Annotated in this window: 116 protein-coding genes, 1 tRNA gene and 3 pseudogenes (2 of these 120 running past the window's edge); 56 read left to right on the top strand and 64 right to left on the bottom strand. The window is 68.3% G+C overall.

The genetic code is table 11. The annotated features are described in order from the left end of the window. Positions 1–295 carry the 5' portion of a TetR/AcrR family transcriptional regulator gene (locus AMYAL_RS0105210; protein ID WP_245192801.1) on the bottom strand. Its footprint begins 284 nt before the window's first position, so only the first 295 of its 579 coding nucleotides appear in the window; its start codon is at positions 293–295; its stop codon lies off the left edge, out of view. Positions 296–367: 72 nt separating this feature from the next. Between AMYAL_RS0105210 and AMYAL_RS0105205 the strand changes: the two genes are divergently transcribed. Further along, positions 368–874: a PaaI family thioesterase gene (locus AMYAL_RS0105205; protein ID WP_020630256.1), complete on the top strand. Its 507-nt coding sequence runs from the start codon at positions 368–370 to the stop codon at positions 872–874. Here AMYAL_RS0105205 and AMYAL_RS0105200 read toward each other — a convergent pair. Together AMYAL_RS0105200 and AMYAL_RS0105195 are read right to left on the bottom strand one after the other, a co-directional pair. Then, positions 871–1,224 (bottom strand): nuclear transport factor 2 family protein, encoded by a 354-nt coding sequence (locus AMYAL_RS0105200; protein WP_020630255.1) that lies wholly within the window; start codon positions 1,222–1,224, stop codon positions 871–873. The two genes, AMYAL_RS0105205 and AMYAL_RS0105200, sit on opposite strands and share 4 nt — an antisense overlap. A 35-nt stretch (positions 1,225–1,259) precedes the next feature. Then, entirely contained in the window at positions 1,260–1,742 is a 483-nt protein-coding gene (locus AMYAL_RS0105195) for a MarR family winged helix-turn-helix transcriptional regulator (RefSeq protein ID WP_026466762.1), read from the bottom strand. Here AMYAL_RS0105195 and AMYAL_RS0105190 point away from each other — a divergent pair. Continuing rightward, positions 1,741–2,205, top strand: a complete 465-nt coding sequence (locus AMYAL_RS0105190; RefSeq protein WP_026466761.1) for a pyridoxamine 5'-phosphate oxidase family protein — start codon at positions 1,741–1,743, stop codon at positions 2,203–2,205. The genes AMYAL_RS0105195 and AMYAL_RS0105190 overlap by 2 nt on opposite strands. Here the strand turns inward: AMYAL_RS0105190 and AMYAL_RS0105185 are convergent. Further along, positions 2,202–3,392 carry an ROK family transcriptional regulator gene (locus tag AMYAL_RS0105185; protein WP_026466760.1) on the bottom strand — a complete coding sequence of 397 codons (1,191 nt, stop codon included), beginning with the start codon at positions 3,390–3,392 and terminating at the stop codon, positions 2,202–2,204. The genes AMYAL_RS0105190 and AMYAL_RS0105185 overlap by 4 nt on opposite strands. Before the next feature lie 219 nt (positions 3,393–3,611). Then, a complete protein-coding gene (locus tag AMYAL_RS0105180) occupies positions 3,612–4,340 on the bottom strand; it encodes a zf-HC2 domain-containing protein (RefSeq protein WP_020630251.1) in 729 nt (242 codons plus the stop codon). A gap of 58 nt (positions 4,341–4,398) precedes the next feature. Between AMYAL_RS0105180 and sigC the strand changes: the two genes are divergently transcribed. The 4 genes from sigC to AMYAL_RS0105160 all read left to right on the top strand — a co-directional run bounded on the left by sigC (position 4,399) and on the right by AMYAL_RS0105160 (position 9,260). Further along, positions 4,399–4,968: an RNA polymerase sigma factor SigC gene (gene sigC / locus AMYAL_RS0105175; protein ID WP_020630250.1), complete on the top strand. Its 570-nt coding sequence runs from the start codon at positions 4,399–4,401 to the stop codon at positions 4,966–4,968. 190 nt (positions 4,969–5,158) lie between these two features. Then, complete coding sequence (locus AMYAL_RS0105170; RefSeq protein ID WP_020630249.1) at positions 5,159–7,396, top strand: xanthine dehydrogenase family protein molybdopterin-binding subunit; 2,238 nt, start codon at positions 5,159–5,161, stop codon at positions 7,394–7,396. 26 nt (positions 7,397–7,422) lie between these two features. After that, positions 7,423–7,878, top strand: coding sequence for a (2Fe-2S)-binding protein (locus tag AMYAL_RS0105165; RefSeq protein WP_020630248.1), 456 nt, complete (start codon positions 7,423–7,425; stop codon positions 7,876–7,878). Positions 7,879–8,018: 140 nt separating this feature from the next. Beyond that, complete coding sequence (locus tag AMYAL_RS0105160) at positions 8,019–9,260, top strand: PucR family transcriptional regulator (RefSeq protein WP_026466759.1); 1,242 nt, start codon at positions 8,019–8,021, stop codon at positions 9,258–9,260. A 374-nt stretch (positions 9,261–9,634) separates the two neighbouring features. Here AMYAL_RS0105160 and AMYAL_RS0105155 read toward each other — a convergent pair whose 3' ends face one another. Together AMYAL_RS0105155 and mgrA are read right to left on the bottom strand one after the other, a co-directional pair. Further along, complete coding sequence (locus tag AMYAL_RS0105155; protein ID WP_020630246.1) at positions 9,635–10,393, bottom strand: class I SAM-dependent methyltransferase; 759 nt, start codon at positions 10,391–10,393, stop codon at positions 9,635–9,637. A 56-nt stretch (positions 10,394–10,449) separates the two neighbouring features. After that, a complete protein-coding gene (gene mgrA / locus AMYAL_RS0105150) occupies positions 10,450–11,484 on the bottom strand; it encodes an L-glyceraldehyde 3-phosphate reductase (protein ID WP_020630245.1) in 1,035 nt (344 codons plus the stop codon). Positions 11,485–11,673: 189 nt separating this feature from the next. Here mgrA and AMYAL_RS0105145 point away from each other — a divergent pair, with 189 nt between their 5' ends. Together AMYAL_RS0105145 and AMYAL_RS0105140 are read left to right on the top strand one after the other, a co-directional pair. Beyond that, on the top strand, positions 11,674–12,651 hold the full coding sequence (locus tag AMYAL_RS0105145; protein ID WP_020630244.1) for an ArsR/SmtB family transcription factor: 978 nt from the start codon (positions 11,674–11,676) through the stop codon (positions 12,649–12,651). Between the two features lie 192 nt (positions 12,652–12,843). Then, a complete protein-coding gene (locus AMYAL_RS0105140; protein ID WP_020630243.1) occupies positions 12,844–13,152 on the top strand; it encodes a DUF6355 family natural product biosynthesis protein in 309 nt (102 codons plus the stop codon). 64 nt (positions 13,153–13,216) lie between these two features. Here the strand turns inward: AMYAL_RS0105140 and AMYAL_RS0105135 are convergent, their stop codons facing one another. Next, positions 13,217–14,197 (bottom strand): helix-turn-helix transcriptional regulator, encoded by a 981-nt coding sequence (locus AMYAL_RS0105135; RefSeq protein WP_342364855.1) that lies wholly within the window; start codon positions 14,195–14,197, stop codon positions 13,217–13,219. A 62-nt stretch (positions 14,198–14,259) separates the two neighbouring features. On the opposite strand from AMYAL_RS0105135, the gene AMYAL_RS0105130 reads away from it, so the two are divergent. Genes AMYAL_RS0105130 through AMYAL_RS0105120 form a run of 3 tightly spaced genes read left to right on the top strand, consistent with a single transcriptional unit; the run spans position 14,260 to position 17,954 of the window. After that, positions 14,260–15,705, top strand: coding sequence for an MFS transporter (locus AMYAL_RS0105130; protein WP_020630241.1), 1,446 nt, complete (start codon positions 14,260–14,262; stop codon positions 15,703–15,705). A 21-nt stretch (positions 15,706–15,726) separates the two neighbouring features. Continuing rightward, positions 15,727–16,608, top strand: a complete 882-nt coding sequence (locus tag AMYAL_RS0105125; protein ID WP_020630240.1) for an AAA family ATPase — start codon at positions 15,727–15,729, stop codon at positions 16,606–16,608. Continuing rightward, positions 16,605–17,954: a vWA domain-containing protein gene (locus AMYAL_RS0105120; RefSeq protein ID WP_020630239.1), complete on the top strand. Its 1,350-nt coding sequence runs from the start codon at positions 16,605–16,607 to the stop codon at positions 17,952–17,954. Before AMYAL_RS0105125 ends, AMYAL_RS0105120 begins: the two co-directional genes overlap by 4 nt. 4 nt (positions 17,955–17,958) lie before the next feature. On the opposite strand, the gene AMYAL_RS0105115 is transcribed toward AMYAL_RS0105120, so the two are convergent. Next, positions 17,959–18,792, bottom strand: a complete 834-nt coding sequence (locus AMYAL_RS0105115) for a transglycosylase SLT domain-containing protein (protein WP_143267615.1) — start codon at positions 18,790–18,792, stop codon at positions 17,959–17,961. A 69-nt stretch (positions 18,793–18,861) separates the two neighbouring features. Then, positions 18,862–19,836 (bottom strand): adenosine deaminase, encoded by a 975-nt coding sequence (gene add / locus AMYAL_RS0105110; RefSeq protein ID WP_020630237.1) that lies wholly within the window; start codon positions 19,834–19,836, stop codon positions 18,862–18,864. A gap of 154 nt (positions 19,837–19,990) precedes the next feature. Between add and AMYAL_RS0105105 the strand changes: the two genes are divergently transcribed. After that, on the top strand, positions 19,991–20,209 hold the full coding sequence (locus AMYAL_RS0105105; protein WP_020630236.1) for an antitoxin: 219 nt from the start codon (positions 19,991–19,993) through the stop codon (positions 20,207–20,209). Positions 20,210–20,220: 11 nt separating this feature from the next. Here the strand turns inward: AMYAL_RS0105105 and recQ are convergent, their stop codons facing one another. Genes recQ through AMYAL_RS0105090 form a run of 3 tightly spaced genes read right to left on the bottom strand, consistent with a single transcriptional unit; the run spans position 20,221 to position 23,278 of the window. Beyond that, positions 20,221–22,053: a DNA helicase RecQ gene (gene recQ, locus AMYAL_RS0105100; RefSeq protein WP_020630235.1), complete on the bottom strand. Its 1,833-nt coding sequence runs from the start codon at positions 22,051–22,053 to the stop codon at positions 20,221–20,223. Between the two features lie 48 nt (positions 22,054–22,101). Beyond that, on the bottom strand, positions 22,102–22,926 hold the full coding sequence (locus AMYAL_RS0105095) for an SMI1/KNR4 family protein (protein WP_020630234.1): 825 nt from the start codon (positions 22,924–22,926) through the stop codon (positions 22,102–22,104). A gap of 10 nt (positions 22,927–22,936) precedes the next feature. Beyond that, complete coding sequence (locus AMYAL_RS0105090; RefSeq protein WP_020630233.1) at positions 22,937–23,278, bottom strand: ArsR/SmtB family transcription factor; 342 nt, start codon at positions 23,276–23,278, stop codon at positions 22,937–22,939. A 99-nt stretch (positions 23,279–23,377) separates the two neighbouring features. On the opposite strand from AMYAL_RS0105090, the gene AMYAL_RS0105085 reads away from it, so the two are divergent. Both AMYAL_RS0105085 and AMYAL_RS0105080 read left to right on the top strand, forming a co-directional pair. Continuing rightward, positions 23,378–23,890, top strand: a complete 513-nt coding sequence (locus AMYAL_RS0105085; RefSeq protein WP_020630232.1) for a mycothiol transferase — start codon at positions 23,378–23,380, stop codon at positions 23,888–23,890. A gap of 57 nt (positions 23,891–23,947) precedes the next feature. Further along, on the top strand, positions 23,948–24,484 hold the full coding sequence (locus tag AMYAL_RS0105080; protein WP_039793813.1) for a hypothetical protein: 537 nt from the start codon (positions 23,948–23,950) through the stop codon (positions 24,482–24,484). Here AMYAL_RS0105080 and AMYAL_RS0105075 read toward each other — a convergent pair. Further along, on the bottom strand, positions 24,481–25,332 hold the full coding sequence (locus AMYAL_RS0105075; protein ID WP_020630230.1) for a hypothetical protein: 852 nt from the start codon (positions 25,330–25,332) through the stop codon (positions 24,481–24,483). The two genes, AMYAL_RS0105080 and AMYAL_RS0105075, sit on opposite strands and share 4 nt — an antisense overlap. Before the next feature lie 62 nt (positions 25,333–25,394). Next, on the bottom strand, positions 25,395–26,888 hold the full coding sequence (locus AMYAL_RS0105070; protein WP_020630229.1) for a PfkB family carbohydrate kinase: 1,494 nt from the start codon (positions 26,886–26,888) through the stop codon (positions 25,395–25,397). Positions 26,889–27,171: 283 nt separating this feature from the next. Between AMYAL_RS0105070 and AMYAL_RS0105065 the strand changes: the two genes are divergently transcribed. Continuing rightward, on the top strand, positions 27,172–28,122 hold the full coding sequence (locus tag AMYAL_RS0105065; protein WP_020630228.1) for a hypothetical protein: 951 nt from the start codon (positions 27,172–27,174) through the stop codon (positions 28,120–28,122). Here AMYAL_RS0105065 and AMYAL_RS0105060 read toward each other — a convergent pair. The 5 genes from AMYAL_RS0105060 to pdxR all read right to left on the bottom strand — a co-directional run bounded on the left by AMYAL_RS0105060 (position 28,112) and on the right by pdxR (position 32,316). Further along, entirely contained in the window at positions 28,112–28,738 is a 627-nt protein-coding gene (locus tag AMYAL_RS0105060) for a TetR/AcrR family transcriptional regulator (RefSeq protein WP_020630227.1), read from the bottom strand. The genes AMYAL_RS0105065 and AMYAL_RS0105060 overlap by 11 nt on opposite strands. A gap of 93 nt (positions 28,739–28,831) precedes the next feature. Further along, complete coding sequence (locus AMYAL_RS0105055; protein WP_020630226.1) at positions 28,832–29,140, bottom strand: cupin domain-containing protein; 309 nt, start codon at positions 29,138–29,140, stop codon at positions 28,832–28,834. Positions 29,141–29,176: 36 nt separating this feature from the next. Next, positions 29,177–30,217, bottom strand: a complete 1,041-nt coding sequence (locus tag AMYAL_RS0105050) for a polyprenyl synthetase family protein (RefSeq protein WP_020630225.1) — start codon at positions 30,215–30,217, stop codon at positions 29,177–29,179. A 72-nt stretch (positions 30,218–30,289) separates the two neighbouring features. Continuing rightward, on the bottom strand, positions 30,290–30,733 hold the full coding sequence (locus AMYAL_RS0105045; RefSeq protein WP_020630224.1) for a single-stranded DNA-binding protein: 444 nt from the start codon (positions 30,731–30,733) through the stop codon (positions 30,290–30,292). A 155-nt stretch (positions 30,734–30,888) separates the two neighbouring features. Continuing rightward, a complete protein-coding gene (gene pdxR, locus AMYAL_RS0105040) occupies positions 30,889–32,316 on the bottom strand; it encodes a MocR-like pyridoxine biosynthesis transcription factor PdxR (RefSeq protein WP_020630223.1) in 1,428 nt (475 codons plus the stop codon). An 80-nt stretch (positions 32,317–32,396) separates the two neighbouring features. Here pdxR and AMYAL_RS0105035 point away from each other — a divergent pair, with 80 nt between their 5' ends. Beyond that, complete coding sequence (locus tag AMYAL_RS0105035; RefSeq protein WP_020630222.1) at positions 32,397–33,656, top strand: MFS transporter; 1,260 nt, start codon at positions 32,397–32,399, stop codon at positions 33,654–33,656. On the opposite strand, the gene AMYAL_RS0105030 is transcribed toward AMYAL_RS0105035, so the two are convergent. Further along, on the bottom strand, positions 33,589–33,975 hold the full coding sequence (locus AMYAL_RS0105030; protein ID WP_020630221.1) for an NUDIX hydrolase: 387 nt from the start codon (positions 33,973–33,975) through the stop codon (positions 33,589–33,591). The two genes, AMYAL_RS0105035 and AMYAL_RS0105030, sit on opposite strands and share 68 nt — an antisense overlap. A 78-nt stretch (positions 33,976–34,053) precedes the next feature. Between AMYAL_RS0105030 and AMYAL_RS0105025 the strand changes: the two genes are divergently transcribed. Next, positions 34,054–35,211, top strand: a complete 1,158-nt coding sequence (locus AMYAL_RS0105025) for an epoxide hydrolase family protein (RefSeq protein WP_039793811.1) — start codon at positions 34,054–34,056, stop codon at positions 35,209–35,211. On the opposite strand, the gene AMYAL_RS0105020 is transcribed toward AMYAL_RS0105025, so the two are convergent. Both AMYAL_RS0105020 and AMYAL_RS0105015 read right to left on the bottom strand, forming a co-directional pair. After that, positions 35,204–36,250, bottom strand: coding sequence for a winged helix DNA-binding domain-containing protein (locus tag AMYAL_RS0105020; RefSeq protein WP_020630219.1), 1,047 nt, complete (start codon positions 36,248–36,250; stop codon positions 35,204–35,206). The two genes, AMYAL_RS0105025 and AMYAL_RS0105020, sit on opposite strands and share 8 nt — an antisense overlap. Beyond that, a complete protein-coding gene (locus tag AMYAL_RS0105015; RefSeq protein WP_020630218.1) occupies positions 36,247–37,233 on the bottom strand; it encodes a cation diffusion facilitator family transporter in 987 nt (328 codons plus the stop codon). The genes AMYAL_RS0105020 and AMYAL_RS0105015 overlap by 4 nt, the downstream gene beginning before the upstream one ends. 75 nt (positions 37,234–37,308) lie before the next feature. On the opposite strand from AMYAL_RS0105015, the gene AMYAL_RS0105010 reads away from it, so the two are divergent. The 3 genes from AMYAL_RS0105010 to AMYAL_RS0105000 are packed head-to-tail and all read left to right on the top strand — an operon-like array spanning position 37,309 to position 38,667. Next, on the top strand, positions 37,309–37,680 hold the full coding sequence (locus tag AMYAL_RS0105010; RefSeq protein ID WP_020630217.1) for an ArsR/SmtB family transcription factor: 372 nt from the start codon (positions 37,309–37,311) through the stop codon (positions 37,678–37,680). A gap of 19 nt (positions 37,681–37,699) precedes the next feature. Continuing rightward, the gene (locus AMYAL_RS0105005; RefSeq protein WP_020630216.1) at positions 37,700–38,077 is read left to right on the top strand and encodes a DUF6153 family protein; all 378 of its coding nucleotides are present in this window, start codon (positions 37,700–37,702) and stop codon (positions 38,075–38,077) included. 47 nt (positions 38,078–38,124) lie between these two features. Then, positions 38,125–38,667 (top strand): DUF305 domain-containing protein, encoded by a 543-nt coding sequence (locus tag AMYAL_RS0105000; protein WP_020630215.1) that lies wholly within the window; start codon positions 38,125–38,127, stop codon positions 38,665–38,667. A gap of 24 nt (positions 38,668–38,691) precedes the next feature. Here AMYAL_RS0105000 and AMYAL_RS0104995 read toward each other — a convergent pair whose 3' ends face one another. Beyond that, entirely contained in the window at positions 38,692–39,108 is a 417-nt protein-coding gene (locus AMYAL_RS0104995; protein ID WP_245192800.1) for a helix-turn-helix domain-containing protein, read from the bottom strand. Here AMYAL_RS0104995 and AMYAL_RS0104990 point away from each other — a divergent pair. After that, entirely contained in the window at positions 39,101–39,805 is a 705-nt protein-coding gene (locus tag AMYAL_RS0104990; protein WP_020630213.1) for a methyltransferase domain-containing protein, read from the top strand. The two genes, AMYAL_RS0104995 and AMYAL_RS0104990, sit on opposite strands and share 8 nt — an antisense overlap. A 41-nt stretch (positions 39,806–39,846) precedes the next feature. Next, the gene (locus tag AMYAL_RS0104985) at positions 39,847–41,049 is read left to right on the top strand and encodes an HNH endonuclease signature motif containing protein (RefSeq protein WP_020630212.1); all 1,203 of its coding nucleotides are present in this window, start codon (positions 39,847–39,849) and stop codon (positions 41,047–41,049) included. A gap of 127 nt (positions 41,050–41,176) precedes the next feature. On the opposite strand, the gene AMYAL_RS0104980 is transcribed toward AMYAL_RS0104985, so the two are convergent. Next, positions 41,177–42,250, bottom strand: coding sequence for a SagB/ThcOx family dehydrogenase (locus AMYAL_RS0104980; protein ID WP_020630211.1), 1,074 nt, complete (start codon positions 42,248–42,250; stop codon positions 41,177–41,179). Between the two features lie 257 nt (positions 42,251–42,507). Further along, positions 42,508–45,420 (bottom strand): AfsR/SARP family transcriptional regulator, encoded by a 2,913-nt coding sequence (locus tag AMYAL_RS0104970; protein ID WP_020630209.1) that lies wholly within the window; start codon positions 45,418–45,420, stop codon positions 42,508–42,510. Positions 45,421–45,851: 431 nt separating this feature from the next. On the opposite strand from AMYAL_RS0104970, the gene AMYAL_RS0104965 reads away from it, so the two are divergent. Further along, positions 45,852–46,130 (top strand): YggT family protein, encoded by a 279-nt coding sequence (locus AMYAL_RS0104965; RefSeq protein ID WP_026466757.1) that lies wholly within the window; start codon positions 45,852–45,854, stop codon positions 46,128–46,130. Here AMYAL_RS0104965 and AMYAL_RS0104960 read toward each other — a convergent pair. Together AMYAL_RS0104960 and AMYAL_RS0104955 are read right to left on the bottom strand one after the other, a co-directional pair. Beyond that, positions 46,120–46,746, bottom strand: a complete 627-nt coding sequence (locus tag AMYAL_RS0104960; protein ID WP_020630207.1) for a B3/B4 domain-containing protein — start codon at positions 46,744–46,746, stop codon at positions 46,120–46,122. The two genes, AMYAL_RS0104965 and AMYAL_RS0104960, sit on opposite strands and share 11 nt — an antisense overlap. 11 nt (positions 46,747–46,757) lie before the next feature. Beyond that, the gene (locus AMYAL_RS0104955; RefSeq protein WP_026466756.1) at positions 46,758–47,369 is read right to left on the bottom strand and encodes a LysE family translocator; all 612 of its coding nucleotides are present in this window, start codon (positions 47,367–47,369) and stop codon (positions 46,758–46,760) included. Between the two features lie 149 nt (positions 47,370–47,518). Between AMYAL_RS0104955 and AMYAL_RS0104950 the strand changes: the two genes are divergently transcribed. The 4 genes from AMYAL_RS0104950 (at position 47,519) to AMYAL_RS0104935 (ending at position 49,650) form a co-directional block, all read left to right on the top strand. Continuing rightward, the gene (locus AMYAL_RS0104950) at positions 47,519–48,019 is read left to right on the top strand and encodes a hypothetical protein (RefSeq protein ID WP_026466755.1); all 501 of its coding nucleotides are present in this window, start codon (positions 47,519–47,521) and stop codon (positions 48,017–48,019) included. Next, positions 48,019–48,903, top strand: coding sequence for an alpha/beta fold hydrolase (locus AMYAL_RS0104945; RefSeq protein ID WP_020630204.1), 885 nt, complete (start codon positions 48,019–48,021; stop codon positions 48,901–48,903). The genes AMYAL_RS0104950 and AMYAL_RS0104945 overlap by 1 nt, the downstream gene beginning before the upstream one ends. Before the next feature lie 25 nt (positions 48,904–48,928). Continuing rightward, complete coding sequence (locus AMYAL_RS0104940) at positions 48,929–49,345, top strand: VOC family protein (protein WP_020630203.1); 417 nt, start codon at positions 48,929–48,931, stop codon at positions 49,343–49,345. A 98-nt stretch (positions 49,346–49,443) separates the two neighbouring features. Beyond that, positions 49,444–49,650 (top strand): CsbD family protein, encoded by a 207-nt coding sequence (locus tag AMYAL_RS0104935; RefSeq protein ID WP_020630202.1) that lies wholly within the window; start codon positions 49,444–49,446, stop codon positions 49,648–49,650. A 45-nt stretch (positions 49,651–49,695) separates the two neighbouring features. On the opposite strand, the gene AMYAL_RS0104930 is transcribed toward AMYAL_RS0104935, so the two are convergent. Continuing rightward, complete coding sequence (locus AMYAL_RS0104930) at positions 49,696–50,799, bottom strand: cytochrome P450 (RefSeq protein ID WP_020630201.1); 1,104 nt, start codon at positions 50,797–50,799, stop codon at positions 49,696–49,698. Between the two features lie 86 nt (positions 50,800–50,885). Between AMYAL_RS0104930 and AMYAL_RS0104925 the strand changes: the two genes are divergently transcribed. The 3 genes from AMYAL_RS0104925 to AMYAL_RS0104915 all read left to right on the top strand — a co-directional run bounded on the left by AMYAL_RS0104925 (position 50,886) and on the right by AMYAL_RS0104915 (position 52,754). Further along, positions 50,886–51,353 carry a MarR family winged helix-turn-helix transcriptional regulator gene (locus tag AMYAL_RS0104925; RefSeq protein WP_020630200.1) on the top strand — a complete coding sequence of 156 codons (468 nt, stop codon included), beginning with the start codon at positions 50,886–50,888 and terminating at the stop codon, positions 51,351–51,353. Positions 51,354–51,447: 94 nt separating this feature from the next. Continuing rightward, positions 51,448–52,041, top strand: a complete 594-nt coding sequence (sigK, locus tag AMYAL_RS0104920; RefSeq protein ID WP_020630199.1) for an ECF RNA polymerase sigma factor SigK — start codon at positions 51,448–51,450, stop codon at positions 52,039–52,041. Next, positions 52,038–52,754, top strand: coding sequence for an anti-sigma factor (locus tag AMYAL_RS0104915; RefSeq protein ID WP_020630198.1), 717 nt, complete (start codon positions 52,038–52,040; stop codon positions 52,752–52,754). The genes sigK and AMYAL_RS0104915 overlap by 4 nt, the downstream gene beginning before the upstream one ends. Here the strand turns inward: AMYAL_RS0104915 and AMYAL_RS0104910 are convergent. From AMYAL_RS0104910 to AMYAL_RS0104880, 7 genes are all read right to left on the bottom strand, one after another. Continuing rightward, complete coding sequence (locus tag AMYAL_RS0104910) at positions 52,751–53,686, bottom strand: SDR family NAD(P)-dependent oxidoreductase (RefSeq protein ID WP_020630197.1); 936 nt, start codon at positions 53,684–53,686, stop codon at positions 52,751–52,753. The genes AMYAL_RS0104915 and AMYAL_RS0104910 overlap by 4 nt on opposite strands. A gap of 11 nt (positions 53,687–53,697) precedes the next feature. Beyond that, the gene (locus AMYAL_RS0104905) at positions 53,698–54,141 is read right to left on the bottom strand and encodes an ATP-binding protein (protein ID WP_020630196.1); all 444 of its coding nucleotides are present in this window, start codon (positions 54,139–54,141) and stop codon (positions 53,698–53,700) included. Positions 54,142–54,210: 69 nt separating this feature from the next. Further along, the gene (locus tag AMYAL_RS0104900; protein ID WP_020630195.1) at positions 54,211–54,777 is read right to left on the bottom strand and encodes an alkaline shock response membrane anchor protein AmaP; all 567 of its coding nucleotides are present in this window, start codon (positions 54,775–54,777) and stop codon (positions 54,211–54,213) included. Further along, positions 54,774–55,301, bottom strand: coding sequence for a DUF6286 domain-containing protein (locus AMYAL_RS0104895; RefSeq protein ID WP_020630194.1), 528 nt, complete (start codon positions 55,299–55,301; stop codon positions 54,774–54,776). The genes AMYAL_RS0104900 and AMYAL_RS0104895 overlap by 4 nt, the downstream gene beginning before the upstream one ends. After that, positions 55,298–55,684, bottom strand: coding sequence for an Asp23/Gls24 family envelope stress response protein (locus AMYAL_RS0104890; protein WP_020630193.1), 387 nt, complete (start codon positions 55,682–55,684; stop codon positions 55,298–55,300). Before AMYAL_RS0104890 ends, AMYAL_RS0104895 begins: the two co-directional genes overlap by 4 nt. 5 nt (positions 55,685–55,689) lie before the next feature. Beyond that, positions 55,690–55,866 carry a hypothetical protein gene (locus AMYAL_RS49830; RefSeq protein WP_005154991.1) on the bottom strand — a complete coding sequence of 59 codons (177 nt, stop codon included), beginning with the start codon at positions 55,864–55,866 and terminating at the stop codon, positions 55,690–55,692. A 41-nt stretch (positions 55,867–55,907) separates the two neighbouring features. Next, positions 55,908–56,372 (bottom strand): Asp23/Gls24 family envelope stress response protein, encoded by a 465-nt coding sequence (locus tag AMYAL_RS0104880; RefSeq protein WP_020630192.1) that lies wholly within the window; start codon positions 56,370–56,372, stop codon positions 55,908–55,910. A 199-nt stretch (positions 56,373–56,571) separates the two neighbouring features. On the opposite strand from AMYAL_RS0104880, the gene AMYAL_RS0104875 reads away from it, so the two are divergent. Next, positions 56,572–57,789, top strand: coding sequence for an alkaline phosphatase (locus AMYAL_RS0104875; protein WP_020630191.1), 1,218 nt, complete (start codon positions 56,572–56,574; stop codon positions 57,787–57,789). Positions 57,790–57,838: 49 nt separating this feature from the next. On the opposite strand, the gene AMYAL_RS0104870 is transcribed toward AMYAL_RS0104875, so the two are convergent. Continuing rightward, the gene (locus AMYAL_RS0104870; protein ID WP_005157321.1) at positions 57,839–58,450 is read right to left on the bottom strand and encodes an ANTAR domain-containing response regulator; all 612 of its coding nucleotides are present in this window, start codon (positions 58,448–58,450) and stop codon (positions 57,839–57,841) included. A 173-nt stretch (positions 58,451–58,623) separates the two neighbouring features. On the opposite strand from AMYAL_RS0104870, the gene AMYAL_RS0104865 reads away from it, so the two are divergent. After that, positions 58,624–58,700: transfer RNA gene (locus tag AMYAL_RS0104865), tRNA-Leu, on the top strand. A gap of 878 nt (positions 58,701–59,578) precedes the next feature. Here the strand turns inward: AMYAL_RS0104865 and AMYAL_RS0104860 are convergent. Then, complete coding sequence (locus AMYAL_RS0104860; protein WP_020630190.1) at positions 59,579–61,684, bottom strand: catalase; 2,106 nt, start codon at positions 61,682–61,684, stop codon at positions 59,579–59,581. Between the two features lie 121 nt (positions 61,685–61,805). On the opposite strand from AMYAL_RS0104860, the gene AMYAL_RS0104855 reads away from it, so the two are divergent. Both AMYAL_RS0104855 and AMYAL_RS0104850 read left to right on the top strand, forming a co-directional pair. Then, entirely contained in the window at positions 61,806–62,864 is a 1,059-nt protein-coding gene (locus AMYAL_RS0104855; protein ID WP_020630189.1) for an FUSC family protein, read from the top strand. 72 nt (positions 62,865–62,936) lie between these two features. After that, positions 62,937–63,608 carry a phosphate signaling complex PhoU family protein gene (locus AMYAL_RS0104850; protein ID WP_020630188.1) on the top strand — a complete coding sequence of 224 codons (672 nt, stop codon included), beginning with the start codon at positions 62,937–62,939 and terminating at the stop codon, positions 63,606–63,608. 58 nt (positions 63,609–63,666) lie between these two features. Here the strand turns inward: AMYAL_RS0104850 and AMYAL_RS0104845 are convergent, their stop codons facing one another. From AMYAL_RS0104845 to AMYAL_RS49195, 6 genes and pseudogenes are all read right to left on the bottom strand, one after another. Continuing rightward, the gene (locus tag AMYAL_RS0104845) at positions 63,667–64,230 is read right to left on the bottom strand and encodes a hemerythrin domain-containing protein (protein WP_020630187.1); all 564 of its coding nucleotides are present in this window, start codon (positions 64,228–64,230) and stop codon (positions 63,667–63,669) included. A 63-nt stretch (positions 64,231–64,293) separates the two neighbouring features. Further along, positions 64,294–64,968 (bottom strand): annotated as a pseudogene (locus AMYAL_RS50935) (DUF6766 family protein). 97 nt (positions 64,969–65,065) lie between these two features. Further along, a complete protein-coding gene (locus AMYAL_RS0104835; RefSeq protein ID WP_020630184.1) occupies positions 65,066–65,446 on the bottom strand; it encodes a hypothetical protein in 381 nt (126 codons plus the stop codon). 46 nt (positions 65,447–65,492) lie between these two features. Then, a complete protein-coding gene (locus tag AMYAL_RS0104830) occupies positions 65,493–66,104 on the bottom strand; it encodes a flavodoxin family protein (RefSeq protein WP_020630183.1) in 612 nt (203 codons plus the stop codon). 26 nt (positions 66,105–66,130) lie between these two features. After that, positions 66,131–67,234 carry a carboxylate-amine ligase gene (locus AMYAL_RS0104825; RefSeq protein ID WP_020630182.1) on the bottom strand — a complete coding sequence of 368 codons (1,104 nt, stop codon included), beginning with the start codon at positions 67,232–67,234 and terminating at the stop codon, positions 66,131–66,133. A 195-nt stretch (positions 67,235–67,429) separates the two neighbouring features. Beyond that, positions 67,430–67,585: a hypothetical protein gene (locus tag AMYAL_RS49195; RefSeq protein WP_020630181.1), complete on the bottom strand. Its 156-nt coding sequence runs from the start codon at positions 67,583–67,585 to the stop codon at positions 67,430–67,432. Between the two features lie 229 nt (positions 67,586–67,814). Between AMYAL_RS49195 and AMYAL_RS0104815 the strand changes: the two genes are divergently transcribed. Further along, positions 67,815–68,951: a glutathione-independent formaldehyde dehydrogenase gene (locus AMYAL_RS0104815; RefSeq protein ID WP_026466754.1), complete on the top strand. Its 1,137-nt coding sequence runs from the start codon at positions 67,815–67,817 to the stop codon at positions 68,949–68,951. A 58-nt stretch (positions 68,952–69,009) separates the two neighbouring features. On the opposite strand, the gene AMYAL_RS0104810 is transcribed toward AMYAL_RS0104815, so the two are convergent. Further along, positions 69,010–69,441, bottom strand: coding sequence for a DUF4383 domain-containing protein (locus AMYAL_RS0104810; protein WP_039795286.1), 432 nt, complete (start codon positions 69,439–69,441; stop codon positions 69,010–69,012). A gap of 140 nt (positions 69,442–69,581) precedes the next feature. Between AMYAL_RS0104810 and AMYAL_RS0104805 the strand changes: the two genes are divergently transcribed. After that, a complete protein-coding gene (locus AMYAL_RS0104805) occupies positions 69,582–70,658 on the top strand; it encodes an NAD-dependent epimerase/dehydratase family protein (RefSeq protein WP_020630178.1) in 1,077 nt (358 codons plus the stop codon). Between the two features lie 22 nt (positions 70,659–70,680). Beyond that, positions 70,681–72,267, top strand: a complete 1,587-nt coding sequence (locus AMYAL_RS0104800; protein ID WP_020630177.1) for a phytoene desaturase family protein — start codon at positions 70,681–70,683, stop codon at positions 72,265–72,267. Here AMYAL_RS0104800 and AMYAL_RS0104795 read toward each other — a convergent pair. Further along, positions 72,258–72,719, bottom strand: coding sequence for an SRPBCC family protein (locus AMYAL_RS0104795; RefSeq protein WP_020630176.1), 462 nt, complete (start codon positions 72,717–72,719; stop codon positions 72,258–72,260). The genes AMYAL_RS0104800 and AMYAL_RS0104795 overlap by 10 nt on opposite strands. A 549-nt stretch (positions 72,720–73,268) precedes the next feature. Here AMYAL_RS0104795 and AMYAL_RS49820 point away from each other — a divergent pair. Then, positions 73,269–73,577, top strand: a complete 309-nt coding sequence (locus AMYAL_RS49820) for an STAS domain-containing protein (protein WP_167336143.1) — start codon at positions 73,269–73,271, stop codon at positions 73,575–73,577. On the opposite strand, the gene AMYAL_RS0104785 is transcribed toward AMYAL_RS49820, so the two are convergent. Further along, entirely contained in the window at positions 73,574–73,984 is a 411-nt protein-coding gene (locus tag AMYAL_RS0104785) for a DUF6292 family protein (protein ID WP_020630174.1), read from the bottom strand. The genes AMYAL_RS49820 and AMYAL_RS0104785 overlap by 4 nt on opposite strands. A gap of 158 nt (positions 73,985–74,142) precedes the next feature. Between AMYAL_RS0104785 and AMYAL_RS0104780 the strand changes: the two genes are divergently transcribed. Then, positions 74,143–74,364 carry a DUF6480 family protein gene (locus tag AMYAL_RS0104780; protein ID WP_026466752.1) on the top strand — a complete coding sequence of 74 codons (222 nt, stop codon included), beginning with the start codon at positions 74,143–74,145 and terminating at the stop codon, positions 74,362–74,364. Positions 74,365–74,411: 47 nt separating this feature from the next. On the opposite strand, the gene AMYAL_RS49190 is transcribed toward AMYAL_RS0104780, so the two are convergent. Continuing rightward, entirely contained in the window at positions 74,412–74,552 is a 141-nt protein-coding gene (locus AMYAL_RS49190) for a hypothetical protein (protein WP_020630172.1), read from the bottom strand. Between the two features lie 127 nt (positions 74,553–74,679). Between AMYAL_RS49190 and AMYAL_RS48315 the strand changes: the two genes are divergently transcribed. Beyond that, positions 74,680–74,931, top strand: a complete 252-nt coding sequence (locus AMYAL_RS48315) for a CDGSH iron-sulfur domain-containing protein (RefSeq protein WP_084702088.1) — start codon at positions 74,680–74,682, stop codon at positions 74,929–74,931. 14 nt (positions 74,932–74,945) lie between these two features. Here the strand turns inward: AMYAL_RS48315 and AMYAL_RS0104770 are convergent, their stop codons facing one another. Beyond that, positions 74,946–75,803, bottom strand: a complete 858-nt coding sequence (locus AMYAL_RS0104770) for an alpha/beta fold hydrolase (protein WP_020630171.1) — start codon at positions 75,801–75,803, stop codon at positions 74,946–74,948. A gap of 114 nt (positions 75,804–75,917) precedes the next feature. Here AMYAL_RS0104770 and AMYAL_RS45685 point away from each other — a divergent pair. Then, positions 75,918–77,193, top strand: a pseudogene (locus AMYAL_RS45685) (ATP-grasp domain-containing protein). A gap of 46 nt (positions 77,194–77,239) precedes the next feature. Here the strand turns inward: AMYAL_RS45685 and AMYAL_RS0104760 are convergent. Beyond that, positions 77,240–77,905, bottom strand: coding sequence for an HAD family hydrolase (locus tag AMYAL_RS0104760; RefSeq protein ID WP_020630167.1), 666 nt, complete (start codon positions 77,903–77,905; stop codon positions 77,240–77,242). Positions 77,906–77,972: 67 nt separating this feature from the next. Here AMYAL_RS0104760 and AMYAL_RS0104755 point away from each other — a divergent pair, with 67 nt between their 5' ends. Next, positions 77,973–78,353 carry a VOC family protein gene (locus tag AMYAL_RS0104755; protein ID WP_020630166.1) on the top strand — a complete coding sequence of 127 codons (381 nt, stop codon included), beginning with the start codon at positions 77,973–77,975 and terminating at the stop codon, positions 78,351–78,353. 201 nt (positions 78,354–78,554) lie between these two features. Here AMYAL_RS0104755 and AMYAL_RS0104750 read toward each other — a convergent pair whose 3' ends face one another. From AMYAL_RS0104750 to AMYAL_RS0104730, 5 genes and pseudogenes are all read right to left on the bottom strand, one after another. Continuing rightward, positions 78,555–79,022, bottom strand: coding sequence for an SRPBCC family protein (locus AMYAL_RS0104750; protein ID WP_020630165.1), 468 nt, complete (start codon positions 79,020–79,022; stop codon positions 78,555–78,557). Positions 79,023–79,131: 109 nt separating this feature from the next. Next, positions 79,132–80,142, bottom strand: a complete 1,011-nt coding sequence (locus AMYAL_RS0104745) for an iron-containing redox enzyme family protein (protein WP_020630164.1) — start codon at positions 80,140–80,142, stop codon at positions 79,132–79,134. Between the two features lie 18 nt (positions 80,143–80,160). Then, the gene (locus AMYAL_RS0104740; protein ID WP_020630163.1) at positions 80,161–81,204 is read right to left on the bottom strand and encodes a carboxylate-amine ligase; all 1,044 of its coding nucleotides are present in this window, start codon (positions 81,202–81,204) and stop codon (positions 80,161–80,163) included. Further along, positions 81,201–81,764, bottom strand: a pseudogene (locus tag AMYAL_RS45680) (FAD-dependent oxidoreductase); the annotation flags it as partial. The gene AMYAL_RS0104740 and the pseudogene AMYAL_RS45680, both read right to left, overlap by 4 nt. Positions 81,765–82,237: 473 nt before the next feature. Beyond that, complete coding sequence (locus AMYAL_RS0104730; protein ID WP_020630161.1) at positions 82,238–82,516, bottom strand: ANTAR domain-containing protein; 279 nt, start codon at positions 82,514–82,516, stop codon at positions 82,238–82,240. 158 nt (positions 82,517–82,674) lie between these two features. On the opposite strand from AMYAL_RS0104730, the gene AMYAL_RS0104725 reads away from it, so the two are divergent. Further along, positions 82,675–83,052 (top strand): hypothetical protein, encoded by a 378-nt coding sequence (locus tag AMYAL_RS0104725; protein ID WP_039793801.1) that lies wholly within the window; start codon positions 82,675–82,677, stop codon positions 83,050–83,052. Positions 83,053–83,174: 122 nt separating this feature from the next. Beyond that, positions 83,175–83,900: an ANTAR domain-containing protein gene (locus AMYAL_RS0104720; RefSeq protein ID WP_026466751.1), complete on the top strand. Its 726-nt coding sequence runs from the start codon at positions 83,175–83,177 to the stop codon at positions 83,898–83,900. A gap of 200 nt (positions 83,901–84,100) precedes the next feature. On the opposite strand, the gene AMYAL_RS45675 is transcribed toward AMYAL_RS0104720, so the two are convergent. The 3 genes from AMYAL_RS45675 to AMYAL_RS0104705 all read right to left on the bottom strand — a co-directional run bounded on the left by AMYAL_RS45675 (position 84,101) and on the right by AMYAL_RS0104705 (position 84,977). Beyond that, complete coding sequence (locus AMYAL_RS45675) at positions 84,101–84,547, bottom strand: hypothetical protein (RefSeq protein ID WP_051137509.1); 447 nt, start codon at positions 84,545–84,547, stop codon at positions 84,101–84,103. 76 nt (positions 84,548–84,623) lie between these two features. After that, positions 84,624–84,776: a hypothetical protein gene (locus tag AMYAL_RS49185; protein ID WP_020630158.1), complete on the bottom strand. Its 153-nt coding sequence runs from the start codon at positions 84,774–84,776 to the stop codon at positions 84,624–84,626. A gap of 21 nt (positions 84,777–84,797) precedes the next feature. Next, entirely contained in the window at positions 84,798–84,977 is a 180-nt protein-coding gene (locus AMYAL_RS0104705) for a hypothetical protein (protein ID WP_020630157.1), read from the bottom strand. Between the two features lie 498 nt (positions 84,978–85,475). On the opposite strand from AMYAL_RS0104705, the gene AMYAL_RS0104700 reads away from it, so the two are divergent. After that, positions 85,476–85,679 (top strand): hypothetical protein, encoded by a 204-nt coding sequence (locus AMYAL_RS0104700; protein ID WP_051137508.1) that lies wholly within the window; start codon positions 85,476–85,478, stop codon positions 85,677–85,679. A gap of 527 nt (positions 85,680–86,206) precedes the next feature. Here the strand turns inward: AMYAL_RS0104700 and AMYAL_RS0104695 are convergent. Both AMYAL_RS0104695 and AMYAL_RS0104690 read right to left on the bottom strand, forming a co-directional pair. Beyond that, a complete protein-coding gene (locus AMYAL_RS0104695) occupies positions 86,207–86,632 on the bottom strand; it encodes a DUF6292 family protein (RefSeq protein ID WP_020630155.1) in 426 nt (141 codons plus the stop codon). 90 nt (positions 86,633–86,722) lie between these two features. Then, positions 86,723–87,163: an Hsp20/alpha crystallin family protein gene (locus AMYAL_RS0104690; protein WP_020630154.1), complete on the bottom strand. Its 441-nt coding sequence runs from the start codon at positions 87,161–87,163 to the stop codon at positions 86,723–86,725. A gap of 104 nt (positions 87,164–87,267) precedes the next feature. Here AMYAL_RS0104690 and AMYAL_RS0104685 point away from each other — a divergent pair, with 104 nt between their 5' ends. The 4 genes from AMYAL_RS0104685 (at position 87,268) to AMYAL_RS0104670 (ending at position 89,601) form a co-directional block, all read left to right on the top strand. After that, positions 87,268–87,876 carry a hypothetical protein gene (locus AMYAL_RS0104685; protein ID WP_020630153.1) on the top strand — a complete coding sequence of 203 codons (609 nt, stop codon included), beginning with the start codon at positions 87,268–87,270 and terminating at the stop codon, positions 87,874–87,876. An 83-nt stretch (positions 87,877–87,959) separates the two neighbouring features. After that, on the top strand, positions 87,960–88,148 hold the full coding sequence (locus AMYAL_RS48310; protein WP_020630152.1) for a hypothetical protein: 189 nt from the start codon (positions 87,960–87,962) through the stop codon (positions 88,146–88,148). Then, positions 88,148–88,363, top strand: a complete 216-nt coding sequence (locus AMYAL_RS0104675; protein ID WP_020630151.1) for a hypothetical protein — start codon at positions 88,148–88,150, stop codon at positions 88,361–88,363. The genes AMYAL_RS48310 and AMYAL_RS0104675 overlap by 1 nt, the downstream gene beginning before the upstream one ends. Before the next feature lie 434 nt (positions 88,364–88,797). After that, the gene (locus AMYAL_RS0104670) at positions 88,798–89,601 is read left to right on the top strand and encodes a GAF and ANTAR domain-containing protein (RefSeq protein ID WP_020630150.1); all 804 of its coding nucleotides are present in this window, start codon (positions 88,798–88,800) and stop codon (positions 89,599–89,601) included. A gap of 31 nt (positions 89,602–89,632) precedes the next feature. Here the strand turns inward: AMYAL_RS0104670 and AMYAL_RS0104665 are convergent, their stop codons facing one another. Then, positions 89,633–90,511, bottom strand: a complete 879-nt coding sequence (locus AMYAL_RS0104665) for a LysR family transcriptional regulator (protein WP_020630149.1) — start codon at positions 90,509–90,511, stop codon at positions 89,633–89,635. Positions 90,512–90,765: 254 nt separating this feature from the next. Between AMYAL_RS0104665 and AMYAL_RS0104660 the strand changes: the two genes are divergently transcribed. After that, the gene (locus AMYAL_RS0104660; RefSeq protein ID WP_020630148.1) at positions 90,766–91,950 is read left to right on the top strand and encodes an MFS transporter; all 1,185 of its coding nucleotides are present in this window, start codon (positions 90,766–90,768) and stop codon (positions 91,948–91,950) included. A gap of 73 nt (positions 91,951–92,023) precedes the next feature. Here the strand turns inward: AMYAL_RS0104660 and AMYAL_RS0104655 are convergent, their stop codons facing one another. After that, positions 92,024–92,239 (bottom strand): hypothetical protein, encoded by a 216-nt coding sequence (locus AMYAL_RS0104655; protein ID WP_020630147.1) that lies wholly within the window; start codon positions 92,237–92,239, stop codon positions 92,024–92,026. Positions 92,240–92,630: 391 nt separating this feature from the next. Between AMYAL_RS0104655 and AMYAL_RS0104650 the strand changes: the two genes are divergently transcribed. Continuing rightward, on the top strand, positions 92,631–93,314 hold the full coding sequence (locus tag AMYAL_RS0104650; RefSeq protein ID WP_020630146.1) for an HNH endonuclease family protein: 684 nt from the start codon (positions 92,631–92,633) through the stop codon (positions 93,312–93,314). 209 nt (positions 93,315–93,523) lie between these two features. On the opposite strand, the gene AMYAL_RS0104645 is transcribed toward AMYAL_RS0104650, so the two are convergent. After that, positions 93,524–93,991 carry an SRPBCC family protein gene (locus tag AMYAL_RS0104645; protein ID WP_020630145.1) on the bottom strand — a complete coding sequence of 156 codons (468 nt, stop codon included), beginning with the start codon at positions 93,989–93,991 and terminating at the stop codon, positions 93,524–93,526. A gap of 312 nt (positions 93,992–94,303) precedes the next feature. Between AMYAL_RS0104645 and AMYAL_RS0104640 the strand changes: the two genes are divergently transcribed. The 3 genes from AMYAL_RS0104640 (at position 94,304) to AMYAL_RS45670 (ending at position 99,521) form a co-directional block, all read left to right on the top strand. Next, complete coding sequence (locus AMYAL_RS0104640; protein ID WP_026466748.1) at positions 94,304–98,407, top strand: SpoIIE family protein phosphatase; 4,104 nt, start codon at positions 94,304–94,306, stop codon at positions 98,405–98,407. Then, entirely contained in the window at positions 98,407–98,697 is a 291-nt protein-coding gene (locus AMYAL_RS0104635) for an STAS domain-containing protein (RefSeq protein WP_020630143.1), read from the top strand. The genes AMYAL_RS0104640 and AMYAL_RS0104635 overlap by 1 nt, the downstream gene beginning before the upstream one ends. 272 nt (positions 98,698–98,969) lie before the next feature. Next, positions 98,970–99,521, top strand: coding sequence for an SRPBCC family protein (locus AMYAL_RS45670; protein WP_280632823.1), 552 nt, complete (start codon positions 98,970–98,972; stop codon positions 99,519–99,521). 435 nt (positions 99,522–99,956) lie between these two features. Here the strand turns inward: AMYAL_RS45670 and AMYAL_RS0104625 are convergent, their stop codons facing one another. Beyond that, a complete protein-coding gene (locus tag AMYAL_RS0104625) occupies positions 99,957–101,669 on the bottom strand; it encodes a hypothetical protein (protein WP_026466747.1) in 1,713 nt (570 codons plus the stop codon). A 617-nt stretch (positions 101,670–102,286) separates the two neighbouring features. On the opposite strand from AMYAL_RS0104625, the gene AMYAL_RS0104620 reads away from it, so the two are divergent. Both AMYAL_RS0104620 and AMYAL_RS50135 read left to right on the top strand, forming a co-directional pair. Then, positions 102,287–108,154, top strand: a complete 5,868-nt coding sequence (locus tag AMYAL_RS0104620; RefSeq protein ID WP_020630140.1) for a PA14 domain-containing protein — start codon at positions 102,287–102,289, stop codon at positions 108,152–108,154. After that, on the top strand, positions 108,154–108,888 hold the 5' portion of the coding sequence (locus AMYAL_RS50135; protein ID WP_209447228.1) for a HEAT repeat domain-containing protein. Its footprint extends 57 nt past the window's final position; the window shows 735 of its 792 coding nt (coding positions 1–735); its start codon is at positions 108,154–108,156; its stop codon lies off the right edge, out of view. Before AMYAL_RS0104620 ends, AMYAL_RS50135 begins: the two co-directional genes overlap by 1 nt.

Below are 108,888 nucleotides of genomic sequence, written 5' to 3'. Positions count from 1 at the left end.
AGCCGTCCGCGGCCAGTGCCTCGCCCGCTTTGCGATACCACCAGCTCACGGCGTCCTCGACGGTCTCGTTGCGCTCGAAAGCGCGGCGGATCGTCTTCGCTACGACAGCGGTGCCGAGTTCGATCGCGGCGACGGCCAGCTGCTCCTTGCCGCCGGGGAAGTGGTGGTACGCCGAACCCCACGGCGTCCCGGCCTGCTCGACCAGCCGCCGCCACGACGTCGCCTGGTAGCCCTCGCGGCGGAAGAGCGTCATCGCCGTCGAGATCATCCGCTCGCGGGTGGTGGCATCGGACACGTCCTTCAGCATAGTCCTTGACTAGGACGATCGTCTTGGGAAATTCTAGGACGACCGTCTTAGGAGGCACGTATGACCGTCGAAGCCACCGGGCAGACCAGGCAGAAGACCGTGACCTGGCAGGATCCGCTGCCCACCGCCCGCATCGGCCGCGAGCTGTCCGGGCTCGACTACCTGACCGGCATCGCCGAAGGCCGGATCCCGCCGGCGCCGATCTCGGCCCATTTCGGCATGCGCTGGGTGAGCGTGGCCGAAGGCGACGTCGTACTGGCCGCGACGCCGGACGAGTCGCTGTACAACCCGATCGGGACCGTGCACGGGGGTGTCGCGGCGACCCTGCTGGATTCGGCGGTGGCGTGCGCGGTGCACTCGACCCTGCCCGCCGGGGTCGGGTACACGTCTGTCGAGCTGAAGGTGAACTACCTGCGCGCCATTTCCGGCTCGGTGGGGGAGATCCGGGCGCACGGCTGGATCGTGAAGGCCGGTTCGCGCGTCGCGTTCGCCGAGGGCGACATCCGCGACGGGCAGGGCAGGGTGCTCGCGACCGCGTCGAGCACCTGCCTGATCATCAAGCCCTAGAACATTTCGGCGCCGGGCGGCACCGGCTGCTTGACATCCCAGTGCTCCACGATGAGCCCGTCCGCCACGCGGACGATGTCGACGACGGCCGTGCCGCGTTCGTCACCCGCCGGAACCACGTGCAGGTGCACGACGACGTGGCTGTCGTCGGCGATCACGCGTTTGACGGTGACGTCCGCGCCGACCATCGGCGAATTCCGCATCGCCTCGACGAAAGCGTCACGGCCGGAGGGGAAACCAGGGCTGTGGGTGACGAAATCCGGGTGCACGTTGGCGGCCGCGGCGGCGAAGTCCTTGTGCACGAACAGGTTCTCGAAGCAGTCGAGGACGATCTTCTTGACTGTGGTCATCCGCTCATCGTTCCGCGCGGGCCCGGCGCCGTCGATTACCGCGGAGGTAATACCCGGCGTCCGCGGATCGCTTCCGGATCGCCGTAGCGGTCGAGTATCCCGGCCAGCAAGGCTTTCGCGTCCGCGATCCGTTCCGCGCCGAATTCGTCGGCGAGTTCCTTTTCCAGCGCGGCCCGGTGTTTCCGTGACGCTTCGACGGCGCTTGAGGCCTGTTCCGTCAGGTGCAGCAGGCGGGTCCGCGCGTCGGCGGGGTCGGGCTCGCGCCGCAGCAGGCCCCGGCGTTCCAGCTCGGCGACGGCCTTCGAGGCCGCCTGCTGGGTCACGCCCATCCGCTCGGCGAGCGCGGAGATCGACAGCGGCCCCGCGAGCACGTGCTGGAACACGACGCCGTCGTTGAACCGCAGTTCGCCGAGCCCGTCGGCGGTCAGCCGCCGCTGGACTTCGCCGCCCATCGCCCAGCCCGCGAACAGCGAGACGAGTGACAGGTCGAGGTTCGACGGCGTAGGATCCACAACCATGGTTGTGGAATCTAGCACGGTTCCGCCGGAGCTGGCGGCGGAGTTCGTCCGCGTCGCCCATCGCGTGGTGTGGTGCACGCTCGCGACGGTCGACAGGCAGGGCAGGCCGAGGTCGCGGGTGGTGCACCCGATCTGGGAAGAACGGGACGGTGACCTCGTCGGGCACCTGTTCACCCGGCCGACGCCGCTGAAGAAGGCGCACCTGGCGCGCACGCCGTTCGTCTCGTGCTCGTACTGGGATCCGGCGCACGAGGTCGCCGTCGCCGAATGCGGCGCCGTCTACGCCGACGATGCGGAAACACGGCGGCACCTGTGGCGCCTGGCGTCGGAAACGCCGGAACCACTGGGTTTCGACCCGAAGATCATGGGCGGTGACGATCCGCTGGATCCGGGCGTCACCGTGCTGAGGCTGACGCCGTGGCGGGTCAGCGCCGGCGGAAAGGCCTGGCGGCGCGCTGGTTAGGCCACGCCGACCTTCCGTTCGAAGACCAGGCCTTCGGCGGCGCGCAGCCCGACGCTGATCGCGCCGGTCAGCACACCGTCGTCGCCGAGTTCGCCCTGGACGACCGAGGGGACGAGCGGGGTGAACGAGCGCAGGGCGCGGTCGATCGGGTCGAGGAGCAGATCGGCCGCGGTGCCGATGCCGCCGCCGAGCACGATCAGTTCCGGGTCGATCACCGCCGCCACCGACGCCACGGTGTACGCGAGCCTGTCCGCCTCCGCTTCGACGGCGCGAAGGGCGAGTTCGTCGCCGTCGCGGGCGAGCCGGAAGACCTCGCGGGCCGATTTCGCCGTGCCGAGGCCGAGTTCGCGCGCGCCGCGGACGACGGACTGTGCCGCCGTCGCCTCTTCGAGGTGCCCGCGGACCGGAGGCGCGTCCGCCGCGTGCGATTGGCCGTAGGGCAGGTAGCCGATTTCGCCCGCCGCGCCCGTCGCGCCGCGGAAGACCGCGCCGTTGACCATCACACCCATGCCGACGCCGGTCCCGATGGTGATGCAGGCGAAGACGGACGCGCCACGCGCGGCACCGCGTTCCCATTCGCCGACGGCGGTGAGGTTCGCGTCGTTCTCGACCATGAGATCCGGGCCGAGGACGCCTTCGAGTTCGTCGAGCAGGCCCGCCTTGCCCCAGCCGGGCAGGTTCGGCGCGTGCCGGAAGCAGCGCTTGGCCGGATCCGCGACACCGGGCGAGCCGAGGACGCGCACGACGATGTCGGCCTGGCTCAGCCCGGCTTCGCGCACCGTCGCCGCCGCTAGGGCGCCCACGGCGCTGACGAGCGCGGTGCCCGAACGCGACGTGTTCCGCTCGTCACGGCGGGCGACCACGGTGTGGCCGAGATCCGAGACGGCGACGCGGAGATGCTCGCGCCCGATGTCGACACCGAGGACGTATCCGGCCGTGGGATCCGCTTCGTAGAGGACGGCGGACCGGCCGGTGCCGGTCGAGGTGTGCCCGGTCGCCCTGGCGAGCCCAGCCGCCTCGAGGGCCAGTAACGCTTGGCTCACCGTGGGTTTCGAAAGACCGGTGTCCTTGGCGACCTGCGGCCGCGTGGCGGGGCCGCTACGGCGCAGGAGGTCCAGCACGGCGCGCTGGTTGATCTTCCGCATCCCGGCGGGGGTGCCGACGGGCGGACTTTCTGCGCCAACCACGAGCTTCGCCTCCTGTCGAACCAAGGTGTTCCACCAAAGTTATCCGGCTCCGGCCCGAAAAGGGCAAGAAGGTTTACATTCGGTGGTTCTCGGTGACAGTAAACGTGTCCGGGCCGCAACTCGCGCACGCCGCGCGCGAAATCCGGTGATTCACCCCGGTGTCCGGGCAGGTGCTCCCAGTGACCGGAAATGGTCTAGACCAAGTGGGTCAAGATCCGGTCAAGCGACGTGACGGCTCGCCGGACGCCGGAATCCCCGGTGCTGACGTGATCGCTCGGGGGCTTCTTCGGTCTCGTGACTCGTTTCCGCGGGGTAGGAATCCGAGCTGTCGGCCGTCGTCGCCGGACTGGGGAGGTTGCGCAGGCGGTGCTGCCGGTTCACCACGTACAGCAGCAGGACTCCGAGGACGACCAGTCCGTGCGTGAGCACGCGACCGGCGGTGACCTGCCCGGTGACGAGATCGCCCGCGGACAGCGCCAGGAGCAGCGCGACGAAACCGGTCAGCGCGGGCAGCTGCCCGGCCGCCGCCTTCGTGCGGAAGGCCGCCCAGCCGAGTCCGACACCGACAGCGAGGTTCCACGCGCTGCTCTCGTGCGAAAGGTGCCCGATCAGGGACTCCGTGCCGTGTCCCGCGGCGTGGTCCTCGACGCCCAGCAGCTGGGCGAAGGCGAGCGCGAGCTGCGCGATGGCGACCACGGCAAGGGCGATCCGGGCGGTCCAGCCCTCACCCGGTGGGGCGGGGGTGCGCTCCAGGATGACGGCGGTGAGGTCCGGGACCGGGGGAGCCGGGCGCAGCAGCAGCGTCCGGTGCAACCGCTCGGCGCGGGCGAGCCACGACCGGCAGGCCGCGCACCCGGCCACATGCCGGTCGACCACCGCGGACGGGGCGGGTTCGGTTTCGCCGTCGAGCCGGGCCGACAGGGCTTCACGGCAAGTCTCGCACTTCACATCTCATTTGTCGGGCATGGACCTGCCCCGGTTCCCGTGACGCTGCTACGTTTCCCCTATGGCCGGTCCGCGCAACCACGACGACGAGCGGGTGACCGAGCTCGCCCTCGCCGCCGCCCGCGGTGACCGGCGGGCGCTCGAAGACTGGGTGCGTGCCACCCAGGCCGACGTCTGGCGCTTCGTCGCACACCTCGCCGACGTCGGCGCCGCGGACGATCTCACTCAGGAGACTTACCTGCGCGCCTTCGGCAGCCTGCGCCGGTTCGCCGGCCGGTCCTCCTCGCGGACCTGGCTCCTGTCGATCGCGCGCCGGGTGGTCGTCGACCGCATCCGGGCGGCATCGGCCCGCCCGAAACTCGCCGACGTCGACTGGGAAGTCACGGCCGAGCGTCGCGGCGCCCGGCAGGCGGAGGGTGTCGCGGGCTTCGAGGACCTGGTGGAGCTGCGGATGCTGCTCGACGGGCTCGACCCGGAACGGCGTGAGGTCCTCGTCCTCACCCAGGTGCTGGGCCTTTCCTACGCCGAGGCCGCCGAGATCTGCGGCTGCCCGGTCGGCACCGTGCGCTCGCGTGTCGCGCGGGCCCGCGAAGACCTGCTCGAAGCGGGCCGGGAACGCGACTCCATCTGACGCCCCTGTTGGCCGCACTGTGGCGCGTCACACATTTGGGGCTCTTCGCTGTCACCTCGTCACACAGATGAGCTGACACGACTACTCCGCGTTGACTAGGCCGAATGCCGATGCCTAGCGTGTCGCCATCCGACCCCAGGTCGCGCGAGGGTCCCCGCCTTCACCGCGCGCTCTCGAAGGGATCTTCCCGATGGCCAGTCCCACCACGACCGAGGGCCAGGACCCCGGCGGCCTCGGCCGTCGCCGGTTCCTGAGTTTCCTCGTCGCCGCGCCCACCCTCACGATCGCCACGAAGATCGGCATCGACACCGTCGCGCCCGAAGAGGCCGAAGCGGTGATTCCGACCCTGCCCGGACCGGCCGAGATCCTCGACCTCGGCGACGTCCTGATCCTCTCGAACGCCCCCACCGCCGGTCTCCTCGTGCTCGAAGTCCGCGAAGACGGCCGGGTGCGGCTGGAACTGCCGCGGACCGAGGTCGGCCAGGGCATCACCACCGCGAACGCGATGCTGGCCGCCGAGGAGCTGGACCTGCCGCTCGACCGCGTCGACGTCGTGCTGTCCGACGCCCGCCCGGAACTGCTGTTCAACCAGCTGACCGGCGGTTCCAACACGATGCGCTCGCTGTACACCCCGGTCCGGACCGCCGCGGCCGCCGCCCGCGCCCGCCTGGTCGCGACCGCCGCGCAGCAGTGGGGCGCCAAGGCCGACCGGCTGTCCACAAGGGACGGCGCGGTGATCGCGCCCGACGGCCGCCGCCTCGATTACGGCGCGCTGTCCAGGCCCGCCGCCCGCGCCGACCTCGGCAAGCTCGCCGCGACCCCGAAGGCGGAGTCCGCGCACAAGCTGGTCGGCACGCCGCAGTCGCGCAAAGACGCCCGCGCGATGGTCACCGGGCAGCTGAAGTACACGCTCGACCTGGACATCCCCGGCGCGAAACCGGCCATGGTCCGCCGTCCGCCGACGATCAACGGCACGGTCAAGAAGGTCAACAACGAGGCCGCCGTCCGCGCGATGCCGGGCATCCTCGACATCGCCGTCATCAAGACCGGGGTCGCGGTGCTGGCCGAGACCTTCGGACAGGCGCTCGACGGAAAGAACGCCCTCGACGTCACCTGGAACAGCGGCACCGTCGACGGCGAGAACAACGCGACGATCAAGAAGAAGCTGCAGGCCGCGGCGCTGCCGTTCGTCGTGCCGCCGCTGCTGACCCAGTACGTCGACGGCGAATTCGACTTCGCCTTCGCCAGTCACGCGCCGCTGGAGACCAACTCGGCGGTCGCCGACGTCCGCGAGGACAGCGCGACCATCTGGTCTGGCATGAAGGTCCCGATCCTCGCGAAGCAGAACATCGCGCAGGAACTCGGGCTGCCGGCGAACAAGGTCACCGTGCACGTCCAGCAGGCGGGCGGCTCGTTCGGCCGCAGGCTGTTCTCCGACGGCGCGATCGAGGCCGCGCGGATCTCGAAGGCGATGAAGCGGCCGGTGCGACTGATGTGGAGCCGCATCGACGACATGCGCCACGGCCGCGCCCGTGCCGCGAGCCACCACAAGATCCGCGCCACCTTCGCGCTCGGCCAGGTCCTCACCTTCGAACACCGCGTCGCCAGCGTCGAAACCGACTGGGGTCACGGGCTCGGCGAAGTCCTGACCGCCTTCGCCGCCGAACTCCCGGTCGGCGGAAACCTGAGCTTCGCGCAGACTGTGTTCCTGCTGACGGTGAAGTCGCCGTACAACTTCGGTGTCACCACGCAGCTGCTCAACGAGGTCCCGGTCGACTTCCACACCGGCGCCTGGCGGTCGGTGTACTCGTCGAGCACGCGCGGCGCGGAAGAGATCATGGTCGACGAGATCGCCGCGAAACTCGGCAAGGACCCGGTGGCGTTCCGGCGCGAGTTCATCAAGAACGACCGGCAGCGCGCCGTGCTCGACAAGGTCGCCGAACTCGGCGAGTGGGGCAAGAAGATGCCCAAGGGCTTCGCACAGGGTGTCGCCGTGCACGGCGAGTACAAGTCGTACACCGCCTGCCTGGTCGAGATGGACGCCCGCGACCCGAAGAACCCGCGCGTCACCAAGGCGACCATCGCCGTCGACGTCGGCAAGCCGATCAACCCGCGCGGGATCGAGGCGCAGATGCTCGGCGGCCTGACCGACGGCATCTCCACGACGTTGACCGCCGGGCTGCACATCGACAAGGGGCTGCCGCTGGAAGGCAGCTACTCGCAGTTCCACTACGCGCGGCAGAAGAACTCGCCGATGGACGTCAAGGTGCACGTGATGCCGGAGACGGGCGAGATCGGCGGCGCCGGGGAACTCGGCGTGCCCGCGCCGGTCGGCGCGATCGGGAACGCCTACGCGCGGGCCACCGGGATCAAACCGCGCAGCTTCCCGATCAACTTCCCGGTCGACTTCGAACCCTTCCCCCGCTGACTTTCCTTCCCCGCCAAGGAGCTCCGATGCCCAATTACACCTTCACGGTGAACGGGAAGACCGTCACCGTCGACGCGCCCGCGAATCTGCCCATGCTGTGGGCGCTGCGGGACAAGCTCGGCGTCCGCGGCCCGAAGTACGGCTGCGGGATCAACGTCTGCAAGGCCTGCACGAGCCACCTCGACGGCGAGGCGTTCAACCCGTGCGTGACGCCGGTGTCCGACTGCTCGGGCAAGGACGTCACCACCATCGAAGGCCTCGCCGACGGGGAGGACCTGCACCCGGTGCAGGAGGCGTGGCTGGAGCAGGATGTCGCGCAGTGCGGCTACTGTCAGCCGGGGCAGATCATGGCCGCGGTGGCGCTGCTGAAGAAGACGAAGAACCCGACGGACGCCGAGATCGACGCGATCCAGAACGTCTGCCGGTGCGGCACCTACTTCCGGATCCGCGAAGCCATCAAGAGCGCGGCCGCGAAGATGTGAAAATTCCGCCGGTGCGGTGGAAATCCCGATTTTTCGCCGCACCGGCGGTGGGTTTCCGCTTCGACAGGCCACTTCCGGGCAAGTCGTGTTAGATGACGTCCCCAGGGGCTCGACGAAGTGCCCCTGCCCGGAGGACGTCCATGCACTATCGAACTGTGCTCCGCGAAGGCTCGGCCTTCGTCGTGGCCGAACTGGCCGTCGAGGTCGAAAAACAGCTGCCAGGGCTCATCGACTCCACCGTCGAGCAGATCCGCGCCGAAATGCCCGTGTATCACGACGCGCAGTTCGTCTCCTTGGCCGAACTGCGGACTTCGGTGCGGAACAACCTCGAGTCCGTCATGCGGACCCTGCGCGGCAGCGAAGAACCCGATCTCGCGCAGGCACGGGCGACCGGGCGCGCGCGGGCGTTGCAGGGCGCGCCGCTGCCGGAACTCCTGCGGGCGTACCGGATCGGGCTCACCGAGGTGTGGAACCGGTTCGTCGAACTGACCGCTTCGGGCGAGCATCAGGATCTCCGCGGTCTCGTCGCCGCGACGTCGGCGATCTGGGCGCTGATCGACGATTACGCCGAGGCGCTGACGACGACCTATCGCGACACCACCGCCGAAGTCATGCTGGCGCATCAAAGCAGGCGCTCCGCGTTGGTCGAGGCACTGTTCGCGGGCGGCGCGGCCATTGAAGGCACGCTGTGGGACATCGCGCGCGTGCTGGAACTCTCGCTCGACGGGACCTACGTGGTCGTCGCGGCGGAGACCCCGCGTGTCGGGCACGAACCGTTGCCCCAGATCGAAAACCGGCTCCGCGACCGGCATCACGCGTCCGCCTGGCGGCTGACCCCGGACCTTCAGGTCGGCGTCGTGTCCATGCGGGATCCGTCGGCGTCCCAGGTGATCATCGAGCTGCTGCGGGAGAACCAGACCGGCCGGATTGGGGTCAGCCCGGTGTTCACCGGTCTCGGGAACACCTCCCGCGCGCTGCACCTCGCGCGGGTCGCGCTCTCCAGCCTCATGCCGGGAAGCACGGGAATGGTGCAGTTCAACGAATCCCCGCTCGCCGGGCTCGTCGCCAGCGCGCCGGAGGCGTCGGTCCAGCTCGCGCACCACGTGCTGCGGCCTGTCCTGGACCTGCCCGGCGACGACCGGAACGTGCTGCTGCTGACGTTGCGCGCGTGGTTCGAATGCCAGGGCTCCACGAAACTGACGTCGGAGCGGATGTTCTGCCACCCCAACACGATCCGGCACCGGCTGAAGCGGATTTCCGAGGAGCTGGGCCGTTCGCTGACCGACCCGGCCGACATCGCCGAGCTCGGCGCGGCCCTGCGCGCGCTCCACATGTTCCCGGACACCTCGCATCTGCCTTCGCCGAGGTATCCGCCGCGCTAGCGCCCACGAGCATGCCCCGAGCGCCACGCTTGAGACGTTGAGCGTCCCTGGCGTGGCGCTCGGGGCATCCGCGAACCCGCGCCCCGGCGGAGCCGCACCATGGCGACCACGCCCAGCAGCGGGCCGCCAGCCGACGGCATCGGCGAGCACCGGCAGGCCCTGGATGGTCAGCGCGCTGAGCAGGAACCCGATCGCGGTCTGCGCGGTGCCGACGTAGCGGGGATCCGCGGTTTCGCTCAACGCGGCGGAGAACCACAGCCCTATGGCGAGGATCTGCGCGGCGGAGGTGAGCGCCAGCTGGCGCGGTGCGGAGCTGGACACGCCCGCAGGTATCGCACCCGCGAGCGGCCCTGCTCAAGATCTCCCGGCGGCGATCACCCGAAGGTGTGGCCAGGCTTGACGGCCTCCACCAGCACTCGCCGGGAATGGGCGACGAACTTCCCGTCGGTCTCGATCAGCCGATGGAGTTCCGTGAGTCTGTCGCGGTACTTGTCCACTTCGAACCCCGGCACGATCCAGATCACCTTCCGGAGGAAATGGACGACGGCCGCGAGATCGAAGAACTCCATCCGCAGTTTCGCCGGTTCGAGCCGCTCCACCCGCAGCCCGACGGCCTCCGCCTCGACGCGCAGCACTTCCGGCGTCCAGTCGCCGTAGTCCTGCGGGCCGAGGAAGAACTCCTTCAGCTCGCGGACGGTGCCGGCGCCGATCTGTTGCGACAGGAAGGTTCCGCCCGGCCGCAGCACGCGGGCGATCTCCCGCCACGGATTCTCGATCGGATGACGGCTGCTCACCAGGTCGAAGGACTCGTCGGGGAACGGCAGAGGCGCGTCGTACTCCGCCTCCGCCACCTCACCGCCCAGTGGTGCGAGGGTTCTCCGCGCGACCTCGACGTTCGGTGGCCAGCCTTCGGTGGCGGCGAGGACCGGCGGCGGTTTCGGGATGCCCGCGAGCACCTCGCCGCCGCCGGTCTGCAGGTCCAGCCCCGCCGAAGCCGCCGCCATCCGTTCGCCGAGCAGCCGCGAGTACCCCCACGGCGGCCGTTCCTCCGTGGCCCGGCTTTCGAACCACGAGAAGTCCCAGCCTTCGACCGGGACGGCCGCTCCTTCGGTGAGCTGATCTTCGAACGTCATGTCCGCAGTCTCGGTCCCGCCGCCCGCCGGGGCAACGCGATTTCGCGACCCGGACCCTATCCGGCGTCGGTCGACCGCTTCCACAGGTTGATGTCGGCCTCGGTGGCGTAGCGGTCGATCTCGGCCAGCTCTTCGTGGGTGAAGTGCAGGTTCTTCAGCGCGCCGACGTTGTCCTCCAGCTGGGCGACGCTGCTCGCGCCGATCAGCACCGACGTCATCCGCGGGTCGCGCAGGCCCCACGCCAGCGCGAGCTGCGCCAGCGTCTGACCACGCCGCTGGGCGATCTCGTTCAGCGCCCGGATCTTGCCGACGGTGTTCTCGGTGATCGTGTCCGGGTTGAGTGACTTCCCTTGCGCCGCGCGGGAATTCTCCGGAACGCCGTCGAGGTAGCGGCTGGTCAGCAGGCCCTGCGCCAGCGGTGAGAAGGCGATACAGCCCGCGCCTTCGGCTTCGAGCGTGTCGAGCAGCTTGTCGCCTTCGAGCCAGCGGTTGAACATCGAGTACGACGGCTGGTGGATCAGCAGCGGCGTGCCCAGCTCCCGCAGCAGCCGCGCGGCCTCGGCGGTCTTCTCCGACGAGTACGACGAGATGCCGACGTACAGCGCGCGCCCGGAGCGGACGGCGGTGTCGAGCGCGCCGACGGTCTCCTCGAGCGGTGTCTCGGGATCGAAGCGGTGCGAGTAGAAGATGTCGACGTAGTCCAGGCCCATCCGGCCGAGCGACTGGTCCAAAGAGGACAGCAGGTACTTGCGCGAACCCCATTCGCCGTACGGGCCCGGCCACATGTCGTAGCCCGCCTTGGTCGAGACCACCAGCTCGTCGCGGTACGGCTTGAAGTCCGAGGCCAGCAGCCTGCCGAAGTTCTCCTCGGCCGAGCCGTAGGGCGGGCCGTAGTTGTTGGCGAGGTCGAAATGGGTGATGCCCAGGTCGAACGCGCGCCGCGCGATGTCCCGCTGCGTGCCCAGCGGCTTGTCGTTCCCGAAGTTGTGCCACAGGCCCAGCGAGATCGCGGGCAGCTTCAGGCCGCTGCGCCCGGTGCGGCGATAGGGGATGCTCTCGTACCGGCCCTCGGCCGCGACGTAGGTGCTCACAGCCCGATGCTAGCCCGAGGAAGAGCGCCGCCGAATGTGACATCTCGCTTCCCGGCCGGGCACGGCTAACGGAAGCCCGCTAGTTCGAAGAGATTCGAACTAGTCGGGCAATACCGGAATGGGTGGGTGGTCGGACCGGGTAAAGGGGCTATCCTGCGAAGGTAACGGAACAAACTGGGGGTTCCATTAATGCTGCGCATATACTTTTCCACGGATGATCTGCTCAGGATCCGGCTACTGGCCGAACCACATCGGATGTGGGAGATCCTGCTGAGCCTTCATCTGGTCCAGACCGATCAGGACCAGCCGGTTTTCGGCGGTTGGCGGCGGAAGCTGCGGCCTCGGCTGCCGTCGAGCACGGGGCTGCTCACCGCGCTGGCGAGACCCACGGGCTACTCGCCGGACTTCCTCACGCCGTCCGGCGACATCCCCGATCTGGAGACCGGGATCGACCTGCTCCTCGGTACCACGAGGACGAGGTTGAAGACCGACATCGCCGAACTCGCCCGGCACCGGGTGCTGCCGACCTGGGTGGCCGGGATCGCCGACGGCGAGGTGGAGTCGCTGAGACGGCTGGCCGCCGCCTTGCGCGCGTACCACCGCGAGGCCATCGAGCCGTTCTGGCCGGGTATCCGCCACCACGTCGAGCTGGACCGGCGGAGCAGGGCGGATGTCGTCGCCTCCGTCGGCTTCGAGGCAGTCCTCGCCGGGCTGCACCCCGCCGTCCGGTGGCGGTCGCCGGTGCTCGAGGTCGACTATCCCGTCGACCAGGATCTGCACCTCGACGGCCGCGGTCTCGTCCTGGCGCCGTCGTTCTTCTGCTGGGGCGGTCCCATCACGACGCTCTCCGGCGACTCCGCCACACCCATGCTGGTCTACCCCGTCGAACGGTCGCCGGGCTGGTCGGCGACCACGGACGAGGAGGCGATGCGTGCCCGCTCGCTGACCGCCCTGCTCGGCCGGACCAGGGCCACCGTGCTGCGGACGATCGCCGATCTGCCGCAGGTCAACACCACTGATCTCGCCAATGCGCTCGGCATCTCCCTCGCCGGCGCCAGCCAGCACACGACCGTGCTGCGCAACGCGGGCCTGGTGCAGACGGCACGGACGAACGGCGCGGCGGTACACCGGATCTCGCGAAGAGGTTCCGCATTGCTCCGGCCGTGATCGCGGTTTCAAGCAGTAGTGAAAGGGCTTGTCACTCGCGCGCCGAATTCATAAGTTTTGAGAGGTCCGACCGGAACCGGCAGGAAATACCGACCCCCTCCCGATGGGCGGAATAGTCCCCGCACGCTCATTTGGGAAAGGGTCTTTCCGGAATTGCTCGGACTCGGGAAAACCAATCTGGAGGGAACAGCCATGTTGAAGCAGATCGCCACCAGGGCCGCCGTCGCCGCGTCGGTCGCCGCCTCGGCGGGCGCGCTGATGTTCGGCGCCGCCACGACCGCGTCCGCCGCGGAGGCCACTCCCCAGGGCGACCTGGGAACGATGGCCGTGTGCGGCTACTACGAGCAGGGCCTGATCAGCTACTACAACCACTGCGGCCCGACCAACGTCTCGATCCACGTGACCTACAACGTCGGCAGCGACGAGGACCTCTGCGTCACGCCGGGTATCACCAAGCTCGGCTACAACGCCGACAACGCGTGGTACACGGGTCTCTGCTGACCTGACGCCCCTCAGGGGCTGTCCGGACACGACTGAGTCGAACGCGAGTGGCGGTGAAGGGTCCTCACCCTTCACCGCCGCTTGCGTTTCCGTCTCCGGACGCACGGGAGAAGAGACTGGCGACGGTGCCGAGGTGATCTTTGAACGCCGAAGGCGCCTCGACCTCGAAGGGCGCCCCGATGGCGGCGAGGATCAGCACGGGCCAGTCGAAGGTGTCGACGTTCATCGTCAGGCAGCAGGACGTCTCGTCGATCGCTTCGAGCATGCCGCCGACGTACCGCACCGCCGCCTCGACCCGTGCTTTCGGCGCCTCGACCCGGACGACCAGCGTGTGCGTGGTCGGCCTGGCCTTGATCTGGGCCTCGACGAACTTCACCGCGTCCCCGCCGGGGATCTCGCGCGGCCGGTAGCGGGCGCCGGTCGTCCTCGGCTCGCTGAGCCTGTCGACGCGGAAGGTGCGCCAGTCCGCCCTGTCGAGGTCCCACGCCACCAGATACCAGCGCCGTCCGAGTGAGACGAGCCGATGCGGCTCGACCAGCCGCGCGGACTCCTCGCCGCCGCGCGCCGCGTAGTCGAACTTCAGCCGCTCGTCGTCCCGGCAGGCCTGCGCGATCACCGTCAGGCTGGCGGCGTTGACCCGTGGACCGGTGACGGCGGCGGGTGTCGTGTACGCCTGGAGGGCGTCGACGCGCCTGCGCAGCCGGGGCGGCATCACCTGGACGACCTTCGTCAGCGCCCGGACCGACGTCTCCTCGATGCCCTCCACCGAACCGCCCGCCGCCGTCCGCAGGCCGACCGCGATCGCCACGGCCTCCTCGTCGTCCAGCAGCAGCGGCGGCATGACCGTGCCCGACCTCAGCTGGTAGCCGCCCGCGACGCCGCGGCTCGCGTTGACCGGATAGCCCAGCTCGCGCAGGCGCTCGACGTCACGCCGTAGCGTCCGCTCGCTCACTTCGAGCTTGTCGCTCAGTTCGATCCCCGACCAGAAGCGGTGTGTCTGCAGAAGGGACAGCAATCGCAGCATCCGCGCACTCGTGTTCGCCATGGATCCAGATTCGCTCCGATTCCGGTCAGAAAGTGGCCGGAATTGACTTTAGCGTTGATCCCATGACGATGACACTGGACACCCCGAGCGCTGCGACCTCGGAAAACGCGCTCGAGCCGAAGCCGTACCGCTGGCGGTGGCCCGCGCTGTTCGTGATCCTGACCGGCTCGGTGATGGAACTGCTCGACATGACGGTCACGAGCATCGCGGGGCCGGTCATGCGGGCCTCGCTCGGCGGCGGCACGTCGATGATCCAGTGGCTCGGCGTCGCGTACACCCTCGCGATGGTGTCCGGCCTGCTCACCGGCGGCCGGCTCGGCGACATCTTCGGCCGCAAGCGCATGTTCCTGATCGGCGCGATCGGCTTCGTCGCCGGTTCGCTGCTCTGCGCGGTCGCGGTGAGTCCCGAGATGCTCATCGCCGCGCGGGTGGTGCAGGGCCTGTTCGGCGCCGCGATGGTCCCGCAGGGCCTCGGCATGATGAAGGAGATGTTCGCGGGCAAGGAACTGCAGTCCGCGTTCGGCATGTTCGGCCCGGTGATGGGGCTCGCCGCGGTCGGCGGCCCGATCCTCGCGGGCTGGCTGGTCGACGCCGACCTCTTCGGCACCGGCTGGCGGATGATCTTCCTGATCAATCTCCCGATCGGCGCGCTGGCCGTGGCCGCCGCGCTGAAGTTCCTGCCCGAGTCGCGTCCCGGCGGTTCGCTCAAGCTCGACATCCCCGGCGCGCTGCTCGCCACGACCGGTGCCCTGCTGATCGTCTTCCCGCTGGTACAGGGGCGGGAATACGGCTGGCCGCTGTGGATTTTCGCGATGATGGCCGCCGCGGTCGTGGTGTTCGGGGTGTTCGCGTGGTTCGAGAAGCGCAAGAGCCGCCGCGGTGGTGACCCGCTGGTCGAGCCCGGCCTGTTCCGCAAGCGCAGCTTCCTCGCCGGGATGGCGACCGGCACGATCTACTTCGCGGCGTTCTCCGGATTCGGCTTCGTGTTCGCGCTGTACCTGCAGCTCGGGCTCGGTTTCTCGCCGCTCAAGGCCGGGCTGTCCGGGGTGCCGATGTCGCTGGGCATGATCGTCGGGATGGGCCTGGTGCAGGCCGTTCGCAAACACGGCCGCAAGGTGCTGCACACCGGCGCGCTGATCATGGCCGCCGGCGTGGTCGCGCTGCTGCTGATCCTTGGCCCGGAGACCGGCCCGTGGCAGCTCGCCCCGGCGCTGCTGGTGGTCGGGGTCGGATCCGGGCTGATCATGGGGCCGTACTTCGAGATCGCGTTGTCCGGAGTGGAACCGTCGGAGGCCGGATCGGCGTCGGGCGCGCTGACGTCGCTTCAGCAGGTCGGTGGCGCGCTGGGGATGGCGTTGCTGGGCACGGTGTTCTTCGACGCGGGCACCGCGGGCCCGACCGACGCCGCCCAGCGGACGTTCTGGGTGGTCGCGGTGATGGTGCTGCTCACCTTCGCGGTCGGGTTCCTGCTGCCCAAGCGGATCCGCGACGTAGAGTCGGCCGGGTAGGCGATCGAGCTGGGAGGCCGCGTGGCTGGGACCGGGTACTTCACATCCGTCGAAGACGTGACGGCGAAGCTCGCCGACACCGGCTACCTGGCTTCGGCGGCCGTCGCCACCACGGTGTTCCTCGCGGACGCCCTCGGCAAGCCGTTGCTGATCGAGGGCCCCGCGGGGGTCGGCAAGACCGAACTGGCGAAGGCGGTCGCGGAAGCGAGCGGCTCCCGGCTCGTGCGGTTGCAGTGCTACGAGGGTGTCGACGAGTCCCGCGCGCTGTACGAGTGGAACCACGCGAAGCAGCTTCTCCGGATCACCGCGGGCAAAGACGAGACGTGGGACGAAGCCCGCAACGACATCTTCGGCGAAGAGTTCCTGCTGGCCCGGCCGCTGCTGACGGCCATCAAGGGCGACGAGCCGACCGTTCTGCTCATCGACGAGACCGACAAGGCCGACGTCGAGATCGAGGGGCTCCTGCTGGAGGTGCTCGGCGACTTCCAGATCACCGTCCCGGAACTCGGCACGATCACCGCCGTCCGCAAGCCGTTCGTGGTGCTGACCTCCAACGCGACCCGTGAACTCTCCGAGGCGCTCCGGCGGCGTTGTCTCTTCCTGCACATCGATTTCCCCGACGCGACACTGGAACAGCGCATCGTGCGGCTCAAGGTGCCGGGTGTCGACGACGCGCTCGCCGCGTCCGTGGTCAAGGTGATCACCGCGCTGCGGGCGATGGAACTGCGGAAGGCACCGTCGGTCGCCGAAACCATCGACTGGGCGAGGACCCTGCTGGCGCTCGGCGCGGACAGCCTCGGCGAGGACGTCGTCCGCGCCAGCCTCGGCGTCATCCTCAAGCACCAGGACGACATCGTGAAAGCGGACGCGCGGCTGGAGCTCGGCAAGGTCCTCGACTCGTGAGCGGCGTGCCGGGCAGGCTCGTCGAGTTCGTGGAAGCGTTGCGGGAACACGGAATCCCGTGTGGTCCCAGCGAAACGGTCGACGCCGCCGCGGCACTCGAGGTGCTGGGCCTTGCCTCCCGAGAGCAGATGCGGGAAGGGCTCGCGGCGGCGCTGGTCCGGCGCGGCGGTCAGCGCGCGGTGTTCGACGCGACGTTCGACATCTACTTCCCGCTCGGCGTCGGAGCGCCGTCGCAGGACCCCGTCGACGACCTCGCCGCGCTGCGCGACCGGCTCGCCACCGCGCTCGCCGCGAACGACCAGACGGATCTGACCCAGCTGGCCGGGCTCGCCGTCGACATGCTGGGGCAGTACGGCGGCACCGCGGGCACCGGCGGCTGGTCGGCCCACCAGACACTCGAACGCCTGCAACCGCAAACGCTCGTGGTGCGCGTGCTCGAAGCCATCCGTGCCGGCGTGCCCGAGGAGTTCACCGACAGGCTGGATCGCGACGATGTCCGGCGCCGCGTCGAAGGCTTCCGTGGGCTCGTGCGGACCGAAGCACGCCGCCGGGTGGCGGAAGTCCGTGGCAGGGAAAGGGTTTCGCGGCACGCCGTCCCGCCGGCCGCCGACCGCGTCGACTTCCTGCTCGCCAGCCGCGCGCAACTCGCCGAACTCCGCCGGGTCGTGCAACCGTTGTCGCGCAAGCTCGCCACCCGCCTGGCCGCCCGGCGACGGCGGCACGCGCGCGGGCAGATCGACCTGCGCCGGACGCTGCGGCGGTCACTGTCCACCGGCGGCGTCCCGATGCGGCCGTCGTACCGGCGGCACCGGCCGGGAAGGCCGGAAATCGTGCTGCTGTGCGACATGTCGGGGTCGGTGGCCGGCTTCGCGAACTTCACCATGCTGCTGGTGCAGGCCCTGCGCGACCAGTTCAGCAAGGTGCGGGTGTTCGCGTTCATCGACGCGTGCGACGAGATTACCCACCTCGTCGACACCGGCGCCGCCGACCCGGAGGACCTCGGCGCGCGCATCCTCGCCGACGCCGAGCTGACGCGCTGGGACGGGCACAGCGACTACGGGCACGCGCTCGGCGAATTCGTCGAGCGGTACGCGGATGCCGTGGGGCCCAAGACATCCATGCTCATCCTCGGGGACGCCCGCACCAATGGCGGCGACCCGAACCTGGCCGCGGTGCGCGGGATCGCCGCCGCGGCAAGGCATACGTACTGGCTCAACCCCGAGCGGGTCGCGCTCTGGTCCACCGGGGACTCCGAGGCGCACGCCTACGCGGAGGTCGTCGAGATGCACGAATGCCGGAACGTGCACCAGCTGACCCGGCTGGTCACCAGGTTGCTGCCAGCCTGAGACTTCAGCGCGGCGCCGGCGCCGGTTCCGGCTTCAGCGCGGCCTTCCCGTAGGCGTCGGCGTTGCTGAACACTTCCTGCCCGTACTGGGTGGAGTTGTTGTACGTCAGCACCGCGGTCCACCAGCCGTTCGGCTTGCCGAGATCGCCGCCCCGTGCGCACATGTACCGCGCCGTGGTCATCGCGGCGTCGTCGATGTTCTGCGGGTCCGGCGCGGCGCCGTCGTCGCTCGCACGGACGCCGTACCGCTTCCAGGTGGCGGGCAGGAATTGCATCGGGCCGACAGCGCGGTCCCACTTCGCGTCGCCGTCGAGGGCGCCCTTGTCGGTGTCGACGACCGCCATCACCCCAGGGGAGCCGTCGAGCGGGATACCGATGATCGGGGGCGTCACGACGCCGTCCTCACCGGCGCGGGAACCGTCGTGCCGGGCGTGCTGGGACTCGGTGCGGCCGATCCCGGCGATGGTCGCCCAGGTGATGTCGCAGCGAGCGGGCGCCGTCGCGGCCGCGTTCACGTAGGCACGCAGTGCGCGCGAAGGGATGTCCGTGTTCTCCGACACCTTCGCGATCCAGGCGTCCTTCGCGGGCTCCGCGGGCAGCGGTCCGGCGTCGCCGGGGATCGCCGAACGCGGCGCGGGAGAGAGCGCGGGAACGGTGAACACCGGTTTGACCGGGACCGGCTCGCGGTCGTTGAGGCTGACCACGACCCAGACGGCACCGGCCACCAAAGCGCCCACGACCAGGAGCGCGAGCATCACGCAGCCACGAGGGCCGCGTTTCTTGGGCGGAGGCTGCCACTGGTCCATCAGGTCCAGTGCCGAAGGGGACGAAGCGGTCACCGGTTCCACGGTACGTGACGGATGTGGAGATCTTGTGTGGCCCACCGACCGGGTGAGCTGAACCACCCGTCAGGCGAGCCAGGCGTCGATCTCCGCGTGGATCGAACGCTTCAGGTCGCTGGGCGCGAAGGACGCGTCGACGGACGCCCGCGCGAGACCGGCGAGCGCGAGGTCGTCGTAGGCGAACGCCTCCCGCGTGCGCAGGAACTCGTCGGTCAGCGTGGTCCCGGTGATCGACGGGACGTCGGTGCTGAGGGTGACCACGAGCCCGGCGTCGACCAGCCGGGGGAGCGGGTGCTCCTCGAACGACGGCACCAGCCCGAGCGTCACGTTCGACGACGGGCAGACTTCGAGCGCGATACCGCGTTCCCGTACCTCGGCGACCAGCGCGACGTCTTCGAGGATCCGGATGCCGTGGCCGATGCGTTCGCTGTGGCCGACTTCGAGGGCCTCGCGGATGCTGGGCGGGCCGGCGTCCTCCCCGGCGTGGTGGATCAGGCGCACTCCCGCCTCGCCGGCCTCGTCGCAGATTCCGGCGAACGGCGCGAGCGGGTACTTCTCCTCCCCGGCGATGCCGATCGCGAACACGCCGTCCTTGGCGTACCGGCGGGCCAGGTCGAGGGTGAGCCGGGCGCGTTCGACCGATCGGCGGCGCGAATGGTCCAGGATCACCCGCCAGTGGAGCCCGTGTTCGGCCGCGCCCGCCGAGAGTCCTTTGAGGACGGACGCCAGTGGCATGTCCGGCTCGCCCAGCCGTTCGCCGTGCGCCGCCGCGGTGAAGGTGACCTCGGCGTGGCGGACGCCGTCCGCGACCTGGTCTTCGCAGAATTCGCGCGCCACCCGTTCGAAGTCCTCCGGCCTGCGCAGACAGGACCGCAGCAGCCCGTTGTAGTCACCGAACGCGCGGAACCCGTCGAACACGGGTTGTTCGGCGGGTACGGCGACGCCGTTCGCCTCCCCGAGGTCACGGAGCGTGTCCGGCCGGATCGTGCTTTCGAGGTGGACGTGCAGATGCGCCTTGGGCAGCAGCGAAAGGTCCCGCATGAGTCCGAACCTAGCGGCCGTTCCCCTCGTCGCGCGCCCCGTTTTCCGGCGCCCCGATATCCGAAATGAGTGATTTGGCCCGCTGCGGGAACCCCAAGGCCATCACCGGTCGTTGAGCAAGTCGACCAGACGACCCCGAGGAAAGGGACCCACCGTGGCTCTACTGCGGAAGTTGACCGCCCTGGCCGGCACCGCCGGGGCCGTGCGCGCCTACGTGCGCAAGAACCCCGAGAAGGTCTCCAAGGTCGTGAACAAGGCCGCGACCTTCGTCGACCACAAGACCAAGGGCAAGTACCACAGCCAGATCGACGGCGCGGTCCGCAAGGTCGACGGGATGACCGGACGGCCGCCCCGCCGGCCTTACGAGCACTGAGTCATGAACGACTAAGCGTCGGCGAGCGTCTCGAGGATCTGCTCGCCGTACTTCGCGAGCTTGTTCTCGCCGACGCCGCTGACCGTCCCCAGCTCCTGCAGCGTGGCGGGCCGTTTGGTGGCGATCTGGCGCAGGGTCGCGTCGTGGAAGATCACGTACGCGGGCACTCCCTGCTCCTTCGCCGCCGCGGCTCGCCACGCACGCAGCAGCTCGAACACCGGTGCCGCCTCCGCGGGCATGTCGGCGACCGCGGCCTTCTTGGCGCTGGACCGGGCCGCGGCCTTGGCCGCCCGCTCCGGCTCACGCCGCAGCTGGACCTTCCGCTGCCCGCTGAGCACCTCCGAGCTGCCTTCGGTGAGCACCAGGGATCCGTAGTCTCCCTCGACCGCGGCGAGCCCCTGCGCCAGCAGCTGCCGGACCACGCCCCGCCACTCGGGCTCCTTCAGCTCCGTGCCGATCCCGAACACCTTCAGCGAATCGTGCCCGTGCTGGGTCACCTTCGGCGTCGTCTTGCCGAGCAGGATGTCGACGATCTGACCGGCGCCGAACTTCTGCCGCCGCTCGTTCTGCAGCCGGACGATGGTGGACAGAATCTTCTGCGCCGGAACCGTGCCGTCCCAGGTCTCCGGCGGTGCCAGGCACGTGTCGCAGTTGCCGCACGGCTCGCTTTTCTGCCCGAAATAGGTCAGCACCTGCACCCGGCGGCATTCGACCGTCTCGCACAGCGCCAGCATCGCGTTGAGATGGGCGCTCAGCTGCCGCTTGTGCATGTCGGATCCCTCCGACATGTCGATCATCTTGCGCTGCTGAACGACGTCCTGAAGGCCGTACGCCAGCCACGCCGTCGACGGCAGCCCGTCGCGGCCCGCCCGGCCGGTCTCCTGGTAGTAGCCCTCGACGGACTTCGGCAGGTCCAGATGCGCGACGAACCGCACGTCCGGTTTGTCGATGCCCATGCCGAAAGCGATCGTCGCGACGACGATCAGCCCGTCCTCGCGCAGGAACCGGGACTGGTGCTTCGCGCGGGTGCGCGCGTCCAGCCCGGCGTGATAGGGCACCGCCGGAATCCCGTTCTCCACCAGGAAGTCCGCGGTCTTCTCCACCGAATTCCGCGAAAGGCAGTAGACGATCCCCGCGTCGCCCTTGTGCTCGGTGCGCAGCAGTTCCAGCAGCTGGCGCTGCGGCGAGTTCTTGCCGACGATCCGGTACTGGATGTTCGGCCGGTCGAAGCTCGCGACGAAGTGCCGCGCGTCCTCGAGGTTGAGCCGGGACGCGATCTCGGCGTGCGTCGTCTTGGTGGCTGTCGCGGTGAGCGCGATCCTCGGTACGTCCGGCCAGCGTTCGTGCACCGCGGACAGCATCAGGTAGTCGGGCCGGAAGTCGTGGCCCCACTGGGAGACGCAGTGCGCCTCGTCGATCGCGAACAGCGAGATCTTGCCACGATCGAGCAGCCGCACGGTGGACTCGACCGACAGCCGCTCCGGTGCCAGGTACAGCAGGTCCAGCTCGCCGGCGAGGAACGCGGCCTCGACCCTGTTCCGCTCGGCGTAGTCCTGGGTGGAGTTGAGGAAGCCCGCGCGCACACCGACGTTGCGCAGCGCGTCGACCTGGTCCTGCATCAACGCGATCAGCGGTGAGATCACCACGCCGACCCCCGGCCGCACCAGCGCCGGGATCTGATAGCAGAGCGACTTCCCGCCGCCGGTGGGCATGAGAACGAGCGCGTCACCGCCTGAGATGACGTGTTCGACGATCGCTTGCTGGTCGCCGCGGAAGTTGTCGTAACCGAAGACGCGGTTCAGCGTTTCGAGGGCTTCCGAGGTACCGATGTCGGGGGCTGCCACCCGGACGATTCTAGGGGCGGGGTCCGACAGTCGACGCGCCCGCGCACCTCAGCGCGGGAAATCCCAGTCCAGCGCCCGGTTTCCGCTGACGACCGGCCGGTAGCCGCCGGCCGCCGGCCCGCCGGTTTCGAGCGCTGTCGCGGTCTGCTCCAGCAGCTCGGTCAGGGTGGCGGGCAGGTGGTCGAAGGTCACCGACCCTTCGTGGTTCCATGCGCCGAGCCGCCCGGTGCCGGTGCGCTGGTCGAGGAACAGGCCGTCGCCTCCGCCGTCGATGGCGATGGGCACGAACCGCCCGTGCCACCAGTAGCCGACGTTGTCGTCCAGGCCGCTCGAAGTCAGCACTTCGCACATGACCTTCGCCTCGCGCTCCACGGTTTCCGCGGAAGCGGGGTGATCGAACGGCGGAAGTGCGAAGTTGCCGACGGCGTCCGAGACGCCGTCGTGCCGGAGAAGGGACGCGACGAGTTCGGCGGGGAAGGCGACGCCGCTCTGTCGTTGAGCCTCGGTGATCCGTTCGATCGTCGCGGGCGGGCGGAGGGTCGCCGCCGTCGTCGGTGCCTTGGCCTTGAGCCAGCGTTCGACGCGGTCCCAGGCGGCGTTCATCCGCCGGGTGGTGGCCGCGGGGACCGGTTCGAGCGTGGCAGGGCCCTGCCCGACGCGGCAGCCGCTGTCGACGCTCAACGTCGGCCGCGTCGTGGGCGCGGGGGTCGAGTAGAACGGAGTTTTCGGCGTCGTCCATGTTGGCTGCACGGCAGACAGCGACTGCGTGACTTCGGCTTCACCGCTCCGCATCGTGACCGCGAAAACGAGGCTCAGCACGATGACGACGCTCGCCACCGCGATCACCGCCGCGCGCCCCCACTGCTTGCGCATGGGGGAGAGTCTAGTCTTCGGCGGCCTTTCGCCGTTCGCGGCGGCCGCGCGCGATTTCGGTGGCGAGCGCGTCGAGCGGCCCGGCCCAGAACCGCCGGTACTGCTCCAGCCAGCCGTCGATCTCCTTGAGCGGGCCCGGATCCACCGAGTACAGCCGTCGCGCGCCCTCGGCGCGGACCGTGGTGAAGCCGTTCTCCCGCAGGACGCGCAGATGCTGGGAGACCGCGGGCTGCGAGATCCCGAATTCGGCGCGCACCACCGCGGTCACGTCGCCGGAACTCTGTTCCCCGCCCGTCAGCAGTTCCAGGATCCGGCGGCGCACCGGATCCCCCAGGACGTCGAACGCGTGCATCCGGCAACTATCACGGCCTGGGCTTATATAAGTCAAGAGTGCAAGGCAGGGGTCACCTCGCGGTGGCATCGTGGGCGGAAGACGCCGGAAGGGGAATCGATGAAACTGGCCGAGGTGCTGGCCGACGGGTTCGGCCGCGTCCAGGAGGTCGTGCACGAAGCCGTCGAGGGCCTCGACGCCGGGCAGCTGGTGGCGAGCCCGGCGCCGGGGGCGAACACGATCGCCTGGCTGGTCTGGCATCTGGCCAGGGTGCAGGACGATCACGTCGCCGACCTCATGGGCACCGAGCAGCTCTGGACGTCGCGGGGCTGGCTGGACCGGTTCGCACTGCCGTTCCCGGCGGCCGACATCGGATACGGGCACCGACCCGAGGACGTCGACGCGGTCCGGGTCGACTCCGCGGACCTGCTGACCGGGTACTTCGACGCGGTGCACGAAGCGACGGCGGCCTGGGTCGCGGGCCTCGTCGAAGCCGACCTCGACCGGATCGTCGACGACGCGTGGGATCCGCCCGTCACCCTCGGGGTCCGCCTGGTCAGCGTGCTTTCCGACGACCTCCAGCACGCCGGGCAGGCCGCGTACGTCCGGGGGCTCGTACTCCGCGATACGTAGCCGAGGTGCCGCTTCCCGACGGACGACGGGAACCCCCGCCGCCGAAACACTGGGCGTATGAGTACTTCCACAGTGCGGCGACCGCCGAGGACGCTCACCCCGCGGTGGCGGAAACTCGTCCTCGTCGTCCATGTCGTTTCGTCGCTCGGCTGGCTCGGGATCACCCTGGTGAACGCGGTCCTGACCTTCACTTCCGTGTTCACCGAAGACGCCCGGCGCCAGCACGCGGCCATCCTGATGATGGACCAGATCGGCGGCTACCTCCTGGTGCCGGTGAGCCTGACCGCCCTGATCAGCGGCGTCGTGCTCAGTCTCGGCACGAAATGGGGGCTGATCCGGTACAAATGGGTCGCGATCAAACTGGTGCTGACCCTGATCGCCACCGGGCTGACGCTGTTCTCCCTGCTGCCGGGACTCCGTGAGCTGGCGGCCGCGGCCGAGTCCACTATGGACGGTGTGCTGGTGCCGTCGGGCCGCCGCGTGGACGGGTTCTACCCGATCATCGTGTCCTCGACGATGTACCTGACCATGACCGTGCTGTCGGTGTACAAGCCGGGTGGGAAGACGGCCTACGGGCGCAGGGTGACCGCCTAGAACTCTCCGAGGGCCGTGTCGATCCGCTCCGCTTCGGCGCGCAGATCGTCCAAGACGGCCTGCGCGGCGGCGGTCTCACCGTTGGCCGTCTCTTCCTCGAGTTCGGCGTCGGCCAGTCGTCGCCGGAGGTCGTTCGCCTTCTCCGTGGCCTTTTCGGTCCGGCGTTCGGCGCGGGCGAGCTCGATCTCGGCCTGCTTGAGGGCCTTCGCGAGGTCCGCCGCCTCGCGCCGGAGCCGGTTGAACTCCGCCATCCGCTTCTGCTCGTGTTCGGCCTCTTCGCGGGCCTTGGCGATCCGCTCCTGCTCGGCCTTGTCGGCGGCCTCCCGCTTCGCCTTGCGCCGATCGTCCAAATGCGACACGGTGGCGGGCTTTTCCCGCTTCGGCTGCGGGATGAACCCGGTGGTCAGCCACTGGTCGCCCGCGCGGCCGGCGCCACTGCTCAGGCGACCCGCCAGGGCCAGCGCCGCCACCTCGGGATCCGCCACGACGGCTTCGAGGGTCGCTTCGACTTCACGGGTGACCGGCTCGCTCATGGAGTGCTCGTCCCGCAGGATCCGGTTCACCAGTTCCTGGCGCCGCCGGGTGAGTTCGCGCAGTTCCGCGCCTGCCAGCGCCGAATGCGCCCTGCGCAGATCGTCACCCAGCCTGGCCAGTTCGGCCAGCTCCGGGGAGCCTGCCCGGCGATTGAGGATCGTGGCCGCGATCGTGGGTTTCCGGAGCGCGCGGATCCGTTCGGCCAACGCCGCTTCACCCGCCGCCTTGGCCTCTTTCGCCCGCTGGTTGCGCACCGGCACGAACTCGGCCGGATCGCCGGCGTAAAGCTCGTCCGCGACCTCGTCGAAGTCCATCGTCCTCCGCAGGGTCAGTTGGCTGTCACGTCCGATGATGATCCCACGAGACCCTGGAGCTTTCACCTTTTCGGGGTGGTCCGGTCACGTTCCACCCTCGCCTTGACGACCCGCTCGACCCGGTGGACGTCCGGCATCGAATCGGCGACGCCCCCGAACGACTGCGACGCGCTCATGGCGGCGGTGGCCCATTCGAGGTCGGCGTGGTCGAACGTCCCTTTCTTCGCCAGGATGCGGTGAATCAGGGCCGCGCTGAACGCTTCGCGAGCGCCAGGGGTGTCCCGCAGCCGGGCGGGAAACCGCGCGATGTCGAGGTCGACGCGTTCCGAACGGACGATGCAGCCGAATTCCTCCGTCACGCAGACCCCGCGGACTCCCAGGTCCCGCAGGCCCGCCGCCAGCTCTTCGGTGCTCAGCTCGCCAGGGGAACCGGGGATGAGCTTCTGCAGCTCCCAGCGGGTGCCGATCAAGAAGTCGATGTCCTTGAAGTGCCCGTACAGCGCTTTCGGATCCTTGACCGGTGGTGACGGCCTGACGACGACGAGGGGTTCGTTCGCCAATTCGCTCACCGTGCGCAACGCGGCCCGTGTCGTGTCGAGTGGTTGTTCGAAGGTGATCACGACCGCGTCCGACGATTCGAGCGCACTCCGCAGTCTCGCGGTGTGGAAATCCGTGGGGACCAGCCGGACCAGCTTGTGGTTCATCCACGAGAGGTACCTTCCCCGGCCGGACGGGGTCATGAGCACCGCCGCGACCGGTGACATCGCGTCCGGCGTGACCTTGACCAGATCCGTGCCCAGCCCTTCGCGATCCATGTAGCCGGTCAGCTCCCGCCCCGGCGGGTCGTCGCCGATCGCGGTCACGAGACGCACCCGCATCCCCATCCGGGCACTCGCCACGGCGTGGATGAGGCCTTTCCCGCCCGGATGCGTCTCGTACGTTTCCAGTTCCGCCGACGCTCCGGACTCGGGGAGGTGGTCGGCGACGTAGATCTGGTCCAGTACGGCGGAACCGATCACCGTGAGTGTCGTGCCGTCGCCGCCGTCTCGGGACCTGCCCGGCCCCGCCGGGACCGGCTCCGGCCACGATTCGCGGACGCACAGTTCGGCGAGCTTCTCGATCGCGCCGGCCTCCTGTGTCGTACGCAGGCCGCGGACCGTCAGCGAAGTGTCCGGAGGTGCCGCTCCGAGCCATTCGTGGATCCGTTCCCACAGGTCCACCAGGCGCTCTCGGCGGTCGCCGACGTCGGCGGCGTAGAGCGAGGCGATCTCCTGGCAGCCGGGCAGCCGTTCCGCGAGCAGGCCGAGTGAAAGCGCCGCGTCGACGATCGCGAGTTCGGACAGCGGAAGCTGACCGGCGAGCCGCCGGATGACCGCGTCCGCCGCCTCCGGCTCCAGTCCGTCGTCGGACGTGGCCTGTTTGACGAGGGGAAGCTCGAGGAGCGCGCGCACGCCGACCTCGGTCGAACGCAGCCTGGTCGCGCTCAGCCCGGTCCGTGTCCGCAGGCGGGTCAACGCCGTCCGGACCGCGTCGGCGCTGGGGATGGGGCCACTCATGGCTTCACGGCTCCGTTCGGATCAAGGCCGTCGATGGGGACTCCCATGTCATGACGGCGCCACTACGGCACTTGACGGACGTTGTCGGCAAAGGCCAGGCGGCAAGGATCCGTTCCGGTCCGTCCAGCGTATCGGCTTCTTCGGAGACACCCGCCGGACCGGTGAATCCGGATTACCCGGAGCCGGACGGACCAGGGACAGATCGGCACTTTGGAGGTGGCGCCCTCCCGACGGCGGAACAACGATGAGCACCAGGGGGAACCATCGGCCGCTGGAGGAACGAATGTCCGTCACCGATCGTGTTCCCGTTACCCCGCAAGCGAATTTTCTGGGTTCCGGACCGTATCCGGAACACCGGTGGCGGGTCGTGCTCTGGTCCGTCCTCGCCGGTTTCGCGCTGACGGTGATCTGGTCCGCCCCCTTTGTGGACAGTGTGATCGGTGACAGCGTCGCCAACACCCTCCTGGGGCACAACGCCAAGGAGACCCCGATCGGCGGTGTGCTCGCCGGGACGCTCTTCGCGTTCGTTTCGGGGCTCGCCGGGACGTTCACCGCGTGCAACATCGCCGCCTTCGGTGCCGTCGCCCCGCTCGTCGGCGGGAAGGCCTCCGGGCGGCCGAGGTTCGCCGACACCTTGAAGCCACTGGGCTGGATCGCGGCGGGAACGCTGACGGTTTCCGTGGTGTACGGCGTCATCGTCGCGCTCGTCGGCACGCGGATGCCGCAGTTCTCGACCGCTTCCTCGCCGAGCGGGCTCACGCCGCGGAACATCCAGTCGATGATCGTCTACGGCGTGATCGGGATCGTGTTCCTCGTGCTGGGCCTGGCTTCCGTCGGTATCGTGCGCAACCCGATCGCCGGTCTGACCCGCCGCTTCCCGCCCGCGCCGCTCGTCCTGATGGGCGCGCTCATCGGCGGGTTCCTGATCGGCAGGCCTTTCCCGCTGTTCCGCATGATGTTCCGCAGCGCGGCCGAAAGCCACAACGTCTTCTACGGCGCTGCCGCGTTCGCTCTCCAGTCTGTCGGCAATATCCTGGTGATGGCGCTGTTGTTCCTGGTGCTCACCCACGGCACGGGCGGACGGCTGCAGCGGTGGATGCTCGCGAAACCCGCCAGGATCGCCGTGGTGACCGGTGCCGCGCTGCTGGTCGCCGGCACGTTCACGCTGCTGTACTGGGATCTGCGCGTTCTCGGCCGGACCGGCGTCATCTGGTACCCGACCGTCAAGTGGTGAACAGCCGCGCCAGAACCTGCCCGACCGACTCCTGAAGGCACCTTGCCGCGTCTTCCCGGCCGGCGAGGTGTTTCAGCAGGCCTTGCTGGAACAGGCCGTCGAACAGCGCGTACGTCGTCGACGGCGCGAGATCCAGCGGCTTGCCCAGCAGTTCCGCGTACCGCGCGACGACCCGCCAGATCATCAGTTCGAGGGTTTCGTCGATGGCGAGCACGTCGGCCTGGAACATCTTCTCGAACAGGCTCTGGTTGCGCAGGTCGTACCAGAGCCGATGCAGCCGGGCGTTCTCGCGCAGCGTGGCCGCCGTCGCGGCGCCGAAGGCCAGCTTCAGTTCTTCGGCCGTTTCCGCGGTCTCGACTATCCGGTCGTACCGGGTGACGCATTCGGTCTTGTACTGCTTCACACAGTAGGTGATCAGCTCGGCCTTGTTCCGGAAGTAGTAGTGCAGTACTCCGTGGGAGAACTCGGAGTTCTGCGCGATCTCCCGCAGGCTCGTGCGGGCATAGCCCAGATCGGACAACGTGACCAGCGCCGACATCGCCAGCTGCGCACGTCGCTGATCGAATCTGTCCACCTGGCGGGTTTCGTCACCGCTTCGGCCCGCCACGTCGGTCACAGTTCCCGGTTCCCGTCGCCTCGGGTGCCCGCCGACCACGGGCACGTCGTCGGATTCTAGCCCTGGGAAGGGTTTTCTTGCGCCCGACAGAATTCATTCGAGCCACTCGGTGATGAAACGGTCGCTCTCGTGGATGTGGACGGCCTCGTAGATCTCCGGGCCGATCACGGCGAACTTGTGCGCGGTGTCCGCGGGCACGACCAGGACGTCGCCCGCCCCGCCTTCGTGTTCGGCGTCCCCGACGGTGAACCTGGCCCGGCCGCGGATGATGACGAACGTCTCGCGGTACGGATGCCGGTGCAGCTTCGGTCCGGAACCGTCGACGTCGGTCCGCTCTCGGATGATCGAGACTCCGGACCCGATGTCGCGGCCTTCGACGTTTTCCAGGGTTTCGGTGGCCATTCCGCCACCTTAGCCCCGGTCAGACGCCCTGTGGGCCTATTCGCCGCGGTCGACCACGAACGCCGAAAGACCGATGAGCAGCGCCCTGGCCGGACGGTCGGGAAGGCTGAGCGCGAGGTCGCGGGCCTTGGCCGCGTATCCGTGGGCTTCGGCGAGGGCGCGGACGACACCGGCGGAGTCACGCAGGAGCCCGAGCGCCTCACGACGGAGCGCCGGATCGGAGACCGGTCCGTGGCCGATGATCTCGCGCAAGCGAGCGGCATCGGGTCCGTCGTCGTCGAGCGCGTGGAGCATCGGCAGGGTGACGATCCCTTCGCGGAGGTCCGTGCCCGCGGACTTGCCGAGATCGGCCGTGGACGCGGAGATGTCCAGGACGTCGTCGGAGATCTGGAACGCGACACCGATCAGCTCGCCGTACTGGCCCAACGTTTCGATGGTCCGCTCATCCGCCCCCGACACCTGCGCGCCGAGCCGCCCCGCCATCGCGATCAGCGACGCGGACTTGTCGGCCATCACCTGGATGTGGTGCTCGTAGGGCGCGTGCCGTCCGCAGTCTTCGAACGGCCCTGTCGTTTCCAGGAACTGCCCACGGACGAGCCTGCCGAACGTCTTCGCCTGCGAGCGCAACGCGTAGTCACCGAGCCCGGCGCCGACCCGCGCCGCGCAGGCGAGCACGTAGTCTCCGATCAAGACGGCCTTCTTGTTGCCCCACAAGGAGTTCGCGCTCGTCACTCCATGCCGCATCGGCGCCTCGTCCATGACGTCGTCGTGGTAGAGCGTCGCGACGTGGACGAGCTCGACGAGCACGGCTGCCGAAATCGCGTCGTCCCGTCCGTCGCCGAACGCCGCCGCGGCCAGCGCCATCAACGGCCGGAGCCGTTTCCCGCCCGCGCGGACGAGGTGGGTGGCGGCTTCGGTGAGATCCGGATATCCGGGGCTGCGCAACACCTCCTGAAGTCTTTCCTCGACAAGGGACAGCCCGGTGCGGAGGGCGGCGGAGAACTCCGTATGCCGCTCGTCGGCCGGGTCCAGCCCGAGTTCGGTGACGATCGTGGTCGTGTTCACGATCTCCAGCATCGGAGCCGGAGTCCCGCGCCCGCATGGCTCGGGAGGGGGAGAGCGCTCCCTCCCCGGAGGGAAACGGCCGGGTCAGAAAGGCGGCTCTGGGCTTCCCGCCGTCACCGGCGTTCGTTCCCACGCGCCGTCGGACGGGGCGCCACCCGAACTCCGGCCCGCCTTGTTCACCTTCGCCGTGGCGTAGCGCAGCGACGGGCCGATCTCGTCGACGTCGAGTTCCACCACCGTCCTTTTCTCGCCTTCCTTGGTCTCGAACGATCGTTGTTTCAGCCTGCCCTGCACGATCACCCTGGTCCCCCTGGTGAGTGATTCGGTCAGGTTCTCCGCGGCCTGCTTCCACAATGAGCAGCGCAGGAACAACGGTTCGCCGTCGCGCCATTCCCCGCTCGCGCGGTCCAGCACGCGTGGCGTCGACGCGACGGTGAAGTTCGCGACCGCCGCTCCCGACGGGGTGAACCTCAGTTCCGGGTCTGTCGTCAGGTTGCCGACCACCGTGAGCACCGTTTCTCCGGCCATGGGACTCATCTCCTCGCTTCCGCGCGCGGGCCCCGTCCGGGCCCGCTGTCGCCTGGGAAGAGGAGACCACCGGGGTACGACAATTTTCGGGGGCCCGTGGAGATCGGGCGTCATGAGTGGGCCGTTCAAGACGAAAAGTGTCCTGAACTGACCTCTCATGACCTCGCGGCGGCCGAAAAGCACTCCCCGAGCCGTGAGAGCCCTTCGCCGATCCGGTCGGAACCGATCAGCCCGTACCCGAGCACCAGCCCGTCGCGTGTTCCCCCATACGTGGAAAGGCTTTCGACGGCCACACCGACCCGCGCCGCCGCAGGGACCACACTGTCCACAGAGACCGTCGCATGTGGATCCATCAGCGCGCACAGATGAAGACCGGCACTCGAGGGGACGACTTCCAGCACGTCCCGCAGTTCGTCGCGCACGAAGGCCACGATCCGGTCCCGCCGCACCGAGTACTCACGGGTGGCCTTGCGGACGTGGCGGGCGAGCAGCCCCTCGTCGATGAAGCTCGCCAACGCCGCCTGGGTGACGAGGTCACCGTGCCAGTCCATCAGCTGCTTCGCTTGCCGCAACGCCGGGCGAAGCGATGCGGGTGCGACAAGGAAACCCAGCCGCAGCAACGGAAGCAGGGTTTTCGAGAATGACCCGACGTAGAGCACCCTGCCGTCGCGGTCCAGGCTTTGGAGCGGTTCGAGCGGCCGGTCCGAGAACCGGAACTCGCTGTCGTAGTCGTCCTCGACGATCACCGCGTCGTTCCGCTCCGCCCACGCCAGCAGCGCCGTCCTCCTGGCGAGTGACATCGGCGTGCCGAGCGGGAACTGGTGCGACGGCGTCGTGTAGATCAGGCGGGTGCCCTTGACGAGTGCGGTGACGTCAAGGCCTTCGGCGTCCACCGGCACCTTCACGATCCGGGCGCCGAGTGCGGTGAACAGGCGCTCGGCCGGGGGATAGCCGGGGTTCTCGACGGCGACGCGCGTGCCGGGTTCGATCAGGACCCGGCCGATCAGGTCGAGAGCCTGTTGCGCCCCCTGGGTGACCAGGACGTCCTCGCCGCCGGCCCGCACCGACCGGGCAGCCCCGATGTGCCGGGCGATCGCCACCCGCAGCGCCTCGAGCCCGGCCGGGTCGGCGTAACCCGACGGCGGCAGCAACGAGGGCCGCAGTGCCTGGCTGACCAGCCGTCGCCAGGTCCGCAGCGGGAACAGGGCCGGGTCCGGGACGCCGACCCGGAAGTCGAATCCGGGGGCGGACCGGTCGCCGCCGAGCGGGACCGGAAGCGAACGCCAGCGGGCGATCGGCCGCACCCCGATGCCCGATGGCGCGGCCCGCTCGGACCTCGCCACGGGATCGGCGCTGACGAACGTCCCGCGTCCGACGTGGCTTTCGAGGAAGCCCTCCGCGGTGAGCCGTTCGTAGGCGACCGCGACGGTGTTGCGCGAGACGGCGAGCTCGCGGGCCAGCTCCCTGGTCGGCGGCAAGCGCTCGCCGGAGCGCAGGCGCCCGTCGAGGATGCCTTCGCGGAGCTGGCGGTAGATCCGCGCGGCCAGGTCGGTGTGACCGTCGAGGCTGATGTGGAACGGCACGCCCCGATCCTATATTGGCCCAATCAGAATGCCGGATATTGGCGCTGGGATGTGGCCAATCCGGAGCCTAACTTGAGTCCATGGAGTCCACGAAGAGACTGGCCTTGGCCCAGCTGATCAGCTCCGTCGGCGACGGCGCCTACTACGTCAGCTCGGCTCTGTACTTCACGCTGATCGTCGGGCTTTCGCCGGCGCAGGTCGGCCTCGGTCTCACCGTGGGCTGGGCGGTCGGCTCGGTGGCCGGAGTCGCGCTGGGGCATCTGGCGGACCGTCGCGGGCCGAAGGGAACGGCCCTCCTCCTGGGGCTCGGCACGGCCGCGTCGGTCACGGCGTTCCTCTTCGTCGGCTCGGTCTTCGCGTTCGTGATCGCGGCCTGCGTCTACGCCTGCTTCCAATGCGGTCTCGGCGCGGCGAGGCAGGCGTTGCTCGCCGGTCTGGTCGATCCCGCCGGGCGCACGACGTTCCGGGCCCGGTTGCAGGCGATGTCCAACGCGGGGATCGCGATCGGCGCGGCACTCGGCGGGATCGCACTGGCACTCGGGACGCGAGAAGCCTTCCTGACCGTCTTCGTCATCGACGCGCTGACCTTCGTCGCCGCGGTTGTCGTCCTCCGCAAGGTGCCCTCGGTGGCGCCGGTGCCGGTGAGGACCGGCGAGCCGTCCGTGGCCGTGCTCCGCGACCGCCCGTACGCGCTGCTGGCGCTGCTCAACATGATCATGTTGCTGTACATGCCGCTGTTCAGCCTGGTCCTGCCGCTGTGGATCTCGACGAGGACCGCGGCTCCCGGCTGGCTGGTTTCGGCGATGCTGGTGCTCAACACGGCGAGCGTGGTGGTCTTCCAGGTGCGGGTGGCGCGCGGCGTGACCGGTCTGCGCAGCGCCTCGCGCTACGCCCGGTACGCGGGCTTGCTGCTCTTCTTCTCGTGCCTGATCTTTTCGTTCTCCGCCATGAGCAGTTCCGCGTGGACGGCGGCGCTGGTCCTGCTCGCGGGGGCCGCGTTGCAGGTGGTGGGGGAGATGGCGCAGGCGGCGGGCTCGTGGGAGATCGGTTTCGGGCTCGCTCCCGAGGGCAAACAGGGCCAGTACCAAGGACTGTTCGGTGCCGGGACGGCCGTCGCCCGCATGCTCGGCCCGGTACTGCTGACCGGTCTGATCCTGGTGGGCGGAGCGGCGGGCTGGGTCGTGCTGGGCGGGCTGTTCCTGCTGGCGGGCGCGCTCACCGCGCCCGCGGTTCGCTGGGCGGAGCGGACCAGGTCACCGCGACGTCCCGGAATCAGAGTGCTTCGCGGAAGTGATCGGCCAGCGCGAGTCCCGCGGCCTCTTCCTTCGTGTACCAGGTGAAGGCGTCGTGTTCCTCGGGATCGAGCACGACTTCGCCTGGTTCCTTCTCGGTGAGCGCGTACACCGTGGCGTGGATCCGCATCGGCCTGCCCTCGACGTCGTCCCAGCTGCGATTGCCGCGTTCGCCGGTGACGCGGACGGTCAGCCCGGTCTCCTCGGCGAACTCGCGGACCACGGTCTCGGCGGGCTCTTCACCCGGTTCGACGGTCCCGCCCGGCAGTTCCCAGTGGCCGCCGAGGAAGGACCCCGGCCGTCGCCGGATGAACAGGATCTTCCCGTCGCGGATGAGCCTGCCGTAGGCCAAGTACTTGTCCGTCACCAGCGCATCTTCTCGTACGCGGGAACCCCTTCCGATTGAGGACCGAAACTGTCCGCAATGCCTCGTAACGTGGGCGTCATGGAAAACACCGAGATCCGCCCCTTCCGCCTCGACGTCCCCCAGGAGCAGCTGGACGACTTGCACGCGAAGCTCGACAGCGCGCGCTGGCCGGCTCCGCTTCCCGGAGACGGCTGGGACACCGGAGTGCCGGTGGGATGGCTGCGCGGACTCGCCGAATACTGGCGCGACGGCTACGACTGGCGTGCGGCCGAACGCGAGATCAACCGTTTCCCGCAGTTCACCACCGAGATCGACGGGCAGAACATCCATTTCCTGCACGTCCGCTCGCCCGAAGCCGACGCGACGCCGCTGATCCTCACGCACGGCTGGCCGGGTTCGGTGGTGGAGTTCCTGGACGTCATCGGTCCGCTCACCGACCCGAAGGCGCACGGTGGCGATTCCGCGGACGCGTTCCACCTCGTGATCCCGTCGCTGCCCGGCTTCGGTTTCTCGGGTCCCGTCTCGGAATCCGGCTGGACCATGCCGAGGATCGGCCGCGCCTGGGCGGAACTGATGCGACGGCTCGGCTACGAGCGCTACGGCGTCCAGGGCGGCGACCTCGGCGCTTCCGTGTCGCCGGAGGTGGCCCGGTCCGCGCCGGACAAGGTGATCGGCGTGCACGTCAACGGCGGCCTGACGCCGATGCCCCCGATGTCGCTGCCGGAGGAGGAACTCGCGTCGCTCACCGACCTCGAACGCGATCGGATCCAGCGGATCGGCGCTTTCATGCGGGAGGAGTTCGGGTACATCGCGATCCAGTCGACGCGGCCGCAGACCCTCGGTTACGGGCTCGTGGACTCCCCGGTCGCGCAGCTGGCCTGGATCATGGACAAGTTCCGCGAGTGGACGCATCCGCGCCCGACACTGCCCGAGGAGATCATCGGCAGGGACCGGTTGCTGACCAACGTCATGTTCACCTGGCTCACCGGTACGGCGGCTTCGTCCGCGTACGTCGGCTACGCGCAGGCGGCAACCTGGGGAGCGGTGGAGAAGAACTCCGGAGTGCCGACAGCGGCGCTGATCTTCGCGCACGACGTCGGGATCCGGCGGTACTCGGAGGAAGCGCACACGATCGTGCGGTGGACCGACGTCGATCGCGGTGGTCACTTCGCGGCGATGGAAGAGCCCGAGATCCTCGTCGCGGACGTGCGGGAGTTCTTCCGGTCCCTCAAATGACGAGGACGGCCGCTTCCCCGAGGAAGCGGCCGTAATCGTCCACTTCGGACTTCAGCCCGGTGATGGCGGACCGCGAAAGCGCGGCGAAGGGCTCGACGACGACCTTCGTCTGCTTCGCGGTTCGCTTCGTGTGCCACGTTCCGGCGATCCTGCCGTCGACCAGCACGGTGGGCGCGATCATCCCGCCGCCGGAGTTGACGCGTTTCACCTCGGCCGGATCCAGGAGCAGATCGCGGTCGCGGTAGCCCAGCAGATAGGTGTCGAAGGCGCCGAGTAGCCGCGGCGGACACGGGGGAGCGGCCAGATCGGTCTCCGAGAGCGCGAAGCCGCCTTCGGTCTGCACGAGGTCCAACGCGTCGAAAGCCTTGCGGCACAGTCCGAGCGGGAACCCGGACCAGGCTCCGAAGTCTTCGGTCGTCGCGATGCCGTACGCGGTCAGGTAGCGACGGGCGAGCTCGGTCTGCGGTTCGTCCGGCGTGTGGTCTTCGGTGACCCACTCGTCGAGGAGGACGTACGTCGGCTCCGTTCCGTCGTCCTGGCCTCGGCAGAGCAGGCCGCGGTTGGCCGCGTACGCCAAAAGATGGGCCGGCGCCTGGGACTTCGCGTCGAGCGCGATGCCTTCGGCGGCCAAGCCGTCGACGATCTCGTGCCGGGTGAGCGCCTTGCCCGGCAAGAGGCCCTGGAGGTGGTTCAGCGCGCGCTCGCAGAGTTCGTCGGTGAGGTCGAGCTGCCTGCGGCGTCCCTGCCCCGCCTGGGCATTGCGCGGCCCGAACAGCCGGTTCAGCCAGCGGAGATCCGCCGTCGGCACCAGGTGGAGCGTCTTGCGCATCAGCCAGGTGCGTGTCACCGCGCGGGACGCGTCGACGTCTGGCGCGGTCAGTCCCCGGCTGCGGGCCCGGATCGCGAGCCTGGCGGCGGGACTCGACTGAGCCTGGATCGCGGCGATGGACCGAGCCACGGAGAGCACGTCCGCGGCCGGGGCGCCGAGCAGTTGCGCGCGGGCGCGGACTGCGCGGACGTCGTTGTCGGACAGCGTCATCCGGTGACGATCTCATGAGCGTGCGCCGGTTCGGTGTGCACGACCGCTTCCGCGAGCCGCGGCAGGACCTCGCGCAGCCGCCGCTCGACACGATGGGCGAGGTGATGCGCCTCGGTGACGGTCAGCCCGGACTCGACCGACACGGCGAGTTCCGCGCGCAGGCTGTGGCCGATCCAGCGCATCCGCAGGTCGCGTGTGCCGAGCACGCCGGGGACCTCGGCGGCCGCGCGTTCGGCGCGATCGACGTCGGCCGGGTCGACGGCGTCCATCAGGCGGCGGAAGACCTCCTTGGCGGCGTCGCGCAGGACGAACAGGATCGCGACCGTGATGGCGAGGCCGATGATCGGGTCGGCGAGGGGGAAGCCGAGCGCGACGCCGCCAGCGCCGAGCACGACGGCGAGCGACGTGAAGCCGTCCGTGCGCGCGTGCAACCCGTCCGCCACCAGCGCGGCGGACCCGATCTCGCGGCCGACGGTGATCCGGTACCTGGCCACGAGTTCGTTGCCAGCGAAGCCGATGACACCCGCCGCCGCGACCACCCACAGATGCCGGACCGGACGCGGATCGAGGAGCCGCTCGACCGACTCGTACCCGGCGAGGAAGGCCGAGGCGGCGATGAGCAGCACGACGAGCACTCCGGCGAGGTCCTCGGCGCGCCCGAGCCCGTAGGTGTAGCGGCGGGTGGCGGCGCGACGGCCGAGCAGGAAAGCGATGCCGAGCGGGACCGCGGTCAGCGCGTCCGCGAAGTTGTGGATCGTGTCGCCGAGCAAGGCCACCGAACCGGTGACCAGCACGAGCGCGAGCTGGGCGACGGCGGTGACGAACAGTGCGGCGAACGACCAGATCAGCGTCCGGACGCCGCGTTTGCTGGTCTCCAGCGCGGTGTCGACGCGGTCGGCGCTGTCGTGGCTGTGCGGCGTCAGAAGGTGGCGGAGGCGGCTCTTCCTCGGCTGGTGGCCATGACTGTGTCCGTGCCCGGTCATTTCCCGCCTCACTCTCATGTTATCTGCGCAGTCATGCAGATACGCAGATAGAAGGGTAGCGGGTATCCTCCCGGCATGCACGAGTCGGTTCCGGATTTCGAGATGCCCACCGAGGAACAGGTCCACCTGGCCGCGGAGACGTTCCGGCTGCTCGCGGATCCGACCCGGATCAAGGTCCTCTGGGCGCTCCTGCAGGGCGAGTCCTCGGTCGCCTGCCTCGCGGAACTGGCGGGCGCGGCGCCGACGGCGGTCAGTCAGCACCTCGCGAAACTGCGGCTCGCGGGACTGGTCAAGGGCCGTCGCGAAGGGACTTTCGTCTACTACTCGGCGGCCAACGACCACGTCCGCGGCCTGCTCGCGCAGGCGTTGTTCCACGCCGACCACATCGATCGCGACATCCCCGCACTGCATTCGACGGCGAAGCCCCATCGACCGGCGGCGCGCTGAATCCGGCTACGGTGAAGGGGTGACCCAGTCCTCGTACCCGGCCGCCCTGCGGTGGCTGTTGTTGTGCGTGGTGGCGCTGGGGCTGGTCGGCATGCATCACGTCATCGCCGGATCCGGCCACGGCGCGGGGCACGAGACCGCCGCTGTCGCGATGGCGGATCCGTGCTGTGCGGACACTCCTTCGCACGACGACGGCGGACACAGTGGACTGCATCTGTGTCTCGCGGTGCTCGCCGCGGCCGTGCTGCTGATCGTCACCTGGCTGCTGGTCCGAATTGGACGGGCAGTGGGGACGTGGACGGCGTGGCAGGGCGGCGGTTCGGCGTCGGGCCGTGATCCGCCGCGCTGGAGACCGGTTCCGGAGCGATTGTCCTTCCTCTGCGTGTTGCGGGTGTGACAGGCGAGCACGTCTCGCCCTGCCCGAAACCGACTTGAGGAAGATTCATGACCAGCAGGAAACTGGTCAGGGTGGCGCTCGCCGCCCTGGCCTCCTTCGCCGTGCTCACCGGCTGCGCGAGCTCCGACACCGCTTCCGGCGGGCACGACCAGGCCGACGTCACGTTCGCACAAGGGATGATCCCGCACCACGAACAGGCGCTCGCGATGGCGAAACTCGTCGACGGCCGCACCCGCAACGCGAAGGTCGTCGATCTCGCGGCGCGGATCCGGCAGGCACAGGATCCGGAGATCCGGCAGCTGACCGGATTGCTGAAGGGCTGGGGAGTGGCGCCGTCGGGTGAGCACTCCGCGCACGGCTCGATGTCCGGCATGATGACCGAGGACGAGCTCGCGAAACTCGGTCAAGCCAAGGATGCCGCGTTCGACAGGCAGTGGCTCGAAATGATGGTCAAGCACCACGAGGGCGCGCTCGCGATGGCGAGGACCGCGCTGCAGCAGGGCCGCAACGCCGAGGTGAAAGCCTTGGCGCAGAAGGTGATCGACGGCCAGCAGGCCGAGATCGCCGAGATGCGCGCGTTGCTCGGCTGAGCAGGACGGTGGCGCGGGCCGGGCTCAACCGGCCCGCGCCACCGCCGCGCGGAAGTGCGCGCACTGGGTGAAGTCGTCGTGCTCGCACCCGAGAGCGCAGTCGACGATCGCGAGCGAGGCCTGCGCGGCCGCGATACGCCGCGTGAGTTCTTCCTTGTGGCGCCTGAGAACCGCCTCTCGTTCTCCGGGCTTCTGAAACATCTCGCGGATGCCGTCGAGGCTGAGACCTGCCTCCTTCGCGCGCAGGATGACCGAGACGCGGTACAGATCAGCGTCGTCGTACCGCCTCCGGTCGCCTGACCGCGCCGGCTTGAGGAGGCCGACGGATTCCCAATGGCGCAGGACGTGCGTGGCCAGGCCGAAGCGCTCCGCGACCTCGCCGACGCTCAAGGTGCTTGACTTCATGTCGTCATTAAGTCGGACGATCACCGGTATGTCCATGTTGCAGCGGCTCGACGCCGCCGATGCCCTGCCGGGCGCCGCCGAACTGCGGGCCCGGACCTACGAACTGCTCCGGCTCGAACCCGGTGCCGCGGTGATCGACGTCGGCTGCGGCGCCGGGCTGGCCGTGTCCGAACTGTCGTCGCTGGGATTCCGCGCGGTCGGTGTCGACCTCTCGTCCGAGATGGTCGACGAGGCCCGGCGACGTTCGCCTGAGGCGGACTTCCGGGCCGGGGACGCTTACGCGCTGCCGGTGGACGGCGGGTTCGCGGGATACCGGGCGGACAAAGTGTTCCACGAGCTGGCGGAACCGGAGCTCGCTCTCGCGGAAGCGCGGCGGGTGCTGATCCCTGGCGGGAGGATCGTGTTGTCCGGGCCCGACTGGGAGGGGCTGATGATCGATTCCTCTTATCCGGCGCTGACACGGGAGATCGTGCGCGCCCGCGCCTCGGTGATCGCCGCGCCCCGGATCGCGCGCGGTTTCCAGCGACTGCTTGCGGGGAAAGGGTTTCGTGAGTTCTCGGTGGAGGTGATCGTCGGGTTCCTCGGCGGCGAATCGTTCGCGCGGGGGTTGGCGGAGGTGGCTGTGCGGATGGGGGCGGTTTCCTTTGAGGAGGGGGAGATTTGGCTGTCGGAGCAGGTTGGGAACGGCGGCCGGATCGCGGTGCCGCAGTTCTTGGCGTCAGGGGTGAGTTGAGCGACCGGGAATTGTCGGTGGGTGGTTGTACGGTTCTTGTCGTGGACACCGATAGAGCCTTTTTGGCTTCATACAAGGACCCTGACACTCTGAACGCCGAGGAGTGTGTCGCTGTGGCGCAGGCCGCGTCGGCGGATATCGCGCGGTTGGAGGCGGTGCGGTTCCGTGCGATCGCGCGGCTGTCGTGTCATCGTGATGGTGCGTCGAGCGTGGTGCAGGAGGTGGCGTTGGCATTGTCCGTTGTGGACGGTCATGCGGGCGCGCTGGTCTCCACGGCACGGGCGTTGACCACCCGCTTGCCCTGCACCCTCGGTTTGATGGACCGCGGATTGTTGAGTGGAGCGGGGGCGGCGAAGGTCGCTGCCGCGACCGCATGGTTGTCGAAGGAGAACGCGCTCGCCGTGGACGCGTTGCTGGAGGATCGGTTGGCGGGGAAGAACACCGAGCAGATCCGCAAAGCCGCGAGCCGCGCGGCGAACACGGCGGATCGGGAGGGTGCTGCCCGGCGTGCCAAGCATTTTCGCGATGGTCGTCGGTTGACGGTGCGTCATGGTGGGGCGGGGGTGGCGTCGCTGGAGGTGGAGGACGGTCCGGTGGAGAAGGTGGCCGCGGCCTACACCCGGATCGACAGGGAAGCGCGGGCGCTCCGGGCGGATGGTGAGACCCGCAGCCTCGACCAGCTCCGTGCCGATGTTGCTCTCGATCTCCTGCTCGGTGGGAAGGGCGGGAAGACGGAACGGTCGGAGGTGTTCCTGTATATGGACTTGAACACCTATCTCGGTCTCAATGAGGATCCCGCGGATCTGGCCGGGCACGGTCCCCTCCCGGCTCCGCTGGCGCGGGAGATCGCCTCAGGTGCGGACACGGTGTTGCGGCGGATCATCACGGACCCGTTGTCGGGGCAGGTGCTGGATCTGGGGCGGGAGCGGTATCGGCCGACGGCGGGCGTGGGTGAGTTCGTGCGGGTGCGGGACCGTGAGTGCCGAAGACCCGGCTGCCACCGGGTTGCCCAGGCCTGCGATCTCGATCATTCCGTGCCGTGGCAATTCGGTGGCCATACGAGCGTCACCGATCTGGTTGATCTGTGCCGCCGCGACCATCGGCTCAAGGACGAACCCGGCTGGACCTACACGCTCGCCCCTGATGGCACTCTCACCATCACCACCCCGACAGGGCAGACCTACGACAGCTCACCGCCGCCGCTGCACGAACCCCGCCCGACAGACGAGCCACCACCGTTCTGACCCCGTCGCCGGAAAACGGCCACGCCCCGATCTGCCCCCAAGACCGCCCAGGCAGCCGTTGCCGGAAAACGGCGACAAGCCACGACAGCCCCGTCGGACCCACCAAAGGCAACCCGGCCGAAAGTCATCACAGGCGAGTGCCGAGCACCGACATCCCGAGCACCAGTTCGTTCGCCGGATCGCAGCCGAGGAGGTCCTCGACCAGTTCGTCGCGAAGCGCCGCGGTGAAGGTGACGTTCAGCCCGAGTGCCGTCGCCAGCAGGTAGACGGTCTGGCTGAGGTGCCCGACGTCCATCAGCAGCACGCGATACGTCCGGCTCACCGGGTACTTCCACTGGTTCCGCTCGATGACGCTGGTGTAGATCAGCAGCGCGCCGGCGTTCCCGGTCCAACGCTGGTCGCCGGCGAGCGCGATCAGTTCGTCGTCGTCGATTTTGCCGTCCAGCGGCGTGAGGCCGTGCCGGAACCCGTCGTAGCGGTAGATCCCGCGATCCAGGCCCTCGACGTTCCTCGCGTAGACGTACACGTCCGTCGGATGCCTCGCCCCACCTGACGGGCTCGTCTTGAAGACGTTCCCGGTGGCGGGGATGTCGGAGTGCGTTTCCGGCCTCGTCGGCCGGGCAGCGGTGAGAAGTGCGCTCAAGTCACGCAGCAGCATGGGTTCTTCGCCGAACTCGCGGGTGCTTCGGCGCTTGTTCAGCGCGTCGCCGAGCCCGATCGCGTTCAGCGGTTCCGGTGACGGTTCGGGCAGCGCTATCGCGTCGTACTCGCCCGAAGGCCTCACCGGAGAAGGCGGAGGGCTGGCCTTCGCCTTCTCCAGCAGGGAGTTCGCCGTTGTTTCGCTGGCCGTGAACTCGGTCTCACGCAAGGATCGGGTGCCGAAGTGAAACGCCCGCGCGGACGTTCCCCAAGGACCCCAATCCCGAAGGATCTCTTCTTCCCGTTGTTGCCGGGAAGAACCTTTGATCACCAGCACGTCGTACCGGATCATCGCTCGCGCGATACGGACGAGTCTTTCCCCTGTCTCGGGGTTCTCGTCCGCTTCACGGACCGATTCCGGTTCGCGCCAAGAACTGAACCATCGCAGGACGCGTTCTGTTCCTTCGGCGAGTTTGAGCTGGCGATGTCCGAGGTGATCGTCCCAGATGACGTCGCCCTCGGACCAATAGAGCGTTCCGCAAGTGGAAACCCTTACCAGCATCGAAAGTCTTGCGCCCCAGTCCCCAGTAATACTTTCCGAATACTTCAGGTTATTCAGCGTCGCGGACGGAAAGGAGGCCCGCCGTTCGGCGGCGGCTCGAACCCGCCCCAGGTGCTCTGTGCCTTGTACTCAGCTTCAAGCTCGTACAAGAACTCGTCGTCGTCATCATCGTGCATGTCGCCGATCCTCTCCGTGAGCGGTTACTCCGGTCAAGCGAATATACCTACACCAACAGAGTACCGTAGAGGAACGACGAATTACGCCGAGTAATCGTTCAGATGCTGTTTGAGTTCACGGGCCTCGGGGGATTCCAAAATGCCGAGATCGGTGTATAAGCGCAATGCGAACCGGCGATGACGTTCCGCATTCAGCTGCTCACCGAGAATGTCGAACGCGGCCGCCATCTCCTTGTGGGCGATGGGCAGCATGCTGCGATTACCGGTCGATTCGAGCACTTCCACCGCGGTGGTGAACTGGGCGACCGCGAGTGCGCCATCGCCGAGGGCACGCGAATTGATACCGAGAGCAAGAAAGCATTCCGCCTCGAGATCGGGTGATTCGTTCTCGTGGGCCAGTCTCAGCGCTTGGTCGAGTTCCTCGGCGGCTTCGGAATATCGGCTGTTCTCGGTGTGGATCAGCCCGATCCGATGCCTGGCGCGGGCCTCGATCAGCACGCTGCCGTGGGCGTGGGCGGTCTCGCGGACCCACCCGAGGTGCTCGATCGCCTGGTCGGACTCGCCCTTGAGCCAGTGGGTGACGCCCGAATTGCCCCTGGCCCGGCACTGCATCCGGACGTCGCCGGTGGTCGAGGCCAGTTCGAACACTTCGTTGAACAGCCGGTTCGCCTCGGTGAACTCGTTGAGCCGCCACAGGGTCAGCGCGTACATGTGCAGGGCCTGGTACTCGAGGACCACGTTCCCGGTGACCCGCGCGGCGGACAGGGCGAGGGTCTCCAGTTCCCTGGCCTGGCGGTAGTAGCCGCGGTTGTCGAAGTAGCGCCAGACCGCCGAACAGAAGAGCACGAGGTCCGAGTACCGCTGATGGTTGTTCATCGCGACGGCCACCGGCAGGACGTTCTGCCATTGAGCGTCCATCCAGTGCGCGGCCTGGTCGTAGTCGGCGAACGACTGCCCGAACTCGCTCTTCGGCACTTCGAGGCCGCCCGGTTCGTCTTCGGAGTCCGGATCGATGAACTCCATCGCGGCCGCGACGGTGCTGCGGTAGTAGTCGAACAGCCGCCGCATCATCGCCTCGCGCAGGTGTTCCGGCTCCTCCGCGAGCAGAAGTTCGCGGCCGTAGCTGCGGAGGAGGTCGTGCATCTCGTACCGGTCCATCGACGGCTGCCGCAGGAGATTCACGTCGACGAGACGTTCGGCGAGGCGGCGGGCCTCGCCGAGATCCACTTCGGCCAAGGCCGCCGTCGAGTGGAGGTCGAACGCGGCGCCGGGATGGTGGCTCAACCGGCGGAACACCCGGCGCTCGGCCTCGGTCAAGTTCAGATAGGACAGTCGGAAAGCGCCTGCGACGTCGCGTTCCCCCGCGGTGAGTTCGCCGAACCGGTTCCGCTCGTCGCGCAACTGCCTGGCGACGAAGTCGAGCGTCCACGACGCCCGCGCCCGCAACCGGCTCGCCGTGACCGCCAGCGCGAGCGGGAGGTCGCCGCACAGGCTCGCAACCTGGTCGGCCGCGTCGGGGGATTCCCGCTTCAGCCGGGAGGGGCCGACGATCCGGCCGAGCAGGTCCACCGCGTCCGCCCGGCTGAACGGTTCCAGGGAGAGCAGTTCGGCGCCGTCGAGGTCCACGAGCCGGGTCCGGCTGGTGATCAGCACGCAGCAGCTCGCCGAACCGGGCAGCAGCGGGTTCACCTGAGCCGCCCCGATGGCGTTGTCCAGCACCACGAGCACGCGTTTGCCGGCGAGGCAACTGCGGAACAAAGCGGCACGCTGGTCGGTACCGGCGGGGATGTCCGAACCCTGGATGCCGAGCGACCGCAACAGCGCCTCGAGCGCGGACCCCGGATCGACCGGGTCGCCCGCCGGCGAGAACCCTTCGAGGTTCACGAAGAGCTGCCCGTCGGGGAACAGCGGGGCGAGCCGGTGCGCGGAGTGGACGGCCAGTGCTGTCTTGCCGACCCCTGGCATCCCGTCGATCGCGATCAGCCGCGGCCCCGTCGACGAGTCGTCTTGGCCGATTTCGAGGACGGTCCGCAGTTCGGCGGCGCGGCCACCGAACGCGGGGAGGTCCGCGGGAAGCTGCGCGGGGCGGGGGAAGAGCGCCTTCTGCGCGTCGGCGTCCTCGCGCCGTCCGCCGGTGTCCATTCCGGCCCGGAGCCCGCCGACGCCGTACCGGACGAGGGCACCGTCCTCCATCAGTTCGGTGTCGGTGCGCAGGATCTGCTGGTGGAGCGCGCTCAGCTCGGCACTCGGGTCGACACCGAGCTCGTCGGCGAGCGCGATCCTGGTCCGGTCGAAGGCCCGGAGCGCGTCGGCGCCGCGGCCCGCCCGGTAGAGCGCCAGCATGGTGAGGACCTGCAGGGTCTCGCGGGTGGGATGCCAGGCGGCCAGGTCGAAGGCTTCGCGGGCGGCCGCTTCGGTCTCGCCGAGCCGGAGCCGGGCGCCGATCAGGAGCTCGCTGGCGGCGAGGCGTTCTTCGTCGAGCCTTCGCGCCGTCTGCTCGATGGCGTCGCCTTCGAGGCCGTCGAAGGCCGGTCCGCGCCAGAGCGCGAGTGCTTCCGCGAGCTTCGCGGCCGCCTGGGAGATCAGCCCGGCCGCCAGGAACTCGGCGCCCTGGTTGTAGTCCGCCTCGAAACGGACCGAGTCGACCGAGGCGCTGCTGGTGACGACGCGGTACGCGGAGCCGGTGGTGACCACGGCGGACCGTGCCACGCCGAGGTCGTGCCGCAGCCGCGCGATCGCGTTGCTGACCTGGCGGACCGCGGTCTTCGGCGGGTTCTCCGGCCACATCGTGCCGATCAGGTACGACGCCGGGACCAGCCTGCCCGCGTTGATCAGCAGGGCGGCGAGGAGACGCTGTTCACGACGTCCGCCCAAACGGACGGGGACACCGTCGACCTCGGCTTCGAGCGGGCCGAGGACGGAGAAGCTGAGTTGGGAGGGCTGAGCGGCGGTTCGGGCAGATCCCGCCGAATCGGGTAACCGATCAGCGGTCATATGCGACTATGTCGTCCGAGACCGTGAGCGTGCTCACGCACTACCTCCAGTCCGTTCGGCAGCTGACCGGCACCCTAGCCCACCGTCGCGGCCTCCAGCCAGATCAGCGCGGGGGTACGCCTACGGCATTCGGCCTAACGGGCACGCTGGTGCCTGCTTCGAAACCGGTCTGATTCTACGCCCGGCCGTCCCTGAGCTGCGCGGATACCCGACGGTGGCGAGCCGATGTAATTCCGATGCAGGGCCTTGGAAAGCTGAAGACATCAGCTGCGGGTCGGCGCGACGGGGCAGCGCGCCGAACCGTGTGTAGGGGCTCCGCGGCGGTTGGCCTTCGTACTGGGGGTGGCCAACCGCCCTGGTAGCCCTTTCTTTCGTCACAGCTTGCTCCCAGCAAGACGCGGCACACTGGCCCAAAGAGGGAGTGTGCCGTCATGAGTGCTCTTGGCGATCTTGTGGGCGTCCTGCTCACCCTGTTCCTGGTCGTGCTCGTCGCCCGGATGGTGCTGGACTGGGCCGTCACCCTCGCCACCCGCCTGCCCTCCTGGGCTTTCCGGGCGCGCGGGATCGCCCACCGGCTGACCGAGCCCGTGCTGGCGCCGGTCCGCCGCGTGGTCCGTCCGGTGCGGGCCGGCGGGGTGGCGTTCGACCTCGCCTTCACCCTCGTGTTCCTGGCGGTCGTTCTCCTGCAGTCCCTCGCGTTCAGCCTCTGAGCTCGCGCTCGACGGCCTCGATCACCAGCCGGACGTCGTCGGCCGCTGTCGCGTGCAGCCCTTCGCAAACGATCAGCACGTCGGACGTCGTGGCGGAGACGGCGGAGTGCCCGCTCTGCCGGTTCGTCCATCGCCGCGCGTGGGCTTGCCCGTCTTCGTCGGCGAAGATCACCTCGCCGGGGTTCGGATGCTCGACAGTGCCCGCGAAGGTCACGTATTTCTCGTCGCCGCGCGCGTGGCGGACTTCGAGCGAGCCGCTGATCTTGGCGACGTCGAGCACCGCGACAGGGATGGCGTAGGCGACCGAGACGGCGTTGCAGAGGTCGATCACCGGGTGGATCCGGGGGAGCGCGCCCTCTTTCCGTAGACGGCGCAACAGCGATTCCGACGCGCACCGGTACTGCGTGGGTTTCAAGCCCATCTTGGCGAACGCCCGCCGCCAGGCCTGGATCTCGGGGAATTCCGATTCCGGGCCGTCCGCGAGCCGTCGCGTCGCCCGCGCGACGAACTTCTCGATCTCGACGGGCATTCCGGGGGAGATGCCGGTGGCTTCGAGCGTGCCGACGGCGAGGGAGGGGTGTTCGGCGCGGACGTCGGGGTGGTGCTGGAGTCGCATGGGAGACCTGTCTACTGGGTGGTGAACGCGAGTTTGGCGCCGAGCGCGGCGAAGGAACCGGCGAAGACCCGCCGCGTCCAGGCGAGCACGCGCGGCCGGGAAAGGACGTGGTGACGCACCCCGGCGGCGAGGACGCCGTACACGCTGAACACCACGAACGTCGCCAGCATGAACACCCCGCTCAGCAGCAGCATCCGGGGAATGGAACCGGGCTCTCCCGCCGGGACGAACTGGGGCAGGAACGCGAAGAAGAACAGCGTCAGCTTCGGGTTCAGGACGTTGATCAGCACGCCGGAGGTGATCGTCCGCAGCGTCGAGGCCGGTTCGGGATCGCTGTCCACGACGATCGCCTCACGGTCCCTCAGCGTCGCCCACGCCATGTAGAGCAGGTAGGCCACGCCGAGGTACTTGATGATTTCGAACGCGACCGCGCTCGCGTGCAGCAGCGCCGCGAGGCCGGTGATCGCGGCGATCATATGCGGGATGATGCCGAGGGTGCAGGCGGTCGCGGCGATGACACTCGCGCGTCTCCCGCGGGCCAGCCCGGCGGACAAGGTGTAGACCACGCCGGTGCCGGGTGTGGCGACCACGATCAGCGTGGTGATCAGGAAGGCGATGCTCACGCAGACCACTCTGCGCGTCTTTTGGTCCGGCGCACAGAGCCAAAGTCATGTCACTCCACTGGACCAAAGGCTTGGACGAGGCGGACGGAGTCTGTCACCGGATGGAGTGGCATGATGCACGCTCGCACGTCAACGAGGAAGGCCTTGGTTTGAGCGCGCGCACCTCCCAGGTGGACGACCTCCGGCTGGTGGCACAACCGAACGCGGTGTTGTGCTCCGAGCTCTTCGTCCGTCTCATCTTGTCGGATTGGTCCTTGCGGCCGTTGCTCGATCAGGCGAAGACCGCCGCCGCCAGATTGGTGGGCACGCTGGTCGACGCCGCCGATCCGAAGGAGCCGCCGTTCCTGACGCTGAGATTGCGCCTGCAATCGGACGTGCTGGTCATCGAGGTCGACCACGAACTGGACGGGCTTCCCGTGCCGACCCCCGCGCCGGGTGAACGGACCGGGGTGGCGCCGAGCCAGACCGGCGGCGTGACCCTTTGGTGTGAGCTGCCGCTGCCCGGTGGCCTGTCCGCCGGACAGGTTCGGCTGCCGCGGCGCGGTGACCGCCGGACCCTGGTGGACGAACCCGTCTCCGGCGAGCCCGTCGGCGCCGATCCCGAGGTCCTGGAACGGCTTCTGTCGCGATTGAGCGGCTGGTCCGGCTGATGGGCCTGGAACGCGTCACCACGCCGGTGCTGGAGATCGAGTACGAGCACGCCGGCGAGGCGGGCGGGCCACCGGTGATCCTGCTCCACGGTTTCCCCTACGACGTGCGGGCCTACGACGAGGTCGCGCCGATCCTCGCGGCCGGTGGCGCCTCGGTGTACGTCCCGTATCTCCGCGGGTTCGGGGGGACGCAGTTCCTCGACGACGCCACACCACGCTCCGGGCAGCAGGCCGCGCTCGCGCAGGACCTGCTCGACTTCATGGACGCGCTGGGGCTGGAGAACGCCGTCGTCGCCGGATACGACTGGGGTGGCCGCGCGGCGTGCATCGCGGCCGCGCTCCGGCCCGAGCGTGTGCGCGGGCTGGTCTCGGTGGACGGCTACAACGTCCAAAACCTCGCCTGCTCGGGCGAACCGGCGCCACCCGAATGGGAACGCACGTACTGGTACCAATTTTATTTCCACTCCGAGCGCGGCCGCCGCGGGCTGGCGGAGAACCGTGAAGAGCTGTGCGCCCTGTTGTGGCGCACCTGGTCACCGACCTGGGCCGGCGCAGACGCGGCGTTCCCGGCGAGCGCCCCCAGCCTCCACAACCCCGACTTCGTCGACGTCGTCATCCACTCCTACCGGCACCGCTTCGGCCTGGCGGAAGGAGATCCGCGGTACCAGGCGCTCGAAGACCTGATCGCGCAGGAACCGGCCATCACGGTGCCGACGGTCGTGCTGGAAAGCGGGGACGACGGCATCGGCGGGCCCAGCGCGGAGGGCGACCGCGAGTACTTCACCGGGCCGTACGAGCACCGGGTTCTGTCGGGGGTCGGGCATAACGTTCCCCAGGAGGCCCCCGAAGCGTTCGCCGCGGCGGTGGCATCCCTGCTCGAGTGAGCTCCATCCGGTGAAAGGAACGTCCGTGACCGATACCCAGCCCGCGCCCCCGGTCCCGCCGGGGACGTTCCTGCTCGAACTCGTCCCGGTGCCGGTCAGCGACATCGACCGGGCGAAGGAGTTCTACACCGAGCGGCTCGGCTTCCACCTCGACGTCGACGTGCGGCCCGCCGACGGTGTCCGGATCGTCCAGCTCACCCCGCCCGGTTCGGCCTGCTCGATCACCTTGGCCGCCGGGATCGCGTCCCTCGACATGCCGGTCGGCACCCTGCGCGGGCTGCACCTCGTGGTCGCCGACATCGAGGAGGCCAGGGCCGCGCTCATCGCCAGGGGTACCGAAGTCGGGCCGGTCGAGGACATGGGCGGCGTCTTCTACGCGGCTTTCAGCGACCCGGACGGCAACACCTGGACGCTCCAGCACATGCCCTGGCGCGTGGGGTGAGCGTGATCACCCGTCCGTGCGCGTGACGAATCCCGATCTTCGCTTGTCCTTCGAGGGTAAGGCGCACGATCCGCGCGCCACAGACGGAGGAGGACCCGATGTCGTTGGGCGACAAGATCAGCAACAAGGCCGAAGAGCTCGGCGGTAAGGCCAAGGAGGCCGCCGGCGACGCCACCGGCAACGAGGAACTTCGTACGGAAGGCCAGGCGGACCAGGCGAAGGCCGGTCTCAAGGGCGCCGTCGAGAACGTGAAGGACGCCGTCGGTGACGCGGCGGACAAGCTCCGCGACACCTTCAAGAAGTAGCGGAACCCTTCCGGGCCGGGGCAGTGACTGCCCCGGCCCGTTTTTTCAGTGCAGGAGCACCGGCAGTTCGGTGAGTCGCGTGCCCTGGATGCCGCCGAGGAACGTCTGCCGGAGTTCGGCGTAAGGGACGGCGAGCCGCGCTCTGGGGAAGTCCGTGCGAAGGACAGTCGCCACCGCGCGCAGTTCGAGCTGCGCGAGCTGGGCGCCGACGCAGAAATGCGGACCGGCGCCGAAGGTCAGATCCGGGCCCGGTTTCCTGGCCGGGTCGGTGTTGATGCCCTGGATGTCGACGAGCACCGGGGCCCCGGCGGGGAGCCGGATCCCGGCGAGTTCGATCGCCGTGGTGGTGAACCGCCAGAGCGTGAACGGCGCGGGCGGATGCACCCGGAGGGTTTCACGGACCAGGTGGCTCTCGGGGGTGGTGTCGCCGTCGAGGAGCCGCGCGATCAGGAAGCCGATGGACGCGTCGGTGGTCAGCTGTCCGGCGAAGATCAACGCGAACAGGTGATACCGCAGGTCGTTTTCGGACGTCCCTGGCGGGAGGTTGTCGCGCAATTCCTTCGCGAGCCCGCTCCGGTTCGGCGTCAGCCCAGCGGCGGCGAGGTCCGCGATCGCGGCGATGGCCTTGCCCTGCGCGCCCGGTTCGGGGTCGGACATGCGGCGGCAGGCGTCGACGGCGGCGTCGAGCAGGTGGAGCGGGATACCGAGCAGATCGAGCAGCACGGTGAGCGGGAAGCGGGTGGAGAAGCCGTCCATGAGGTCGATGGTTCCGTCGCCGAGGTCCGTCAGCAGGACACGCGCGATCTTGTGGATCCGGTCGGACTGAGCCTGGATCCGTTTGGCGCTCAGAAGCGGGGCGTGCGCTCGCCGCAACAGGGTGTGGTCCGGGCCGTCCAACGTGGTGAGGGACGGCTGTTCGGCGGCGGTTTGTTCGAGCCCGGTCCAGGTTTCGGGGGCCAGTGCGGGATCTTTGGCGATCCGGGGGTCGGAGAGGACCTCGCGGGCCAGCTTCTCCTCGGTCACGATCCACGCGCTTCCGCCCGCCGGGGTGGCCACTTCGACGAGGGGACCGGCGGCTCGCAGTGCGGGGCGGACAGGGTCGGGCTCGGTGATGCCACGGGTCGTCGCGGCGAAGGGATCGGGGAGCACTGCAACTCCTTCATGAGAAAGTAGCTTCACCATGAAGATATATTTGCGGCCGGTAGGTTGTCAAAGCACGGATCCGAGGAGGGGTGATGGAGGACGATTTCGCAGCGCGGAGTGCGTCGCTGCTGGACGGCCTCCGCGGCTTCGGGGCGAACTACACCGAGTTCACCAGGCGTTTCGCGAACTGGCTCGGCCTGCACGCCACCGACGCCGCCGCGCTGGTTGAGATCCTCTACGCCGAAGACACCGGCTCGCCGCTTTCCCCGGCCCGGCTGGGCGAACGCATCGCGCTGACCTCCGGCGCGACCACGAACCTGCTGAACCGGCTGGAGAGCCTCGGCTATGTGGTGCGGACCAGGGAAAGCACCGACAGGCGGAAAGTGACCCTGCGCAGCGGCCCCGACATCCAGGGGCCCGCCCGTGAGTTCTTCGGCCCGTTCAGCGCGGGGCTCACGGCGCTGGTCGCGCAGTACCCGGCGGAGGAGATCGAACGGTTCGAGGCCTTTCTGCGGCATCTGCGGTCCACAATGGACAAGGTGCTCGACGAACAGGGCTGAGAACGGACCAGTCCGGGCCGCCCTTGGCACCGAATACCTCCCAGACGCCGTGGAAACCGCGTAGCCGGGCGTCGGGTGAGGTGGAGGCAGCTTGATGGTCGAGGGTGTGCGGACGAGTCCGCGCGAAAGCGGCACCGGAACGGAGCCGGTCGAGGCGAGCCTGATGCAACGGGTCGCGGCCGGTGACGAACAGGCGTTCGCCGATCTGTACGACGTCGTGGCGGGCCCGGTGTGGGGAGTGGTCAACAGGGTCGTCCGCAACGGCACCTTCGCCGAGGAAGTGACCCAAGAGGTCCTGGTGGAGGTGTGGCGGACGGCGGCCCGCTTCAAACCGGGCAAGGGGAGCACGCTGGCCTGGGTGCTCACCATCGCGCACCGGCGGGCCGTGGACCGGGTGCGTTCGCATCAGGCCGCACTCGACCGGGACGACCGCGCGGGCAGGCTCGATTTCCGGCGGCCGTTCGACGAGGTCGCCGAGTCGACGATCACCAACCTGGAGCAGCAACGGGTGCGCCAGTGCCTGTCCGCGCTCACCGACCTGCAACGGGAATCGGTGGTGCTGGCCTATTACAACGGGTACACCTACCCGGAAGTCGCGGAAGTGCTCAAGACCGCGCCCGGAACGGTGAAGACCCGCATCCGCGACGGCCTGATCCGGCTGCGTGACTGCTTGGGGGTGGGGCAATGACCGCGGAACTGCACACACTGACCGGGGCTTACGCCGTCGACGCCGTCCCGGAAGAGGAGGCTGCGGCGTTCAAACGGCATCTGCGCGGCTGTCCCGCGTGCGCACAGGAAGTCCGGGAGCTGCGGGAGACCGCGGCGCGGCTGGGGACGGCGCTCACCACCGTGCCACCGCAGAGACTGCGGGAAGCGACACTCACTCAGGTGGCACAGACCCGGCAGTGGCCCCCGCTGGTCGCTGCCGTGCGGCGAGCGCAGCCCGCGAAGAAGCCGCCGGTGCGGGTCGCCCTGTGGGGTGCCGCGGCGGCCGCCGTCGGAGCGCTGGTGTTCGGCCTGGTCACCACGACGACCGAGCCGGGGACCGACCCCGCGCAGCAGCAGCTCGCCTCGGTGAACGCGGTGCTCACCGCGCCCGACGCTTCGACGGTCAAGGGCCCCGTGACGACCACGGTCGTGACCTCGCGGAGTCAGGGCAAGATCGTCGTGATGGCGGGTGCTCTTCCGCCGCTGGCGCCCGGCAAGGCGTATCAGGTCTGGCTCATCGGAAGGAGCGGCGTCCATTCCGCCGGGCTGATGGCCGACGACGGTCCACATCGGACTCGGCCGGTCCTCGCGGACCTGCCGGGCGGGATCGACCGGGTCGGCATCACCGCCGAACCCGCCGGAGGTTCACCGGCTCCCACCGTTCCGGCGGTCGTCATGGTCGACCTCGCCTAGAGACCGGTCAGCCGCCCGCAGGCCTGCCAGAGTTCCCGGCGCTGCGCGACGGTTTCCCGTGTCTTGCAGAGGTAATGCGTCGGTCGCTGGACCCGGTCGTGCCAGAACGTCCCGTTGTACCGGGCCGGTTCCTCGGCCGCGGCGAGCCAGACGAAGGTGTCGGCGCCCTGCTCGGGATCGCGAAGGATCGGCCGTGTCAGCTTCTGGAACGTCGGAAGGGAGGTCGCGACCCCAGGGGTGTCGGCCCAGCCGGGATGGGCGCTGTGCACGGTGATCCCGGAGCCGTCCAGTTCGTCCGCCCAGAGTTCGGCGAGCACCACCTGCATGCGTTTGGTGCGCGCGTAGCCGGCGGCGGGCTTGTAGTCGCCCTGGAGGTATTGGAGGTCGTCGGTGCGGAGAGGCTGGCCGTACATCCCGCCGGAACTGACCCAGATCACCCGCGCGCCGTCGGCGAACTTCGGCCGGAGCGACGCGGTGAGAAGATGCGGGCCGAGTACGTGCGTGGCCAGCATGACCTCGTTGCCCTCGGCGGTTTCCGTGCGCTCGGCCGGCATGACACCGGCGTTGTGCACGAGGACGTCGACCTCGCCGTCGAGGTCTTTCGCGTAGTCGCGCACGGAGGAAATCAGGCTGACGTCGCACTGGTCGACGACGATCCGCGCGCCGGGCACGGCACGTTCGATCTCGGCGCGGGCGGCGTCCCCGTCGCCGCGGACCGCGATCCGGACGGTCGCCCCCAGTTTCGCCAGCCCGATGGCGGTCGCCTTGCCCAGGCCCGCCTTCGCGCCGGTCACCACGGCGACCTTGCCCGTGAGCGCGTCCGGCGCGGGGTCCTCGGGCCACCACCGCCGTCGCAGGAAGTGCCCGATGCTGCTGTAACCGAGCAGGGTGCGGTCGAGCACGGTGTCGGCGGCTCGGGTCACGGTGGACATGCGTGTGCTCCTCAACGTTGGTAATACTGCTGGGCGGGAACCAGTGCCCACACCGTTTTCCCGGCCTGCTCGCCGCGGAAACCCCAATCGAGGGAAAGCTGGCCCACCAGACGGAGTCCGTAGCGCGCGGTTTCGAGGGTGGAACGCAAGGCTTCCAGATCGGGGTCGTCGTCGGCGACTTCGACCAGGAAGCTGCGGACCTGCCGGTTGACGCGCAGTTCCACGGGCCCGTCCGTGTGCCGGTACGCGTTGCTCACCAGCTCGTCGACGACCAGCAGCAGGGCGCCGAGCGGTTCGTCCTCGCCGCGGCCGAAGCCGAGCTGATCGGCGATGACGGAGCGGATATCACGTAGTTCGGGAAGGTTTCGCAGGTCGAGGGTGACTTCCGCGGCGCCGGCGACCCGGCGGCACAGTCGGTCGAGTTCTGCTTCCAGCTCCGCTTGGCCACCACTCACCGTGCCCAGCTCCCCTCACCGATACACCTCTCACGATTCGTTCGGAGCCGGTGAGCGCGCGGACGGGTGCTAACTGATGCGGGGTCCGGCCTTGGCGGAGAAGCGGAACTCGATGGTCATCGGGAGCTCGCCGAGGTCCAGCGCCTGACGCAGCCGCGGCAGGCCCTCCTCGGTGACCCGCTCGCGGATGGCGGCGATCTCGCCGTCCTGCTCGGCGCTCAGCACCACGGCCAGTACCGGCGCTTCCTGGGTGCCGCCCAGCGTGGCGTGCGCGGCGTGGACGCCGGGATAGGTCGCGATCTCCGCCACGAACGGTTCCACCGCGGTGCTCGCGGCCAGCGCGGTCCGGCCGGTGTCCTGGTCGAAGTGCCAGGTGCGGGACCGGGGTTTGCGGACCGGCTGCGCGATGAGCCAGCGCAGCGTCAGCAGGCCCACGACGACCGCGCCGCCGGCGACGGCGTACCAGACCCAGCCGGGCGGCATGGCTGTGCCGGGTACGAGCGTGGTGCCGGGAGCGAGCAGGGGGATCTTGCCGAAATGGGTGCCCACGGCGAACACGCCACCGGCGAGCAGCACGAGCCCCGTCAGGATCAGGAGGGTGCGGTTCAGCCGGGCGGGACGGTTGAGGTCGGTCATGACGCGCTCCTCGTGGCCTTGACCCGGACCCGCACGGCGGGGACGGCGGCAGGACCGATCTGGGAGAGGCGGTGCTCGATGGCCGCGCGGACGGTGTCGGCGAGTCCCGCGGTGTTCGTCCGCCCGGTGGTCACCACCGAGACGATCCCGCGCCGCTTGACCTTCAGCTTCGCCGCCGAGACACCGTCCACAGTGGAGGCCGCGGTGCGCAGGGTCGATCGATAGCTGCGCCGGGAGGCGCCGGAATCCGTGCCGCCTTCGAGCGGCAGCACTGTCGGCCTCCCTGGGACGACAGCGCTCACGAGGAGCAGCAGGCCGATCAGTGCGACCCCGCCACCGGCGATCGCCGGGAGCGGATCACTCCATCGGGTGGCGTGCAGCGCGGACGCGACGGCGTCGTAGCTGATCCAGGGTTTCTCGCCGATGATCGTCTGGACCGCGACGGCGGCGGCCAGGACACAGCCCGCGAGCACCACGAGCGCGACGAGCACGGCCGGGAAGCTGCGGCGAGGACGTCGTTTCACTGGACCCTCCTCGTTTCGATCGCGGCGGAGTGCAGGGCCGTGACGGTGATGTCGACCCGCGTGACGGTCAGGCCCGAGAGTGCGCCGACACGGCGGATCAGGTGCTCTCGCGCGGTTTCGGTGGTGGCGCGGACCGAAAGCGGGTACGTCACCGAGAGCCGGACGTCCAAAGTGGCCGTCGAGCCGGTGACGTTCGCGCTCACCTTGGCGCCCTGGCCGAGGTCTTCGCCGCCGACCGCGATCCCGAGCACACGGGAGGCCGCGCCGCCGATGCCGTCGAGTTCGGTGATCGCCTGCGCGGCGATCCGCTCGACGGCACCGCCGGCCACGGTCAGCCCGCCGCGCCCGTCCGTTTCCGGAGCGGCGGCCGTCATCGTCGTCATGGCGGTCAGCCCCTGTCGCGGCCGGCCAGGGCCGAAAGGTCGAGCTTGCCGTCGAGGAACCGGCCGACCAGCAGGCCGAGGACGGCGAGGACGAGTACGACGAGGAAGGCGCCGAAGCCGCCGAACGCGCCGGCCACGCCGAGCACGAGACCGGTCAACAGGCCGAGATGGGTGGCGTTCATGAACGTTCTCCTTGCTGTCGGGCGCGGACCGGCGCCGGTGGTCACTGGACGCGGCCGGATTCGGTGTGCTCGTCGGTGTCGTCGTCGCCAGGGATGTGCACGTCGGACACGTTGATGTTGACCTCGACGACCTCGAGTCCGGTCATCTGCTCGACCGCGCCGATCACGTTGCGGCGCACCGATTTGGCGAGGTCGGCGATCGCGACGCCGTATTCGACGACGATCTGCAGGTCGACCGCGGCCTGGCGCTCGCCGACCTCGACGGAGACGCCCTGCCCGGCGGAGGCAGTCGCGCCGGGGATGCGCTCGCGCAGCGCGTTGAAGGCCCGCACGGCGCCGCCACCGAGCGCGTGGACGCCGGCGATCTCACGGGTCGCGAGGCCCGCGACCTTCTGCACGACGGTGTCGGCGATCGTGGTGACGCCCTGGGTGGAGACGAGCGCGCCGTTCTCGGCGGGGGCGGCGGAGTTCGAGTTCGGCTTGGCGGTGGTGGCGGTGTTCGTCATCGCGATCTCCTCGGTTCGTATTCCGTTGCCTGTGGTGGAAGCTCTTCGCTTCCACACTCCATAGACCCAGCCGGACGAAGATCGTCACGACCCGATCGTGTGGTCTGGATCTCACCGTCCGCGGGTATCCCTTCCGGACCTGTTCTGGTTTTCGCGTGAGTTCTCTGTTAGGAAAGGTTCCTAACTAATAGGAGGCGATGTGCGCGGACGCGGTCTGGCGGCGGCGACGGTTCTGGTGGTCCTCTGCGGTGGCTCGGCCGCCGTCGCGGAGACGACGACGGCGGGGTCCGGGGCGCGAACGGCGCGCAACATCATCTACATCCAGGGCGACGGTCTCGGTCTCGGCCAGCGCGACCTGCTCCGGCTCGCGCTCAAGGGCAAACGCGGCGAACTGGCGATGGACGGGCTCGCGGCCACCGGTCTCGTGCGGACGTCGTCCGAAGACGAGGACGAGATCGTCACCGACTCGGCCGCGGCGGCCACCGCCTTGGCGACCGGTCACAAGACACGGAACGGCGCCGTCGGCGTGGACGTCCACGGGCGTCCGCTGGAAACGATCCTCGAGCGGGCGAAGCGGGCGGGGAAATCGACCGGTCTGGTCACCACCGCGCAAGTGACGGGTGCCTCGCCCGCGGCCTTCGCGGCGCACGTGCCCAGCCGGGATTCGCAGAGCGACATCGCGAAGCAGTACATCGAGAACAGCCGCCCGGACGTCCTGCTCGGAGGTGGCGAGGACTGGTGGTACCCGAAGGGGAACCCAGGGCTCTGGCCGGACAAGCCGGGGGAGGAGAGCCGCAGCCCCTACGGCAACCTGGTCGAACGCGCGCAGCGGACGGGCTACACCTACGTGCGCGACGGTGACGAACTGCGGACCACGCGGGCGAACCGGATCCTCGGCCTGTTCGCGAACGAGGACATGGTCGATTACGGCCCCGACGGCGTCGGGAAGTACGCGCCGCGGGTGCCGCTCCTGCAAATGGCGCGCAAGGCACTGGACACGCTGTCGAAGAACCCGCGCGGATTCTTCCTCTTTCTGGAGGAAGAGGGGACCGACGGGATGTCGCACGAGAACAACGCGCACGGCGTGATCGACGCCGGCCGAGCGCTCGACGCTACGATCGCCGAGGTCCTGCGCTTCGTCCGCGCGCACCCCGACACGCTGGTGATCATCGGCGGCGACCACGAGACCGGCGGACTGAGCATCGAGAACTACGACGCCGACGACACCGACCCTGACCAGGACGGTCCGTTCGATGTACCGGGTTCGAAACTCCAGTTCACTGTGGACTGGACGACCCACGACCACACCGGCGCCGACACCCCGGTCACCGCCGAAGGCCCCGGCTCCGCACGGTTGGGCGGAACGGTCGAGAACACCGACGTCTACTGGGTGATGCGGGCAGCAAGCGGCCTGTGAAAAAGGAAGGCCACCTCCGGCGACGGAGGTGGCCTTTCCGGACTTTTCGTCAGCCGATGCTCTCGACGACGGCCTCCGCCACGGCCTTCATCGTGGTCCGGCGGTCCATCGCGGTGCGCTGTATCCAGCGGAAAGCGTCCGGCTCGGTGAGTCCCTGACGGCTCATCAGCAGACCCTTGGCGCGGTCGATGACCTTGCGCGTCTCGAGCCGGTCCGTGAGGCCCGCGACCTCGGACTCGAGGGCCTGGAGCTCGGCGAACCGGCTCACGGCCAGCTCGATGGCGGGCACCAGGTCGCGTTTCGCGAACGGCTTGACCAGGTACGCCATCGTGCCCGCGTCCCTGGCCCGCTCGACGAGGTCACGCTGGCTGAACGCGGTCAAGATGACGACCGGCGCGATCCGGTCACCGGTGATCTTGGAAGCAGCCTCGATCCCGTCGAGCTTGGGCATCTTGACGTCGAGAATCACCAGGTCGGGCTTCAATTCGGTGGCAAGGTTGATGGCCTGCTCGCCATCCCCGGCCTCACCGACAACCTCGTAGCCCTCTTCGCGGAGCATCTCGACGAGGTCCAGACGGATGAGGGCCTCATCTTCGGCCACGAGCACCCGCCGCTGGGGTGCGGCGACGGCACCGTTGGCCTCGGCAGCCTGCTCGGTCACCGGGGTCCTCCTGAAGGTCGTCGGGCAGTTCGACTCGCGGGCTGTCCGCGAACCTGAAGCCTACCGGGAACGATCCAGTCGGCTAGATGGCGTTCACCACGTCAGACGGTCGTCACACTCACGGGCCCGGCGGAAGGCGCGCTCCCGCGATCCCGTAAAGTTCACCCGGCACCGCCCCCGTAGCCCAACTGGCAGAGGCAACGGATTCAAAACCCGTCCAGTGTGAGTTCGAATCTCACCGGGGGCACCAACAGCAACCCCACAAGCAGAACCGGCGCGCTGCGCCGGGATGTCTTGGGGAAACATGGGCTCGGTGATCCTCTCCGCTGCCTGAGTGATCTCGGGCAGCTGGTCTGCCGGGAGTTTGATCGTCATTGTCGCATGTTCGCCGTCGTCGTGGATCACGTTGGCGAGCTGGACGGCGTCGAACAGTGCCCGCAGAAGTTGTTCGGGGGCCTTGGCGAGGTTCATCGCGAGGCAGGGGAGTGCGTCGATCAGAGACAGTTCGTCGAGCGTCATTCCTCGGGGTTTCTGCCTTGTCGGCCTCATCCAGTTCTGAGAGCTTCGCTCGTAGCTGCTTCTCGTCATCGGCCAATGCGTTGTAGCTGCCGCGCTGCTCGGTCGTCGACGCCCGCGAGATCGGCTTCGAGGGTGGATCGGCGGTCGGGCCCGAAGACACGGTCAGAGAAGAACTTCGCGACGGTGTCGAGCAAGGCGTCCAGCCGGTCGGTCGCGCGTTGGGACGGCAGTCGCGTCCCAACGCCACCGGCTTCCTCGATCAGGACTGCGGCTACCTCATTCCACTTGATCGGCCAAGGGAGCTCCCGATCTCGTTCCCCGGCGGCGGAGTCATCCGACCTCCTGCGGGGTCAGCAGTTCGTGGAGCCAGGGCAGGACCGCGAACTGTGGATCGACAGACCGGGGGGAGGAGCCCGTTGGCCGCGAGCAAGGAGAATTTCCAATGGCCTCCGTTGCGTCCACAATGAATATCCGCGGAACGGGCACACCCCCGGAAGAGTTCACCGACGAGCAGCGGATCCAAACGTTCGCGAGGTCATCGCCGCGCCGGGTGGGGAGACGACGCCCGGCTGAGGCACCGCAGCGCGAGCCTCAGCCGGGAACGCCCGGTCAGGCGGGGATCGCGTCGGTCTTCCGCAGCCAGGAGCGGTGTTCGCCCAGTTGCGCGGTGAACGAGGCGAAGAAACCATCGGGCAGGCTCGACTCGGCCGCGGTCGTGGTCACCACGCCCTGGTCGATCAGGGTCTCCACGTCGCCGGCCAGCTTCGAGGTCACCCCGGCCCGGCGCAGCAGATCCAAACCTGAGCCGAACGCGGCCACCGGCTTCCCGTGCTTGTAGGCCTCGGCGACGAAATGCACCGCGTAACCGTCGCGTTCGAGAATGGAGATGGAAGCCGGGCCGCACGGAACGACCACGGCGTCGTAGAGGACCGAGGCCATGGTGTTGAGCTGCCTGTCCGGCCGCAGCGGATCGCCCTCGCCACCGGGCCGGAGTTCGACCTCGGTGGGAGACAGGATCTCGGCGATCGCGCCTTGCGCGGTCAGCGCTTCGACGACGCGGCCGACGCCGATCGTGTCCACCCCGTCGGCGGCGAGTACGGCTACCTTCCGGGTGGTCGCAGCACCGGTGGGCTGATTGAGCTGGGAAAGCGCCGGTGAGGTGCGGTCGTGATGCGGAGTGGCCGGCGCGGCCGGCACAGTCACCCCGACTCCCTCGGCCACCCTGGCCGCCAGGTCGTGGTCGACGTTGTTGAGTTCGGTGACCGTCCTGGCCCGGACCTCCCGATCCTCGACCTTGCCGAGTTCGAACCGGAACGCGGCGACGATGTGCTCGCGTTCGACCGTGGACATGCTGTTCCAGAACAGTGTCGCCTGGCTGTAGAAGTCCTTGAAACTCTCGCTGCGTTCCCGGATCTTGTGGCCCGACACGGCTTCGGTGTAGTGCCGGAAGATGTCCGAATCGGCGATCGCCGGGCAACCGCCGCCGAGCGAGTTCGGGAAATAGCTCGTCCGTCCCTTGTGGACCTTGTGCTGTCCGTACCCGTCGCGCTGGTTCGTGTGCACCGGGGCGATCGGCCGGTTCACCGGGAGCTGGGAGAAGTTGGGGCCGCCGAGCCGGATCAGCTGGGTGTCGAGGTACGAGAAGTTCCGTGCCTGCAACAGCGGATCGTTGGTGAAGTCGATGCCGGGGACGACGTTCGCGGTGTGGAAGGCGATCTGCTCGGTCTCGGCGAAGAAGTCATCCGGGTTGCGGTCGAGGACCATGCGCCCGACCGGCCGGACCGGCACCTGTTCCTCCGGGATGATCTTGGTCGCGTCGAGCAGGTCGAAGTCGAAGTCGTGCTCGGCGTCCTCGTCGACCAGCTGGACACCCAGTTCCCATTCCGGGTACTGCCCTGCCTCGATCGCGTCCCACAGGTCACGGCGGTTGAAGTCGGGGTCCTTGCCCGCGATCTTCTGGCATTCGTCCCATACCAGGGAATGCGTGCCGAGGACGGGCTTCCAGTGGAATTTCACGAAGGTGCCTTTGCCTTCGGCGTTGACGAGCCGGAAGGTGTGGACGCCGAAGCCCTGCATCATCCGGTAGCTGCGTGGCAGTGCGCGATCGGACATCAGCCAGAGCACCATGTGCAGGCTTTCCGGTTGCAGTGAGACGAAGTCCCAGAACGTGTCGTGCGCCGACTGGGCCTGCGGGATCTCGTTGTGCGGCTCGGGTTTCACCGCGTGCACGAAGTCGGGGAACTTGATGCCGTCCTGGATGAAGAACACCGGCATGTTGTTGCCGACCAGGTCGTAGTTGCCTTGCCGGGTGTAGAACTTTGTCGCGAAGCCGCGGACGTCGCGGACGGTGTCGGCCGAGCCCCGTGAACCGGCGACGGTGGAGAACCGCACGAACACTGGGATCTTCTCGCCGCTGGTGAGGAATTCGGCGACCGTGAGATCCGCGAGCGCGTCATCGTAGGCCTCGAAGAAGCCGTAGGCACCCGCACCACGCGCGTGCACGACACGTTCGGGGATGCGCTCGTGGTCGAAATGCGTGATCTTCTCGCGGGCGTGGAAGTCCTCGAGCAAGGTCGGGCCTCGGCTCCCCACCGTCAGCGAGTCGTCCGTGTGGTCGACGCGGACGCCCTGCTGCGTCGTCAGTACGGTTCCGTCCGGATCGACCCGGTTTCCTTGCAGTTGTTCGTCTTTCGCGTCTTCTCGGTGCTGTGCCACAGGTCTCGCCCCTTCACGGTGGTGGGTTCCCTAGCGGCTACCCCTGCTCGAACTCCGTAAACCGGCGAGTGTGCGCGACGGCGCCCCTGGGTAACCGGTTCGGGAAAGCGAAGGAGGTGCGATGGGTGACGTCCGGAACCGCTGGACGGCGCCGTTCGGGTGGGTCACCAGGGTGTTCCGCGTTCCGGGGGAGGAACGCCGGAGTCTCGTCCAGACCACGAAGGCGGCGGCTGCGGCGGTGATCGCGTGGGTCGTCGCGACCTCGGTCCTCGAGTTGCCTCAACCCTTCCTGGCGCCGTACGCGGCCGTGTTCCTCGTGCAGGCGACCGTCTATTGGTCGCTGCGCGGCTGGGCGCAGCAGGTCAGCGCGGTCAGCGTGGGGGTGCTGCTCGCGGCGGGAGCGGGTCATTTCATCCCGTCGGTGACGGTCGCGCTCGGGCTGGTCGTCTTCGGCGGCCTGCTGATCGGCTCGTGGCGGGGGTTCGGCGACTCGGGGGTGTGGGTCGGGGTCACCGGCATGCTGCTGATCTCCTACGGCAGCGCGACTGAACCCGTCCTGCTCGCGGACAGGTTGCTGGAAACCGCCCTCGGGGCGGCGATCGGCGCGGTGCTGAACGCGGTGGTCCTGCCACCACTGCACGGGGAACGCCTGCGCGCGGCGACGTCCCGGCTGGCCTCGGCGATCGCGGACGTCCTCGGCGAGACCGCGGCCCTGGTCCGGGGCGGCGAACCGCCCGAGGCGGCCGACCTGCTGCATGACCGCCTGCTCGACGTCCGCAGCCTGGTCGCGGAGGCGGAGGACGCGATCGGCTGGACCCGTGAAGGCCGGTACCTGAACCTCCGCGGACGGCGTGAGGCCAGGGAGGAGCCGTTGGAGAACCTCGTCTCCTTGTGGCCGCCGCTTGCCCAGCTGATCGACGCGGTGAGCGAAGCGGCCCGAAGCGAGCAGCCGTTCCTGCATCCCGGCGAGTACGCGCGCGGAGTGGTCGGCGACCTGCTCGAAGCGCTCGCCGAGGTGGCTCGTTCGGGTGATCCAGGGAGGCTGGAGCGATGCGGCAAGCTGGTCGAAGAGATCGATCACCTGCTGGTCACGCCCACGGACGAGGTCACGACGTCGATCGGGCTGGGAGCGATGGCCCTGCCCGCCCGTCGTCTCGTGCAGCGTCTCCACGTCGATTGAGCTTGGGCGAGGGCGGGTAATCATACTCATGATCAGCAACGACAAGTGGATCGTGGCCCCGGAGGTGCGCCTATGAGGGAACGATTCCACGGTGAACTGAGTGTTCTCGGCGATCTTCTGTCAGCCATGTGCGGCATGGCTGGTGAAGAGTTACGCCTTGCCAACCGGGTCTTTCTCGACCGCGACGGCGAGGCAGCCGTCGAGCTGGCGATGGTCGAGGCGAAGCTGAACGCGGCGCGAACCGAATGTGAGGAGACCGCGCAGAAGCTGCTCGCCCTGCAAGCGCCGGTCGCCGGAGACCTGCGGACCGTGCTCGCGGCGGTGTTCTGCGCCGACCGGCTGGAACGGATGGGCGACCTGGCCCAGCACATCGCCGATCAGGCGGCGCGAGAGCCCGAATTCGCCGTTCCCGGCCGGCTCAGCGGGCATTTCGGTGAGATGGCAGGCCTGGTGTGCTCGATGGCGGAAGATCTCGGTGACGCGGTCGAGGGACCGGCGGGCGAGGTGTTCCACTCGCTGGCCCGGACCGATGAGCGCGTCGACGCTCTGTACGAGGAGCTGATGACGCTGGTCACCTGTCCGGAGTGGACGGACGGCGTCGGGCCCGCGATCTCGGTGGCGCTGCTGGCGCGGTTCTACGAGCGCTTCGCCGACCAGGTCGTCTCCGTCGCCCGGCGGGTGGACTTCACGCTCACCGGCGAGCTGCCCGAATCCTCCGTCCGGGATGCTCCCGCCGAGCTGTGAGCACTAGCGCGTGAAGGCCCCCTTCCCTCAGCCGAGGGAAGGGGGCCTTCACACGAGATCAGGTAGTACGGTCTTCCAGCGCGTCCCGGATCTTGTCGATGAACGCCGTCCCCGGCCCCAGAATCCGGTTGGCGGGCGGCTGGTCCGGAGCGGCGGGATGCGGACGGGTCGGCGCGATCTCCTTGGCCCGCAACACCTTCTCGCCCAGCTCCCGCAGATCTTCCGGGGAACAGGCAGCCTGCAGCTTCGGCAGCAGGTCGCTCTCTTCTTCCTCGATGTGGTGCCGGACATCCTCGATCAGCTTGGCGACGAGTTCGTCGAACCGCTTGTCCTTGGGTTCCAGGCCGATGAGCTCGTTCATCACCCGTTCGGCTTCGGCGTGCTCCTCGAGTTCGTGCCCGACGACGTCATCCCCGTCCGGGATGTGCTTTCGCGCGGCGGGATACATGTGCTGTTCCTCCGCGACCGAATGCCGGACGAGTTCGGCGATCACGTGATCCGCGAGGTCCTTGCGGTGCCGATCACCGCCCTTGCCGGACTCGAGTTCCTTGAAGATCCGTTCGAAAGCGCGGTGATCCTCGGTGATCACCGAGACGAGGTCGTGTTTCGTGGTGGTGGTCATGGACAACTCCTGTCCGTGGTCGTCAGTCCGACCTCCACCGAGTACCCGCATCCGGCCGTTCAATCACCCGGATTCGTCAGTGGCCTCATGCGGCGCGCCGACGGGTTTCGATTCGGGGGAACCGCGCTGGCGCAGGTACACGCTGAACACCGCCATCGAACCGATGGCGAGGAATTCCGACTGCCAGTTCTGGAGTGTGCGGTTCCAGAAGTCGGAGGACGCCAGATAGCCGAACCACGACACCGGATCACCGAATTCGACGATCTGCTCGGCGTTGTAGGCGCTCATCCCGGCGATCGATTGGGCGAGCCAGGACAGCAGGAAGAGCCCCAGCATCACCAGTCCGAGTGACATCGAGAAGATTTCCCTCCGTCACCCGCCCGCCCGCGCCCACTTCGGCGAATCGGCCGTCGCGTGCCGCCCGACCTGCTGGTCCTCGTCTGTTTCCAGGCCTGCCCGGCCGAGGGGTTTGGATTCGGGGGAGCCCCGTTGCAGCAGCCACACGGTGGCGAACACGTACAGGAAGAACTGGAGGTATTCCGATTGCCAGTTTTCGGCGACGTCGACGGCGAAAGCCGCGGAGGTCACGTAGTCGAGCAGACCGACGGGTTCGGCGGCGTGACTGAGCCGGCCGTCGTTGTAGTCGGCCAGACCGGACAGCGCCTGTCCCGCGAGACTCAACAGGAACAGCAGCCCGAAAACCAGCGAAAGCGCGTTGTCACGAAGAAAGCGTCGCATGATCCGGCCCTTCGCCGGTGCAGGAGACCCAGCATGACGCAGTAGCCGAGTACGGCCACGACGAAGACGAGGTAGACGGTGAACACCGGACGCGCTTTCACGGGCCGCCCACCGCGCAGTCGTAGACCTGTTCGTTGCGGTGGTGGCACCCCGCGTCGGTGATCAGCCAGCCGGTGGAGGACTCGTGCAGGAAGAGGGTGTCGCGCGCGGTCTTCACCTGAGCTTCTTCGCTCCAGACGGAAACCGTCTCGGAGGCTCCGACCGGAATTTTCGCGGTGGCCAGACCATGTTCGCAGATTTCCGGCCTCCAGGATTCCCGTGTCCTGGGCGCCAGCAGGGCGCACGCCGAGCGCTGACCACCCGAAGCGACAGCGCCGATGAAGCGCCCGGCGGCCTCCTTCACCGGCGCCTGCCCGCTCGCTCCCGTGCACCCGGCGAGCAGCAGGCAAGCGCTGAACGCCAGGGTTTTGCCGATCATGGAGGCCGGATACCCCGCCACCCGGTCACCTACACCTCGCGGTCGATCATGACGCGGGGTACTGGTTGTCCCGCAGCAAGTTCGCGAGGTGGACGGCGTTGACCGCCAACGTCGAGTTGGTCGACTCGACCGCTTCGGGCGTTTCTTCGAGGTCGTTGTAGTCACCGCCCTTCATCGCCTCGCCGTTCCAGTAGGTCCCGCCTTGCGCGGGCACCGTGAAACCGGTGTCGTTGAGGGCCTGGAACAGATCGGCGGTGATCTTGTGTGCGCCGTCTTCGTTGCCGACGACGGCGGTGACGCCGACCTTTCCGAACGTCGTGGGCCTGCCCTCATCGTCCGTTTCGGACAGTTCGGCGTCTAGCCGTTCCAGGACGCGCTGGGCCACACTGGACATGTGGCCGACCCAGGTCGGCGTCGAGATCAGCAAGATGTCGGCGGCTTGGATCTTGCGGTGGATCTCGGGCCAGGCGTCGCCTTCGCCCATGTCCGCTTCCACACCTGGCTTGACGTCATGGTCGACCACGCGTATGAGTTCTCCGGTGGCACCGTGTTCGGCCAGCTTGTCGAGCAGTTGCCGGGCGATCAGCTCGCTGCTTGACGGCGCGGGTGACGGTTTCAGCGAGCAAACCAGTGCAAGGGCCTTCAGGGGCTGAGCCATCGTGTCCTCCTGTCCATGCCCACCGGCTACCCGGACGAAGATCCCCGGAAACCCGGCCGCTCGGCCAGCAGGTCCACGACGTCCTCCGCGCGTCGCCGTTTCTCGAACCGTGCCCGTTGACGGTCGGCGCCGCTGCCGTCGGTGTTCAACCGGGTGCAGCCGTCGCGGACGAACTCCAGGTCACCGGTCTCTTCGAGAGCATCGGCGGCGAAGGTGACGACGTCGTCGAGCACGTCGTTCGCCGGGGCAGGGTCGCCGGTCCGGAAATGCGCGCAGCGCCCGGAAAGCCCTTCACGCGACGCACGCCAGATCTGTGCCCGCAGGACCTCGTTGGACAGGTCCGCGGGGTGCCCCTCCGAAGCGAGGATCGTGCCGGCCAGGCCCCGGATCAGCGTCGCGAGCAGGACCGCTTCGCCTGGAGTGGCCGCGACGTCGGCGAACCGGAACTCTACGGTCGGCTGCTTGTCGGAAAGCCTTACGTCCCAGTAGACCATCGCGCGATCGAGGATGGCGCCCGCGCGGAGCCAGCCGTCGACGATGCTTTCGTAGTGGTCCAGCGAGTCGAACCGCGGCGGCGAACCGGCCGAAGGCCAGCGGTTCCACTGCTGGTATCGCCAGCTCGCGTACCCGGTGTCGTATCCGTCGCAGATCGCGGAGTTGGCAGTCACGATCAGCAGCGCGGGCAGGAAGGGCCGGACATGATTGATCACCCGGATCCCGGTTTCCCGGTCCGGGATGGCGATGTGGACGTGACAGCCGCAGGTGTGCGACGTCCGCGCGGTCGCCCCGAAATGCTCGGCTATCCGCTCGTACCGCGGATTCGGCGTGATGGTCGGCAGAGCCGTCTCCGCCAGTGGTGCGCAGCCGCTGGGCAGCAGGCGGCAGTCCCGCCGGGCGGCGGTACTGGCCAATTCGGCCCGCAGCGTCGTCAGCTGACGCTCGGCTTCGTCGTGGGTCGTGCAGATGTCGGTGGCGGATTCGGCCTGGGACCGGGTGAGCTCCTGCTGGAGTTCGCCTTCCTCCTCGTCCGCGGCTTCCACAACGGCGTCACCCGCCGGGGAAAGACGGCCATCCCGGTCCACCACGAAAAACTCTTCCTCGACCCCGAAAGTGAGCACGTCGTCGGTCACAACCGCTGATACCCGTGGCTCACCGGGCACAAACTTGGTTCTCGCAGGTCGCGGGCGAGGTATTCGGGGGCCAAAGAAACGCGGCGCGAAGGTGCCACTGTACCTACAGCCCGCGCCCGATCCGCGGTGCGCAGGCCCAACGCGGCCCCGGTCCGAAGGAAACATGGACCGGGGCCGACGCAGGACGTGTGGGAATCAGAACCAGTGCGCGCGGCCACCGACCTTGCGGCCCGTGCCGCCGAGGATTGCCAGAACGACACCCGCGACGGCGAGAACGGTGCCGATGGTGGTCAGCACGGGAATGCCGACGATCAGGCCGACCACGAGAATGATGACTCCGAGCACAATCATGGTGATTCTCTTTCCTTGCGCGACAGGGAAAACCTGCTGCTGCGATGGGGACTCGCCTTTTGTTCCCCTGGTGGCGTCACGTCAAACCCGCGGATCGTAGGAAAGCAGCGACGCCCGTCACACCGGTCCGTCATCCCCATGCCCAGGCGCCTTCTGCCGAGAAGAGGTGTAGGGCGCTGATCACCGGGTAGCCGATCGATGACAGCGACGCAAGCGAAGGGAGCCGAAGATGAAGGCAGTGGTGTATCAGGGTCCGCGCAGTGTCGAGGTGCGTGACGTTCCCGAGCCGAAGATCGAGGAGACGACCGACGCGATCGTCAAGATCACGACGACGAACATCTGCGGTTCGGACCTGCACATGTACGAAGGGCGCACCAACGTCGAAGAGGGGAAGATCCTCGGTCACGAGAACATGGGCGTGGTGACGGCGGTGGGGCCTGGGGTCACCAGGGTCAAGGAAGGCGACCGGGTGTCCATCCCGTTCAACATCGCGTGCGGATCCTGTCGTAACTGCGAGCGCGGCTGGACGTCGTTCTGCTTGCGGGCCAACCCGATCGAGGGGATGGACGGCGCCGCGTACGGCTACGCGAACATGGGTCCCTACGACGGTGGCCAGGCGGAGTACCTGCGGGTTCCGTGGGCCGATTTCAATCTGCTGGATCTGCCTCCGGGTGACGAGTACGAAAACGACTTCACGATGCTCTCCGACATCTTCCCCACCGGCTGGCACGGCACCGAGCTCGCTGGGATGCGCGAAGGTGACCGGGTCGCGGTTTTCGGTGCTGGACCAGTAGGTCTGCTGGCGGCGCACAGCGCGGTGATCCGGGGCGCGTCGGAGGTGTACGTCGTCGACAAGGAGCGGGACCGGCTGGCGATGGCCGAGAAGATCGGGACGATCCCGATCGACCTGTCCGAAGCGGACCCGGTCGAGCAGATCATGGACAGGACCGGCGGTACCGGCGCGGACTGCGGGGTCGAGGCGGTCGGGTACCAGGCTCACGACCACACCGGCGAGGAGCATCCGGAGCTGGTGCTGGACAACCTGGTGAAGGTGGTGCGGTCGACGGGCGGGATCGGTGTGGTCGGTGTGTACCTGCCCGAAGATCCGGGCGCGGTGAACGAGCAGGCGAAGCAGGGTCGGATCGCGTGGGACTACGGCAGTTTCTTCATGAAGGGCCAGCACATGGGGACCGGCCAAGCCCCGGTCAAACGGTACAACCGTCAGCTGCGCGACCTGATCGTCGCGGGTAAGGCGAACCCGTCGTTCCTCGTCTCGCACGAGCTGTCCCTGGAGCAGGCAGCCGAAGGGTACGAGAAGTTCGATCGCCGGGATGACGGCTGGACGAAGGTGCTGCTGCGGCCCTGACCGATGGGTGGTCGTCGTCGCTCACACGACGGCGGCCGCCGCGGCCAGGGGCAGTCCCTCAAACGCCCGCCCGCCTCCCGAGGTTTTTCCGCGTCGACGGGGAGGCCAGGACGATGCCTGCCACGAGCGCGGAGACCGACGTCAGCGCGTGAAGGACGTTGTCGGCCCAGTTGAAATTCACCGCGTCACCGGCGGACGAGGTCGCCGCCGAAAACACGCCGAACGCGGTCAAACCGGCGAGGGCCAAGAAAGTCATCCAGCAATAGCCATAGATCGCCGACGGTTTGAGTACCGCAACGATTCCGAGGACACCGATCAGGGCACGGATGATGTTCAGCATGCCGGTGGCGCTGAACAGCCAAACCGTGTTTTCTCCCGGCTGATTGGCTTCCGGCAGGAAAAAGAAGCCCAGAATGCCCAGTGTGAGATGGACCAGGGCGATGACCAGCACCGTTGCTCGTAGAAGCCGCCCGGTCACTTGTTCGTTCATCGGAATGCCTCCGTTCGACATGGACCGCTCGATCAGCCGGCTGCCTTGGCCTGCTTCCCTGCGGCTACCCCCTGTGTGCCCGGTCAACCCTGTCCGGCGGCGGGGGTTTCCGCCGGGGACGGCCTGGGTACGCGAGCGGAGTGCGGATCGTGATCACCGGTGCCACCGGAAATGTGGGAACCGCCCTGCTCGACGTCCTCGAAGCCGGCGACGACGAGCTGATCGGCGTGGCCAGGAGGCTTCCCGACACCACCGTCGCGCGATATCGCGCGGCGAGCTGGTGTGCGCAGGACCTTGGCGAACCCGATGCCAGGAGCAAACTGGCAGTGCTGCTGGAGGGCGCGGACGCGGTCGTCCACCTGGCGTGGTCGATCTCCCCGGAACGCGGTGACCCGCCGATGTGGCGCTCCAACGACCACGGGACTCGTCACGTGCTCGACGCGGTGGTGGCGGCCGGTGTCCCCAGGGTGGTGGTCCTTTCGTCGGTCGCCGCCTACGCCCCCGCGCCACGTTGGGAGAAGGTCGCCGAGGACTGGCCGTGCGACGGCATCGAGACCAGCGCGTACAGCCGTGGCAAAGCCGCGCTCGAAGCCTTGCTCGACCGGTTCGAGGCGAACCATCCGGAGGTCGGGGTGGCACGGTTACGGCCGTGCGCGATCCTGCAGCGACGGGCGGCGGGGGAGTTCCAGCGCTGGCTGCTCGGTCCTGCCCTGCCCGCCCGGATCATCGGCGACCGGCGGCTGCCTGTTCCGCTGTGGACGGACCTGCGGGCCCAGGCGGTACACAGCGCCGATGTCGCCGAAGCCATCCGGCTCGTGCTCGAAAGCGGTTTCACCGGCGCGGTCAACCTGGCCGCGCCCGGTGTTCTCGACGCCGACGCGCTGGCCGGACTGGTCGGCGGGGTTCGTGTCCCGGCGCCCCGGCCGCTCGTCCGTGCCGCCGTGTACGCCGCTTGGCGCACGGGTGTCCTGCCTCTGCATCCCGGCTGGCTGGATCTTGCCGACAGTGCTCCCCTGGTGGACACGACGCTCGCCGGGACCTTGCTGGGCTGGCGACCTCGATACGACGCCGCGAGTGCGGTCGCGGACCTGGTCGCCGGGCTCCGGACCGGGGCGGGTGAGGCGAGTCCGCCGCTCGCCCCGCCACGGGGTGACGGGCGCTTGCCGCGGCTCCGGTCACTCGCCCGCGTCCGGCCGAGCCATCGGTCCCAGTCCTGACGATCGGGGAACACAGGTGAGCATGGAACTCTTCGACGCGGTCGGGATCGGCGCCGGGCACAACGGCCTGGTGGCCGCGAACCTCCTGGCGGACGCCGGATGGTCGGTTCTGGTGCTGGAACAGGCGGAGAAGCCCGGCGGCTCGGTGCGGACGGACGACATCACCGAACCTGGCTTCCACAGCGATCTGTGCAGCGCTTTCTTCCCGCTCACCGCGGTGTCGCCGGCCATCCGGCGACTGGGACTCGAGGACCACGGCCTGCGCTGGCGGCACGCGCCCGAAGTGCTCGCTCACGTCTTGCCGGACGATCGCTGCGTGGTGCTGTCACGAGACATCGAACGGACGGCCGAATCCGTCCGCGACTTCGCGCCGGGTGACGGCGCCGCCTGGCGAAGCCTGTTCGCCCAGTGGCAGGACATCCGCGAGCCTCTGCTGAACGCGTTGTTCACCCCGTTTCCGCCGATTCGCCCGGCCGTGCGGCTGCTGCGCCGCACGGGCACCGCGGACGCGCTGCGCCTGGCCCGGATGCTCACCTTGCCCGCGCGTCGCTTCGGTGAAGAACACTTCGCCGGTGAAGGGGCGCGGCTACTGCTGGCGGGGAACGCCGCGCACAGCGACCTTTCCGTGGACAACGCGGGGAGCGCGGTCTTCGGCTGGCTCCTCGCGATGATCGGTCAGGACGAGGGTTTCCCCGTCCCGGTCGGCGGGGCCGGAGAGTTGACCGCCGCATTGGTACGACGGCTTGTCGCCCGCGGCGGGCAGCTACGGTGCCGTTGCCCGGTAACGGAAGTACTCGTCGCCGGCGGCCGCGCCATGGGGGTGCGCACCGGTGCGGGCGACCTGGTCCGGGCCCGCAAGGCAGTGCTCGCGGATGTGCCCGCCCCGACGCTGTACGGCAAGATGGTCCGTCCGGAATGGCTGCCGTCCCGGCTGCTCGACGACCTCGACAAGTTCCAATGGGACAGTGCCACGGTGAAGGTGGATTGGGCGCTTTCCGGCCCGGTTCCCTGGACTGCCGAAGGCGCCCGTGAGGCAGGCACGATCCACCTCGGCGCCGATCTGGACGGTCTCTCGGCGTTCGGCGGCGACCTGGTCCGGGGACGGAGCCCGCAGGAGCCGTTCCTGCTCTTCGGCCAGATGACGACGAGCGACCCGGACCGCTCCCCAGCGGGCACCGAATCGGCCTGGGCCTACACCCATGTCCCCCGCGGGCTGATGGAGGACCGGACGGCGCTGGACCGGCAGGTCGCGCGGATCGAGAAGACCGTGGGAAGGAACGCGCCGGGGTTCACCGACCTGATCATGGGGCGGTACGTCCAGGGCCCTCTCGAACTGGCGGGACACAATCCGGGCCTGGTGGGCGGCGCGATCAACGCCGGCACCACGGCCATCCACCAGCAGTTGTTCTTCCGTCCGGTGCCGGGCCTCGGCCGGGCCGACACCCCGGTGGATCGCCTGTTCCTCGCGGGCGCCGCGGCCCATCCCGGCGGTGCGGTCCATGGAGGTCCCGGAGCCAACGCGGCCCGCGCCGCACTGGCCAGGGCCGGTCTGCTCGGCGCGGGCTATGCGGCCGTGATCGGTGCGGCGAACCGGGCGATCTACGGCTGAGCGCTCTTCCGGTTCGCGTATTTCCCGGTCGCCAGGTCGGCGAGCCTGGCGAGAGCTTCGGCGTTGCGGGGTTTGGCGATGAGCGCCTGAACGGGTTCGGGCAGCACCTTGCCTGGCCCGTGCACGATACGTTCCGTCATCCGGATCCGCGTCCTCCCCTCACCGTGAGGGGTCAGGGTGAGGCCCACCTCCGCCGCGCCGAGTGGCCAGCCCCTCGCCTCAAGCGAAAGGAAGGTGCCGGGTTCCACAGCCTTCACCACGGTGACGTCCTGGATGTGCAGTGGCCACGGCCCGACGCTGTGATGGATACGGGAGCCCGCGGCAGGCCAGTCCGCGTCGACATCACGGATGTGCGAACTGCCCACCACCCAGCCCGAGTAAAGCCAGCCGTCCGCGAGTACGGCGAACACTGCCTCCGGGGGTACTTCGACGACGCGGCTGACCTCGGTCACGACGTCCTCCTGTTCCGGGCGGAGTGGCGGCGGTGGCCGACCGCTGTCTGCTCAACAAGCCGACCACCGTCCATCTGGTACCCGCAGCGAGTGACGTCACACACGAAATCGCCACCGGATCCGCGTCCCGGTCACCCGTCGAGATGGTGGTCGACGAGCCACGTTTACGAGCAGTGTGCCGCGCGGTACTTCAGAAGCCCACTGGCCGGTCTTGGCCTGCATCTTCTGTGAAGATCCAACGACCGGCGTACGGTGGGAGTCGCGTGGGGTTCAATCCGCAGCTTCGCGTCCACGACGCCGATGTCCGCCGCAGTGCCCGTCCGCGGGCCGACGTGCGGCCTGGCGACGCGTATCCGCGAGTTCTGCTTCCGTGCGCACAGCGCGGGTCTGCTTGACGGCCGTGTCGTCCCGATCACCGGGAGGCCACCGATGACTTCGTCCTACTCACCCCACCGTGTCGACGGTCATTCCACCCGTGCGCTCGCCAAAGAGCTGGGTTTCTACGCTCGGCCTCTCGGGACCTCGCCGACGCGAGTCCGGGAGCACACCATGACGACCGACCTGCTGATCCTCAACGTGTCCGGCGAACTCGACACGCACACCGCGCCCGCGCTCCAGCGCAATCTGTCCCAGCCTCTGCCCGCCGCCACGGTCCTCGACCTGTCGCGGGTCACCTTTCTCGGTGCCGCCGGCTTACGGGTCTTGAAGATCGCGGCGACCAGGGCGGCGGCGGAGAGCCGCCGGATCGGCTTGGTGACGGATTCCGCGCAGATCCTGCGCGTCATGCGGTTGTTCGACCTCCACCCGCGCGTTCCGGTGTATCCGCTGCTGGTGGAGGCGGTCCGGGAACTGGGCTAGGCCGGAAGAGCGGCGGCGTAGCCGGCCAGGCGGTCGGCGAGGTCAGCGCAAACCGGGAACGGGGAATCGTCCTTGTCTCCCATGGGTTCCCCCGCGTAGGCGTCTCGCGTGTACGCGGCCACTACCCGTGGCGAAGGGAGGACCTCGGCACCAAGGCGTTCGACCACGACCAGGTCCTCCCGGCTGTCGGTCTCGAGAGCGAGGGCCCAACCTGTGCGTTCGTTCCACACCAAGGCGACGTCACAGCCGGGGTGGCCGGGGAGCCGCCGGTCCAGGGCGATGTAGGCCCCCGCCGTCGGGTCGAGCTGAGCGTAGTAGGCGTTTCCACTCAGCCTCAGTTCTTCGATCACGAGCCGTACGTACCGGTGCAACCCCCGGAGGGCCACTTCACCGAACTCGGATTCCATGCCGTTCGCCCCTTGTTCGTCTCGTCGCAACGCGGCGCCGACTGCTTGACGCGGCAACGGGAATCGCCCGTCCGAGCGCAGAATGACCCGTGACAGGCCGGTTCAAACCCCGATTTTGCCGCGCTGCCGGGACTCGGTGAGTCTGTCACGGTGAAGACATGACCACACCCGGACCAGAGCCAGAGGACGCGCCAGGCTTGGAACCCGGAGGTTCCGTTCCTCCCGGCGACACCCCGCCGGACGCCGGGCAGACCTCGGGCCTGTCACATCCGCAGCCGATCCCTTCGCGCAAGCCCGCCGTCGTCACGCTTATCGTGATCGCGATTCTCGTCGTGGGCGTCGCGGGCTTCTTCGTCCTCAGGGCCCTGGATCTGCTTTGAACGGCGAGTGCGCGGAAGGTCTGGCCGGGTTCGGTGGTTGTGAGTCCTCAGCCGGACTGCGGGTCAGTGTCGTCGTGCGGGTCGCCTGAGGATGTCCCTTGCTCGCCACGGATCTCCTCGCGTTCGGATGGCTCCATCTTCCGCTCGGCGTCGCCCGTGCCGCTGGCCTTTTCGTCGTTGTTCGTCATGTCTCCGACTACCCGTTCGAAGCCGCACCAATCCTTGGCGTGCCACCGCTTTTCTATCGGTCACAGTGGAAGTTTGATACCGCGCGACCGGGGTAGCCGTGAACATCCACCGAGTATCGGAGACCTCATGACCGTGTGCACCGATCCAGCGATACCGTCCGCCGCGGCCACCGGGCGTAGGACACGGGTGCGGATCGATCCGGGCGGGCCACTCCTGGTAGAGGGGCCCGTCGAAATCGTCATGCCCGACGGCGAAACGGTGACATCCGATCGGTTCGTGGTCGCCCTCTGCGCCTGCCGCCGCAGCAAGCGCTACCCGCTCTGCGACGCCAGCCACCGCCGCCGGTCACGGCAAGCGGCGCAACGGCCTGAGGAGTGAGGTCTCACTGTCATCTACGCCAAGAACGTCCGCAGGGCTGCCGCGAGGTCGGCCGGGTTGTCCTCGGCCATGTGGTGACAGGACTCGATGGCGAAGCCCCGGACGTCTTCGGCCCATTCGCGCCACACCGCGATCGGGTCGCCGTACAGGTCGGTCATGTCGTCGCGGCTGGACCAGAGCATGAGCAGGGGACAGCCGAGCTTCCGCCCAGCCGCCTTGTCGGCGTCGTCGGCTTCGCGATCGGGCCCGAGCCCGGCGCGGTAGTCCTCGAGCATCGCGTGGACAGTCTCGGGATCGTGGATCGCGCGCAGGAAGTCGGCGTGGTTCTCCGCGCCCATCGCCTCGGGATCGCCGCCGTACCAGGCGTCCGGATCGGCGTTGATCACGCGCTCGGCGGGCTTCGCGAGCTGGCCGAAGAAGAACCAGTGCCACCATTTCCGGGCGAAGTTCGCGTCGGCACGGGCGAGCGCCTCGCCGATCGGCACGCCGTCGAGGACGACCAGTCTGGTGACTGCCTCAGGGTGATCCATCGCCAGCCGGTGCGCGACATAGCTGCCGCGGTCGTGCCCGGCGACGGCGAACCGTTCGTGGCCGAGGTGCCGCATTAGCGCGACGACGTGCCGGGCCATGGCTCGCTTTGAGTGGGCGGAGTGGTCTTCGGTGGTCTCGGGTTTCGAGGACTGGCCGTAGCCAGGAAGATCCGGGCAGACGACGGTGAACACGTCCGCGAGCCGCGGCGCGACGTCGTACCAGGTGGTGTGCGTGCGGGGATGTCCTTGCAGGAGAACGAGAGGAGGCCCCGACCCGCCGTGACGGACCCTGAAGGTCACTTCGCCGACATCGACGTTTTCGAGCTTGAAGCCTTCGAACATGACTCTTCGATAGCCTGCCTCGGCCGGGTTCAAACACCCATCGCCGCCTGGGTGCGCGAGCCCGCTAGGCCATCTGGACCGTTTTCGGTGCGGTTTAAAGGGAAAACGGTCTTCATGAAGAAGAACATCTTCGTGATCGGTCATGACGAGGAGAACGCGCGTGTACTGGAGCGGCTGCCGGATGCCGAGCGGTACGCCTTTCACGGCCTGCTCACCCCGGAAGAGCTGCAACACGGCGAGATCGACATCGTCGCCCTTGTGGGCAAGGCACAGAAACAACTCGACGCGTTCAAGGGTGAGATCGACGCCATCGTGGGGTATTGGGATTCCCGGCCGCGACGATGGTGCCGTTGCTCGCCGAACGGCATGGTCTGCCGCACGTCCCGCTGGAAGCCGTCCTCAAGTGCGAGCACAAGTATTGGAGCCGGATAGAGCAGCGCGAGGTGGCCGACGAAATCCCGAACTTCGGCATCGTCGACCTCGAAGCCGACCGGCCTGCCGCGCCGGAGGGCGTGGGATTCCCGATGTAGCTGAAGCCGGTGAAGTCGTTTTCGTCCGAACTGGCCTTCCATGTCGCGGACGAGCACGATCTGGCCGCCGCGGTAGCCGAGCTTCGCGAAGGCATCGGCAGGGTGGGGGATCCGTTCGACCACGTGCTGAGCAAGGTCGACCTGCCTCCGGAGATCGCCGAAGTCGGCGGCGCGGCCTGTCTCGCCGAGGAAGAGCTGCGTGGTGTCCAGGCGGCGGTCGAAGGGTATGTCCACAAAGGACAAGTGGTGGTATACGCGGCCCTGGACTTGGTCGACTATCCGGGCCACTCCTCGTTTCTGAGACACCAGTATCCCTCGCAGCTCCCTGAAGATGTCATCGAGCGGATGCGTGACGTCGCCGAGCGGGTGATGACGCGGATAGGTTTCGACAACGCCACATTCAGTATCGAGTTCTTCTACGATCCCGAATCGGGCAAGCTGGGTCTGCTGGAGATCAACCCGAGGCACTCGCAGGCACACGCGGAGCTGTTCGAGTTCGTCGACGGCGTGGCCAACCACGATCTGATGGTCCGGCTCGGGCTCGGCGAGCGTCCCGAACCCCGTGGCGGCAACGGTGAGTACCGGATCGCCGGGCGTTTTACCTGCGCAGTTTCTCCGGCGACGCGCCCGTCACCCGTGTGCCGACCGAGACTGAGATCGCCGCGCTGGAGCGTGAACTCGCCGGAACGGTGATCGACGTCGTCCCGAAGGCGGGCGAGCGCCTGTCGGACTTGCCCGAGCAGGACAGTTACAGCTACGAGCTGGCTCAGATCCTCGTCGCAGCGCAGAGTGTGCGCGAGCTGGAGGAGAAGTACGACCGGTGCGTCGAAGGCCTGCGGTTCGAATTCGACGCACCGTGACACCTGACCAAGGCAGCCGGCGGATGGTCGCCCGAGCTGTGAAGTTTCACGCGAGCGGCGTCTGTTCCAAGGCTTTCGTGAGGTCGGCGGGTGTGTCGTAGAGCGCGGCGGCGCCGGCTTCGAGGAGTTCGTCGTCCCCGAAGCCTCCGGAGCGGACGACGATAGCCGGCATCCCGGCTTTTCGTGCGGCCTCGACGTCCCAGACGGAGTCGCCGATCATGACGGCGGGCGCGCCGGGCGACGCGCCGATCTTCCGCAGGGCCGTGTGAAGCAGATCGGGTGCCGGCTTGGAGGCGTCGACGTCGGCGCTGGTGGTCCAGTCGTCGACGATGTCGCGGGCGTCGAGTTTGTCCAGGTAGACGTCGACGTGGCGTTGCTGTCCGGAGCTGGCCAGGACGAGCCGGTGGCCACGTTCCTTGATCGCGAGCAGCAGGTCGCGGGCGCCGGGCAGCAGCGACATTTCCTCGAGCAGTGCGTCGGTTTCCTCGCCCTGTAGTTCCCGCGTGCGGTCACCGACCCGTCGTTCGAGATCGTCACCGCCGAGAGCGGTGAGCAACTGGTCCCCGCCCATGCCGATCAGCCGGTGCAGCCGCCACACCGGATAGATCTCGCCGACTCGGCGCAGCGCGCGATACCAGGCGAGCGCGTGCTGGTAGTTGGAGTCGATGAGTGTGCCGTCGATGTCGAGGACGGCGATGGAGGAGTCGGTCACAGGAGACGACTACCCGCGGCTGCGATGCTCTAACCACGGCGGCCCGGAGCAGGGTTAGCCTGTCGAGATGCTCAGACTCGGGTTCCCGGTGGTCGGTGTGTCCGACGTGCCGCGTGCGGTGGAGTTCTGGACCGCGGCTCTGAACCTCGTCGTCAGTGACGAGTGGGCGAGCGAAGGCTGGCGGACACTGATCGGTGCTGACGGCTCCCGTGTGCTGGGGCTGATGGCGAGCACCTCGCCGATCGAGCCGTATCCGCGGCTGCATCTCGACCTTCTCGTGGACAGCGCGGCCGAACAAGAAGCCGAAGTCGCCCGACTCAAGGACCTCGGAGCCAGAGACGTCGGCTGGGACCGCTATCCGCCCGAACCCGACTTCGTGGTTCTCGCCGACCCGGACGGGAACCGTTTCTGCGTCGTCGACCTCAGTAACGCACCCTCCGGTCGCTGACGCCGCGGGATCGGGCGGAGAACCGAGCCGATTCGCCGCAGGGGTCGTGGCGAGGGAAGTCACACGATGAAGTGGCCGGCTCCATGGGCGGGAGCCGGCCACTTCATCGTGTGCAAACGGCCAGGGTCCGGGAGAACCGGCCGTCCTCCTCACCTCGTGGTCGGGCAACGACCCTGGCGTGGTGAGGTGGTCTGAAAAGGACTAGGACTGGTCAGGGCGCTGGACGTCACCACGCCATGCCCCGGCCTCGGCACCGTCGCGGTGTTCGAGAAAAGTCTTGAACCGGTCGAGGTCACCTTGGACGCGGCGGTCGAGGATGCCGAGTTTGTCGCCGACGTTCTCCACGAACCCCTCGGGATCGATGTCCATCTGGACGGTGACCCGCGTGCGGTGCTCGTCAAGGCGATGCACGGTCACCACACCGGCGTGATTCGGACCGTCGTCGGATTTCCACGCGACCCGTTCGTCCGGGTGCTGCTCGGTGATGGTGGCGTCGAATTCGCGGGAAACGCCGCCCACGGTGATCGCCCAATGAGTATGCGTGTCGTCGCGCTGCTCCACCCGGTCCACGCCTTCCATGAAGCGGGGGAAATCGGTGAACTGGGTCCATTGGTTGTAGACGTCGCTGACCGGCGCCTCGACGTCGACGGACTTGGTGACAGTGCTCATCAAGCGCCTCCCTGGGGGCTGGTCTTTTTCCTGTTCGCCTCCTGATACCCCACCTCGGCCGGTCGAAACCAGAGAAGATCGCCGCCGCGAAACTCTTCGGCGCCGACGGTCACGGCAAGGGGTGCAACGGCCTGAGGAGTGAGGTCTCACCGGCCGACCAGGCGCCGAGCAGGTGCTCGGTCAGCCGGTTTTCCAGCAGGTCGGTGGCCTGGATGCCCAGCGCGACGTCCGCGGCGAGCTCCGGCTCCCGTTCCAGCAGATCGCCGACGACGTCGTGCCGCAGCACCTGCTCGTGCACGGCGTCGGCCTCGATGTGCTCGGTGTAGAAGTACCGGCATTCGGCCGCCCCGCCCAGGCGTCGCAGTGCCTCGTCCATCCGCCGGGCCGACGGCGCGGTGGTGATCTCGGCACTGGCGAAATGCCCGACGAGAGCGCCTCGGAGACCGCGGTGCAGGCCGAACAGCGACATCATGTTCACCGTCGCGAGTGTGCAAGCGGGGACGTGGTCGAGGTAGGCGAGGTAGCCCGGTGAAAGACCGGCTCCGGTCAGCAGGTCGGCGAACAGCTGTGAATGGGCCTGTTCGGCTCGTCCGCCGCCGAATTCGTCGAACTCGACGGCCACCAGCGCGGCCTTGGCCCGGCCGCGCAGCCGCGGGATCACCCACGCGTGCGGATCGCTTTCCTTGAGGTGGTAGATCGACCGATGGGCGAAGAACTCCTCGACGTGCCACCATTCGCCTTCGTCGCGTAGGAAGTGCGAGACGCCTTCGCCATCGACGGGTTCGATCAGCATTTCGTCGAGCAGAGTCTCGACGTCGTCCCCTCCGGGTACGGCGCCGCGAAGCCCGTCGAGGAACGTCCGTTCCAGCGCGGCACGGAAGCCGAGCAAGCGCGTGTCCCACTCCCAGCCGTCGTCCACGCCCGTGAAACCCTGGTAGTGGAGTTCGTAGCAGACGTGCAGGGCCAGCTGGAGGTCTTCGCCGAACGGGTCGGCGTCGAGCGCGGCGTCCAGGTCGAAGTCGTCGTGGCGGCCGCCCGTCAGGGTGTCCACAACAGCGGCCGAGAGCGGGCCGCGGATTTTGGGCAGCGTCGCTGCCACCGCGCGGTCGATCGTCGTCATGATCGCGGAGTACCCGATCTACGGGTGCGGAACCGTTTCCTCGGTCAGCATCCGCAACACTGCGACCTCGCCGTCGGCCGCCGCCCGCCGTTGCCGTTCGGCGCCGGTGCCTTCGTGCTCCAGCTGATCGAGCAGTGAGCGCACGAGATCGCCGTCGCCGGTGTCCTCGAGCGCCTGCCGGACATGCCCCAGCAGCGCGGCCATCCGGTCATTGGCGTTCACGGGTTTGCCCGCGACCGGGTCGACGGCGGGGCCGGTGAGCCCGTACCGGGCGGCTGTCCAGACGGCGGCGCCCGCGACCTGCGGATCCATGGGCGCGGCCTCCACGCCGTGGTTGAGGTCGTCGAGCGCGGTGAGCACCAGCGCGCGGGTGAGGAGTCCTTGCAGGATGGCCTCGTCCACGGTGGACGCGGTGTCGGCCGCGCGGACCTCGACCGCCGACCCGCGCGAAGACGGCCCGGCGAGCCAGAATGCCTGATCCCCGTCGAGCAGGACGCCACAGTCCACCAGGCGATCGACCTGCCGGTCGTAGTCGGCGGCGTCGGCGAAATGGGGTGGAAGACCGGAGCCGGAGAAACGGCTCTGCTCCACCATCCGCCAGCTCTCGTATCCGGTGTCGAGACCGCCGTCGAACGGGGAGTTCGCCGAGAGCGCCAGCAGGATCGGCAGCCATTCGGACACGTGGTTCACGACGGCGACCGCGGTCTCCCGGTCGGACACCTCGACGTGCACGCGACATCCGCAAGCTTCGTAGGACTTGGCGACGCCTGCGTGCCGCAAAGGAGTGCCTGAGGCGATGATGGCGCAGTCCTCCCCGGACGCCGCCTCGGCGATCGAACGCCGCCCGGCGGTCAGGTGCTCGTATAACTCGCCGACCGTGCCGCAGAAGCCCGAGACGGACTCGATCTGCGTCGGCCGCAGCTCGTGACGCACGGCGGCGCCGTCCGGTAGCGGGCAGCAGACCCGGTGCCGCGCGACCACCGCCTCGGCACGTGGGCAGCTCACCCCGGTTCTCGGATCGACCAGGAGGAACTCCTCCTCGACCACGATCCCGGCTGTCACCGGGTACCCTTCTTGGGCAGCGCGCGCACGGCCGGTCCTTGGATCACCGAGCCGTCGAGGCCGAACCTCGAACCGTGGCAGGGGCAATCCCAGGTTTTTTCGGCGTTGTTGAACGCCACCAGGCAGCCGAGATGGGTGCAATGGGCGCCGACCGTGTGCAGTTCTCCGCTCTCGTCGCGGTAGGCGGCGACGAGTTCGCCACCGTCGCGGGTCACCTTGGCCTCGCCGGGCGCGAGCACGTCCGGGGAAGCGGGTTTCCGTATCGCGCTGAGGTGGTCGCCGATCAGGAACTTGGCCACGGTGACGTTGTTCTCCACGGTGGAGAGCGCGGAGCGGAGGTCGAATCGGTTCGGGTCGTACAGACCCGCGGACGGATTGTCCCGGCCGGTCAGGAGATCGGCCAGCAGCAGTCCCGCGGCGGTGCCGCCGGTCATGCCCCATTGCCCGAACCCGGTGGCGACCCAGAGATGACGACTGGCCGGGTGGTAGCGCCCCACGTAGGGGACGGAGTCCAGTGTGGACAGATCGTGCGCGGACCAGCGGTGCGTTTTCGGATGAAGCAGCTACTTCTAACGGATCCCGTTTGGCTATTGAATCAAATTCAATAGCTCGGCGAGGGAAGACGCTATCGCCAAGTTCGCGTTAGCGGGCACGACGCGCGGAACCTGGCCGACGACGGCGGCATCCTGGACCAGGTCGTGCTCGTCGACGGCAACGCGGCCTGGCGAAGGATCTGGCCCTTGGCCCCAGACGCCCCCGTCTGCCCGTCGGCTGTCGCCGACTTCGCATTCGAAGGCAGGTGCAGGGACGAACTCCAGAAGCAGGTGGCGATCGCTGAGGGGCTGGAGAGTGTGTGCGCGGCTTGTCGTGACGCGGTGGAGTTCGTCGATGCGGTGGGTTTGACCCTTATTACCGATGTCACGCCCGGAAGCCGGAGTCGGTGGTGCCGGCGTTGCCCTCGAACATGTGGATGCTCAGGTGCCGATACTGGATCGCTCCGGCGATGCTGCTCGCCCCGGGAACGGCGTTGTGGTCAGGTGGCGTCCTGGGGTAGGCGCAGACGGCCAGTGATGACGTCGCGGGCGACATCGATGATCGCTCGCTGGTGGCTGAAGGCGTAGGCCTTGAGACGGACGAGAGCGTCGTCGACCGGGGTGGCGTGGCGGCCGCACAGGATCCCGGCGGCTTGATGCACCACCGCCCGGTGAAACGGGGGTTTCTCCGGTTCGCTGCTGCCGGAACTCCAGGCCAAGGTTTCGGGTTGGAGCAGATCGGTGAGTGCCGTGGCTGCGGCTATCCGGTTGTCGCTCATCGGCCCGGTCTTTCGTCGATGGCACATCATCGCGCCGACGCAGGTTGGTCCGAGGGCCATGGGGAAGGCGAAGACGGCGCGCACGCCGAGCCGCAGGGCGTGGTCGGTGAATCCTGGCCAGCGAGAGGTCGGGGCACAGTATTGGCTCGTGGCGGGTGATGGCGTCGAAGACAGGCCCTTCTCCCGCCGCGTATTGGTCGTCGTCGAGCCGGGCACTGATCTTGTCGCTGAACCAGGTCATCTCGATGCTGGCGGCGGTCGTCACGGAGATGGTGATCCCGTCGACGCCCAGCCGGGTGAGGTCGATCTTGCTTGATGTCATCTTCGCCTCCAACCTCGAGGTCAGGCACGCCCTACGGCTTATACCGGGCACTTGGAAGCAGATCCAGGCAGGCGAGCCCAGCGGTGAAGGCTGGCTGCCTGACCTCATTCTGGAATCAGAGTTTAAGCAAGCGGAAATTCGGGAACAAGTGCTGTCATTCTGCTGGCGGCCGTTACACCGACAGCGCGGACAATCACAGATCAGTTGTGAATAATTGCCAATGGTTTCTTCCTGTTGAGTGCGTTAATATATCTCTCCGGTTCATCGTGAAGCTCGCAGGTTTCCCGTGCCCGCAGGGGGCTGTGGATGACTGACCAGAGCGCTGGGGAGGTAGCGGTGGCCACGGAACGCGAGGCGCGCATCGCTGATGCGGTACTCGATCTCTCCCATCGTGCGGGGGAACCGGATGCTCCGGATCTGCTCGGTGCTCTCGCGTTCCACGTTCACGATCTTCTGACTGTCCAGGCCGCCGGCGTCACCCAGCTGGACGGGCAGGGCAGGGCCGGTCGCACGGTCGCGTCGACCAGGCTGTGCCGAGATCTGCTGAACATGCAGCTGAGGATGGCCGAAGGCCCGTGCTGGGACAGCGTGTACAGCCAGGAATCCTTGGGGCCGGTCAGGTTTGGCGCCAGCGATCCGCGGTGGCCGCGGTTCGATCGGTATGCCGGTTCGGCCGGTATTACCGCCATCACCGCGATTCCCGTGCGCACGCAAAACGCGAAGGCGGGTGTTCTGATGCTCATGAACACCAGGGAGCCGGTGTTGTCGAGCCTGGAGATGAGGGTGGCTCGGGCCCTCGCCGACGCGGCCACCGCGTGCGTCACGCAGCGCCACTCGATGCGCGATCTCCGCCAGACCGTGGAGCAGCTTCACGGCGCGCTGCACAGCCGCGTCGTGATCGAGCAAGAGAAAGGGGTGCTGTCCGAGCGTTTCGGTGTCTCGGTGGGTGAGGCGTTCAGCCGGTTGCGCGCCCACGCGCGCCGGAGAAGCCTGAAGATGCGAGACATGGCGTCTGACATCGCCGCGGGTGGCGGCCCCGAGGAACTCAACCCGCGGCGATAAGGGACTACGGGAACAGCAGCGACAGCGCAGGGCCGACGTGGCGAGCGTCAGGACGCCTACGATCCTGACGCGTCGCCACCTGGATCCGACCCGGTAAGGGTGGCTGTAGGCGAGCAGCCGTTGGAGATGCTCGGGTTCGTCCTGGCGTCTGATGATGTCGGCTGAACGGTCCGGCGGCACTGGACGGGAACGCGGCGTAGTCACGACAGCGGGAACAGCGGGCCGAAGAGGTCTCGCCATTCCTTGAGCGTGTCACCGGTCCGCCCCTGACGTTCCAGGTTGATCGCGGTGGTGCACGCGGCTTCCGCGTCGCGCGGCGCGGCCCGCGTGCGGGCCATCTTGAATGGATCGGTGTCCAGTGAGCCGGGCACGTTGGGACCGAGCTTCGCCGGGCGCCCACCCCTCGGCGATCCGGTCTGCGGCGCCAGCGAAGAACTCGCGTAGTTCGCGTCGATGGTCGCCGTCCACGGGCCGCCGATCAAGTTGAGGGCGATGACCTCGATGAGGAATGACGGCTCGACCGGATGGTCGTGCATGTCGTTCCACTTCTTGATCATCTTTACCAGTGGCTTCCACTGCTCGACACCCTTACGTTCGCAGAGGGCAACGTATCCGGCCAGCGCACTGACCGCGCGCTCCGCCACCATGGTGCCCCAGGCCTTCTTCGCGGCTGTGAAAGTCGATCAAAGGCAGGTCGTCGGGATCGCCTTGCTGTGCCCTGTTTCAGGATCGCCGTTCCGAATCGAAGACTCGGTCGGCGAAGGACTCGGCCACGACGCCCGGCCATTGTCTGGTGGGCGGGAAACCCTGCGCGTAGTTTCCCGCCGGACCGGATTCGTCCTTCGTGTCGTCGACGAGCCGCGTCGTCAGGGGCACGCGGCTGCGAACTCCTGCTTGTCAGTCACCTGTTTTCGGCTGAGGCGGTTTGCCATCGGCGTCGGCTGCGTCGGCGATTCGGTTGATGGCCTCGGAGACCGCGAGGGTCGCGTGCACCTGGGCGACCGCGTTGAGGTTCTTGTTGACTGCCTCGACGGCTCGCTCCTCGTGACGCTCGGATTCGTTCCGAAAGTCATTCATATTCACCACTCTCCCGTGAAGCGCCTGTTCGCTGATATTTCCCTGGTGGGTGTGGTCGCGAACCTCGAAGTCGGGTTTTCACGCGAAAGCGGTGAGACGGTCAGCCGGATGGACGTGCGCCGGATAGGCGCACGTTGCTTTGGGTCGGCATCTTCCCCATGCTGTGCCGGGGCTGGCTCCGGTCGGGTGACGGGTCTGCTCACCGAGGCCTGGGGGTCCGCTAAAAGAGAGTGGCTTTTTTCGCGGCGGCGACAGCGCAGGGCGTTGGTCCTGTGGCCATGTGCCAAGCCGCGCGGATGGTTCGGGCGAATCGAACGAGGATGCGCGCGCGACACGATCAGGCGGTAGGGGAATCGAGTACTCAAGTTCATGCCCGCTTCGCCGATACCTTGAGGACAATCGACCAGTTCGCGAAAGGAATTCATGCGTAGAACCATGAAGTTCGTCACGCCTCTGTTCATGGCTCTCGGTGTCTCTGTGTGCGCCGCGGGACCTGCAATGGCCGAAGGGCCTGTGGAGAACGCGCTCGAAGCCGTCGACAACGTCTTCGGCGGCGGGGTCAACGCCGCCAACAACTGGAACTTCACCGCGGCGGCCGTGTGCCTGCAAGAGGTCGCGGTCGTGCCGGTATTGGGGGACTGGGTCGGAGACCACGCCAACAACTGTTCGAACGGGAACGTGATCGACCACTCCGGGCGGTGAGGAGTCAGACAGCGGTCCCGTGATTTGTCCGGTGGCTCCCGGCCGGACGTTGAGCCTGTGTCCCCTTCTCCTGCCGTGTCGTGTGCTCGACGCCATGCGCGCCAAGCGATGCGACAGTGGCCCACGGGCAGCCTGATCGAGTGTTTTTCTGGCCTGGGTTGAGATCGCGAGATCGTGGAGAGACCTTCATCCGGCTCACGCGCCTGGCCGTCGGTGGCCGGTTCCCAGGGTGTGCACGCACCACAGGGAACCGGCCACGCGTGCGGCGAAGAGGGCGAACGACTGATTCTCGCGCTCGCCGCCATCAGTGGCTGACCGCTTCGGCCCAGGTGACTCAACATCTTTTCCCTGGCAACAATGCGCGTCCGCTGGACTTGGTCCCGCGCCACCCCAGGCAGGGCACTACCGCGGACTTCGCGACGCTCGCACTGCTCACCGGGATCGGCGGGCTTCAGGTACACGCGGCCGGCGGAACAATGCGGCAGTGCTCGGCAACGCCGACTCGGAAGCCGGGAGGCCGACGCTGCTCATCGGGTCGGCCGGCGCGCTTTCGCTGATGGTCGTCCTTCGAGGAGGGCGGCGAGATCCGGCGGGCGCAGCAGGGGTGGTGTGCGCCGGCCGGGGGGATCGGCGTTCTCGCGCAAGGCTTTGACGAAATGCGCCACTTGGACGGCGGGTGGCGCGATGGTGTTTCCGCCGAGGTATCGGACGACGATGAGGTCTTCGCCGGAATGGGTTTCGATCGCGGCTGCCCAGCCATGGATCTCGTTCCACAGCAACGCGGTGTCCCGGCCGGGGTGCGCGCGGAATTCCCCGTCGAGGGCGACATAGGCGGACACGGGGCTGTCCTGGTCGACGGTGCACGACTCCAGCCCGACGCCCAGTGTGCCGGTGACCTCCGCGAGGTACTCCCATACGGCGTCAAGTGGGGGGTGAGGACGACGGCTCGGCATGGCGAGAGTGGCTGTCACTGAGGATCCTCGTTTCGCGTGGTCCGTCCGTGGCGGGACCGATGGTCGTCCCGGTCCCGCCACGGACGGACGTCAGGCCTGGATCTTCTTCCGGTCGGACTCGGAGCCGCTGATCGTGATGCGCCGCGGCTTGGCTTTCTCGGCGACCGGGATCCGCAGGGTCAGCACACCTGCTTCGTAACCGGCCGCGATGCGGTCGGTGTCGAGGGCTTCGCCGAGGAAGAGCTGGCGAGAGAAGACGCCGAGCGGGCGTTCGGAGACCTGCATCTGCACGTCGCCGCCGACGTTCGGCCGCCGTTCCGCCTTGACCGTCAGGACGTTGCGTTCGATGTCCAGCTCGATCGCGTCGGGGGCGACGCCGGGAAGGTCGAAGCAGACGACGAACTCGTCGCCGTCGCGGTAGGCGTCCATCGGCATCGTGGCCGGTTTCGACCAGGTTCCGGAGTTCGTGGCGCCGAACACCTGCTGGGTGAAGCGGTCCAGCTCACGGAACGGGTCGGTGCGCATCAACATCGGGTTCCACCTCCTGGGTTCGCTGTCTGGCGTCAACACGCACTACTGTTCTAGCATGTCATCGAAACGATGACAACCACCGAGTCGTCGAGAGGATGACAAACATGGAGACCGATCTCGCGCATCGGGTGCGCGCGGTGCACGACGTCGTGGTGGCCGCCCGGTCCGGCGCCGCGGACCCGGAGGTGCTCCTGGTCGCGCTGGCGACGTTGCGCGCGGCTCGAGAGGAAATGTCCGCCTGGGAGCCGGAGCTGATCGCGGCCGCCCGTTCCGGAGGCGCCAGCTGGACCGCCCTCGCCCCTGCTCTGGGAGTGGCGAGCCGCCAGGCGGCGGAACGGAGGTTCCTGCGGTTGCGGCCCTCGGCGACCGGTGAGGACACGGGAGAGGCGCGCGTCGGCGCCGAACGCGACCGTCGCGCCGGCGATCGGGCGGTCGCTGAGTGGGCGCGGCGGAACTCGGCGATCCTGCGTCAGCTCGCCGGTCAGGCCGGGGGATTGAACGGCTTGACCGCCGAGGGCAGGGAAAGTGCCGACAAGCTCAGCACGGCGCTCGGCGAGAACGACGCGACCACGCTTCTGGCTCCCCTGGCCGACTTTCGCACGCACTTGACCGGGAAGCACGCCGACTTCGCCGAGCGGCTCGGCGAAGTCGGCGATCACGCGGGGCAGGTGAGACAGGAGGCGATGGAGAGCCGGCGGCGACGCGAAACCTGAGCACGAAACCACGTGTAGCGGAGGTGCGGAGGGGGTATCAGAACGCGTTTCGCTCGCTTGTCACCGGAAAAGGAGAGACCTTGATGACCCCGAGAGTCGATTCCCCGTCTCCCTCCGATGTCATCGCTTCGGCCTTGAAGGTCCTTGTCGCGCAGGGAATTCCTAGCCAGGCCGCGCGGACCACCCTGCAGTCGATGGCACGGGAGCGTGGGCTGCCGGTCACCCGCTGTGCCACGCTCGTCGTGGCCTCGGTGAATGGACGGGTGAACTGATGGACCTCGCGGAAGAACAGACCTCCGGTACGCACCGTGGACTGCCTGAGGCCGCGGCTACCGGCGGGGGAGTCCTGCTGGCCGTCGGGCCGGTGACCGCCTTCTTCACTTGGTGGTCGTGGTGGACCACGGTGGGCATCGCGCTTACCCTCGCGGGCGTGCTGTGGCTCGTGCTGGCCGCCTCCGTGAACACCCGCCGCGCATCGAGGGATTGATGAACCTCGCACCCGTGTCGCCGGTGTTCGGATGCGGTGGCCGGTTCGTGGCGTCGACCATCGTTCACCCCTTCGGCGGGGAACGCTACATCGTGAGGTCGTTCGGACTGTGTGGAGCCGGTCGGAGTGTGGCCTTGGGCGGGCCACTGAGAATGAGGCGAACCGAGCACCTGCCAGCGGGCATGCTGTGCCCCTCCATGGGGTAATTCTTCCTTGGCTCGCCGGTGGCTGGATTCTTGTCGTCGCGGCCGGGAATTCACTCGACAGGTGACTGTGATTGCGTAACTTCGAACCCTGTGCCGATGTCGCCGAGACGATGCCCAAGGTGGCAGATCTCGACGTGGTGGTGTGACGACGCCCGGCGTGCCCGGCTGCCACCTGACATCCGGGATCACCTCATCGTCCGTGTCACGCAGGGCGGGTACGGTGCCCGTATGTCGTCGGAAACAGAGGCTTGGGAACGGGACAAGGCCCGTTTCGTCGCGGATCTGGTATCGCGTGATCACGGGGCGCCACTCGGGCCGCTGGCCCAGCAGTTCGCCACACTGACCTATTCCCTGCTGGATGCTTCCACCACGGCGGAGGTGCTCGACCAGATTGTGCACGCGGCGGTGCACCTCGTGCCCGGCGCCGACATCGTCTCGATCACCCTCCGCTCACCCGACGGCCGCTTCCACACCCCGGTGCGGACCGACAAGTCCGCGGACGAGTTCGACCAGCTGCAATACGAGTACGGCGAAGGACCCTGCGTCGATGCAGCCCGCGAGGACGGGCCGGCGTCCGCAGTCAGCGACGACCTCGCCACCTCCACGACGTGGCCCCGGTTCGGTCCGGCCGCGGCCGAACGTGGCGCGGGAGCGCTGCTGTCGACCGCCCTCGTGCCGGACGCACGGCCACCACGGCTCTCCGGGGCGATCAACATCTACTCCCGCCGTCCGCACGGTCTGGACACCACCGATCAGACCGCCGCGCTGCTGCTGGCCACCCACGCGTCCCTGGCCTTGGCCAACGTCGAGTCCGTGACCCGTGCCCAGCTGGAGGCCGAGCAGCTGAAACGAGCGGTGGATTCCCGTGACGTGATCGGGCAGGCCAAGGGCATCCTGATGGCCCGCCGCGGCATACCGGCCGGAGAGGCGTTCGATCTGCTGCGTCGTACTTCCCAGGACCTCAACGTCAAACTCGTCCGCCTCGCCGAAACCCTCGCCGAGAACCACACTGACCTTCTCGGCGGGAACTGACCCGCGAACGCCGGGGATACGCGGCGGCCGGTCAGCGGTCCGGTAGGCCGAGCAGGTCGAGGAAGGCGTTCGCGGCCGGGGTGCGTCCGACGCCGCTCCAGACGAGGTACTCCACACGCACGGGTGCGTCGGTGATCTCGACGGTGGCGAGACCGGTCAGGTGGGGGACGTAGGCCGAGGGCAGGAGCGCGATCGCCAGCCCCTTCCGCACGAGCCGGGCCATCATGAAGTCCGCGGTGGTGACTTCGAACGCGACCTGACGGTTGAGACCCGCGGCGGCGAACGCCTCGTCCGACTGCGCCCGTGCGGCCGAGTGCGGCGGCAGATCGATGAAGGTCTCGGTGGAGAGACGGGCGAGATCGACGGACGGTTCGCCCGCCAGTGGGTGATCGGGGGCGACGACGGCGACCAGCCGGTCCTGGGCGAGTTCACGGCCGTTGACACCTGCCGGCCGCGCGCTGGTGGGGAGTCCGAGGAAGGCGACCTCGATCTTGCCTTGCCTGACCTGCTCGGCGAGGTCGTCACTGCCGCTGACCCGGATATCCAGCCGGACCTGGGGATATACGGCACGGAACCGGCTCAGCGCGTCCGGGATGTCGACGGCGGCCACGGTGGGGATGAGGCCGAGGGCGAGTTTGCCGCGTACCTCGCCGGTCGCCGCCGCGACGTCGGCGGCCGCTCGCTCGGCGGCGTTGAGGCTCTCGCGGGCGGCGGCCACGAATGCCTGCCCGGCGGGGGTGATGCGTACGTGACGGCTGGTGCGGTCGAACAGCCGCGCGCCCAGTTCCCGTTCCAGGGCGGCGATCTGGCGGCTCAGTGCTGACTGGACGACCAGGCACTGGTGCGCGGCACGGGTGAAGCTGTTCGTCTCGGCGACGGCCAGGACGTAACGCATCTGCTGGAGTTCCATAGATCAATGATGTCTCGGCATCGCTGTGGTTCCGGCATTGCGTTGGACTCATCGACGATGTGCCGTGAGACTCGAGTCGTGGCAAGGCCGGAACGGGACTCCGGAGGGGAACGGATCGCTGCTCGGCCGGATGGCGGGGCGGGCATCCCCTCGTTCCACGTTCGCAGTCTTGCCGGCGGCCGGAATCGCGATCGCGGTTTCTCCTGACCGCACATTCCTTTCCCGCTCGTGCGGGAACATTCAGAGGGACACATATGACCACTGTCGGTACTGGACCACGCTCACAGCTGCGGGCGTGGCTGGGCGTCGCGGCCATCACCGCGAGCCTGTTCGTCTTCGTCACCACCGAGTTGATGCCCGTCGGACTGCTCACCCCGGTCAGCGCGGGCCTGTCCATCTCCGTCGGCGTCGCGGGCATGATGGTGACGCTGTACGGCATCTCCGCGGGCGTCGGGGTGCCGTTCCTGGTCGCGTGGAGCCGCACGGTGAACCGCCGCGTTCTCCTCGCCACCCTGCTGGCGATCATGGCGGCCGGCAACCTCGTCACGGCCGTATCGCCTAACTTCCCGATCGTCCTGGCCGCCCGGCTCGTCACCGGTTTCGCACACGGTGTGTTCTGGGCGATCGGCGTCGCCATGGCGATGCGCCTCGTCCCCGGCGAGAAGGTGGGCAAGGCCGCCGCGGTCGTACTGTCCGGGATGTCGATCGCCACCGTCGTGGGCATGCCACTGGGCACGTTCCTCGAGAGCCTCACCGACTGGCGCACCACGTTCCTCATCTGGAGCGGCCTGAGCCTCGCGGTGCTCCTCGCCGTCGTGCTCACGCTGCCCTCGCTGCCGTCGCAGAGCGCCATCCCGGTGCGGGAGGTGTTCGCACTGCCGATGAGGAACAGGCGGCTGCGGGCCGTGATGAGCACCGTCGCGCTGTACGTGCTCGGGCACTTCGGCGCGTACACGTTCATCCGCCCCTTCATCGAGCAGCGCACCGGGGCGTCGGCGGCCTGGGTGACCGGGCTGCTGATCGTCTTCGGGATCGGTGGCGCGGTCGGCAACTTCGTCGCCGGGCACACGGTGGCCAGGAACACGCGCACGACGTTTGTCGCCGCCTGCGCGGGGCTGGTCGCCTCGCTGTCGCTGCTCCTGCTCTTCGGCGACAGCCCGGCGGGCCTGGCGATCGCCGTGGTGGTGTGGGGGGTGTCCTTCGGCGCCGCCAACCTCTGCCAGGTCAACATGATGCTCGCCGCGGCCCCGGACACCTTCGAGGCCGCCATGTCGCTCAACACCATGGGCTACAACATCGCGATCGCTCTCGGCGCCTTGCTCGGCGGAGTGTTCGCGGGCGGATTCGGCACCGTCGGCGCGGTCTGGCTCGGCGTCGCGCTGACGGTGACCGCACTGCTGACAGCTTTAGGCTCACACCGCGACACCACGCGAACCTGAGAAGACCGCAGCTCCGCCGGCCGTCCCAGTCTGCGTGCCTTGTCGCCAGTGGTAAGTCCGCGTCGGTGGCCGCTCAGGCGTTGCGCCTCTCGGTCACGGAGTCGGTGTTTTCGTGAGTTTCGACGACCTCGGTCGCGCCCCGTTTGCCGAAGGCGGCCCATAGGTTGAAGCCAATGATGCCGATGCCGGCGGCCAGCCAGAGCCAGAGAAAGCCGGTGTTGCGTCCGATCCCGCTGAAGAGGACGAACAAGAGGATGGCTGCTCCGAACACCGCACCGAAGATCGCCATGGGCTTGGACGGTCTCACCCGGAAAGAGGTCACTGGTCAGAGCTCCATTCGTATTGTCCCGCAACGGATCCGAGATGCCCCGAGACCGATCGGATCAAACATACTTTTGGCGGTCACGCTTTCCGGCGTTGTCGGCCCACTGCGGCTTCGCCGATCCGCTCGGCGTCGATGCGGGATAGAACCCCAGTGGTGGCTGCTGCTCCGAAGATGCCGGTCTGAACGTTCATGGTGGCCTGGCCCGCTCCGGCGACTCCGGTGCGAACACGGAACCGGCCTGAAAGTAGTCGTACGAAGGAAAGTTGCGCTGTTCGCCAGTTACGCCGGAGTCGCCGGTCCCGTTTACTGCTCCCTGTGAGTGCTTGACGGGGCTCGCCAACGGGAAGGAAGCAGTGTGGTCGGCGCGGGGCGGACGGTCTGGGCGAAGTTCGTGCGGGGAGGGATCGCTGTGGTGCTGTCCGCTTCGGTGGTCGCGTGTGAGGTGCCTCGGGCCGCACCGGCCGCTCCGGACGGCAACTCAGTCGCCGGCGCGGCGCCCGCGGTTCCGGTGGGGGAGGCGCGGAAGTTGCTGGGGACGTTGCGGGTCGCGGTCCGCGGGGTACTGGACGGGTATGACCGCGACAAGTTCCCGCACTGGAAGACGGTGTCCGGCAGTTGCAACGTGCGCGAGGAATTGCTGAAGCGCGCCGGTGGGAACGTGGAGGTCGACGCGGAGTGCAACGCGGTCTCGGGGTCTTGGCGCAGCCCTTACGACGGCGAGACGTGGCGGAAGGCCTCCGATGTCGATGTGGACCACGTGGTGCCGCTGGCCCATGCGTGGGTCAGCGGCGCGAAGTCGTGGGACCAGGCCAGGCGGGAGCAGTTCGCCAACGACCTGACCCGGCCGCAGCTGCTGGTGGTGACCGACAACGTCAACCAGGAAAAGGGCGACAAAGCGCCGGATGAGTGGAAGCCGCCGCTGGTGTCTTTCTGGTGTACGTACGCGACCGACTGGATCGTCGTCAAAGCCGGGTACGGGCTGTCGATCACTGTGCCGGAACGGACCGCGCTGACGAGCATGCTCGACCGTTGCGGTTGACTCGAACCCACGCCTGCCGCCACTGACGAGCACGGCCGGCGACCTGCGGGCTGTCACGGGTCGCGTCTTGACGACGCAAGGATCGGGGCCGGATCCTTGGTGGTGATCCGGCCCCGATCTGTGCAAACGGCCTGGGCCGTGAGGACCGGCCGTCCTGCCTCGCCCTGTCGTGGGCAACGACCCTGAATCGGCGAGGAGGTCTTGAAGGGTCAGGATTGGCCGGGACGGTCCACGTCACCACGCCAGGCACCGGTCTCGGAGCCGCCACGGTTTTCGAGGAAGTCCTTGAACCGGTCGAGGTCGCCTTGGACGCGCCGGTCGAGGATGCCGAGTTTGTCGGCGACGTTCTCCACGAAGCCGTCGGGGTCGATGTCCATCTGGACGGTGACCCTGGTGTGGTGTTCGTCGAGGCGGTGCACCGTGACGACACCGGCGTGGTTCGGGCCGTCGTCGGACTTCCAGGCGACCCTTTCGTCGGGGTGCTGCTCGGTGATGGTCGCGTCGAACTCGCGGATCACCCCCGCGATGCTGACCGTCCAATGTGTATGGGTGTTGTCACGCTGTTCGATCCGGTCCACGCCTTCCATGAACCGCGGGAACTCGGTGAACTGGGTCCACTGGTTGTAGACATCGGTGACCGGCGCCTCGACGTCGACGGACTTGGTGATCGTGCTCATCAAGTGCCTCCTTGGGGGCTGGTCTGTTTCGTGTGTGCCTCCTGATACCCCCTCACGATCGGCTGAAACCCGGCGGCCGGGCATTTCGGGGCGAAGCCGGCCTGATGAGATACTCAGGCCCAGGATCGAGGAACTCAGGGCCACGGAGGTCGCCTGGGACCGGACGGCAACCGTTTCCGCGTCGCCGGCCTCGGCAACGGGCCTTCCGGCTGACCCGCACGATGGAGACGAAAGGCCGGACTGGTTCCATGCGTCACGAGGACATCGAGCGGGTATAACGCGATCGCGAGACGAACGCGGTGGAGGTTGCGAGTGCCTGCTGGGTATTCCGGGAGCGGCCGGATCGATGTGTTCGCGGCGGATGGCGAGGTGGGGCGTGATCTGGCCGCGGTGGACTGGACGGCCACCCCGCTCGGGCCGCCCGACAGGTGGCCGCTGAGCTTGCGGACGGCTGTCGGCATCCTGCTGTCGTCGCGGTTCTCGATGTGGATGGCGTGGGGGCCGGAACTCACCTTCTTCTGCAACTCCGCCTATCGGCACAACACACTGGGACGGAAGTACCCCTGGGCTCTCGGCCGCCCGGCGAACGAGGTGTGGGCGGAGATCTGGGACGACATCGGTCCGCGCATCGAAACCGTGCTGTCCACAGGCAAGGCGACGTGGGACGAAGGGCTGCTGCTGTTCGTCGAGCGCTCCGGCTATCCGGAGGAGAGCTATCACACGTTCTCCTACAGTCCGCTGCAGGACGACAGCGGCCGGGTGGTCGGCATGTTGTGCGTGGTGAGCGAGGAGACCGATCGGATCATCGGCGAGCGCCGGATGGCGACGCTGCGCGACCTCGGCTCGGACCCCAGCGTGATCACCACCGAAGCCCAGGTGCTCGCCTTCACCGTCGGCCAGCTCGGCCGGAACACCCGTGACCTCCCCTTCACCCTCACCTACCTGTTCGAGGATGACGGCACGGTGCGGCGGGTGGCTTCCACCGGACTCGCGGAGGACGTCACCGTGCCCTGGCCGGAGTGGCCGCTGAAGCAGATGTCGGAGGGCGGGGCGGTGCTGATCGATCTCCACGAAGAGACGACGGCCGGGCTTCCCGCCGGGGAGTGGCCCGCGCCTCCCACCCAGGCACTGGTCATTCCGCTGAGGCAGCAGGGAGGCGTGCCCCAAGGGTTCCTGGTGGCCGGGCTGAACCGGTATCGCGATCTCGACGACGGCTACCGCGGCTTCATCGAACTGGTGGCGACGCATATCGCCGCGGGGATCACCAGCGCCCGCAGCTACCAGGCGCAGCAGCGGCGCGCGGAGGAACTCGCGGAACTGGACAGGGCGAAAACGGTCTTCTTCTCGAACATCAGCCACGAGTTCCGCACACCGCTCACCTTGATCATGGGGCCGGTGCAGGGACTGCTCTCGGCCACGTCCGATCTGGACGACGCCGCGCGCGCGGATCTGGAAGTCGTCCACCGCAACGGATCGCGGCTGAGCAAGCTGGTCAACACGCTGCTGGACTTCTCGCGGATCGAAGCGGGACGTATGCAGGCCAGCTTCGCACCGGTGGATCTCGCGGCCGTGACCGCGGAACTGGCCAGTGTGTTCCAGTCGGCCGTCGAGCGGGCCGGTCTGTGCTTCACCGTCGAGTGCCCGGCTCTGGACGAGCCGGTGTATCTGGACCTCGACCTGTGGGAGAAGGTCGTCTTCAATCTCTTGAGCAACGCGGTGAAGTTCACCTTCGAAGGTGCCATCACGGTCACCGTCGCCCAGGACGCGACCGCGGCGACCGTCGTCGTGGCCGACACCGGGGTCGGGGTGCCCGCTCGGGAAATGCCGCACCTGTTCGAGCGGTTCCATCGAATCGAGAACACCCGTGCCCGCTCCCACGAGGGAAGCGGGATCGGTCTCGCGCTGGTGCGGGAGCTCGTAGAGCTGCACGGTGGCGCGATCGCCGCCGACAGCACCGAAGGGGTGGGCACGAAGTTCACCGTCCGGCTCCCTTTCGGCCCCGCTCACCTGCCCGCCGGCTCACTGGCCGCGTCCGGCGACCGTTCGCCTTCCGCCGCCGCCGCGGAACCGTACGTTCTGGAGGCAGGGCGCTGGTCCGCCGATATCCCGGAGGTCTCCGGAACCGCCGATACCCCGGCGCGGCGCCCGGCGGCTTCCGCCAGGGTCGTGATCGCCGACGACAACGCGGACATGCGCGAATACCTGACGCGGCTCCTCACCGGGGCGGGGTACGTGGTCGAGGCCGTCGCGGACGGCGGTGAAGCGATCGACGCCGTTCGCGCCAGACCGCCGGACCTCGTCATCAGTGACGTGATGATGCCGGGGCTCGATGGCCTCGGCCTGGTCGAGAGGTTGCGCGGCGAACCGAGCACCGCCGTGGTGCCCGTCTTGCTGCTCTCCGCGCGGGCCGGCCAGGAAGCCTCCATCGAGGGGTTGCGAGCCGGGGCCGACGACTATCTCGTCAAGCCGTTCGCCTCGGCCGAGCTGCTGGCCCGCGTCCGGGCGAACGTCGAACTCGCCCGGTTGCGTGCGCGTTCCGCACGGTGGCGTGCCGCGCTGATCGACTCGGTGCAGGAAGCCTTCTTCGTGTGTGACGAACACGGAGCGGTCGTCGAGACCAACAGCGCGTTCACTGACATTCTCGGGTACGGCCCGGATGGCCTGCCGTACCAGCCGGTCCACCCCTGGTGGCCGGACGCGGACGCCGATCCCGACTCGTACCGGCTCGTCGCCGACGCTTTCGACACCGTGCTGCGCGATCGGCGGGGCAGCTACACCATTCCTGTCGCCCACCGCGACGGGCACCGGCTGTGGGTCACCGCCAGCTTCAACCGGGTCGAAGACCCCGACAGCGGAAGACGCGTCACGGTCGGCACGTTCCGCGATGTGACCGCGGAGCACTACGCGGTACAGCGCCAGAGCGCCCTCTCCGGCCTGAACCAGCAACTCGCCCAGGCGGACTCGGTCGAGGAAGCGCTGCTCGCCGCTATGGACGAGCTCCGCCGGGTCTGGAAGGCACGCCGAATGCTGGCCGTCTTCTTTCCCGCCCACGCCCGCGACGCAGCACCGGTGATCACCGGCGAGGCGATCGTCTGGGAGGACCTGGCGGCTCGTTCCCGGCACGCCATCGCCGCTTTGCGCGACTCCGATCCGCTGAGTCTCGCGGCGGGGGAGCCCGGCACGGTGGGGATTTCGCTTCAGCACCCCGCCGGTGCATTGGTCCTGTGGCTCGAACTGGCCGAATCACGGCCGATCACTGCCGAAGACGAGACTTTGCTGACGGTGCTGGCCGGACGGCTGGGCCAAGGCCTGACCAGGGTGCATCAAATCGATCAGCAGCGGGAAGTGGCGCTGGCGCTCCAGCACGCGATCCTCGGTCCGCACCGGCTGCCCGAGGGCTTCGCCGCCCGGTATCAGCCGGCGAACAGTCCGTTGCAGGTCGGCGGCGACTGGTACGACGTCGTGGAGCTCGAGGACGGGCGGATAGCGCTGGCCGTCGGCGACTGCGTGGGGCACGGTCTCGCCGCGGCCACGGTGATGGGGCAGCTGCGCAGCGCCTGCCGTGCCTTGCTGATGGAGAACCCCAGCCCGGCGGAGGCCTTGATCGGATTGGACCGTTTCGCCGCCCGTCTGCCCGGCGCCGCCTGCACCACCGTGTTCTGCGCGGTGCTCTCCCCGGACACCGGCGAACTGAGCTACGCCGCCGCCGGGCATCCGCCGCCGGTACTGGTCGACGCGGACGGAACCGCTCGGCTGCTCGAAGGCGGCCGATCGATCCCGCTGGGTGTCCGGCCGGGCAGGCCGCGTCCCGAGGCACGCGTTGTCATCCCTCCACGGGCCACGCTGCTGCTGTACACCGACGGTCTCGTCGAACGGCGTCGCCGCTCGCTCAGCGACGGCATCGACCTCGCCACCGCTTTGGTCGCGGCGAACGGCGACTCCACCCTCGAGGGCCTGGCCGGACTGCTCATGTCCGAGCTGGCCCCGCCCAATGGATATGAGGACGATGTGGCGTTGCTGACCTACCGCGGTCCAGGCCCGTTCGACATCAGCTTTCCCGCCCACGTGGGCGAACTGGCGTTCGTGCGCCGAGCGTTGCGCGACTGGCTCCAGCGCTGCGGGCTCGACGTCGAACTGCTCCAGAACATCCTCGTCGCGGCGGGCGAGGCCACCGCCAACGCCGTCGAGCACGGCCACCGCGACGACCCCGACGGTCTCGTCCAGCTCCAAGCGACCGCCTCGGCCGACAGCGTGAACCTGAGCATCCGGGACACCGGCTCGTGGAAACCGCCCAGCCCGGACGTGGATTCCGATCGCGGGCGAGGCCTGATCCTCATGCGTGCCTTCATGGACGAAGTCACCGTCGAACAAGGAAATGCCGGAACCACCGTCCGTCTGAAGGCGAGGTTTTCCTGATGGGTGCTCAGCTCACTCTCACCGCGGACAGCCGTGAAAACGGCGTCACCCTCTTGGCCGCCTCCGGCGAGATCGACCTCAGCAACGTCGACGCCTTCGAGAGCGCGCTCACCGATGCGACGCGGAGCGGCACGGCCATCGTCGACCTGCGCGGCGTGGAATACCTCGACAGCGGCGGCATCCACGCGCTGTTCACCCATGCCGACCGGATCCGCATCCGCACCAGCCCGCTGCTGATGCCCGTCCTCACCGTCAGCGGTCTGGCCGAACTCGTCGACGTCGAGCAGTGATCGACTCTTGCTCTCACCGAGCCGGTCCAGCAGACGGATCCGGCCTCGATCGAGACCGAACCGAGGGGTGCCCGGCGACACGGTGACCGGCGCCGCGGCGCGCGGCGAGCCGGACGTCTTCCACGCCCGGCAGCGAGGTCCAGTGACCTCGCTGCCAGGGAGCGTCCGGACTCACCGATCACGTGGTGCGCACGGATTCGGACCCGTGCAAGGGATTCGGCCACGATCTGCTGACCGGCGGCACCGTCTCGTCCGGGACATACCGGCGCGTCGTGGGGTTTCGCGTTGGGGACGCCGGGTATGCGGGGGTCAGGACCGATTACCGTCACACTGCCACCATCGAGATGTCCGCCGACGATTTGTTCGCCTATCTGCGAGAGCCGCGAAACCTGCCGCGCTATTTTCCGCAGATGACCCAAGCGGAGCCTGGGGGCGGCGACGCTGTCCATGTCGAAGCCGAGGTCCACGGCGAACACGTGGAGGGCGAGGCGTGGCTGAAGGTCGACGAGGACAACCGCTCGCTGCGCTGGGGCGCTCAGGGCCCGCACGACTACCAGGGAGAGCTGTCGATCGAAGAGGCGGGCCCTGCCACGTCCAGCCTCACGGTGACCCTGCACAGCGTCCGCGACGCCGACGACGGAGAGGTCCAGCGTGGCCTCGAAGGGACCGTGGCGGCGCTCGCGCACACCGCGACGTCCTCGACGACCACATCCCGCTGCAGGCGTTCACGACCGTCAACTGGGCCACCATCGCGCTCACCGCCGGCACCGTCGCCGCGCTCACCACGACCCCCGCCGGGGGATTACCGCTTGAGGCGACCCTGAGGACGATCCGCGCCTTGAACGCGCAAGCGCTCACCGAACATACGCAGCCCAAGAACGGGTACGGGCGCCAGCAGTTTGACCTGTACCAGCACTCCAGCCGTCTTACCGCACATGACATCGCTAGGCTAGTCGGCACGCGCGCCTGGCCACGGACCCGCAGATGATCATGCCTGTGGCCTTCTCGATCACAGGCTGGGAAGGCCATCGCGGCGATGAGCTGAGTCAATTCCGGCCTGCGGACTCGTGCCGACACCCCAGCACCCCTGTCCACCCTGGACATCTACTCGTGGAGGATGGCGCGAACGGCGAGAACCGGGAGCTCGCCCCGCGGTAGTCCTCCACGCCGCGATCATCTAGACCAAGACATTGTCAGACATGCCGGCGGAGTGGCGTGGGTAGTCGCCGAAGCGTTCGTGGGGTACGCAAATGCTGAGGCTATCCGATTTCAGTCTCTGCCTGCGGGACGCGATAGAACCGTCCTTGGTGTGTGACGATTACGGAGCCGATGGTTGTGTTGGGTGGCGCGACTGCGTGCCAGGTGGTGCCTTCTGGTGGGGGGTTCTTCGTTTTCGCCGTGGTGCTGGGGAGACCGGTGATGCCTCCTCCGATAACGATGTCGTTCTGGTCGACGAGGAGGACGCAGTCGGGCCGTGTTCCGTTGATGGCGGCCCAGCCGGTGATGAGCGTGTCGCCGGTTAAGGGAGTGCTTGTTTCGCCGCGGGTGTCGCCGGTTTGCGTCGCGCGGGGGAGCAGGGGCAATGTCGGTACCGGCAGTCGGGTCCCCAGCTCGGGGCCACCGCAGCCGAGGGTGAAGGCGTCGTTGAACGGGTACGCACCGAGTGCGCGGGCTGCGGGCGCAGCGGCACGCTGGATGTGCAGGGCGTCGAGGACGGCGGGAGCGTCGACGCGGAGCGCGATGGCTGCGAGGTTCAATGGGGCGTAGTCGTGGCGAACGCGATTCGCTTTCGCGCCACCGATGGCATGGGTGGTCAGCGCCACGGCAACGACGATGGCCACAAGGCTTCGTTGAGACCATTGTGGACGGTTCAGGGCGAGCAATACGAGCAGGGCGCTGGTGGCGAGTGCACCGATGACGACGTACCGGCTGATGAGTCCCACGTTGCCGCCTGGGACTTGGTCGGTCGTCCGCCCCATTGCCAGCATCGCCGCGAGCATGGTGGCGTAGGCGGCAAGAGCGACCCAACCGGCGTTCACAGCCGAAGGGCGGGCATGCGTGACCCGGTCGTGCACGGGGCCGGCGGCGACAAGTGCCAATGCGCCGAGGGTGATCCCGCCGGCGATTATCGCGACGGTGGCGACTTCCGCTGACCACAGGCCGCCCAGCGCCGCGGCCGCGACGGCCATCCGGCCGTCAGGGTCGAACGCCGAACTCGCCAGGGACTGGGGGCTGGATGGTCGGGTCAGGAACCAGGCTGTGACGACGACGATCCCGGCCCCGGCCGGAACCATGACGCGAGAGCGCGGGTCCTTGCGCAACCAGGCGATCAAAGCCAGGACGAACCAGATCGGCAACGCTGCTCCGAAGCTGAGGCAGCCGAAGACAGCTGCGAGGCAGGCCGTCCACGTCCGCCCGTGGTGTGCGCAGGCGATCGCGAGAACGCAGAAGAAGACGGCAGGCACCCAGCTGATTCCGTTGGTGCCCTGCAGCCACAGTTCCGTGGCATGCGAGGTCAGTAGGAGCCACGAGAAACCCGCAGTGAGGGCGGCTTTCGTCACCGCGGGCATCGACTTCGGGAGCATCGATCCCAACAGCGCGACGATCCCGGCTGTCAGCAGCACCGCGAGCACGGTCAGGATCCGATTGTCGCCGCCGAACCATGCCGTGTCCGCCCAGAACAGCAGTGACGGCAGCACGAAAGGCTGATCGAGGTGGTAGGTGAAGATCTGTCTCAGGAGCAGGTCGCCGTTGTCGTCGGTGATCTTCGCCAGTACGTGCCAATAGTCGAGCAGGACGTGCGTTTTCGGTGCTCGTACGGCGGTGAGCAGAGCCAGCACGAACGGGACGCCCGCGAAGAGCCCCATCGAGATCAGGGCAGCCCGCGTCCTCAGGAGGCGCGGCGCTCCGGAAGCGGTCTCGCGCGGTGGGGCGTTCGGGGTGGTGGGGCGTGCGGGGGCGTAGTTGTTCACGGATCTCCTGCCGGGGGTGAGGCGAGCACGCCGTTCAGTCGCATGTCACCTAGGTGGACGCTCATCCGGCGGTCGGGTATCGCGAACTGTGTCTTTACGGCATCCATGGGCACTTTGGCAATGGTGAGGTTCACCTCAACAGGTGGTGTAACGACGGTGCATGGTTTCGGCGATCAACGGCTCGGCTGGGCAAAACCGGCTATTCGGTCGGTAATGCGGTTCGGGGAGATTCCTCGCACAAGCGGCCGTCTCCTCGGAGCGGCGTTCACGCGCCCGCGACGGGGATCGGGGTGACGGGAAAACCGTTACGAGGGAGGGGACCGCTGGTGTTCAGATCGCGTCATGCCGTTGAGAGAACCCGGTGGGTCAGGAGCTTGACCCTGGCCCTGATCGCCACACTGGTCGTCAGCAGCGCACAGGCGGTATCCACGCCGCCGAGAGCAGAAGCTGCTCGTGCTCCGATCGACCCTCGCGACGTCCCCGTTCTGACCTCTCCGACCCCGCAAACTGCGCCGCCTGCGGCTCCCTCATCAGCGGATTTCAGTGCCAGTAACCGGCTTGATCGTGGTTCGGGCAGTCATTTCGATGCGCAGCGGTCGAAGCCGGTGTCGCGGTCGATGTTCGTCACCGAGTACGAGAACCCTGACGGCACCAGGTCGGTGCGGCAGTCGAACGAGCCGCTGAACGTGCAGGACGCGGCCGGGAACTGGCGGCCGGTCCAGACCACTCTGTCGACCGATCCCGCGACGAAGCGGGCCGAGGCGGATCAGCATCCGCTGAGCCCGTCGCTGGCGACGAAGGCCGACGACGCCGCCGTGCTGCAGGTCGAGTCCGGCGGGCACATCGCGAGCCTCGCGATGGACAAGGCCGCCGGCTCGACCGCCGCGGTGAAGGGTGATTCCGTCACGTATCCGGAGGTCGCGGCGGGGACGGACCTGGAGTACGAGGTCACGCCGGGCGCGGTCAAAGAGACCATCAAGCTCAAGCGCCTGCCCGCCGATGGGCGGTCGTCGTGGAAGTTCAAACTCAACACCGGCGGCCTGACCCCGAAACTGGAGAACGGCACCGTCGTCCTCGCCGACCAGGCGGGTGCGGCGAAGATCGTGATGCCGCCGATCGAGACCTGGGACTCCGCGGGCAACGGCGACACCGCGCCCGCGATGACCGGCGGCACCTACTCCCTCGAGCAGGCCGGGGCCGACTGGTGGCTCACCGTCGCCGTCGACGCGAACTGGCTGCGCGACCCGAAACGCATCTTCCCGGTCTATGTGGACCCCACCTTCACCTACGGGGTCAAAGAGTCCCACTCGTACCGGTCCGATGGCACGAACTGTGACGCCTGCGGCCTGCGGATCGGTAACAGCCAGGCCAAGGGCGACACCTACAACCGCAGCGTCTTCAACGTGGACTACACGCCGCTGTTCGGCAAGACCGTCGTCGGCGCCCGCATGGACCTGACCCGCAACACCAGCGTCGTCGGCTCCCTGAAGACCTGGAACGCGAACCTGCACCACGCGTCCGCGTTCAACTTCAACGGCGTCGGCGGCTACATGACCAGCGCGCTTGTCGGCGACGTCGGCAGTTTCGTCGGCGAGGGGCTGACCGGGTTCATCCGCGACCGGGTCAACGCTCGTGACGGCTCCGTGTTCTTCATGCTGATCGGCGCCGAGAACGCCGGAACCTGGACCTACAAGAACCTCAACGCCACCCTGACCGTCGACACCGGCTCACCGGCCCCGGCGACCACGCTCGTCGCACCGGCTGATGGCACTGTGTCGACGTCGCTCACGCCGACCTTGTCGGTGAAGCCGGTGACCGACCCGGACGGCGACGCGGTCAAGTACTGCTTCCGGATCGCGACCGGCGCCGACGCCAAGTCCGGGGTCGTGGTCGAGTCCGGATGCCTCCCGACCCCGACCTGGACCGTTCCGGCGGGGATTCTGCAGGACGGCGTCGCCTACACCTGGCAGGCGATGACCTTCAGCGGCGGCACCACGATCACACCGACCTGGATCGGTCACCTCAAGGTCGACCAGCGCATCGGTGACCACGGCCCTTCCCCGGTCGACACCGCGGGACCGTTCTCGGTCAACCTCGCCAACGGCAACCTCAGCACGTCCCAGGAATCGCCGACGTTCACCACCGTCGCCGGTACCGCGGGAGTCACCTTCGCGTACAACTCGCAGCAAGCCGACAGCCGAGGGCTCAAGGCGTCCTACTTCGCGGACCTCTCCCACAACGGTCTGATCAGTGACGCCCAGCAGCCGACGCTCGTCCGCACCGAACCCCAGGTCAACGTCGACTGGCGCACGGACTCCCCGTTCGCGCCCGCCTTGGCCGCGGATTGGTTCGTCACGCGCTGGGAAGGCTTCTTCGAAGCACCGAAGACCGGCACCTATCAGTTCGCCGGCGTGCACGACGACGGCGCGGTCGTCTGGATCAACAACGCCAAGGTCTACGACGTCGGCGTCCCCAGTGACGTGAACTGGACCCAGTCCACCAACGTCACGCTCACCGCCGGTCAGCGAGTGCCCATCAAGGTCGAGAACGCCGAGGCGACCGGCGCTGCCCGGATGACCCTCTTCGTCCGCACGACCGACAACACGACGGTCTCTCCGCAGATCGTCCCTGCCGAGTGGCTGTACACCAACGATCTCCCGGCGCTGCCCCGCGGCTGGTCGCTGTCGGCCGACCTGACCGGTGCCGGAGCCAGTTACACCGAAGCCAAGGTCACCGACCAGAACATCGTCCTGACCGACGCCACCGGTGCGAAGCACACCTGGACCAAGAAGAGCACCGGCGGCTACACCGCGCCCGAGAACGAGGATGGGATCCTGGCCCTGGACACCGCCGGGCGGGTCACCCTGACCGAGGCCGGCACCGTGTTCGTCTTCGGATCGACCGGCAAGCTCGAGAGCCAGTCCACTGTTCTCGACGGCCGCAAGCCCGCCATCTTGCAGTACGTCTACGACGGAACCCCGTCGCGGCTGCGTGAGATCAAGGACCCCGTATCCCAGCGTTCCCAGATCCTGCACTACGCGCGGGCCGGGAACGACTGCTACAGCGGGAGCACCCCTCCTGCCGGGGCTGACGCGACCGCCTCCGCGCAGATGCTGTGCCGCGTGAGCTACTGGGACGGCACCGAAACCCGCCTGTGGTACTCCCAGGGCCGCCTGGCCCGGATCGAGGACCCCGGTTCGGAGAACAACGACTACACCTACAACACCGACGGCCTGCTGACGGGACACCGCTCGCCGCTTGTCGTCGACTGGCTCGCCGCCAACCCCGGCAACCAGCCTGCGGACGACCGCAGCGAGATCACCTACGAACAGGTCGCCGGAAAACCGCGAGTAACCAAGATCGTCAGCCCGGCCCCGATGCCGAACCAGGCCCGCCCGGAACGGGGCTACCTGTACGACCCAGCGGCCAGAACGACCAAGGCCACCGTCGCCGGGCTGACCCCGGCCGCCGGGTTCTTCAGCAAGGTCACCTATGACGACGCCGACCGGATGCTGTCGAGCACCGACGCCACCGGCAAAGTCACCAGCCAGACCTGGAACTCCCGCGACCTCCAGCTGACAAGCACCGATCCGGCAGGACGGGTGTCCGCCACGGTCTACGACCATGCGGACCGCCCGACAGACAAGTACGGCCCGGCACCGGCATCGTGCTTTACGGGACAGACGCCCACCGCAGCATGCGCGAGCACCGTGCCCAACACGCGCACCGGGTATGACGAGAACCTGCGCGGACTGGGTGCCGCGTTCTATGACAACCTGTCGCTCACGGGCGCGCCCAAGGCATACGCCACCGGGATCGGTGATTCGACGGGCGCTCTCAAGAGCTCGTGGGAGTACGGCACCGCAGTAACCCCGGGCCTCACGACCGACGTCTTCTCCCTCCGCCTCACCGGCGAGATCGTGTTCCCCGCGGCCGGTGACTACCGGCTGCGGGCCTACGTCGACGACGGCATCCGCATGTGGATCGACGACCAGCTGGTCATGGACTACTGGCAGATCAGCAACCCCGCCTGGCGGGAGGCGACAGTCCGCAGCGACTCGCCGGGACAAGTCAAGAAGATCCGGATCGATTACTACGACAACGGCGGCTACGCCAAGCTCGACCTGAACTGGACCACCCCCACAGGTGTCCAGGAACTGGTCCCCGGCAGCCAGCTCAGGCCGCGCTACGGACTCACGACCTCGACCACGAACAGCGAGTCCCATGGTGTCCCTGACAAGGTCACCACGACCCACTACGGCCAGAACGGTCTTGACCCCATCTTCGGCCTGGCGACCAGCACCACCACCGGAACTGGCGCGACCCAGCTCACCGAGGGCACCAGCTACGAAACACACGGGACGGGCTATCTCCGGCAAACCGCGAAGAGCATGCCCTCTGGTGCCGTCGCGTCCACGACGACCAACTACGGCGACACCGAGACCCGAGCCAACCCTTGCGTCCCTGGCAGCCCTGCGGTGAATCAGGGCGGTCTGCCGAAATCCATCACGTCCGCGGCACCGGCAACCGGCACGCCGCGTGTCATCGAGGACGTCTATGACCCCTCGGGGCGTGTCGTCGCCAAGTCGGTCGCCGGCGACTGGATCTGCACGACCTACGACGCCCGTGACCGCGTCATCGCTGTGACATCACCCCACAACTCCGCGGCCGCCGCCCGCACGGTCACCACGACCTACGCGGCAGGCGGCGATCCGCTCACCACCACGGTCGCGGACAACCTCGGCACCATCACCACCCAGACCGACCGGCTCGGCCGGACCGTCGCCTACACCGACGTCCACGGAACCCGCACCAGCACCACCTACGACCTCGCAGGCAGGGTCGGCCAGCAGACGGTGACACCACCCAACCCCGCCGACGCCCCGCAGACCACGGCCTACACCTACGACGACGCGGGACGCCTCCTGACGGTCAAGTTGGGCACCGCCACCCTGGCCACCGCGACCTACGACAGCGCAGGGGAGGCGGCGACCGTCGCCTATGCCAATGGTGCCAGCCTGACCGGAATCGGAGCAGACCCAGCCGGAAAGACCAGCGCGCTGACCTGGAAAACCAGCGACAACCGCACCATCACATCCGAAGTAACCCGGACACGGGCAGGCACCGTCGTCGACGAGACACACAGCGGCAGCGATGCTCGGCCCGACGGACCGAATTACCAGTACGACAGCGCCGGCCGGCTCGTGGAAGCCTACGTCCCCGGCCACCACTACACCTACGACTTCATCTCACCCTCCGCGGCCTGCCCCGCCGGCACGCAAACCAACGCCGGACTCAACACCAACCGCGTCCGCCTGCTCGACCAGACTGCTACAGGCACCGCCGAAACCGGCTACTGCTACGACGCGGCGGACCGGCTCCTCGTCACCACCGGGGCCAACGCCACCACCGGGATCAAATACGACTCCCACGGAAACACCGTCGAATTCACCACCGGAGCCTCCACCACCTACCTCGGCTGGGACAGCACCGAACGCCACCTCACCGCCCGCACCGTCGGCCCCGATGCCGCAGACGTCGCCTACGTGCGCGACGCCACCGACCGCATCACCAGACGCTCCGCGTCCCAGGGCGATGCCGTAACCGACGTACTTCTGTCCCACACGGCCGAGGGCGACAGCGCCGACCTGACGCTCAGCCCCGACAAGCGGCTGCTCACACAAAGCATCAGCCTGCCCGGAGGTGTCCTCTACACCGTCCGCCACGGCGCCGAACACCCGACAGCGACCTGGGACCTGCCCGACGTTCGCGGGAACATCGCCGCCACCTGCGACGACACGGGCAAACAGGTCGGCGACTCACGCACCTACACTCCCTTCGGAGAGCCGCTCGACACCACCGGCAGCGTCAACACCGACGCCGTCCCCGACAACCAGCCAGGGCAAATGGACTACGGCTGGCTCGGACGCCACCAACGCGGCTACGAACACGCCGGCGCACTGTCCATCGTCCAGATGGGCGCACGGCCCTACAGTCCGCTGCTCGGCCGGTTCCTCTCCGCCGACCCGGTCGACGGCGGATCCGCCAACGACTACGACTACGTCTACGGCGACCCCGTCAACGAGACCGACCTGACCGGGCAGTGCGTGCCGCGCGGACCGCGATCGATGATCCGCTGCTTCGGCGGCATCGGCAGGGGCTTCCTGAACGACATGAAACGAGCCGGACACTGGATCAACTCCAAAGCCATCCCGTGGGTGCAACGCACCGCCTGGCCGTGGGTCAAACGCACCAGCAAAAGCCTGATGGTCCGATGGGCTGTCGGCATGGCCCGCGGCCTTCAATACGTGGGCAACGGCTACCAGGCGACCCGAGCAAGGTCGATCCTCTTCTACCGCGTATTCTCCTGGCGATGCCTTCAGAAGGCCAACGCATTCGCCAATGCCTGGGGCAATCTAGGGAACAAATGGATTAAATACCTCGGCTATGGTGTGGGCTGTCTGTACGGGATGAGGTTCGGTTAGTGACGGATGCATTCGGCAACGAGCCACTGAGCGCCGATGCGGCGGCGATCTTCGCCGAGCTCCGCCGCGATCCGGTCGACTCCGAGTACGTCCGCGGCCTGGTTGCCTCGGACAGTCTCACTCTCGATATAAGTCTCGTCGCGGTCATCCGGGCCGCGGCGAGACACCACGAGACCGCGGCGTTGGCGAGTAGAGTCCTCGTCGAACGCAACCCCCACCGAGATCCAGAATTCCTTCCCGACTTCATCCGCCCCGTCACTCTGGCGCGAGCCAGAGGGGCGAAATGGGTCGCACTTTTCACCGAGTTCTTTTTAGGAGAGCCACCTCCCACTGCCCGTCAATTCGGCTACTCGCGTCTGCGGAGTGTGGACGCGCTCGGTGACTACACGCGGATGGCCAAGCATCGCTTCGCCTCTCTTCGCCTCGGCGCGATGCTCGGCCTGGCCGATATGGCCGATCTGATGGCACTCGATCCCGTGGCGGGCGGGCTCACCGACCGTTCTCCTCGGGTCCGCGAAGCCGCGGCAGACGCAGTACGCCGCCTCCGTCACGCAGGGTCGGCTGACGACGTCCTCGCTCATCCAGTACATCCGCTGCTCGTCAAGGCACTGGGAGACAGGCAGGCAAAAGTACGCGTCGCGGCCGCACGTGCACTCGGCTCCCTGGGCGACCACAACTCTCTGCGAGAGCACAGCCACTCCCTACGAGGAGAACAGGCCGAACTTGATCAGATC

The sequence above is a fragment of the Amycolatopsis alba DSM 44262 genome (genome assembly GCF_000384215.1).
In the GTDB taxonomy this organism is placed as follows: domain Bacteria; phylum Actinomycetota; class Actinomycetes; order Mycobacteriales; family Pseudonocardiaceae; genus Amycolatopsis; species Amycolatopsis alba.
Note: the sequence above shows the minus strand (reverse complement) of the source record. Positions and strands in the feature narration are given on the sequence as shown.

Coding starts and splice junctions, on each gene's coding strand:
- AMYAL_RS0105085 (WP_020630232.1), top strand. CDS start 23,378: ATGAAACTGGCCGAGGTGCTGGCCGACGGGTTCGGCCGCGTCCAGGAG.
- AMYAL_RS0104960 (WP_020630207.1), bottom strand. CDS start 46,746: ATGCGACTCCAGCACCACCCCGACGTCCGCGCCGAACACCCCTCCCTC.
- AMYAL_RS0105205 (WP_020630256.1), top strand. CDS start 368: ATGACCGTCGAAGCCACCGGGCAGACCAGGCAGAAGACCGTGACCTGG.
- AMYAL_RS0104910 (WP_020630197.1), bottom strand. CDS start 53,686: ATGTCCACCGTGACCCGAGCCGCCGACACCGTGCTCGACCGCACCCTG.
- AMYAL_RS0105160 (WP_026466759.1), top strand. CDS start 8,019: ATGCACTATCGAACTGTGCTCCGCGAAGGCTCGGCCTTCGTCGTGGCC.
- AMYAL_RS0105050 (WP_020630225.1), bottom strand. CDS start 30,217: ATGCTGGAGATCGTGAACACGACCACGATCGTCACCGAACTCGGGCTG.
- AMYAL_RS0104900 (WP_020630195.1), bottom strand. CDS start 54,777: ATGACCGACCTCAACCGTCCCGCCCGGCTGAACCGCACCCTCCTGATC.
- AMYAL_RS0104785 (WP_020630174.1), bottom strand. CDS start 73,984: ATGGAATCCGAGTTCGGTGAAGTGGCCCTCCGGGGGTTGCACCGGTAC.
- AMYAL_RS49195 (WP_020630181.1), bottom strand. CDS start 67,585: ATGATTGTGCTCGGAGTCATCATTCTCGTGGTCGGCCTGATCGTCGGC.
- AMYAL_RS0104990 (WP_020630213.1), top strand. CDS start 39,101: ATGTCCATGTTGCAGCGGCTCGACGCCGCCGATGCCCTGCCGGGCGCC.
- AMYAL_RS0105020 (WP_020630219.1), bottom strand. CDS start 36,250: ATGACGCTGTCCGACAACGACGTCCGCGCAGTCCGCGCCCGCGCGCAA.
- AMYAL_RS0104675 (WP_020630151.1), top strand. CDS start 88,148: ATGGACCTCGCGGAAGAACAGACCTCCGGTACGCACCGTGGACTGCCT.
- AMYAL_RS0104655 (WP_020630147.1), bottom strand. CDS start 92,239: ATGGCGATCTTCGGTGCGGTGTTCGGAGCAGCCATCCTCTTGTTCGTC.
- AMYAL_RS45675 (WP_051137509.1), bottom strand. CDS start 84,547: ATGGTGGCGGAGCGCGCGGTCAGTGCGCTGGCCGGATACGTTGCCCTC.
- AMYAL_RS0105095 (WP_020630234.1), bottom strand. CDS start 22,926: ATGCGCAAGCAGTGGGGGCGCGCGGCGGTGATCGCGGTGGCGAGCGTC.
- AMYAL_RS0105190 (WP_026466761.1), top strand. CDS start 1,741: ATGGTTGTGGAATCTAGCACGGTTCCGCCGGAGCTGGCGGCGGAGTTC.
- AMYAL_RS0104665 (WP_020630149.1), bottom strand. CDS start 90,511: ATGGAACTCCAGCAGATGCGTTACGTCCTGGCCGTCGCCGAGACGAAC.
- AMYAL_RS0104815 (WP_026466754.1), top strand. CDS start 67,815: ATGAAGGCAGTGGTGTATCAGGGTCCGCGCAGTGTCGAGGTGCGTGAC.
- AMYAL_RS0105165 (WP_020630248.1), top strand. CDS start 7,423: ATGCCCAATTACACCTTCACGGTGAACGGGAAGACCGTCACCGTCGAC.
- AMYAL_RS49830 (WP_005154991.1), bottom strand. CDS start 55,866: ATGAACGCCACCCATCTCGGCCTGTTGACCGGTCTCGTGCTCGGCGTG.
- AMYAL_RS0104855 (WP_020630189.1), top strand. CDS start 61,806: ATGGGTGACGTCCGGAACCGCTGGACGGCGCCGTTCGGGTGGGTCACC.
- AMYAL_RS0104645 (WP_020630145.1), bottom strand. CDS start 93,991: ATGAGCACGATCACCAAGTCCGTCGACGTCGAGGCGCCGGTCACCGAT.
- AMYAL_RS0105035 (WP_020630222.1), top strand. CDS start 32,397: ATGGAGTCCACGAAGAGACTGGCCTTGGCCCAGCTGATCAGCTCCGTC.
- AMYAL_RS0105000 (WP_020630215.1), top strand. CDS start 38,125: ATGACCAGCAGGAAACTGGTCAGGGTGGCGCTCGCCGCCCTGGCCTCC.
- AMYAL_RS0104880 (WP_020630192.1), bottom strand. CDS start 56,372: ATGACGAACACCGCCACCACCGCCAAGCCGAACTCGAACTCCGCCGCC.
- AMYAL_RS0104635 (WP_020630143.1), top strand. CDS start 98,407: ATGGGTGCTCAGCTCACTCTCACCGCGGACAGCCGTGAAAACGGCGTC.
- AMYAL_RS0104750 (WP_020630165.1), bottom strand. CDS start 79,022: ATGAGCACTGTCACCAAGTCCGTCGACGTCGAGGCGCCGGTCAGCGAC.
- sigK (WP_020630199.1), top strand. CDS start 51,448: ATGGTCGAGGGTGTGCGGACGAGTCCGCGCGAAAGCGGCACCGGAACG.
- AMYAL_RS0104835 (WP_020630184.1), bottom strand. CDS start 65,446: ATGATCGGCAAAACCCTGGCGTTCAGCGCTTGCCTGCTGCTCGCCGGG.
- AMYAL_RS0104890 (WP_020630193.1), bottom strand. CDS start 55,684: ATGACGACGATGACGGCCGCCGCTCCGGAAACGGACGGGCGCGGCGGG.
- add (WP_020630237.1), bottom strand. CDS start 19,836: ATGCGGGACCTTTCGCTGCTGCCCAAGGCGCATCTGCACGTCCACCTC.
- AMYAL_RS0104685 (WP_020630153.1), top strand. CDS start 87,268: ATGGAGACCGATCTCGCGCATCGGGTGCGCGCGGTGCACGACGTCGTG.
- AMYAL_RS0104660 (WP_020630148.1), top strand. CDS start 90,766: ATGACCACTGTCGGTACTGGACCACGCTCACAGCTGCGGGCGTGGCTG.
- AMYAL_RS0105145 (WP_020630244.1), top strand. CDS start 11,674: ATGCTGCGCATATACTTTTCCACGGATGATCTGCTCAGGATCCGGCTA.
- AMYAL_RS0105130 (WP_020630241.1), top strand. CDS start 14,260: ATGACGATGACACTGGACACCCCGAGCGCTGCGACCTCGGAAAACGCG.
- AMYAL_RS0105195 (WP_026466762.1), bottom strand. CDS start 1,742: ATGGTTGTGGATCCTACGCCGTCGAACCTCGACCTGTCACTCGTCTCG.
- AMYAL_RS0104705 (WP_020630157.1), bottom strand. CDS start 84,977: ATGAATGACTTTCGGAACGAATCCGAGCGTCACGAGGAGCGAGCCGTC.
- AMYAL_RS0105025 (WP_039793811.1), top strand. CDS start 34,054: ATGGAAAACACCGAGATCCGCCCCTTCCGCCTCGACGTCCCCCAGGAG.
- sigC (WP_020630250.1), top strand. CDS start 4,399: ATGGCCGGTCCGCGCAACCACGACGACGAGCGGGTGACCGAGCTCGCC.
- AMYAL_RS0105170 (WP_020630249.1), top strand. CDS start 5,159: ATGGCCAGTCCCACCACGACCGAGGGCCAGGACCCCGGCGGCCTCGGC.
- AMYAL_RS0105135 (WP_342364855.1), bottom strand. CDS start 14,197: ATGGCGAACACGAGTGCGCGGATGCTGCGATTGCTGTCCCTTCTGCAG.
- AMYAL_RS0104995 (WP_245192800.1), bottom strand. CDS start 39,108: ATGGACATACCGGTGATCGTCCGACTTAATGACGACATGAAGTCAAGC.
- AMYAL_RS0104810 (WP_039795286.1), bottom strand. CDS start 69,441: ATGAACGAACAAGTGACCGGGCGGCTTCTACGAGCAACGGTGCTGGTC.
- AMYAL_RS0105010 (WP_020630217.1), top strand. CDS start 37,309: ATGCACGAGTCGGTTCCGGATTTCGAGATGCCCACCGAGGAACAGGTC.
- AMYAL_RS48310 (WP_020630152.1), top strand. CDS start 87,960: ATGACCCCGAGAGTCGATTCCCCGTCTCCCTCCGATGTCATCGCTTCG.
- AMYAL_RS0105090 (WP_020630233.1), bottom strand. CDS start 23,278: ATGCACGCGTTCGACGTCCTGGGGGATCCGGTGCGCCGCCGGATCCTG.
- AMYAL_RS0104695 (WP_020630155.1), bottom strand. CDS start 86,632: ATGCCGAGCCGTCGTCCTCACCCCCCACTTGACGCCGTATGGGAGTAC.
- AMYAL_RS48315 (WP_084702088.1), top strand. CDS start 74,680: ATGACCGTGTGCACCGATCCAGCGATACCGTCCGCCGCGGCCACCGGG.
- AMYAL_RS0104845 (WP_020630187.1), bottom strand. CDS start 64,230: ATGACCACCACCACGAAACACGACCTCGTCTCGGTGATCACCGAGGAT.
- AMYAL_RS0104755 (WP_020630166.1), top strand. CDS start 77,973: ATGCTCAGACTCGGGTTCCCGGTGGTCGGTGTGTCCGACGTGCCGCGT.
- AMYAL_RS0104690 (WP_020630154.1), bottom strand. CDS start 87,163: ATGTTGATGCGCACCGACCCGTTCCGTGAGCTGGACCGCTTCACCCAG.
- AMYAL_RS0105140 (WP_020630243.1), top strand. CDS start 12,844: ATGTTGAAGCAGATCGCCACCAGGGCCGCCGTCGCCGCGTCGGTCGCC.
- AMYAL_RS0104770 (WP_020630171.1), bottom strand. CDS start 75,803: ATGTTCGAAGGCTTCAAGCTCGAAAACGTCGATGTCGGCGAAGTGACC.
- AMYAL_RS0104745 (WP_020630164.1), bottom strand. CDS start 80,142: ATGACGACGATCGACCGCGCGGTGGCAGCGACGCTGCCCAAAATCCGC.
- AMYAL_RS0104780 (WP_026466752.1), top strand. CDS start 74,143: ATGACCACACCCGGACCAGAGCCAGAGGACGCGCCAGGCTTGGAACCC.
- AMYAL_RS0104725 (WP_039793801.1), top strand. CDS start 82,675: ATGGCGTCGAAGACAGGCCCTTCTCCCGCCGCGTATTGGTCGTCGTCG.
- AMYAL_RS0104970 (WP_020630209.1), bottom strand. CDS start 45,420: ATGACCGCTGATCGGTTACCCGATTCGGCGGGATCTGCCCGAACCGCC.
- AMYAL_RS0104700 (WP_051137508.1), top strand. CDS start 85,476: ATGGCCGAAGGGCCTGTGGAGAACGCGCTCGAAGCCGTCGACAACGTC.
- AMYAL_RS0105080 (WP_039793813.1), top strand. CDS start 23,948: ATGAGTACTTCCACAGTGCGGCGACCGCCGAGGACGCTCACCCCGCGG.
- AMYAL_RS49820 (WP_167336143.1), top strand. CDS start 73,269: ATGACGACCGACCTGCTGATCCTCAACGTGTCCGGCGAACTCGACACG.
- AMYAL_RS49190 (WP_020630172.1), bottom strand. CDS start 74,552: ATGACGAACAACGACGAAAAGGCCAGCGGCACGGGCGACGCCGAGCGG.
- AMYAL_RS0104800 (WP_020630177.1), top strand. CDS start 70,681: ATGGAACTCTTCGACGCGGTCGGGATCGGCGCCGGGCACAACGGCCTG.
- AMYAL_RS0104670 (WP_020630150.1), top strand. CDS start 88,798: ATGTCGTCGGAAACAGAGGCTTGGGAACGGGACAAGGCCCGTTTCGTC.
- AMYAL_RS0105055 (WP_020630226.1), bottom strand. CDS start 29,140: ATGGCCACCGAAACCCTGGAAAACGTCGAAGGCCGCGACATCGGGTCC.
- AMYAL_RS0104915 (WP_020630198.1), top strand. CDS start 52,038: ATGACCGCGGAACTGCACACACTGACCGGGGCTTACGCCGTCGACGCC.
- AMYAL_RS0104730 (WP_020630161.1), bottom strand. CDS start 82,516: ATGAGCGACAACCGGATAGCCGCAGCCACGGCACTCACCGATCTGCTC.
- AMYAL_RS0104935 (WP_020630202.1), top strand. CDS start 49,444: ATGTCGTTGGGCGACAAGATCAGCAACAAGGCCGAAGAGCTCGGCGGT.
- AMYAL_RS0105155 (WP_020630246.1), bottom strand. CDS start 10,393: ATGACGTTCGAAGATCAGCTCACCGAAGGAGCGGCCGTCCCGGTCGAA.
- AMYAL_RS0104925 (WP_020630200.1), top strand. CDS start 50,886: ATGGAGGACGATTTCGCAGCGCGGAGTGCGTCGCTGCTGGACGGCCTC.
- AMYAL_RS0105075 (WP_020630230.1), bottom strand. CDS start 25,332: ATGGACTTCGACGAGGTCGCGGACGAGCTTTACGCCGGCGATCCGGCC.
- AMYAL_RS0104945 (WP_020630204.1), top strand. CDS start 48,019: ATGGGCCTGGAACGCGTCACCACGCCGGTGCTGGAGATCGAGTACGAG.
- AMYAL_RS0104980 (WP_020630211.1), bottom strand. CDS start 42,250: ATGCTGGTAAGGGTTTCCACTTGCGGAACGCTCTATTGGTCCGAGGGC.
- AMYAL_RS0104965 (WP_026466757.1), top strand. CDS start 45,852: ATGAGTGCTCTTGGCGATCTTGTGGGCGTCCTGCTCACCCTGTTCCTG.
- AMYAL_RS0104850 (WP_020630188.1), top strand. CDS start 62,937: ATGAGGGAACGATTCCACGGTGAACTGAGTGTTCTCGGCGATCTTCTG.
- AMYAL_RS0105070 (WP_020630229.1), bottom strand. CDS start 26,888: ATGAGTGGCCCCATCCCCAGCGCCGACGCGGTCCGGACGGCGTTGACC.
- AMYAL_RS0104620 (WP_020630140.1), top strand. CDS start 102,287: ATGTTCGTCACCGAGTACGAGAACCCTGACGGCACCAGGTCGGTGCGG.
- AMYAL_RS0105045 (WP_020630224.1), bottom strand. CDS start 30,733: ATGGCCGGAGAAACGGTGCTCACGGTGGTCGGCAACCTGACGACAGAC.
- AMYAL_RS0105200 (WP_020630255.1), bottom strand. CDS start 1,224: ATGACCACAGTCAAGAAGATCGTCCTCGACTGCTTCGAGAACCTGTTC.
- AMYAL_RS0105015 (WP_020630218.1), bottom strand. CDS start 37,233: ATGACCGGGCACGGACACAGTCATGGCCACCAGCCGAGGAAGAGCCGC.
- AMYAL_RS0105065 (WP_020630228.1), top strand. CDS start 27,172: ATGTCCGTCACCGATCGTGTTCCCGTTACCCCGCAAGCGAATTTTCTG.
- AMYAL_RS0104830 (WP_020630183.1), bottom strand. CDS start 66,104: ATGGCTCAGCCCCTGAAGGCCCTTGCACTGGTTTGCTCGCTGAAACCG.